The following is a 98,496-nucleotide window of genomic DNA, read 5'->3' on the forward strand; positions in this document are numbered from 1 at the left end:
GGCTTGAAGTGACCTCGCGTTGCTTTATCGGGAGGTAGCCGTGCGCGCCAGCAGCACTTTTTCGTCGACGGGTGCGTTGCCGCTGGCCCGCTGTGCCCTGACGTAGGCGCGGGCCTCGTCCTGCCGGGTCTTCTCGGCACCGGTGGCGATCGCCGCACGCACGTGATCATCGCCGTACCCGAAGGCGTCCACAAGGTCCAGGGCATGGGGCCTGATCTTGACCAGGAGCCGGTTAATGTAATCACCCACGGTGCGTGCCCGTTGCATGGAGAGCCGGCCGTTCATCAGGTACCAGGACAGGTTCTTCTCGATCAGCGACAGGCCGAACAGGTCGCGCAGCCAGGTCAGGACCCGCTTGGTGCCGGGGTCCGTGACGTCTTCCAGGGCCGCCGTGAACGCCTCCCATTGCAGGAGCTCGGCGTGGGCCTGGGCAGCATCGATCAGCTCGTTCTGGTGCTGGTTGAAGAGGGCTGCCCCCTTTTCGACGGGCAGCTTGTTGGCGCCCTTCAGGGCCGCCCCGACGTCGGCCACCATGGTCTGGACGCGGTCCGTCAGGAGGGCGCGCTGGCCTTCCTCGTCCCGGAGCGCAATGGCAGCCTTCTGGACTGATCCGGTATCGGCGACGAACTGTGCCACCTGCCGCAGGCCGGTGCGGTGGATCGCCACGCCCGTTGCCTGGGCCACCACGTAGCGTGCAAGGACGCCAAAATCGACATTCCTGAACTCCTTGGCATAGTCGGCCAGGAGGCGCTTGGCCACAAGCTGGAGCAGCACGGTGTTGTCGCCCTCAAACGTGACATAGACGTCCATGTCCGCACGAAGGGAGGCATAGCGGTTTTCGATCAGGAAGCCGGCGCCGCCGCACGCCTCGCGGCATTCCTGCAGGGTGTCAAGGGCATGCCAGGTGCTCAGCGGCTTCAGGGCTGCGGCGAGGGTTTCCAAATCCTGCCGGTCCTCGTCAGTATCGTGGGCGCCGGAAAAGACGTCGTCGAATTTCTGGAGGAGCTGCTCGTGCGCGAAGCCCGCGGCATACGTCGTGGCCAGCCGGGTAAACAGGCGCCGCTGGTGGCGCTGGTAGTCCAGGAGGACCTCTTCGTCAGTGTGTGACGACGCTTTAAACTGGCGCCGTTCGGTGGCGTAGCGGATGGCTGCTGTCAGGGCGACCTTCGACGCCGCCACGGCCGCGCCGTCCAATGACACGCGGCCCTGGACGAGAGTTCCCAGCATGGTGAAAAAGCGGCGGCCGGGGCTGGCAATGGACGACGTGTAGGTCCCGTCAGGTGCCACATCGCCGTAGCGGTTCAGCAGGTTGGTGCGGGGGATGCGGACGTTGTCGAAATGCAGCCTGCCGTTGTCGATCCCGTTGAGGCCGCCCTTGACTCCGTCGTCCTCGCCACCGATCCCGGGCATGAACTCCTTGGTCTGGGGGTCCCGGAGGTCAACGTAGAAGGCATGCACGCCATGGTTGACGCCATTTGTCACGAGCTGGGCGAAAACGACGGCGCCGAGGCCGTCGATGGCTGCATTGCCGATGTAGTCCTTCCACGCAGCGCGGAACGGTGTATGGACCACAAATTCCTGGGTTTTGACGTCGTAGGTCGCGGTGGTGGCGATGCTGGCCACATCGGAACCGTGGCCGGTCTCCGTCATGGCGAAGCAGCCGGGGATCTCCAGGCTCATGATGCCTGGCAGCCAGTTGGTGTGGTGCTGCTGCGTGCCCAGGTGCATCACGGCCGAGCCGAAGAGGCCCCACTGGACACCAGCCTTAATCTGCAGGGACGGGTCGGCGGTGACCAGTTCCTCGAAGGCCGCGATGTTGCCGCCGTGGTCATCGGAACCGCCCAGTGCCAACGGGAAGGCCCGGTGTACGGCGCTGTTGTCCACGAGGTACTTCAACTGGCCGAAGGTTCGCGTCCGGTGTTCGGTGTGCGTCAGTCCTTCAATTTTGTGCAGTGCAGGGTCACTGGCCAGCGCGCGGGATTGGCGACGGGAGTCCGCCCATTTGCCCAGGAGTTGCTCGCCGAGGGCGGCAACGTCGACGGCGGGCTGCACAGCCGAGCCGTAGTTGGCGCTGGGGCTGGTGACCGCTGGGCCCGCAGCGGCTGTGTTCGCTACGGCGGCATTAGCTACGGCTGTATTCGTTACGGCGGCGTCCGGGCCGGTGGGGCGGTCCACTACTTCGGTCATGTCAATGTCCTTCGTTGGTTCTGACAGGAGGGTGTGAGGTTCTTGGGGCGGAATCATGCCGCGCTGGCGGGGCTAAGCTCGGGGGCGATCCCCACGCATAACCAGGCCGTGACCTGGCGGGCCATGGCTTCCTGGTCCGGTTTCGCCGCCGAAGCCGGCGTGCTGAGCCATTGCTCACCGGCATTTCGGACCAGGCCGATGGCCGCCGTGGGCCAGTAGCCGATCACCGCTTCTTTGCCTTCGCCGAGGTGGGTCCGCATTGGCGCGGCGATCATCTCTGCGATGGAATCGAAGAAGTGGCCAAGGGCTCCCGAGATGGCCGCCGATCCCGGGTGGCTGTCCGCATCCACCGGCGCATAGCGGGTGACGAAACTGTAGACATTGGGGCTGGTTTCCGCCATCTGGAGATAGGCAGAAATCATGGCCAGCAGCCCTTCCCGAGGAGTCTGGGCACCCTGCGCCGCTTCGCGGATCTTGCGCTGCATCTGGCTCAGGACAACTTCCCCGACGGCGTGCTGAAGTCCTGCCTTATCGCCGAAATAGCGGTAGAAGACCGACTTTGAGGTGCCGGCGGCCGCTGCAATCTCCTCCATGGAGGCATCGCTGCCCAGCGCGTGGACCGCGCGGCGTGCGGACTTGATGAGCGCCCGGCGTCGTTCCTCCCGGTGGGTCTGCCAGCGGGCCGAACGGCCGTCGGCAATTGCGCCGGCAGCCGGCGTCGGGACTTCTGCGTGGAGGTTGTTCACGATACTCAGCGTATCAGGTACGCTGGGTATCGGTAACCGTCGCAGATCAGAGGAGTCACCCATGTCCGTCAATGGACAGTCCGGCACCGGACCCCACGAATTCGCCAGCCCCACGACTTCCGGCGCGGCGCGTCCAGTCCGCCGGGCCGTAATTGTGGGTGGTAACCGGATCCCGTTTGCCCGGTCCGGCGGGGCCTACACAAAGTCTTCCAACCAGGACATGCTCACCGCCGCACTGGATGGTCTTATCGCCAGGTTTGGCCTCCAGGATGAGCGGATCGGCGAGGTTGCGGCGGGGGCCGTACTCAAGCACTCCCGCGACTTCAACCTCACCCGCGAGGCAGTCCTGGGTTCGGCGTTGTCGGCGGAAACCCCCGCCTACGACCTGCAGCAGGCGTGCGCCACCGGCCTCGAAACGGTTCTGGGCCTGGCCAACAAGATCAAACTGGGCCAGATCGATTCCGCCATCGCCGGTGGTGTCGACTCGGCGTCGGATGCCCCCATTGCTGTCAGCGAAGGCCTCCGCGAGATACTCCTGGACCTCAACCGCGCCAAGACACTGCCCCAGCGCTTGCAGGTACTCAGCCGCCTGCGGCCCAGGGACCTGGCCCCCGATGCTCCGAATACGGGGGAGCCACGCACCGGCCTGTCCATGGGCGAGCACCAGGCGCTGACCACCGCGCAATGGAACATTTCGCGCGAGGCGCAGGATGAGCTGGCTTTCAACAGCCACCGCAACCTTTCCGCCGCGTATGACGCAGGATTCTTCGATGACCTCCTGACGCCATACCGAGGCCTCGCCAAGGACTCAAACCTGAGGGCGGACACCACATTGGAGAAGCTGGCTACACTCAAGCCCGTCTTCGGGAAGAGCCTCGGCGCCGAGGCCACCATGACGGCGGGAAACTCCACACCGCTGACCGACGGGGCCTCCACGGTCCTGCTCGCATCCGAAGACTGGGCTGATGCCCATGACCTGCCGAAGCTCGCCACCGTCGTGGATGGTGAAGCTGCCGCCGTGGACTTCGTCCACGGCAAGGACGGACTGCTTATGGCTCCCGCGTTTGCGGTCCCCAGGCTGCTGGCCCGCAACGGACTGACGCTGGATGACTTCGACTTCTTTGAGATCCACGAAGCCTTCGCCGGGACTGTCCTGAGCACCCTGGCCGCCTGGGAAGATGATGAGTTCGGCCGCACCCGGCTGGGACTTGAGGGTGCCTTCGGCAGCATCGACCGCACCAAGCTGAACGTCAACGGCTCCTCCCTGGCCGCGGGCCACCCGTTCGCAGCCACCGGCGGACGCATCGTGGCCTCGCTGGCCAAGATGCTGCAGGCCAAAGGCACCGTCGAGGGAAGGCCTGCGCGCGGACTTATTTCCATCTGCGCCGCCGGCGGCCAGGGCGTCGTCGCAATACTCGAAGCACTCTAGGGGTACCGGATGACGGATAAATACACCACGCTCGTCAACCAGGGCGTGGGCAAGAACATCGCCAAACGGCTGGGCCTGCCCCAGCCTGCCGTGCTGCGCCGCTTCAAGCCGGGCCAGCCCCTGGTCACCGGCCCCGTCCTCGTCCAGGGCAACACCGCCGGTGCCGACGAACTGGCCGCCAGGCTGCTCTCCTGGGACCTGGACGTCCGGCGCCACGCGGTGCCCCGCGAAAAACTTGGCGCGATCATTCTGGCCCTGGATGAGCTGACCCGGCCCGAGGATCTTGAAAAGCCTGTGCTGTCCGCCGCGGCATCACTGCGTGATCTCGGCCCCAGCGCCCGCGTCATCACCATCTCCCGGCCGGCCGCCGAAACCGCGTCCCCTGCACAGTCGGCTGCCCGGCAAGGCGTCGATGGCTTCCTGCGGTCGCTTGCCAAGGAACTCCGGGCCGGCGCAACAGCGAACGGCATCGTCCTGGCAGAAGGTGTCCAGAGCACCAGCCCCAGCGCCCTGGCCGCCCTTCGGTTCTTTCTGTCCGGCCGGTCGGCATTTGTGGATGGCCAGTTCCTGACTGTGGCAACCGAGCAGGGCCACCTGCCCCCGGACTTCGAGAAGCCGCTCGCCGGCAAGGTTGCCGTGGTCACCGGCGCCGCCCGCGGCATCGGTGCGGCTATTGCCCGGACCCTCCACCGGGACGGGGCCATCCTGGTCCTCGTAGACATCCCGGCAGCCGGGGACCATTTGGCCGCCGTCGCCAACGAAGTCCGCGGCACGGCCCTTCAACTGGACATCAGCCGCGCAGATGCCGGCCAGCGGATCATCGACCACGCCGTGCAGCGTCACGGCCGCCTGGACATCGTCATCCACAACGCAGGAATTACCCGGGACAAGCTGCTCGCCAATATGGACCACGGTCGCTGGACCTCCGTCGTGAACATCAACATCGCCGCCCAGCTCAGAATCAACGAAGCGCTCCTTGCTTCCGAACACTTCCGTAATTCACCACGGATTGTCTCGGTGGCATCCACCAGCGGCATCGCGGGCAACCGCGGCCAGACCAACTACGCGGCGTCCAAGGGCGGCGTGATGGGTATGGTGCGCGCTTCTGCGCCCCTTCTGGCGGCGAACGGCGGGACCATCAACGCGGTGGCGCCCGGTTTCATCGAAACAGACATGACAGCACGGATCCCGTTTGCCGTCCGCGAAGTGGGACGGCGGCTGAATTCGCTGCAGCAAGGTGGCCAACCGTCCGACGTCGCGGAGGCAATTTCCTTTCTGGCGAGCGACGCCGCCGGGGGCATCAACGGCGACGTGCTGCGGATCTGCGGACAGAACCTGGTGGGGGCATGAGTACTGTCCAGCCGGTCATCCTGGGGGAGATGCCGTCCCTGTCCAAGCTCTACGTCAATGCCGCCGCGCAGACCGCGCGGCGGCGCGTGTTGGGCACGCACAACGGATCAAACCTTCCGGTCACTAGCCACGAAGTGCGCGGGGTAAGGGCCGACGTCGGCAACCTCACCGCCTACCAGCACCTCATCGGGCTGACTGCCAGGGACACTCTGCCGGCCGGATACCTCCACGCACTGGCATTCCCGCTGGCCATGAGTGTGATGAACCGCGACGATTTCCCGCTGCCACTCCTGGGCATGGTCCATCTCAGCAACCATGTGGAGCAGAGGTCGCCGGTGCTCTTCACGGAATCCCTGGACATCCAGGCCAGGGTTGAGAACCTCCGGGGCCACCGATCCGGCACGCAACTTGACGTTGTGGCAGAGATCCGCGGCGCGGATACGCCGGACATCAAGTGGACCGGGCGCTCCTCCTACCTGGCCAAGGGCGTGTTCCTCCCCGGCATCGACAAGCCAACGCCCCACAACGGCCAGGCCGATTTCACGCCTCCGGACCCCACCGCGATTTGGCATTTGGGGGTCGACACGGGAAGGGCGTATGCCGCCGTTTCAGGAGACTTCAACCCCATCCACCTGAGCGTGCTTTCTGCCAAGGCCCTGGGCATGCGCCGCTCCATCGCACACGGGATGTACCTTGCCTCGAGGGCCCTCGCGGATGTCGGGCCGGCCAAGGGCGAAGCGTTCACGTGGGATGTCACGTTCGAGGCTCCGGTGTTCCTTCCTGCCCGCGTTGCCTTGGCTATCACCGCCCTGGATATCACCACGGCACAGACGCCTGGCGAAGGCTGGCAGCGGGCCGAATTTGTGGCGTGGAACCCCCGCTCCGGCCGCCGCCACTTCAGCGGCTCCGTGGCACCGATCTAGGACGCCGGCCGCACAGCCCTGAGGACACGGTGCAGGCTCAGGAGGATGGACCCGGACGCTGTCACGGCCGAATCCTCCTGGGCCCGCTCCGCAACCGTTGCCATACCGGCCTCCACCGCCGACTTTGCGGCAGCGAACAGCCGCCGCTGGTCGGCTTCATCCTCACCGTCGAACGAGGCCAGGAGTTCGCCTGTGGCGGTCATGGCCGCGGCCAGGGGCGCACTGTCGTTGAAAGGCACCGTATAAGGTGCGTCGTCTGTCCAGATGACATCGGACAGGACTTCTGTCATGTCCTGGATGTGGAACGTCACCCGCTCCAGGTCACGAAGGTTGCGGTAGTCGAGATCCACATCGCGAGGATGGAGCCGCCGCCGCGGATTGGCGCGCCGGCTCGCATCAGCCTCCTGCACGAGATGGCGGACCGTGCTGGCTGCTTCGGCCAGCTCGGTCGACCGGCGGGACCAGTCCTCATGCTCGGGAGGCCACTTTTCAGTCAGGGCCGTTCCCATGTCAGTCAGTTGCCGCCCGAGGGCCAGCCGGAGTTTGCCCAGGCTGGTGGCCGCCGCGTTGAAGTGCAGGGGAGGAAAGACCAGGAAGTTGACGGCAATGCCCACTACGACGCCGACGCCCATCTGGATGAGGTAGCCGAAGGAAAAGTCGTCCCGGTTGCTTCCCCCCACCAGCAGGACCAGCAGCGCCGCCGTCGGAATCCAATCGCTGCCCGAGCCGATGCGGGGGAGACCGCCGAGCAGCACGCCGAGTCCCATAACGACCGCAACAGACAGCGGTGACGGATCACCGACACTGACCAGCGCAAAGGCGAGCCCGATACCCAGAGCGAGTCCGACGAGCGCCTGGAGACCCTGCCGGAAGGATCCGGCCACGTTGTGGTACATCGACACCAGGGCGCCGAGCGGCGCGTAGTACGGATAGTCGGCAGCGGATCCTGGCATCAGGGGAGCAATGGCGAAAGCGAGGCCGGCGGCCAGAGCTGCCTTCGCCGCCAGCTGCAGGCGCTGTACTGTGAATGCCGACGAGAGACCGGCCACCGAATTCCGCAGGATTCGGGTTCCAGCGGAGGGCCGGCCCTGCGGCTGCGTTTGAGTGTCACCCATCAGCCCCACACTAGGTGCACCCGTGTACTAGGACAAGGCCGACGCCGCCCGCCGGACCTCCGCAGCCAGCCGATGAGCTTTGCCCTGGGTGCGTCCGTCCTCCGCCCGCTGCGGGATGTATCCGAAGCCGAGGCCGTACGCGGGATCGGCGAACCCCAGCGCAGCGTTGGCTCCCTCGTGGCCGAAGGCGCGGTGGCTGCCGAAATTCCGCGACACGTGTGGCTTCATAAAGACCACGGCAAAGGCGTTGTCCAGTCCGGACAGGCGGTCCAGGCCCCACACCTGCTCCTGGGACATGGCGCTGACGGTCTCAGGGGTCAACAAGGGGTCCCGGCCGTCCACACCGGTGATGGCCGCGGCGTAGAGCCTGGCCAGGCCCTCCGCCGTACCCACACCGCCGGCGGCACTCATCCCCGCGGCGCGGACGGCCCGTTGATTGGGAAGTTCCATGATTGTGCTGACTGCCGCGTTGCTGTTAAGCCCATCCAGGCTCAGCGGATCCAGCCATGGTTGAAGAGGATCGACGTCGTAGAGGACGTCACGGTAGCGCGGTTCCAGCTCTTCGGGCAGTCCCAGGAAGAAGTCGATGCCGTAGGCCGTGCGGATGCGCTGGTCATAGAGGCTCTGCAGGCTGGTTGCCGTGACCCGCCGGCAGAGTTCCTCCATAATGATTCCGATGGTGAGGGCGTGATATCCGAAGCAACTGCCAGGACGCCATGCGGGGCTTGTCGCTGCCAACCTTGCCGCGGCCAGGGAGGTGGTGAATTCGTCCAGGGCGATGCCTCCCTCGACTCCCACCAGTCCGGCCTGATGGGACAGGGCTTCACGCACCAGCAAGCGGTCCTTGCCATGGCAACCAAACTCGGGCCAGTAGTGCGCCACCGTCCGGTTAAGGTCCAGCAGCCCGCCCTGGACGAGCAGCGAAATCACCAGCGCCGCCACGCCCTTGGAAACTGAATACGCCCCCGTAACGGAATCGGCGGTGATGTGGGGCCCGCCGGACAGGTCCACGATCTTCACGCCGTCCCGGTAGGCCGCCAGTTGGGCGCTGTACTGCGGATCCGCGGCGAGAAGGGCCTCAAACAGATCCAAAACGCCTTCATAACCGGGTGCTGCAAAGCCAAAAGATTTCTGCATGGGGCTAGCCTAACCGGTTAGAAAGCGCTTTCCCGATCCTAAGCCGCTCCATGGCCGGGGGAAACTTCTTCGCCGGGGCGCACCGGCCCCGGGGGAGTGCCGTCACCGAACGGCCGGCCGCCCAGTGATTCCCTGCCATGGGGCTCCAGCCAGCCCGCCGGATCAGGACCCTGCGGCACCATCCGGGTGGGATTGATGTCCTCGTGGACGATGTAATAGTGCTGCTTGATCTGGACAAAATCGATCGTGTCTCCGAAACCGGGAGTCTGGAAAAGATCCCTTGCGTAGCCCCACAGGGCCGGCAGTTCGGTCAGCTTCTGCCGGTTGCACTTGAAATGCCCGTGATAGACGGCATCGAACCTGGCCAAGGTAGTGAACAGGCGGACATCCGCTTCCGTGATGGTGTCACCCACGAGGTACCGCTGTCCGGTGAGGCGTTCCTCGAGCCAGTCGAGCGCGGCCCACAGCCTGGTGTAGGCCGAGTCATAGGCCTCCTGGGAGCCCGCAAAGCCGCAGCGGTAGACGCCGTTGTTGACCTCGGTGAAGACGCGCTTGTTGACGGAGTCAATTTCGGCGCGGAGGTGTTCCGGGTAAAGGTCAGGCGCCCCGACCCGGTGGAAACGGGTCCATTCGGTGGCAAAGTCCAGGGTGATCTGAGGGAAGTTGTTGGTGACCACCGCGCCGCTGGCAATATCAACGATCGCTGGCACCGTGATGCCGCGCGGGTAATCCGGGAAGCGCCGGAAATAGGCGCTCTGGATGCGCTCGATGCCAAGCACAGGGTCTACCCCGCGCGGATCGAGGTCAAAAGACCACGACCGGGCATCGTGGGTAGGGCCGGGCTGGCCAAGGGAGATGGAGTCCTCCAGGCCGAGGAGCCTACGCACAATCACGGCCCGGTTCGCCCACGGGCATGCCCGCGCCGCAATCAGCCGGTACCGGCCAGCTTCCACTGGCCACCCCGGCACGCCGTTGACGCCGGGACGGCCGTCGTGGGTGATCCGGTCCTCAATGTAATTCGTGTCCCGGTTGAACTCGGCACCGCCGGTCACATATGCGCCCAAGGTGCTGTGCCCGGTGCTGGTGTGCGTGCTGTCGGCAGCGGTGGCATTCGTGGCCTGCGGCCCGCTCGGAAATTCCTGGCTCATGCGGACCAGCCTAGGCTCCGGCGGCCAGGATTGCCGAGATGGGCTGCCAGGCGACCAGCCAGGAGCCGGCAATAACGACGACAAAGAGCGCGATCCAGATGCCGGAGGGTATGGACGTTGCGCGGTACAGGATATACGCGTCGGAACTGGCCAGCCTGTCACGGCGCCGCAGGTGCACATTGGTGAGCTTCGCGAGATCCCGGACGGCGGCCACAAGCAGGGCCACGCCAAGCACGACTGCAACATGGCCGGTGAAGCTGCTGGGCACAACGAGGACCAACACCCCGCCGCCTGCGACGGCAAGGCCTGTGATCAGCAGCCCCGCGAAGTTCCTGATGAACACGAGCGAAACCAGGAGGATAAGGGTGCCTGTGGCCAAGGCGGCCGGACCCCAGCCGGCAAAACCGGAGGTGACCAGGGCAGCGCCGGTCAGGGCAGGTACAGGATAGCCCCAGAATCCGGACCAGACGGCGGCGGCCCTGCCCCGGCTGTAACTGGTGGTTATGCCGGAGTGGTCCAACCGGAGCCGGATCCCGCTCAGTCTTTGGCCGCTCATAACGGCGGCGAAAGCATGGCCGAGTTCGTGCGTGGCGGTGGCCAGGAGCCCAAAGTACTTCCAGGTGGCACGGGGGATGGACAATGCAGTTGCCAGCGCCAGCACCACAGCCAGTTCGGCCACCGTGACTTGGGGGATGGCGGCACGGCTGAAGGCTTCAACGATCCGTTGCCACAATTGCTCGGGAATCAAGGTCGTTTCCCGCCGCGCCGGGAGTAGTGATTGTCAGCCATATCCCTCTACGGTACTAGAGGGATGGTTCACCACTGTCCTGCCGCCCTGCGGCGCTCAAGGAATCGAGGAATGCCGTGACCACTTTGAAGGAACGCCTGCACGCTGATGTTGTGGTGCACATGAAGGAGCGGAACAAAACCGCCCTGACCACGGTGCGCAATGTCCTGGGCGAGATCGAAACACGGGAGAAGTCGGGAAAGACGCCCATTGTCCTGGACGACGCCCAGGTGACCTCGTTGTTGCAGAAGGAGGCTGCAAAGCGACGTGACACCGCAAGGATCTATATGGAAGCCGGAGAATCCGAGCGGGCCGCGGCCGAGATCGCCGAGGCCGAAATCATAGAAGCGTACTTGCCGCAGCCGCTGACAACAGCCGAAGTCGAGGCGATTGTTGACGAGACCATTGCCGGGCTGCGGAACGAAGGCGTAGAGCCCGGAATGCGTCAGCTGGGCGCCGTGATGAAGCCTGTCACGGCCAAAGTCGCCGGACGCTACGACGGCAAGGCTGTCAGCGAGATCGTCCGCAGCCGTCTCGCCTAAGCGGGTCAGCTCGAGCCTGTTACTCGAGCCTGTTAACCGGAAAGGCACGCCTACTAAACGTGGGCGTGCCTTAACTTCCTGCTGGCGGAACACGGCCGCCACGGAAGAATATCCGGGTTTCTTGAATCAGCCTTCGCAGTCAGTGCAGTAGCTGTGTCCGTCTTTCTGCCGCGCAATCTGGGAGCGGTGCCGGACCAGGAAGCAGGAGTAGCACGTGAACTCGTCCTCAGCCTGCGGGATAACCTGCACGACCAATTCCTCGGCAACGAATTCGCCTCCCGGAACGCCGGCGCCATCCAGCCCGTCGGCCTCATCGAGCTCGAGGACGACGCTGCGGGCGTCCGGAGCATTGGCGGACTGCAGTGCCTCGAGTGAGTTGTCCTGCGACTCCTTGACGTCGGAGCGAAGTTCATCGTAATCGGTTGCCACTTAGGTGTATCTCTTTTCTTTGGTTCGTCTGTCGCGTATGCAACCTACAGCATCCGGCGGGTATTCCCCAATAGCCTGGCAAGAAAATTTCTCTGCGGCGCCAATATTTCCGTGCGGACACCCGCTGGGATCGGCGTCGGGTGACATTGGGCACCACGGTGCCCGGGGCTAAAAGTCAGCGCACGGCGGCCGAGCCGCGAGATCTAGTCAAGGTCCTTAGCCAAGGCCGTGGTCTGAGGCGGGGTAATCCGCCCCAGTCGCTCGTCGAGCGTCACGCGCAGCCGGGCGGCCGCCACCTGAACCCGGTGCTCGGCAGGGGTGACCTTCCTGTCCGGCGCAGAGGCGGCATTCGGGCGTGCGTGCACGTCCTTGTGTTCAGGGGACCCTGCGCTGACGGTCCAGTCACTATCGTCCCCGCCAGGCACGTACTCCCACGCCGCGTCGAACAGTTCAAGCTCCTCGGCACGGGCCAGCTCACTGCCTGCGAGGACGTTTAAGGTCGCAAGCCCCAAGGCCTTGGTTCCTTCATCCTGATCCAGGGCCCGGTCCAGGGCCCACTGGGTGCGTCGCCACCATTCCGCCCGGCTGTCCGCCTCGGTCTTCTGCCGGAGCGCCTGCTCGTCGGCTTCGCGTTTCTGGTCCAGCGCTGTCTTATCGGCTGACGTGCGCTGGGCCAGGGTGCGCCAGTTGATGTAGAAGGCCAGCAGGGCCGCGATCAGGACAGCCAAGGGGCCAAGCCCGGCAAGGATTACCCACCAGTCGGCCGGCCCGGAGTGGACGACGACTTCAAGCGGGCCAGGCGGCGGGGTTGGATTCACGGCTCCAGCTTAGGCCGTCGACGGAAACAGAAAAAACCCCTGAAATCCGTGGATTTCAGGGGTTTTCCCATTTGTGCGCGGAGGGGGACTTGAACCCCCACCCCCTTTCGAGGACTAGCACCTCAAGCTAGCGCGTCTGCCATTCCGCCACCCGCGCAGGTGGTAATTCGGAGATCGTTTCCGCCTTTCAGCGTTTCGCTTTTCTCCGAAGCAGCGAGAAAAACTCTAACACGAACTTTCCGAAAACATGGAATCGGGGCTGATGGGTAGGCTGAGGGCACACGAGAACGCAGGTTGTTTGCAGCCTTCCCACTGCCCAAGGAGTTTCTATGTCTGACATCCGTGCCGAGGATGAAGTTGTCCGGATCTGCCAGGAACTTATCCGGATAGATACCTCGAACTACGGTGACGGTTCGGGGCCGGGGGAGCGGTTGGCCGCGGAATACACGGCCGGGCTGATTGAAGAAGTGGGCCTCGCAGCCGAGATCTTCGAGTCGGCGCCCGGCCGCGCAAGTGTTGTGACCCGGATGGCCGGTGAGGATCCGTCCGCCAGCGCGTTGGTGGTGCACGGGCACCTCGATGTAGTGCCCGCCCTGCGTGAACAGTGGTCGGTGGATCCCTTTGGTGCGGAGCTCAAAGACGGACTCATCTGGGGCCGCGGAGCCGTGGACATGAAAGACATGGACGCCATGATCCTTGCTGTGATGCGGGATTTGGCCAGATCCGGGCGCAAGCCCAAGCGCGACATTATTTTTGCCTTCTTCGCCGACGAGGAAGCCGGCGGTGAGTACGGGGCCCGCTACGCGGTCGACAAGCGGCCCGAGCTCTTCGAAGGCGCAACTGAAGCCATCTCGGAGGTAGGCGGCTTCTCGGCGACCATCGGCGGGCAGCGCACCTACCTCCTGCAGACGGCTGAGAAGGGCATCTCCTGGCTCCGGCTGGTGGCGCACGGCCGGGCTGGCCACGGCTCCCAGATCAATACGGACAACGCCGTCACCCGGCTGGCTGCGGCGGTAACCCGGATCGGCGAATACAAGTGGCCGATTGAGCTGACGCCCACTACGCGGCAGTTCCTGGACGGCGTGACCGAACTCACGGGTGTGGAGTTCGATCCGGACAATCCGGACCGCCTGCTCGACCAGCTCGGCACCGTGGCGCGCTTTGTGGGGGCGACCCTGCAGAACACCACCAATCCCACGCTGCTCAAGGGCGGCTACAAGCACAACGTCATCCCCGAATCGGCCGAGGCCCTGGTGGACTGCCGGACGCTCCCGGGCCAGCAGGACCACGTGCTGGAGGTCGTGCGGGAGCTTGCCGGTTCCGGTGTAGAGGTCAGCTACGTGCACAGCGACGTCTCGCTTGAAGTCCCGTTCGCCGGAAACCTGGTGGATTCCATGATCGACGCCCTGCACACCGAGGATCCGGGGGCGAAAGTGCTTCCCTATACGCTCTCCGGCGGCACGGACAACAAGTCATTGAGCCGGCTGGGTATCACCGGCTACGGCTTCGCTCCCCTCCAGCTGCCCGACGATCTCGATTTCACCGGGATGTTCCACGGCGTGGACGAGCGGGTTCCGGTGGATTCGCTGAAGTTCGGCGCCCGGGTGCTCAACACGCTCCTCACCAATTACTGAGCCGGCCCGGACATGACTCCCGAGGAAGTCCTGCCGGAGCCCTTGCTCCAGGCCATCCGCGGCCGTGCTGCGGGCTATGACCGGGACAACACCTTCTTCTTTGAAGACCTCGAGGAGCTGACCGCCGCCGGCTACCTCAGGCTGTTTGTGCCGGCGTCCGACGGCGGCCTGGGGCTTGGGCTGGCGGCGGCAGCACAGTGCCAGCGGCGGCTGGCAACGGCGGCCCCGGCCACCGCCTTGGCCATCAACATGCATTTGGTCTGGACCGGCGTCGCCCACGTCCTGGCCGCACGGGGGGACCATTCCCTTGGCTTCGTCCTGCAGGAGGCCGCCCACGGCGAGATCTTCGCCTTCGGCAATTCCGAAGCCGGCAATGATTCGGTACTTTTTGATTCAAAAACGGCAGCCGTTCCCCTGCCGGGCGGGGCGTACAGCTTCACGGGTACCAAGATCTTCACGAGTCTTTCGCCCGCCTGGACCCGACTGGGAATCTTCGGCAAGGACGGCCAGGCCAGGGAAGGCGAAGGGGAGCTCGTGCACGGGTTCATCAGCCGGGAGGCCGCGGGCTACGCCATCCTGGATGACTGGAACACCCTGGGCATGCGGGCCAGCCAGTCAAACACCACCGTCCTGGACGGCGCCGAGGTCCCGCCGGAGAGGATCTTCCGCAAACTTCCGGTGGGACCTAACGCCGATCCGCTGATTTTCGCCATCTTCGCGTGCTTCGAGACATTGCTGGCTGCCGTGTACACCGGCATTGGCGAACGTGCCCTGAACCTGGGTGTTGAGGCCGTCAAGCGCCGCACGTCCTTCAAGAATGCCGGCCGCAGCTATGCGCAGGATCCGGATATCCGCTGGAAGATCGCGGAGGCCGCAATGGCCATGGATAACCTCTACCCCCAGCTGCTGACCGTCAGCCGCGATGTGGATGCGCTCGTTGAGCACGGGCCGCAATGGTTTCCCAAACTTGTGGGGCTGAAGGTCAATGCAACTGAAACGGCCCGCCGGGTTGTGGACATGGCCATCAGGGTGAGTGGCGGCTCCAGCTACTTTCGTGGGTCGGAGCTTGAACGCCTGTACCGGGACGTGCTGGCGGGGATGTTCCATCCATCAGACGATGAGTCGGCGCACAACACGGTGGCGAACGCGTGGCTGGGTCCGTTGGAGGACTGAACAGGCCGCTGGCCCGTTAGTCCCTATACGGTCCGCTGGCCGGACAATTCCTACACGGTCCGCTGGACCTGCATCACCCGGCGGCGGAGCCAGAAGCGCCTGCCGCCGCCCAAATACAGCTTGCTGCGTTCCAGCTCCCACTTGCCGTACTCGGAATGCTCCACAAGCCGGCGCCTGGCATCAGGCAGCGAATCGTCAGGGCTGACCGTCAGAACGAGGTACTCGTACTGCCTCAGAATGTCCCGTTCGCGCTGGACCGAGCTGGTGAGAAAATGTTCCTTCATTGCTCTCCATTTTCGTCCTTTTCCGGCTAACGTGAAGGCATGAGCATCGATCCGCGTGTCGCGCTTCAGTCCTTGACAACCGCCTTGGAAGAACACCTTATAGCAGCATCCAACCGGCGTGGAGATGGCGATCCCGCGGTGGAAGCGGCTTTTTTTGCGGTCGCGGATGCTTTCGAGGTTTATGAAGACGCACTCTACGAGGCTTACAGCGAAGTTACACCCCTTCAGGTCTTCGATGATGAAGAAGATGAGGACGATGAAGCCGGCATCGATGACGACGAGGACCTGGAAATTCTCGAGGACTGAGAACTCCACGCCGCCATCGCGGGCAACGACCCAACGCTGCGGCCCTGAACGGCGTCTCCGCCGGCACGGAAACTCAGCCGGGCAGGGAAACGTCCTCGAGCGCGCGGGCAATTTCGGGCGGCAGCCTGGTTAGTTGGGCGGCCATGATTTCTTTCGCCTGCACGGGAGTCCGGGGCCCGATGATGGCAGTGGCCACGCCATGCTGGGACAATAGCCAGCTCAGCGAGACATCCAGCGGTGTCCGGCCCAGGCCCTTGGCCGCCATGGCCACGGCTTCCACTACGCTGGACGGCTGCGCCTCCAGATACGGCTCTACGTAGGGTGCGGAGTCTGTTCTTGCCGCCCGGGAATCGGCGGGAATGGCGCCGCGGTACTTGCCAGTCAGAACGCCACGTCCCAGCGGAGCCCAGGCCATCAGCCCCAGGCCGGCATCTTCGACGGCGGGAACCAGTTCCGCTTCCGCCTTTCGCTGCAGGAGTGAATATTCAGCCTGCGCGGCTACGAGCGGAAATCCGGCCACCGCCGCAGCCTTGGCGCTTTGCCACCCGTTGAAGTTGGAGATGCCCGCATAGCGGGCGCGGCCGCTCCGGAGCGCGAATTCAAGCGCGGACAGGGTCTCGTCCAGCGGGACATTGCCGTCCCATGCCTGGGCAAACCAGATATCCACGTAGTCAGTCCCCAGCCTGGCCAGACTTGCGTCCAGGCCGGTGAGCATCGCGTTGCGTGACGTGTCCACCGTGCGCCGGCCGTCCGACGTCGACATCCCCGCCTTGGTGGAAATGCAGACTTCGGTGCGGGAGACGACGTCACCCAGGAGAGAGCCGATCATCGCCTCGGCGCGGCCGTCGGCGTAAGACGCCGCGGTATCTATAAGTTTTCCGCCACCATCGATAAATGTCCGCAATATCTCCGAGGCGTCCTGTTCGTCGGTATCGCCGGACCAGGACATGGTGCCGAGGGAAAGGGCGGAGACTCGCAATCCACTGTTGCCGACGTAACGCTGCTGCATAGCTGCAAGCTTACGGGGAATCAACAGTGTCCATGACGTAGGGTCTTAGCGTGAACTGGTTTGAGGCGGCCCTGCTGGGCCTAGTGCAGGGACTGACCGAATTTCTACCGATTTCATCGAGCGCGCACCTGCGGATTGTGGGGCAGTTCCTGCCCAACGCATCCGATCCCGGAGCCGCGTTTACCGCCATCACGCAGCTTGGTACCGAAACGGCGGTGGTGATCTACTTCTGGCGCGACATCGTGCGGATCGTCAAGGCTTGGGCGGGATCGCTGACCGGAAAAGTCTCCCGGCAGGACCCGGATGCCCGCATGGGCTGGCTGGTGATCCTGGGCAGCCTCCCCATCATCGTGCTGGGTCTGCTGTTCCAGGACCAGATCGAGTCGGTGCTGAGGAGCCTGTGGCTCGTAGCCACCATGCTGATTGTCTTCGGGCTCTTTCTGGCCGTGGCCGACGCGATCGGAAAGCAGGACCGGGACCTCACCCAGCTCACCTACAAACACGGCATTTTGTACGGCTTCGCCCAGGCCCTGGCTCTTATTCCCGGCGTGTCGCGATCCGGCGGCACCATCACCGCAGGTCTCCTGATGGGCTACACGCGCGAAGCCGCCGCGCGGTATTCGTTCCTCCTGGCTATCCCGGCGGTGTTCGGCAGCGGCCTTTACCAGCTGTATAAGGTGGTCTCCAAGGAAGGCATCACCGGCCCCTACGGCCTTCCGGAGACGGCGCTGGCCACCGTCATCGCCCTGGTGGTGGGCTACGTGATCATCGGTTGGTTCCTCAAGTTCATTTCCACCCGAAGCTACCGGCTCTTCGTCTGGTACCGGATCTTCCTGGGCCTGGCCCTGTATCTCTTGCTCGGTTTCAATGTCATCAGCGCCTAGCCGTAGGCTTAGGCTGTGAAATCCTGGACCTCCCGCCCTGTCCCTGCGCTGCCCGGCGCCATGCCTGCCATCCGGCTGTTCGATACCGCTAAGGGGAGTGAGGTCACGCTCCGGGCCGGGGGAGAGCAATCCATGTACGTCTGCGGGATCACTCCCTACGACGCAACCCACATGGGCCATGCGGCCAGCTACGTGGCCTTCGACCTGCTGAACAGGGCCTGGCGTGACGCCGGCCAGCAGGTTTCCTACGTCCAGAACGTCACCGACGTCGACGACCCCCTGCTGGAGCGCGCGACTGCCACCGGTGTGGACTGGCGGGACCTGGCCGCGAGCCAGATTGAACTCTTCCAGACCGATATGGAGGCCCTGAACGTCCTCTCGCCGGACCACTACGTGGGTGCCGTTGAATCAGTTGACATCATTGTTCCGGCCATCGAACGGCTGGTCCGGCTGGGGCTGGCCTACCGCGTCCCTGGTACGGCAGGGGAGCCCGACGGCGACGTCTACTACGACGTCGAAGCTGCCGGCAAGCAGTCGGTCGCCCCGGATGCCTGGACCCTGGGCTCGATCTCCCGCCTTGGTGAAGCCGAAATGCTGGAACTGTTCGCCGAACGCGGCGGCGACCCGGGCCGGGCCGGCAAGCGGCAGGCCCTGGACCCCCTGCTCTGGCGGGTTGCCCGTGACGGCGAGCCCAGCTGGCCGGGCGGTGAGTTGGGCCAGGGCAGGCCTGGCTGGCACATCGAATGCACGGTCATCGCCCAGCGGTACCTGCCGGCTCCCTTCACTGTCCAGGGCGGCGGCTCTGACCTCATCTTCCCGCACCACGAGATGGGCGCCGGTCACGCCTATTCCCTCGCCGAAGTGCCGCTGGCCCACCACTATGCCCACGCCGGCATGGTGGGCCTGGACGGCGAAAAGATGAGCAAGTCCAAGGGCAACCTGGTCCTGGTGTCCAAACTTCGGGCCGAGGGAGAAGATCCGGCTGCCATCCGCCTGGCCATCCTGGCCCACCATTACCGTTCAGACTGGTCCTGGACCGCTGAAGGGTTTGAAGCCGCGAAGGACCGCCTGGCTGCGTGGCGCAGCGCCGTCGCCACCTCGCCGGAAGGATCGGCCCCCGGCCTGATCGCAGAAATGAGGTCCGCCCTTGCATCTGACCTGAACGCACCGGCCGCCCTGGAAGCTGTTGACCGCTGGGCTGCCTCGGCGGACTCCGCCGCGGCAGCGGGCAGCCAGCATGATCAGGCCCTGGTCAGGGACGCCCTGGACGCCTTGCTCGGCGTCGTACTTTAGGGCTTGTCCCGGCCCCGACGCTTGAGATAGCGCTCAAACTCCCGCGCGATGGATTCGCCGCTCGCCTCCGGAAGATCGGCCGTATCTTTTGCCTCTTCCAGCTGGCGGACGTACGCGGCGATCTCAGGATCCTCGGTAGCCAACTCATCGACGCCGCGCTCCCACGCAGCTGCCTCTTCCGCCAGTTCGTGCGTGTCCAGCGGGACCTGGATCAATTCCTCGACCCGGTGCAGGAGAGCCAGCTGTGCCTTGGGTGACGGGGCCTGGGCCACGTAATGCGGGACGGCTGCCCAAAGGGAAACAGTCGGAAGGCCCGCCAGGAGGGACACTTCGGACAGTACTCCGACGATGCCGACGGGACCTTCATACTGGGATGCTTCAAGGTTGAGGCGTTCCCGCAACACAGCGTCGTCAGAGGACGTGCTGACCGGAATCGGCCTGCTGTGCGGAACGTCTGCCAGAAGGGCCCCCACCAGGACCACGTAGTCCACCTTCAGCGCTTCGGCGTGGACCAGCAGTTCCGCCGTATAGGCCCGCCACTTGTAGGACGGCTCAATGCCCTGGACGAAAATGACGTCCACGTTCGAATCCGGCGCACTGGCCTTGTAGATCCGTGTGGAGGGCCACTTGATCTTGCGTTCCCCCGAGGCGTTCCTTCGGACCGTGGGACGCGTGAACTGGAAATCGTAGTATTCGTCGGCGTCAATGGACGCGACCTTCTTGCCGCCCCAAACCCTGTTCAGGTAGCGCAAGGAATCACTGGCGGCTTCGCCGGCATCGTTCCAGCCTTCAAATGCGGCCAGCATCACAGTAATGCGCTCCCCGTCCGCCACTGGCAGCAGGAACTGCTCCGGTTCAGGTGCGGCACCCGGTTCCGCGGTGTCTCCGTCGAAGCTATTCATCTCATCACCCTACGTCCAAGAACCGGCGCGACGCATTGAATGAAGAGCCAAAAAGTGCGCCGGGGCGCGTGCGCGCCCAAAGGCAAAGCTGATATTCGCCGAGGGCGTATCCACCGGCTGGCGTTCAGGTGCGCCCCGTAGACTGGGAACATGCGATCCCTACCCTCCGTTTCCCCGCTCAGAGCCGTTCTTTGGGATATGGACGGCACCATTGTGGACACTGAACGCTACTGGATTGCCGCGGAGCACGCCCTTGTGGAAGCGCATGGCGGCACATGGTCACATGGGCAGGCCATGCAGCTCGTGGGTCAGTCGCTGACGTATTCGGCCGGAATCCTGCAGGCAGCCGGTGTCCGGCTGGAGCGCCGGGAGATCATCGACACCCTGACCTCTGAGGTCATCAGGAGCGTCCGGCACTCTGTTCCTTGGCGTCCCGGTGCGCGGGAACTGCTGGATGACCTGCACGTCGCCGGTGTGCGGTGCGCGCTGGTGACCATGTCGGAGGAGCCGTTGGCCCGCGAAATTGTCGCGAGCCTGCCCAAGCGTTACTTCGAATTCCTGGTCACGGGGGACACCGTCACCCAGGGCAAGCCGCACCCGGAAGCATACCTGAAGGCAGTGGAGCTGCTTCAGGAAGCGGACCCGGACCTGACCGTGGATCACTGCGTCGCCCTTGAGGACTCCGCACCGGGAGTGGCTGCTGCTGTGGCCTCGGGCGTCGCCACCGTCGCCATTCCGCACATTGTCCCGATCCCCCACGATCCCGGGCACACCACCTGGGAATCCCTGGCCGGCCGCACCGTTTCCGAGCTGGAGGCCATCGCCGCGGGCAGCCTGGCCGCCGCGGTGGCTGGATCTGCAATGCCTGTGACGGGGAGCCCGTCATGAGTTCCGCGCCCGCCCCCGCCCGCCGCGAAGGAATACCGCTCGGCAGGATCGCCGGAATCCCGGTCATTCTGGCCTACTCGTGGTTTGTGATCGCCGCCTTTACCGTCATTGTCTACGGACCCCTGCTGTTGGAGCAGAATCCGGTGTTGGGCATTTCCGCCTACTACATGGCGTTCGCGTACGCCCTGCTGCTCCTGATCTCAGTCCTGGTCCACGAACTGGCGCACGCCCTCACGGCCAAGATCTACGGCTGGCCCACGCAGAAGATCGTGCTGAATCTCTGGGGCGGCCACACCCAGTTTGAGAATTTCACGGCGACGCCGGCGCGCTCGGTCATCGTGGCGCTGGCCGGGCCGGCTGCCAACCTGGTCCTCGCCGGCGGCGCCTGGGTGGTCCTCTCCACCACCAGCATGGGCACCGTGGCCGAAATACTCACAAACATCTTTATGTGGGCCAACTTCGTCATCGGCATCTTCAATGTCCTGCCCGGACTCCCGCTGGACGGGGGCAGGATCGTTGAGTCGGCCGTCTGGAAAGCAACCGGGAGCCAGGCCAAAGGCACCGTCGCCGCCGGCTGGGCCGGCCGCGTCATCGTGGTAGCGCTGGGCTTCTGGTTCATTGCCCGGCCGCTGCTGGCCGGTGAGACACCAGATATCAGCCTCCTGATGATCACCGTCCTCGTTGGCGGCTTCCTCTGGATGGGTGCCAGCGCCGCAATCCAGCAGGGCACCCTGCGCGGAAGGATGCATCTGGTCAGCGCCGCTGCCCTGGCGGCTCCCGCCGTCGGAATTCCAGCCACCGCGGTGGTGGCGGACATCCGCAGGCTGTCACCGGACGGTTCACGCGCCGTTGTGGTCTGCGGGCCGGATGGACGCCCGCAGGGTGTTGTGGATCCCGGTGCCCTCGCCGCGGTTCCTGACTACGCCGCCGACTCCACGCCTGCCACGGCAGTGTCCTATGCCCTCGCGGCGGGAGCCTACGTACCTGAGTCGTCCCAGGGGCAGGAACTGATCCAGTACCTTTCCCAGCTGGACGGTCACGAATATGCCGTGGTGGACCATCACGGAACGGTCACCGGACTTCTGGCGCAGAACGTGGTGGTGGCCGCCATCACCGGCAAGGCTGACCCGTCAAATAGGCATCCTCAGGGTCAAAGCCGGTAGAGTTACGTGCCGGCCGTGCATTGCCGCCGCGTGGCCGCCCGGAGGCCTGCGCCGCACCCGGCGGACCTATTTCGATGCGTGGCCCCACAGTTTTACAGGAGCGAGGAAAATCCATGAGCAGCGAAACTGCCGCCGAAGCCGCAGCACCAACCACCACCGGTGTTGCCGCCAATGGCACCCAGCCGGTGGGAGCTGCCCGCCGCCGCGGGCCTTTCCGTGAAGGCGAACGGGTCCAGCTGACCGACGAGCGCGGCCGCATGAACACGATCTCTCTCGAAAGCGGCGGCGCCTTCCACACGCACCGCGGCTTCCTGAACCACGACGAGATCATCGGAAAAGCAGATGGGTCAGTCGTCGTGAACAACGTCGGCCAGCAGTACCAGACGCTGCGCCCCCTCCTTTCGGACTTTGTCCTTTCCATGCCGCGTGGCGCCGCAGTGGTCTACCCGAAGGACGCCGGCCAGATCGTCACCATGGCCGATATCTTCCCCGGCGCCAGGGTTGTTGAAGCCGGCGTTGGCTCCGGAGCGCTGTCCATCTCGCTGCTCCGGGCCGTTGGCGACAACGGCTACCTCCACTCCTTCGAGCGCCGTGAGGAATTTGCGGACATTGCCCGCGGGAATGTGGAAACCATCTTTGGCGGCCCGCACCCGGCGTGGGGGATCTCCCTTGGCGACTTCCAGGAGGAAGTAGTCCGCAGCGAGGCGCCCGGCTCCGTGGACCGTGTAGTGCTGGACATGCTGGCACCCTGGGAATGCCTCGACGCCGTTGCCACGGTCCTCGCACCCGGCGGCGTCTGGATCAACTACGTGGCCACGGTCACCCAGCTGTCCCGGACCGCGGAAGCCATCAGGGCTGACGGCCGCTTCACCGAACCCGACGCCTGGGAGTCCATGGTCCGCGGCTGGCACCTTGAGGGCCTTGCCGTCCGCCCGGACCACCGCATGGTTGCCCACACCGGCTTCCTTCTGGTCACCCGCCGCCTTGCCGACGGGGTCACCGGCATCTCCGTCAAGCGCCGTCCGTCGAAGACCGGCTTCAACGAAGAAGACGTCAACGCCTGGACACCCGGTGCCGTCGGCGAACGACTGGTTTCCGACAAGAAGCTCCGCCGCGCCGCGCGCGATGCCATTGCCGGCACCAACGTCAAGGACGAACCGGAGATCACGAACTAGTCCACATTTCGGGAGTCTCCAGCAGTACCTGCCAACTTGGGGCTAAGGTCTTAAGAAGAAGAGCAGGAAGGGGCTAATGCACCATGGAGACGCCGAATCAGGACTCCGGACGTACACCGGCGGAGCAGTCGGCCGCCAACGAACTGTCGGCTGCGGACCGGCAGGCGAATGTCCTCCGCGACAAACTCAGGCACATTGACCGCCAGCTGGCGGCCGCGACGCAGAACAACGCGAAGCTTGTCAGCATGCTGGAAGCGGCCAAGGCCGAGATTCTGCGGCTGAAAAATGCCTTGGACCAGGAGGGCCAGCCACCGTACAGCTTCGGCACCGTCCTGCAGCTCAATCCCAGGCGGCTGCCGTCAGCGGGCAATAGCGGCCAGGCTGCCACCGAGGAATCGGTGGACATTTTCAACGCCGGCCGGAAGATGCGGGTGGGCATCAGCCCCCTCGTCAACATCAACCAGCTGGCGGTCGGCCAGGAGGTCCTCCTCAACGAGGCACTGCTTATTGTTGCCGGCCTCGGCTACGAACGCGCCGGCGAACTCGCAACCCTGAAGGAAATGCTCGGAACGGACCGCGCGCTGGTGGTGGGGCGGGCGGACGAGGAGCGTGTCATCAGGCTCTCCGGAGCCCTGCTCACCGAAAAGCTCAGGGTGGGGGACGCACTGTCCATCGACTCGCGCACCGGTTACGCCCTCGAAAAAGTGCCCCGCTCCGAAGTAGAGAACCTGGTCCTCGAAGAAGTCCCCGACATCACGTACGAGGACATCGGCGGCCTCGGTCCGCAGATCGAGCAGATCCGGGACGCAGTGGAACTGCCGTTCCTGCACCCGGACCTTTACCGCGAGCATGGGCTGAAAGCCCCGAAGGGCATTCTGCTGTACGGTCCGCCAGGGTGCGGCAAGACCCTGATTGCCAAGGCTGTTGCCAACTCCCTCGCCGCCCGGGCAGCGGAGCGGTCCGGCAATGTGGACCTGAAGAGCTATTTCCTCAACATCAAGGGTCCGGAGCTTCTGGACAAGTACGTGGGCGAGACAGAGCGCCACATCCGCCTGATTTTCTCCCGGGCCCGGGAGAAGGCTTCGGACGGCAGCCCCGTGGTAGTTTTCTTTGATGAAATGGATTCCCTGTTCCGTACGCGCGGAACCGGGATCTCCTCAGACGTCGAGACCACCATCGTCCCGCAGCTGCTGAGTGAGATCGACGGCGTGGAGCGGCTGGACAACGTCATTGTGATCGGTGCATCCAACCGCGAGGACATGATCGACCCCGCCATCCTCCGCCCCGGCCGCCTGGACGTGAAAGTCAAGATCCAGCGCCCCGATGCAGAGGCCGCGGCGGATATTTTCAACAAATACATCACCACGGACCTGCCGTTCCACGAGTCCGACCTCGCCGAACACAGCGGTGACGTCCAGGCGACGGTGGACGCCATGGTCCAGCGCACGGTTGAAGCCATGTACTCCACGGAGAAGTCCAACGAGTACCTGGAAGTCACCTACGCCAACGGCGATACGGAAATGCTGTACTTCAAGGACTTCAATTCAGGCGCCGTAGTCCAGAATGTTGTGGACCGGGCCAAGAAGTACGCCATCAAGGATCTCCTGACGCTGCACCAGAAGGGTCTCCGGATCGAGCACCTGCTGCGTGCCGTGGTGGATGAATTCCGCGAGCACGAGGACATGCCCAACACCACCAACCCGGACGACTGGGCGAGGATCTCAGGTAAGAAGGGCGAACGGATCACCTACATCCGCACCATCGTGCAGGGTAAGGCAGGCCAGGAGCCCGGCAAGTCCATCGAAACGATGCCGAACACGGGACAGTACCTGTGACGGCAGCCCCGGAACGCGCCGGCGGGGTTGGGCTCCCGGCCGGCGGGGCCATGCGTGTCATGGGGGCGGAAACGGAATACGGCATCCACGCCCCGTCCGCGCCCGGAGCAAACGCCACCATGATGTCCGCCCGCGTTGTCCAGGCTTATGCCCAGGTGACGCGGCAAAGGGCGGCTGGAGGGGCAGAGACCCGGTGGGATTACACGGACGAGGAGCCCCTCCACGACGCCCGTGGCTGGACCCTGGAAAGGGCGTCGGCCCACCCCAGCCAGCTGACAGACCAGCCGCCGGTACTCGACGCCGAAGCGGTGGCGCTTGCCTACGGCCGCGAGGAATTGGAACTGGACGGTGAGGACGAGTCCGGCAGCCTCCTGATGAACATGGTCCTGGGCAACGGAGCCCGCTTGTACGTGGATCATGCCCACCCGGAGTACTCCAGTGCGGAGGTGACCAACCCCCGCGATGCGGTGATCTGGGATGCCGCCGGGGACCTCGTCGCGCTGGCGGCAGTCCGCCGCCTGGCCGCGGATCCCGAGCTGCCCCCGGTCAACCTGTACAAGAACAATACGGACAACAAGTCTGTCTCCTACGGCTCCCACGAGAACTACCTCATGCCACGCTCGGTACCCTTCGGGGACATCGTGCGGGGGCTGACGCCGTTCTTCGTCACGCGGCAGATCATCTGCGGCGCCGGGCGGGTGGGCCTGGGGCAGGACAGCTCCACACCCGGGTACCAGATCAGCCAGCGCGCAGACTTCTTCGAGGCGGAGGTGGGCCTGGAAACCACCATCCGGCGTCCCATCATCAACACCCGGGATGAGCCACACGCCACCGCCGATAAATACCGGCGCCTGCATGTGATCATCGGTGACGCCAACCTGAGCCAATCCTCCAACTACCTCAAGTTCGGCACCACTGCCATGGTCCTGAGCCTGATCGAGGCCGGGCTGGCGCCCAAGGTGGAGGTGCACGAACCCGTCGCAGCCCTCCAGACAGTCAGCCACGACACGTCGCTGACAGCCAAACTCAGGCTGCTGGACGGGCGCCGCGTGACGGCCCTGGACCTGCAATGGATTTACCACGAGGCGGCGGCCAAGCTGGCGCAAGACACCGGCGTTGCCGATGCCGTGGACGGGGACGGCCATACGCATCAGGTGCTGGAGCGCTGGGCTGCCACGCTGACCCAGCTCGATTCCGACAGGAACGCGGCGGCCACGTCCGTGGAGTGGCTGGCCAAGCTCTCCCTCCTCGAGGGTTACCGGAACCGCGACAACCTTGCCTGGGGTGACGCGAGGCTCGGCCTCGTGGACCTCCAGTGGGCAGACATCAGGCCGGAGAAGGGACTGTACTACCGGTTCCTGGCACGGAACCGCATGCAGCGGATCGTCGACGACGGAGCCATCGCCGCAGCGATGACCGAACCGCCGTCGGACACTCGTGCCTTCTTCCGCGGACGTTGCATCAGCAGCTTCGGCAAAGACGTGGTGGGGGCCAGCTGGGACTCGGTCATCTTCGACGTTCCGGGCTACGGCCGGCTTCAGCGCGTGCCAACCCGGGAACCCCTGCGCGGCACCAAGGCCCTCACGGGAGGGCTCTTTGCCCGCCACCGGGCGGCCGGTCCGTTCCTCGCCGAACTTTTGGGGCATAACACCGCTCCGCCTGCGGCGTAAACCGCGCCGTCGGGCGGACAGCGTGGCAATATGGGCGTATCAGCAGATCCGCCCGGATCCGAGGATTTAGAGGAGTGATCACCATGGCAGGCCAGGAGCAGCAGAAGCCACAATCACACGACAGCCAGGTCGAGGACGAGATCCCGGAGGCGCCTCCGGCAGCCCCGGAAGCCCAGGCATCGGCCGCCACCCAGGGCGTCGACGACCTCCTGGATGAAATCGACGGCGTCCTGGAATCCAACGCCGAGGAGTTCGTCCGCGCCTTCGTCCAAAAGGGCGGCCAGTAACCCGGTCCGGATGGGTGGCGGAAGCCGCGTCCGGCCGGAATCTGTACCGACGTTGAAGGACCACGTACAAGGAGTGCATCAGTGCAGGAAACAACCGCCAACCAGGTAGCCGGCAACGCGACATCCTCATTCACCGAGCATCTGCAGCGCGACCGTCCGGACCTGCTTCCGTACAACCGTGCCATGCCTGCTGCAGCGGCGGCGACAGCTCCGCTGCAGGTACCCCATGCCACGACGATCGTGGCAATGAGCTATGGCGGCGGCGTCCTGATGGCCGGGGACCGGCGGGCCACCATGGGCAACGTCATTGCCAGCCGGCACATCGAAAAGGTGTTCCCGGCCGACAGGTATTCAGTGCTGGGGATCGCCGGCACGGCCGGCATCGCGATTGACCTGACGCGGCTCTTCCAGGTGGAGCTGGAGCACTACGAAAAGATCGAGGGCACCCTGCTGAGCCTCGACGGCAAAGCCAACCGGCTGGGGGCCATGATCCGCGGGAACCTGCCGATGGCCCTGCAGGGACTCGCCGTCGTGCCGCTGTTCGCCGGCTTCGACACAACTGCCGGCGTGGGCCGGCTCTTCTCCTACGACGTCACCGGCGGCAGGTACGAGGAACGCGAGCACCACACGGTCGGCTCCGGTTCCGTTTTTGCCCGCGGCGCGCTGAAGAAGCTCTGGCGGCCCAACCTGGCCGAAGCCGAGGCAGTCTCCGTGGCGGTCGAGTCCCTTTACGACGCGGCCGACGACGACTCCGCCACAGGTGGTCCAGATCCCGTCCGTCAATTGTGGCCGGTGGTGTACACCGTGAACAGGGATGGCGCGCGGCGGATCCCCGAATCCGAGCTCGCCACTGTGGCGGGCAGGATTATCGAAGCCAGGTCCGCCGAACGGCGGGAGGCCTAAGATGACGCAGCAGTTCTATGTCTCGCCTGAACAACTGATGAAGGACCGTGCGGACTTCGCACGGAAGGGCATCGCCCGCGGCAGGTCCGTGGTGGTCATCAGCTGCCAGGACGGTATTGCCCTGGTCGCTGAGAACCCCTCACCCTCACTGCATAAGATCGGCGAGATCTACGACAAAATCGCGTTTGCTGCCGTCGGCAAGTACAACGAATTCGAAAGCCTGCGCCAGGCCGGAGTGCGGTACGCCGATGTCCGTGGTTACTCCTACGACCGCGAGGACGTCACCGCACGCGGGCTCGCGAGTGTCTACGCGCAGAGCCTCGGTGCCGTCTTCACCGCAGAACAGAAACCCTTCGAAGTGGAACTGGCCGTCGCCGAGGTTGGCCCCACGCCGGAACTGGACCACCTCTACCGGCTCACCTTCGACGGGTCCATCGCCGACGAGCACGGCTTCATCGTGATGGGCGGCCAGGCGGAGCGTGTCTCGGCGGTCATCGCCGAGGGCTGGCGACCGTCGCTGCGTTTCGCAGGCGCTGTCCGCCTGGCTACCCGCGGCCTGGCCAGCGGCCCAGACCCGGCCGCTGAACAGGGCGAAGCGGGAGGAACCCTTCCCGCCAAGGCCGTGGAGGTTGCCGTGCTGGACAGGCAGTCGGAGACCTCCCGGGGTTTCCGCAGAGCCTTCCGGCGGCTCAACGATTCTGATATCACGGCGCTGCTTGCTGAGGAGGACTGAGATGGACAAGAGAATCTTCGGTATCGAGACCGAGTTCGGAATCTCGTATTCGAGCCCCGATTCAAGGCCGTTGGCCCCGGAAGAAGTGGCCCGGTACCTGTTCCGCAAGGTGGTCAGCTGGGGACGGTCATCCAACGTGTTCCTGACCAACGGCTCCCGGCTCTACCTGGACGTCGGCTCACACCCTGAGTACGCCACGGCCGAATGCGACGACCTGGCCCAGCTCATCGCGCACGACCGCGCGGGCGAGCTGATCCTGGACGACCTCGTTGACGAGGCACAGGCAAGGCTGGCCGCGGAAGGATTCAACGGCACGGTCTACCTGTTCAAAAACAACACCGATTCGGCCGGCAACTCCTACGGCAGCCATGAAAACTACCTCATCCCGCGCCGCGGCGAATTCTCCCGGCTCGCGGAGATCCTGATCCCGTTCCTGGTGACCCGCCAGCTGATCGCCGGCGCAGGGAAAATCCTGAAGACTCCGCACGGGGCCACGTACGCGTTTTCCCAGCGGGCAGACCACATCTGGGAGGGCGTCTCCTCCGCAACCACCCGGTCACGGCCCATCATCAACACCCGCGATGAACCGCACGCCGACGCCGAATTCTTCCGCCGGCTCCATGTCATTGTGGGCGACTCCAACATGTCCGAAACCACAGCCCTGCTCAAGGTCGGCACCGTGGACCTCATCCTGCGCATGATTGAGGCGGGAGTGATCATGCGCGACATGAGGATGGAAAACCCCATCCGCAGCATCCGCGAGATTTCCCACGACCTCAGTGGAAGGGCGCTGGTCCGTCTGGCCAACGGCCGCCAGCTCACGGCCCTGGAGATCCAGCAGGAGTACCTCACCAAGGTCACGGCCTTTGTTCAGGAGCAAGGGGCCCACAATCCCCACGTACCGTTCATCCTTGATCTTTGGCAACGGACCCTGAACGCCATCGAGAGCGGTGACACCAGCACCATCGACACGGAAATCGACTGGGCCATCAAGAAAAAACTGATGGACAACTACCGGCAGCGGCACGGCCTGGGCCTGGACGCGCCCAGGATTGCCCAGCTGGATCTTACGTACCATGACATTTCGCGGAGTCGCGGGCTGTACTACATCTTGCAGTCCCGGGGTGCGGTTCGGCGGGTTGTGGACGATACCGTGATCAAAGACGCCGTGGACGTGCCACCGCAATCCACGCGGGCCAAGCTGAGGGGCGATTTCGTCCGGCGCGCCCAGGAACTGGGCAGGGATTACACGGTTGATTGGGTGCACCTGAAGCTGAACGACCGCGCGCACCAGACCATCCTGTGCAAGGATCCCTTCCGAAGCGTCGATGAGCGGGTGGATGCCCTGCTGGGCTCTATGGGCTGACGTTCAGGTTCACGGGCTATCCTTGATGGGGCCGTTCCTTGGCCTTGCAGCGGTGCCGGGCGTCTGATTCCGGTTCCGCGTCCACCCTGCCCCGACGAAAGTTCTCTTACGTGCGCCGACTCCTAGCAATCCTGATCCCCGGCCTGCTGCTGCTTACCGCTTGTGGCGGTTCGCCCGCAGCACCGGAACCCACCAGCCAGTCTGCCGGTGACACTGCCAAGTTCGACTCCCTGAAACTGACGGACAACGGTGACCAGAAGGCTCCCGGTGTCGAGTTCTCCAAGCCCCTCGAAGTCACCGAACCCACCATCAAGGTGGTCGCCGAAGGTGACGGTGACCGGGTCAAAGAGAACCAGATCGCAAACATCTCCATCCTCGCGCTCAGTGGTGCGGACGGATCCACGCTGGAGGACACCTTCCCCGGCGAGCCCGAACCACTGCAGCTGAACGAGGAACTGAAGACCGGAAGCCCGGTTATCTACAGCGCGTTTGTTGGCTCCAAGGTCGGCTCGAGCCTTGCCCTGGCCATCCCGGGCCAGGCCGCAACCGCAGAAGGCGCCCCCGCCCAGCCAACGCAGCTTCTCCTGATCAAGGTGCTCTCCACCAAGGACGCACCGCAGACCGTCGCTCCGCTCGCAAAGCCCGAAGGCGAGACTGTCACCCCGCCGGCCGGCCTGCCGACCGTGAAGGACAACGACCAGGGCGTGCCGGAGATCTCCGTTGACGGAATCGCCGCGCCCACAGCACTCGTTTCCCAGGACCTGATCAAGGGCAACGGCGCGGAGGTTAAGGAAACCGACACGTTGACCGTCAACTATGTTGGCGTGAACCTTGTGGGCGGCACTAAATTTGATTCAAGCTTTGACCGCGGCGAGCCGGCCAGCTTCCCGTTGACCGGCGTCATTCCGGGCTGGACCCAGGGACTGGCGGGAAAGACGGTGGGCTCCCGGGTCCTCCTGGTGGTCCCCAAGGACCTCGCGTACGGTGATGCCGGCCAGGGCGAAGCCAAGGGTGACCTTGTCTTCGTTGTGGACATCCTCGGCGTCAAGTAAACAGCAACACATCACCCACCCAAATAATCAAAGGAGCAACCATGTCATTTGGTCAGCGCGATTTCGACCGCCAGAAGCCGGAAATTGACTTCCCGCAAGGCGATGTCCCCACCGAACTGGTTATCACCGACCTCATCGAGGGCGACGGTGCCCAGGCCAAAAAAGGCGACACCGTCTCCACCCACTACGTCGGTGTGGCCTGGTCCACCGGCGAAGAGTTCGACGCTTCCTGGGGCCGCGGCGCCCCGCTGGACTTCCGTGTGGGCGTGGGCCAGGTCATCCAGGGCTGGGACCAGGGCTTGCTGGGCATGAAGGTAGGCGGCCGCCGCCGCCTGGAGATTCCGTCCGAACTGGCGTACGGCTCCCGCGGGGCCGGCGGAGCCATTGGCCCCAACGAAGCGCTGATCTTCGTGGTGGACCTCGTGGGCGTCCGCTGACCGAAGCATCGTAACGCCGGAAGGCGCGGTAACAATCAGGGTTTTGTTTTCCTGTTGGTTGCCGCGCTTTCTGCTTTCCGCGGAGGAGTTTAGTAACGTAGCCAGCGTGTCCGTCTCCCGTACTGAACGCCTGCTGAACCTCCTGATAGCCCTGCTGAACACCAAATACGGCCTGCGCCGGGCAGAGTTGCGGGCGAAGGTCTACCATGACACGTCCGGCAACGACGTGGCCTTCGGCAGGATGTTTGAGCGGGACAAGAATGACCTCCGGCAGTTCGGCTTCGATGTGGAAACCGTCACGGACCTCGGCTGGAGCGAAGATGATCCGGCCACCACCCGCTACCGCATCGGCAAGGAATCGAACCGCCTGCCTGATGTCCAGCTCAGCCCGGGGGAGTGGACCGTCCTCCTCCTGGCGTCCCAGTTATGGGAGCGTGCCGCCCTGGGAACCGCCGCTGCCAGCGCCCTCCGCAAGCTCCAGGCCTCCGGCACCGTGTCCGACGTCGAACTTCCGGTTGGTGTTCAGCCGCGGATCCGGCCGGCGGGCCAGGCCTTTGATGATGTGGTGGCTGCCATGCACGCCCAGCACCCCGTCAGCTTTCCCTACCTGGCAGGCACCACCGGCAAGGAAGAGCAACGGACTGTGGAGCCGTGGGGCCTCGGCAGCCGCTTCGGCCAGTGGTATCTGACCGGCTACGACCGCTCGCGCAAGGCACCGCGCCACTTCCGGCTCTCCCGGTTCACGGGCCCCGTCACGGTGCTGGAGAAGGAAACCTACCCGGCGCCGCCGAACTTCAGTATCCGCGCAGAACTGGACCGGCTTCCGGAGCTCCCGCTCCGGACCGCCGTCGTGGACGTCCGGGAGGGCCGCCTCCTTGGCCTGCGCCGGCGCGCCACGCCGGTTGCCGACGGGAGTGCCGGAACGCCCGACGCCGGCTACGAACGGCTGCAGGTCAACTTCAGGGACGCTGAGGTGCTGGCCGAGGAGCTCGCATCCTATGGCCCGGACGCTGTGGCACATGCTCCCGACGAGCTGGTGGCAGCCGTGCGGCACCGGCTGCGCAACGCTGCCGCCTTCTGCGCCGCTCCCAGCCCTGCATATCTGTTTGCGGACGCACCGCGGGGTCGCGTCATCCGGAAACGCACGTCTGAGGACCAGCTCAAGCGCATGCTGCAGCTGGTGCCGTTCCTGGTCCACAACCAGGGCCTGCATATCCAGGACGTCGCAGCCCGCTTCGGTGTCACGCCCGCGGAGCTGGAAAGCGACCTGCGGATCCTCATCTGCTCCGGCCTTCCCGAGGGATACCCTGACGACCTCCTGGACATCCATTGGGAGGAAGGCCACGTTTACATCACCCAGGACCTGGATCTCAAGAGGCCGGTCCGGTTTACGGTGGACGAGGCCTGCGCGCTGCTGACCGGGCTCGAGACGCTCAATGGGCTTCCCGAACTTGCCGAAGGAGGTGCCCTGGAGTCGGTGACCCTCAAACTGATGGCAGCGGCCGGCGAAGAAGGGCTGCGGGCCGGTTCGCTTGCCGGTCCGGAGGTGGGCCCGTCGGATTCGGCCGTCCTTGACGTTGTCCGTGGTGCAATCCAGGAGCGGTCGCAGCTACGGCTCGTGTACTTCTCCGCCCAGCGCGACCAGGTCTCCGAACGGGACGTGGATCCGCTCCGCCTGTATTCCCTGGACAACACCTGGTACTTCGAGGCCTACTGCCATTCGGCCGAGGGGCTGCGGAACTTCAGGCTGGACCGGGTGCAGGAGGTCCACCCGAACGGAAATCCCGCCTCCACGCAGGTCCGGGCCGGGGAAAGCTTTCCGGCCAAGCTGTTCACGCCCAACGACGACGACACCACGGTCCTCGTACAGCTCACCAGGCAGGGCGCCGGCTTGGCGGACGATTATTACGCCGAACGTGTGGCACCCCTTCCCCACGGCGGCCTCGTAGCCGAGATCCGCTTCGGCAGCACTGCCTGGCTTCCCATGTTCGTGGCCCAGCACGGCGGGGCCGCCCGGATCCTCGAACCTTCCGAGCTGGGGGCGGCAGCGCTGGACTGGATCGAGGCGGCCCTGGCCGGGTACGGCGGCTAGACTCGTCAGCATGCCTTGGTGGTCCTGGATCCTGATCTGGATTGCGCTTATTGCGCTCTCCCTGCTCTTTTATGTCCTCCTGGGCATCCGGCTGTACCGCCAGTTCATGGCGGTAATGAAGGACCTGGGCGCCGCCGGAGCTAAAGTGGCACACCTGGCGCCGGCAGCGGCCACCGTCGATGACGGCTCCCAGCCGCCAGGGTCAGCTCCGCCCGGTGCGGCTGTTTTTGCCTCACCGGCCCAGATGCGTCATGATTACGACGCATCCAAGTCATCCCGCCGGGAGGGCCGCCGCCAGAGGCGCGTCCAGCGTAAGCACGATCGGGGCCAGCCCCAGTCACTTCGCGATCTCAATCTCAGTTAGACGTAGGATGTTGTTAGAGGAAAGGATTTCCCGTGGGAAGACTCTTTGATGGCCCGTGGCCAATTGTCATTATCATCGTCGTTGCGCTGCTGCTATTCGCCGCGCCCAAACTCCCTGCCATGGCCCGCAGCCTTGGCCAGTCCATGCGGATCATCAAGTCCGAGGTCAAGGAAATGAAGAACGACGGCAAAACCGACTCCACCGACACGGCTTCCGGCCCGGTGGAAGGCAAGATCGTTAACCACCCGCCGGCGAAGCCCGGTGAGCCGACCGACGGCACTGACGTTCCGCCGTCGACCCGCGCCTAACCCGAAGTGGCACTGACGCGGGGCCGTAAGTCCAACCCTGAGGGGCGGATGGCTCTTTGGGACCACCTCAAAGAGCTCAAGAACCGGGTGATCAAATCGGCGATTGCTGTGCTGGTTGCCGGCGTGGGCGGCTGGTTCCTTTACGATCCAGTCGTGGCCAGCCTGTCGGACCCGCTGATTTCCATTGCCCGGGATACGGGGCGCACCGCGGTCCTGAACTTTGCGACCATCGCAGATCCTTTTGCCTTCAAGATCCAGATTGCCATCCAGATAGGGCTGGTTATCTCCAGCCCTGTCTGGATCTATCAGGTGTGGGCTTTTATCACCCCGGGTCTGACCAAGAAGGAACGCGGCTACACGCTCGGCTTCATGGCGGCCGCTGTGCCCCTGTTCCTGGCCGGTGTGTTTGTAGCCTGGCTCGTGTTCCCCACCGTGGTCAGGGCGCTGCTACAGTTCACACCCGCCACCGGCGCCAACAACATCTCGGCCACCGACTACCTGACGTTTGCCACGCAGATGTTGCTTATCCTCGGGATCTCTTTTCTGGTCCCCGTGATCCTGGTCGGCATCAACATGGCCGGTGTGGTCAGGGGCCGGACCATCCTCAAAGCCTGGCGGATTATCGTCTTCCTGGTCTTTGTACTGGCGGCACTGGCCGCACCAGGCACGGACGCGCTGTCCATGTTCCTGCTTGCTGCGCCGCTGCTGATTCTGTTCTTCGCGGCGATCGGGCTGTGTATCTTCAACGACAAGCGCCGTGACAAGCGCGTGGCGCAACAGGCTGCTGAGACGGACGCGACAGCCGACATCGCGACGCCCGGCAACGAACTGAAGAACCTGTAGCGCGCGGCGCACTAGGCTTGAGGCATGTCCTCTATTTCCGGGCCACTCTCGCCCTCTGAAAGCTACCGGGCCAGCGCGGAACGCACGGCCGAAGCGGGCACCTACCTCGGCGGGTTTGTCCGCACCCTTGATTTTGAACTTGACGAATTCCAGCGCCTCGCCTGCCGGTCCCTCCAGGACGGCAAGGGAGTGCTGGTGGCTGCCCCCACTGGTGCCGGTAAAACCATCGTGGGCGAATTTGCCATCTATCTCGCTTTGCAACGAAACCTCAAGGCCTTCTACACCACCCCGATCAAGGCTCTGAGCAACCAAAAATTTACGGAACTCTCCGAAAAGTACGGGGCGGAAAACGTCGGTCTACTTACCGGCGACACCAGCATCAATGGCGACGCCCCCGTGGTGGTCATGACCACGGAAGTCCTCCGGAACATGCTCTACGCGGACTCGGACACCCTGGATGACCTCGGCTTTGTGGTCATGGACGAAGTCCACTACCTCGCGGACCGCTTCCGTGGTGCCGTCTGGGAGGAAGTCATCATCCACCTCCCCAGCGAAGTCCAGGTAGCCTCCCTCAGCGCCACGGTTTCCAACGCAGAAGAATTCGGTGCCTGGCTGGATACCGTGCGCGGCGACACCGACATCATTGTCTCCGAGCACCGCCCGGTTCCCCTGTGGCAGCACGTTATGGTGGGCCGGGACATCGTGGACCTGTTCGCCGGAGAAACCACCTTCGACGAAATCGCGCCGCCCGCGGATGCGGAGACCGGAGCTCCACTACCGGTCCAGGAGCGGCTCACCGCGGCCACCAAGGACGCGGACGGGCCGGGGTTCGAGGTCAATCCGGACCTGCTCAAAATGGCCCGCAGCGAAGGCCAGCAAAGTTTCGCCGGACGCTTCGGCCACGGCGGACGGAGCCAGCGCCGGCAGCACCGGCAACGGACAGAGGACCGCCCCCGGCAGGGAGCCCAGCCCGGCGCCGTCCGGAAGGCCAGCCGTCCCCAAGTGATTGCCAGCCTGGACCGGCAGGACCTGCTGCCCGCCATCACGTTTATCTTCTCGCGGGCAGGCTGCGATGCCGCCGTTGCCCAATGTGTCTCGTCCGGACTCTGGCTGACCACGGAGAAGGAGCAGCAGATCATTGCGCAGCGCGTTGACGAGGCCGGGCAGGACATCCCGTCAGAGGATCTGGACGTCCTCGGCTTCTGGACGTGGCGGGATGGCCTGCTGCGTGGTTTCGCGGCCCACCATGCCGGCATGCTTCCCACCTTCAAGGAAGTAGTGGAGAAGCTATTCGTCGAGGGCCTGGTCAAGGCTGTGTTCGCCACCGAAACGCTGGCCCTGGGCGTCAACATGCCGGCCCGCTCCGTGGTCCTGGAGAAGCTCGACAAGTTCAATGGCGAAGCCCACGTGGACATCACCGCGGGGGAGTACACTCAGCTGACCGGCCGCGCGGGCCGCCGCGGCATCGACATCGAAGGCCATGCCGTTGTCCTGTGGCAGCCGGGCACGGACCCTGCTGCTGTTGCCGGCCTCGCCTCGCGGCGTACGTATCCGCTGAACTCAAGCTTCCGGCCGACGTACAACATGAGCATCAACCTGTTGGCGCAGTTTGGCCGCGCACGTGCGCGGGAAATCCTTGAATCCTCCTTCGCGCAGTTCCAGGCTGACCGGTCCGTTGTCGGACTTGCCAAGCAGGTGCGCAGCCGCGAAGAGTCCCTCGCGGGATACGCAAAATCCATGACCTGCCACCTCGGAGACTTCACCGAGTATGCCCGGTTGCGCCGTGAACTGTCCGACGCCGAGAATGTCACCTCCCGCAGCAAGTCCCGGGCTCATAAGTCGCTGAATGAAGACTCCCTGGCGCGGCTGATGCCCGGCGACGTGGTGGACGTCCCGGGCGGGCGGGCGCCCGGACCGGCGATTGTGCTCAGCTCGGACCACAGCGGCAGGGAGCCGCGGCCTGCCATCCTGACGCTCGACAACCAGCTCAGGCGAATCGGCACCGAGGACCTTGAGGGCCCCATCGCGCCCCTGACACGGATCCGCATTCCGAAGTCGTTCAACGCAAAGGTCCCGAAATCCCGGCGTGACCTCGCATCGTCGGCCAGGAATGCACTGCGCGAGAACCGCCCGCCTGCCCCCGGCCGCAGCACCGATTTTGGCATGGGGTCCGTTTTGCCCCATCAGGAGAAACGCATCACGGAGCTTCGCCGGGCGCTCCGGGCCCACCCCTGCCACGGCTGCAGCGAGCGTGAAGACCACGCGCGCTGGTCAGAGCGTTGGTGGAAGCTGCGCCGGGAGACGGATGCCCTGGTCCGGCAGATCCAGGGCCGGACCAACACCATTGCCAAGACCTTCGATCGCGTCTGCGATGTCCTTTCCGCCTACGGCTACCTGGAAGCGGGAGCTGACGGGCGCCTGGCCATCAGCCCGGACGGCCATCGGCTCCGCCGGATCTACGGCGAGAAGGACCTGCTGATTTCGCAAGCACTGCGGCTGGGCGCGCTCAACGACCTGGACGCCGTCGAAGTAGCGGCCCTGGCCAGCGTCCTGGTCTACCAGGCCAAACGCGAGGACAGGGGCCTCCGCCCCCGGATGCCCAGCGTCTCGCTTGAATCGTCCGTGGATGTGGTGGTCCGGGAATGGTCGGCCCTGGAGGACGTGGAAGAGGCGAACAAACTTCCGCTGACTGCCGAACCGGAACTCGGTCTTGTCTGGCCGATGTACAAATGGGCCAAGGGACGCCACCTCCAGGAAGTGCTTAACGGCACGGACCTGGCGGCGGGCGACTTCGTCCGTTGGGTCAAACAGGTCATCGACCTCCTGGACCAGCTCGCCAAGATTCCCGGCCTGGATCCGCGCGTCTCCAGGCTTTGCGCAGAAGCAATATCACTCATCCGCCGCGGCGTCGTGGCCTACTCTTCCGTACTTTGATGTCCCGGCTCTGATGCACCGGCAGCCTGCCTTCTTCCCCCTAGCCCCAGGAGCTTCGCCCGCATGACCACTGAACGTTCCACCACGCCCGCGCCGCACGAGCGGAAGGTGGTCCTGTACCGCAACGGCTCGGTCTACACAGCAGCAGACCCCTTTGCCACCGCCATGCTCGTTGACGGCGACACCGTTGCCTGGGTCGGCTCCGAGCAGGCGGCATCCTCCATCGCCGACAGTTCCATGGAGATCATCGACCTCCATGGAGCCCTCGTAGCGCCGGGGTTTGTTGACTCCCACGTCCACCTCACGGAAACCGGCATCGCACTGGGTTCCCTCCAGCTGGGCGGGATCCGTTCCGCCCGGCAATTACTCGATGCCGTGGCCGCAGCCAAAGGCGACGGCCCCCTGCTGGGTCATGGCTGGGATGAATCCACGTGGGAGGACCCGGCCCTGCCGGCGCCCGAGGAGCTTGAGCAGGCCGCCGGCGGCAGGCCCGTGTTCCTGGCCAGGGTGGATGCGCATTCGGCGTTGGTCTCTTCCTCCTTGGCTGCCGCCGCCGGGCTTGGCGGGCTGGACGGCTACAGCGCGGGTCCACAAGTGAAGCAGGCCGCCCATACAGCGGCCCGCCAGGAAGCACGGCGGCTCCCGGAGGCCAGCCTCTTGGCCTACCAGCGGCGCGCCCTGACCGAAGCGGCCGAAAACGGTTATGTGGCACTGGCGGAGATGGCCGCGCCGCATATCGGCGGAGTTTCCGACCTCCGCCTTGCCGCCGCGTGGAACACGGCGGCCGGAGAGGCCATGCCGGAAATCCTGCCGTACTGGGGCGAACTGGCCACCTCCGAGGAGCAGGCCCGGGCACTGCTGGACGAACTGGGCGTATCCGTGCGCGGCCTGGCAGGCGACCTGAACATTGACGGTTCCCTCGGCTCCAGGACAGCGGCACTGAGGGCCGGCTACAGCGACGCGGCGGGGGAGCGGGGCAGCCTCTACCTCTCGGCAGAGCAGGCCGGCGCCCACCTGGCGGCCTGCTCGCTGCTGGGCATCCAGGGCGGCTTCCACGTCATCGGCGACGCGGGACTTGATGCCGCGCTGGAGGCACTGGAACTCGCGGCCGCCGAAGTGGGAGAACAACGGATCCGTGCAGCCGGCCACCGCTTCGAACATGTGGAAGTCGCAGACCCCAAATCAGTGCAACAGCTGGCCCGCTACTCCGTCACCGTCAGCGCCCAGCCACGCTTCGACGCTGACTGGGGGAACGAAGGCGGCATGTATGAGCAGCGCCTGGGGAGCCGGAGCCGCTCCATGAACCCGTTTGCCTCGTTCTATGCTGCCGGTGTTCCCATCTGCTTCGGCAGCGACAGCCCGGTGACACCGCTGCGCCCGTGGTCCAGCGTGCGAGCCTGCCTGGAACACCACAACCACGCTGAACGGATCTCGGCCCGCGCAGCGTTCCTCGGCCACACCCGCGCGGGGTGGCGGGCAGCAAAGCACCACAACCCGATGGCCGGGCAACTGGTTCCCGGCGCACCAGCCAGTTTCGCTGTTTGGGATGCTGAGGAGCTCATGGTCCAGGTGGCGGACGGCCGCGTCCAGTCCTGGAGCACGGATCCGCGTGCCCGCACGCCCCTTCTCCCGGCACTTGATAACGGCGTGGACCCGGTGTGCCTGCAGACCGTGAAGGACGGCGTGGAGCTGCATTCGAGTCCGGCACTGCGCTCCTGACCGGACACACCGGCCAGCGCCCCCATAAAGCGCCCTATAATAGGTAGTTGCGCCTGACCGCCAGCTACTCCGCTACGGTTCAGCCGCTCCGACTGCTCCCGTCCAGGAAGGCCCTTTGTGCGCGTCCTCACCATCATTCCTACTTACAACGAGCTGGAATCGCTGCCCAAGACTCTTCAACGCCTCCGCGCAGCCGTACCGGCCTCGGACGTACTGGTGGTGGACGACAACAGCCCGGACGGCACCGGTCAGCTTGCGGACGGCTTTGCCGCCGAGGATGCACAGGTTCACGTCCTGCACCGCAAAGGCAAGGCTGGCCTGGGAGCCGCCTACATTGCCGGGTTCAAATGGGGACTCGAGGCAGGCTACGACGTCCTGGTGGAAATGGATGCGGACGGCTCACACCAGCCCGAACAGCTTCCCCAGCTGCTGGAAGCCGTTGAACAGGGCGCGGACCTTGCCATGGGATCCCGCTGGGTTCCCGGTGGCAGCGTGGTCAACTGGCCGCTGTACCGGCAGGCGATTTCACGCACTGGCAGCACGTACGCCCGGCTGATGCTGGGCCTGAAGATCAAGGACGTCACCGGCGGCTACCGCGCCTTCCGGCGGACCACGCTGGAAAAACTGAACCTCGACCTTGTCGATTCAGTCGGCTACGGCTTCCAGGTTGACTTGGCGTGGCGTGTAGCCAAGCTGGGCCTCAGGATCGAGGAACGCCCCATTACGTTCGTGGAGCGCGAGCTCGGAGCGTCAAAGATGAGCGGCAACATTGTTGTTGAGGCCATGGTCAACGTCACCAGGTGGGGCCTGCAGGCACGCTGGAACAAGCTCACAGGCAAGAAGGATCCGGCACAGGGCTGACCTGCAACGCCGTTAGGACAAAAGATAAGGGCCGGGCCGGCAACGTGATCACGTTGCCGGCCCGGCCCTTTCTTAATCGTTCAGATCGCGTCAATCGGTGACGCTATGACCTCGGTGGGAGGCCGTGACCGCCGCTGGGGTCAGGCGCTGCGCCGTTCGCCACGGCGTTCGCGCAGGATGGTCAGCCGGTCCTCGAGGATCTGCTCCAGCTCCGGAAGGGAACGGCGCTCGAGAAGCATGTCCCAGTGCGTACGGACAGCCTTTTCGTTGCTGGTGTCCGGACGTTCGCCATCAACGAGGAGCGCTTCCTTGCCGGTCTTGGAGACCCACACAGGAGGAATTTCAGCCTCTGAAGAGAACGTCACGAAGACCTGCTCGCCGTCCTCGCACCGGTATTCGACGCGCTGGCGCGGAGCCGGCTCAACGCCGGACTCGGTCTCCATGCTCTGCGCGCCAAGACGCATACCCCGCAGGCTGCGATCGCTCATGTTTTCTCCCTCTGGTCGGTTCGCGGAGCAGGACTCCACGCAAGCCGGAACGGCATAACCGCCCCGGACTACTCTGTGCACTGTGCTGCATCATAAGATTCAACGCATTGCGAAGCTTTCTTGTTCCAGCGGATCTGGTCCGACCGGACAAATACTCAATTATACCGGCGTGGGGCCTAGCCGCAAAACGGGAGGGGACCCGCAACCAAGCGCGAATCCCCTCCCGCCCCGTATGGGGCAAATCCGTGTCAGGACCCAGGCTGTTTAGCGGGTTCCTCGTCGAACAGCCCGCCGCCGCTGGCGGTCGGATCAGGATTGGTACCGCCGAGCGCCTGGCCGATGCCCTTAAGTGCCTCGCCAATTTCGCTGGGAATGATCCACAGCTTGTTTGATGATCCCTCTGCGATTTTCGGAAGCGTCTGCAGGTACTGGTAGGCCAGGAGCTTCTGGTCGGGGTTGCCCTTGTGGATGGCGTCAAAGACCTTCTGGATGGCCTGTGCCTCACCGTCTGCGCGGAGGATGGCCGCCTTGGCGTCGCCCTCAGCCGCAAGGATCGATGCTTGCCGCTGGCCCTCGGCCGTCAGGATGGCAGACTGCTTGGTGCCTTCGGCCGTGAGGATCGCAGCGCGGCGGTCTCGCTCGGCCCGCATCTGCTTCTCCATGGAGTCCTGGATCGAGTGGGGCGGGTCAATGGCCTTGAGCTCCACGCGCGAGACCCGGATGCCCCAGCGGCCGGTTGCCTCGTCCAAGACACCGCGCAGCTGGCCGTTGATCTGGTCGCGGGATGTGAGCGCCTCTTCCAGGTTCAGGCCGCCCACAACGTTACGCAGGGTGGTAGTGGTGAGCTGCTCCACTGCCTGGATGTAATTGGCAATCTCATAGGTGGCTGCGCGCGGATCAGTGACCTGGAAGTACACCACAGTGTCGATGGACACCACCAGGTTGTCTTCGGTGATGACCGGCTGCGGTGGAAAGGACACCACCTGCTCCCTCAGGTCCAGGAGCGGCAGGAGCCGGTCCACAAACGGGATCAGGATGGTGAGTCCCGGGTTAAGGGTCCGCTGGTACTTGCCGAGCCGTTCAACGACGCCGGCCCTCGCCTGCGGGATAATCCGCACTGAGCGGACCAAGACAATGATCACGAACACGATCAGGACCACCAGCACAATGGCCAGGGCGGCTCCTCCTGCGTTATCCATACGACTCCTATTCCCCAATTGTTAGGCTGTACTTAGGACTGAGTGGCCTGCTCCGGCTGGGCGGAAACAACAGCCGTGGCCCCGTCGATGGCGGAGACCACTGCCTTCTGTCCGGCAGGCAGGACGCCGCCGGAGGACCGGGCGCTCCAGACATCGCCCCCGATCTTGACGAGGCCGCCGGTGGAGCTGACTGCTTCCATCACCAGGGCCTGCTCGCCGATGAGCCGGTCAATGTTGGTGCGCTGGTCGGCGGGTCCCTTTTTCAGGTGGCTTAGTGCCACCGGGCGGACAAAGGCGATCATCAGCAGTGAGACGACGCAGAACACCACAATCTGCAGCCACAGGTCAGCGCCGGCAAAATCTGCGACGAGCGCGGCAAGTGTTCCGCCGCCGAGCATGATGAAGAACAGGTCAAGGGTGATCATTTCGATCACTGCGAACGCGAGGAAGGCGGTGAGCCACAGGGCCCACCAGTTTTCGCCGAGCCATTCAAACATTCCGTCCCCCTTGACCATTCGGTAGCTGTCTATCTATCCTAGTCCGCCGGAAAGCAGGACGGCAGGTTGCGTGAAGGGCAGCGGTTGAACGTGGCCACGTCGTTACGGTGCGGACGGTGCCGGACGGAAGACCGTGATCCGGAATCGTGCCTCCACCTGGGTCGACACCCCGCTGCTCCCGATTTTGGCGGCAATGGCCGTGCGGTCCAGGTGGTGCCCGGCCGGACCCATGAAGGCCAGGTCAGCCAGCTCGCTGGCCGTCAGCATCATCAGGATATCCAGGTCCCGGGTGGACTCGGCGGCGAAGTGCGGCGAGAGGGAATCTGCCAGCCGCGCGTCCTTGCCGTCCTCGATGGACAGCATCCCTGCCTGGGCGGCTACGGCGGCCAGGTGTCCGGCGCGCGGCGTCACCACCACCAGCCTTCCGCCGGGGCGGAGGACCCTGGCGAATTCGGCGGCGTTGCGGGGAGCGAAGATCACCGTGATGGCGTCGACGGCGGCGTCGGCCACCGGGAGCGGCTGCCACACATCGCAGGCAAGGCTGATTGCCTCGGGGTTGAGGCGCGCGGCGCGACGGAGCGCGAACTTGGAGATGTCGAGCGCGACGGCGGCGTAGCTGGCCGTGCGCCGCTGCACCTCATCCAGCACCACCCTGAGATAGTGGCCGGTCCCCGTACCCGAATCGAGGACCATGAATGGTTCGCCCGGGGTTATCCCGGGCACGACGGCGGCCGCGACGGCGTCTGCCAGGGGGCGGTAATGCCCGCCGTCGAGGAAAGCGAACCGGGCCGCCACCATCTCTGCGGTGTCGGCTTCAAAGACTGTCCCCTTGCCCACCAGCAGGTTGAAATAGCCCTGCTTCGCCGCGTCGAAGCCGTGCCCGGATCCGCAGACCAAGGCCTTGTGGGCCGCGTCACCCGGCCCGACCCGGACATCCAGTGCGGCGCCGCACACGGGGCAGCGCAGCGGAGGGCGGGGGCTTGATGGCATACGGACCATCTTAGGGCGGGGAGCGGGCCGGCGCGGAGCCCGCGCGAGTGGTCCGGCCGCATGTTCGCGTGGGGGAAAGCCGCACGTTAGGCTCACGTGGGTGAAGCCAGAACACCTCCCGCTGCTCAATTCCGTCTCCGCGCCGGCCGTTCACCCGGACGGCAGCCGCGCTGTTGTGTCGGTGACCAGGCCGGATTTCACTGCTGACTCCTACGTGGGCCAGCTGTGGAACATCCCGTTGAACCAGGAGCAGCTGCCGCGACGAATAACCAGGGGCTTCCGGGACACCGGCCCTGCCTTCTCTCCTGATGGACTGGTCCTCGCCTTCCTCCGGACGGGCGGACCGTCGTCGAAAGCGCAGCTCGTCGTGGTTGAGGCCGGCGGCGGTGAACCCCAGGTCATTACCGACAGGCTGCTCGGAGTGGAATCCTTCGCCTGGTCTCCTGATTCGCACCGGATAGTTTTCAGCTCCCGCGAGCCCGAGACCGGACGGTACGGCAGCAGCGAAGCCATCACCGCGGAGGCGGAGGCCCCACGGCTGATCTCCTCCTACCAGTACAGGCTGAACAGCGTTGGCTACACGCGCGACAAGCCGCAGCAGCTGTTCATCGTGGACGTCCCGGAACTCGGCGGCGAACCGCTGGCGCCGCCTGCGGCTCCGTCGCTGCCGGAAGCCCGGCAGCTGACGTCGCTCGCCACGGACGCCAGCTCCGGATTTTTCAGTGCAGACGGATCAGCCGTCTACTTTGTGGCAGCACCGCCGGAGAACGACGACGACTTGGCCACCTTGATCTACAGGGTGCCGGTCTCCGGCGGCGACCCCCTCCCGGTGGATAAGGGAGTAGCCGCACCTCAAACCGTCTCGGAAGTCCGGCAGTCCCGGGACGGCAAATGGCTGTTCTACATTGCCCGGGACCTGGGCGGCTCGGGCCGGGACTTCGTGGCACGGAACGCCGTGCTGTACTGCGTAGCGGCCGACGGCGGCATGCCGATTGCGCTGACCGACCCAGAGTTGATGGACGTTGCGGCGCCGGGTGCCCGGATTGAGCTCCGCGGCCCGGACCACGCCCTGGTCCTGAACAACGCGCAAGGCTCGGTTGAGCTCCTTGAGCTGGGGGCGGCGGGCGGGCATGCCCTGCTGGTGCACGGCGACAAGGTGGTGACGGGCGCTGCCTGGGCGGGTGGTTCGCTGCTCGTCGTATTCAGCGATCCGTCTACTCACGGGGACCTCGGAGTGCTCGACGACGGGCAGCTGCGGCTGCTGACAGACTTTTCGGCCGTTCTGCGGACACAGACGGACATTGTGGTTCCACAGGAGCTGACGTTTGAGGCGCCCGATGGCTATCCCGTCCATGGCTGGCTCGTCAGGCCTGCGGGCAAGGGTCCGCACCCGGTCCTGCTGAACATCCATGGCGGGCCGTTTGCCCAGTTCACCGTTGCCCTGTTCGACGAAGCCCAGGTGTACGCGGCTGCGGGCTATGCCGTGCTGATGTGCAATCCGCGCGGCTCCGCCGGCTACGGCCGGGAGCACGGGCTGGCCATCAAGGGCCGCCTTGGCACCGACGACATGGAGGATGTCCTCGCGTTCCTGGACGGGGCGCTGGCCAAATTTCCGGCGCTGGACGCGGGCCGGCTGGGCATCATGGGCGGCTCGTACGGCGGATACCTGACCGCCTCGACCATCGCGCACCACCACAGGTTCCAGGGTGCCATTGTGGAGCGCGGATTCCTGGACCCGGTCAGTTTCGAGGGCTCGGCCGACATTGGCTGGTACTTCGGCAACGAGTATCTCGGCAGCTCAACGGTGGAGGTCGCCGCGCAAAGCCCGTTCGAGCACGTGGGCAACGTGCAGACCCCGACGCTGGTCATCCACAGCGAAAACGATCTCAGGTGTCCGCTGGAGCAGGGCCAGCGGTATTTCACGGCCCTGAAGCGGCGGGGTGTGGAAGCCCAGCTGCTGGTGTTCCCGGGCGAGGACCATGAACTTTCCCGGTCAGGCAGGCCGCAGCACCGGCGTCAGAGATTCGAGCACATCCTGCGCTGGTGGGCCCGGTTCCTCCCGACCGACGCAAATCCGGCAGACGCACCGCCGGAGTGACGCGGAGGCGTGCAGGCGCGTCAGGGGTTCTCGGGCAGGAATCCCAGGGCCGCACGGGCCTTTCCGATCCCCGGCTCGGCCCAGTTGGCGGCGTACTCGGCGTTGGAGCTCAAGGACCTCAACTCGGCGCGGTCAACGTAAAGGGTGCCATGGAGGTGATCGGTTTCGTGCTGCACAATTCTCGCCTGCCAGCCCTCGAATTCCCGTTCCGACGCCAGGCCTCCGGGGGTATCGAACCGGAGCAGCACCCGCTCTGGCCGTACTACCACTGCCTGCAGGCCGGTCAGTGAGAGGCACCCCTCGAAGAACGCGGCGCTTTCCGTTCCGACGGCCGTGTAGTGCGGGTTGATGATGGTGAGGAACTCCAGCGGGCTGCGGTGCCGCAGCGCAGCGGCCTCGGGGTCGACGTCGTACTGGTCCTCAAGGACTGCCAGCTGCAGCGGGATTCCGAGTTGCGGGGCGGCCAACCCCACACCAGGGGCTTCGTGCATCACGTCGCGCATGAGGGCAATCAACTGGTCCAGCTCGGCGGCGCTGATCTGGCCGTCGAAGGACGCGGCCCGCTGGCGGAGTACGGGATTCCCGGCCTGGACGATGGGCGGCAGCGATCCCGCAGACAGGATTTCCTGCACCCGTTCCCTCAGGTGCGCAGGAGTGAATGAAGTAGTCGGTGATACAGGGGTCATGCGGAAAGCCTAGCGGCGGACGCCGCAGGGCGTCGGCCGCGTCGGCTAATGTCGATGCCATGGCTGAACTGATTGCGTCCGAACCCAACGCACTGGAACTTGTCCTGGACTTTATCCGGACCCTGGAAGCCGGCGGTGACGGCGGGGCCATCGGCCGTTTCCTCGCTGCGGACATCGTGTTGGTCGAGGCGCCGCATCTGCTCGCGGCTGAAGGCTCCACGCGGACGCGGGACCAGGCGATGGCTGGCCTCGATCAAAGCGGCGAAGTAGTGGCGGACCAGAAGTTCGGGATCCGCCGCACTACCTGCGAAGGCGGTCGGGTTGTGGTGGAGGCCGACTGGTCGGCGCGGACGCTGATGGACCTGCGGTACTGGGATGCCGGGGAGACCATCCGCGCCCGGACGTCGTCGGTGTTTGAAGTCCGGGACGGCCTGATCATCAGCCAGGACAGTTACGACTGCTACTTCGTGAATTCCTGACCCGGTGCGGGGGTTACTGCATGGTGAACCGGCGGGCCACCAGCCTGTTGGCCGCCGGAATGCCGGACACCGCGCTGACTGCGTGGTTCCTCAACGCCAGGAGCGGCCGCCCCAACGGGCGCCCCAGCGTCATATTCACTTCGGACTGCCATCGCGCTACCGAGGCGGCCTTGCGACGCCGGGCGGAATAGGCGTGCAGGCGCTGGCCAACCGGTTTCCCCGCCAGGGCATCACAGATGATCGGCGCGAGTTCCGCCGCGTCCAGCCAGCCAAGGTTCATGCCCTGGCCGCCGATGGGGCTTATTTCATGGGCAGCATCACCGATCAGGACGGCCCGCCCCGAGACTGATCGGCACGCCACCGTGGAGCGCGGGCTGAAGCTACTGAGCATGGTGTTGGTGGCCGGGTCCGGCCGGATCCCCGTGCGGTGGTGGACCATCCGTGCGAGTTCGACGGCGTCCGGGACCGGTTCGGGCCGGGGAACCCTCACTACCCAGCGGCGGAGTCCGCCCGGCAGCGGAAAGGATTCCACTATCCCTTCGGCTTCGAGGTACAGGACGGCTTCGTTCAGGTTTTTGCCGGTACCTTCGAAATCACCCATCACATAATGGTCGGGATAGGTTCGGGACGTGGCCGGGATGCCCAGCAGGCTGCGCATCAGGGACCGCGAGCCGTCGGCGGCGACCACAAGGCGTGAGGTGATCCGGGTGCCGGCACCGCCTGTCTTGGTGGCGGCAGCACGGACGGTGACCAGTCCGCCGTCGTCCGCTATTCCCGTCACCCTGGCGCCCCTGACGAGCGCCGCACCGTCGAGTTCGTGTACACGCTGCTCCAGCAGGGATTCCGTTGTGACCTGGGCGAGCGACAGGACAAACGGGAAGCGCTCCGAGACCGACGCGAAAGACATTGACCCTACGGTCTTAGCGCCGCTGACTGCAATGCCGCCGCGGATCTGCACGCCGGCATCAACCATGGCGCTGGCCACCGCTGCCCTGTCCAGCGCCGCGAGGGCCGGGGGATGGATGCCGATGGCCCGCGAGTGGTGTTCCCGGTGGAGACGCTGTTCAAGGACCTGGACCGCGACGCCTTCCTGAAGCAGCAGGGCGGCGAGATACAGACCCACGGGTCCGCCGCCGACGATCACCACGTCAGCCATCGGGATGGTCCGGACCGTGCATGAGGACCTGATGGAAAGGGGAATGGCGCGCCACCTGCCAGCCGGGGGGAGCGGCGGCGGTGAGTTCCGCCGGGGTGTAGCTGCGCCTGATCGAGGTCAGGCCGTCCGCTCGGATGAACGAGCCGCGGAAGGGGAGGGCGGCCAGGGAGAAAAGTGCGTAGGCTGCGATGTTCCGGCGGAGGTCGTTGTGCAGGGAAATCCGGCGCCCCAGGGCTTGCGAATCTGCCAGGAGCTGAGCCAGGTCCGCTGGTTGGAGGTGGTGGATGACGTGGTTCGAGATGACGACGTCGAACCGGCGGCCTTCGCGGACCATGTCGGCACTGTCCGCCTGGCGGAACCGGACTGAGACGTGGTGGGGGCGGCGTAACGAGTAGCTGTATGCCCTGGCGTCCGGGTCAATGCCGGTGACCTCGAGCAGCAGTTTGTCCCGGGCGGACCAGAGGGCGAGCTGGCGTGCCAGGTCCCCGCCGCCGCATCCTATGTCGAGGAGCGTGGTTTCAGTGTCGTGGGAGAGGAGAGGGCGAAGCTCGCGGCGGTACAGCTGCCGCCAGCCGGAGAAGAGCCGGTTCACCAGTCCGAATTGCCGGTACGTGAGCTCGAGTTTGGTGGGATCACAGTCCGGCAGATCCATCATTTCCACTGCGTCGGCAGCCCTTTGCCGCATCAGGGACACAGGTCAGACCAGTGACGAGGCCGCCTCTGGCTGCACCGCCCGATTCCCGGTGGCTGCCTGGCGGAGTTTCGTGAAGAGCCCGGTCTCCACCGTGAGTCCGGGGCCGAACGCCATGGAGCAGATGCGTTCCTCACCCTCCACCGGCGGCTGCTCCAGGATGTGCCTGAGGACAAACAGCACGGTGGCGCTGCTCATGTTGCCGTAGTCCCGCAACGTATCCCGTGCCGGAACGAGTTGCTCGTCGGTGAGTTCAAGGCGCGTCTGGACCTTGTCAAGGATGCTCCGGCCGCCGGGGTGGATGGCCCAATGGCGGATGTCCCGGTAGGGGAGTCCACGCAGCGAGGGATCCCTTGTCAGCAGCGGTGCCAGGGCGCCGATGATGTGATCGTCGATGATGTGGGGGACGTAGTTGCCCAGCACCATTTCGAAGCCATGGTCGCCGATGTTCCAGGCCATGGATTCCTCGCCCACCGGCGTAAGGACGGTTTCGAAGTGGTCCAGTTGCATCAGCGCAGGTGCGTCCGGATCGTTCCGGGCCGTAACGATGGCTGCCGCCGCGCCGTCGGCGAACAGCGCCGAACCCATGATGGTGTCGGGATCGTTCGAGGTCCGCACGTGCAGGGAGCACAGCTCGGCACAGACCACCAGGACAACGGCCTGCGGATCTGCTTCGCAGAACGACTTGGCGGCCCGCAGTGCTGGAAAGGCGGCATAGCAGCCCATGAATCCGAGGTGATAACGCTGGACGGCAGGGTCCAGCCCCAACGCACGGACGATCTTATAGTCAGGACCGGGGTTGAAGAATCCTGTGCAGGAGACGGTAATGACGTGGGTTATGTCAAGCAAGGACAGATCCGGGCAGGCGCCCACGGCAGCCCGGGCGGACTCGACGAAAAGTTTGGTGACCTCCCGTGCGAAGAACTCGTTGCGCACCTTGGTGGTGGGGTTCAGGAGCAGGCCCGTAGATGGATCAAAGAACTGCGGATCGTCCGAACGGAACGCCATGGTCATTTCTTCGACGGCGGTATGGCGCGTATCGATGGCGGCTGAATCGAAGCAGGTACTCACCAGCCGCGAGCCCAACCTGGTCAGGCCCGGCTGGGCTGCAAAAACGTCCCGGGCTTCGGTCTGGACCAGCACGGTGGGCGGAACAGCAGTTTCGAGTGAACGCACGTAGACCGTCATTGGTTCATTCTTGGCGAGCACACGGGATTAGACAATGGCCGGGCTGGCCGGGGAGCCGTTTCCTGTGCCGCCGGCCGGTGTTCCGGACACAAAAGCGGGGGCCGGCGAATTGTCCGCCAGCTTGTCGGGCTGGGTGCTGGAGCTGGCTTCAACGCCGGCGTTGGCCAGCCCCGATGACTGAGCGGATGAGGTTGGTACGCCGGTTACGGCGCCATACGCCGAGGTGGCGAGTAGAACCGTGAGCATGCCGGCAGCAGCAGATTTTTTCTGCGCATGCGCCGACCGGTGACTTCAACGGTGCCTTGCTCGGCGCGGAACAGGCCAATCACTGGCGTGTCATTCCATGAGGCATGGATCTTGGGTTTGGGTCAAGGACGACCAGCCGGACCTGACGTGCGTCAACATCCAACGGAAGCCCCGGAGTTGCCCGCACAACGTCGGCTTAATGCAGGCCACTCTCCGCTCTCAGATCACGCCGATAATATACATTATGTAAAGTTGAATCCGGCGAATCGCATCTGGTGCGAATTCGACGGACTTTGATACCGCTGCCCCGCCGACAACCGGCGACACCTGGGATTCCTTATGTTTTCGGCTCTTAGAGGGTCGACGGCAACACGTTACCGGAGCTAGATCAGCGTGACGTGGCGGACTGCGCGAATGAAAAATCCCCGCCGTTACAAGCCGTTTTGCCATGGACTCGCATAATATGCGAAAGTATCGCGTGTTATGCGAGGACAACATGTGACCAGACAGCCAGGGCCGGCGGGAACGGCCGGGCAGCAGATCGCCCGGGATGTGGCGTTGTTTAACCCTGCCGAGCAGGTGTTCCAGGCGATGCTGGACGGGTGGCGCAATCAGCAGTTGAGCCGGAACCTTGCCTTCACGACGATCGCCCGGCGCGAGCAGGTCATCCAGCGTTTCCGCTCGTTTACCGGTGAGGATCCGTGGTCCTGGACCGTGGGCGATGTCGATGAGTTCTTCATGGAGCTGCGTGCCGTCCGCTCCGCGAGCCATTCGACGCTGCTGGCGTACCAGAACGCGCTTCGCCTGTTCCTGGGCTATCTGACCCATCCGGCCTACGGCTGGGAGCAGGAATGCATGGAGCGGTTCGGCACCCACCCGGTTCAGGTCTGCCATGAGTGGAACACCGCCGCGCATGTCCAGGAAGCATCTGCCCGCCCGCGCAAGCGACCGCTGACCCGGGACGAGCTGCAGGACCTTTTCGACTACGCCGATGACCGGGTCGATCACGCCCGCAAGCAGGGGCGCAAGGGCTGGATCTCGGCGTTCCGCATCGCCACGGCCATCAAAGTCGCCTACGCTTGGGGCCTGCGGCGCAACGAGGTGCGCATGCTCGAACTGACCGACTTCGGGACCAACCCGCACGCGCCCGAGTTCGGCGGATACGGCGTTCTTTACGTCCGGCACGGCAAGGCGATGCGCGGTTCACCTCCCAAGCGCCGCAGCGTCCTGACGGTCCCCCACACCGGCTGGGCCGTGGACTGCCTGAGGCAATGGATCGAGGAGGTCCGGCCGACCGGAGCCGGTGAGGAACAGGCGTCCCTTTGGCCGACCGAGCGCAGCGGCAGGGTCAGCGCCGATTCACTGACCCGGGAATTCACCCTGCTACGGACCGGACTCGGGCTCGCGGACGGCATCGATTTTCACTCCCTGCGCCGCTCCTACGTCACCCACCTGATCGAGGACGGCTACGACGCCCTGTTCGTCCAGCAACAGGTCGGACACGAACACTCCTCCACCACCGCCCTCTACACCGGCGTTTCCTCCGATTACCGCACCCGGACACTGCGGGCGGCCATGACCAAGATGGCCGCAGAAGCCACCGGCACCGACCAGAGGAAGACGCCATGAAAAAGCACATCGAATACTCCTGGCGGCTGCGCGAAATCATGGCCGCACGCGGACTGTTCAACATCTCCGACCTCATCCCCCTGCTCGTCGAACGCGGTATCGAACTCTCCCCCTCGCAGATCTACCGGCTCGTGGGACAAAAACCCGAACGCATGTCCATGACTCTGCTCGGCGCACTCTGCGATGCCCTCAACTGCACGGTCGAGGACCTATGCCACTTCCACACCGTTGCCACAGCCCAGCGCAAGAGCGCCGTGAACGGTCCTTCATCGAACGGCACGAAAGTGGTTGACCTGAACACGGCGATCAGGCCCAAACGCGCCCGCGTCCGTCCCGCCGAGTAATGCTGACCCCTGACGAGAAGCTCTGCGCCCGCTGCCGGAAACCGGCCGCCAGGCTTGGGGCGAAATGGCCGGAGGGGCGGGTCTGCCGGCTCTGTTACCAGCGCGCGGCCCGAACTCACGGGACCTGCCCGGGCTGCGGCACCGACCGGCTCCTGCCGGGCCTGGACGGCACGGGATCCCCGGTCTGTGTCGACTGCGCAGGCATCCCGGCCGACTTCCACTGCACCCAATGTTCAGCCGAGGAAGAACCCTACCGGGCCCGGCGCTGCGCCCGCTGCTGCCTGCGCGACCACCTGGCGGAACTCCTCGACGATGGCACCGGCACAGTGTCTGAACCCCTCAAGCCCCTGCACGAGGGAATCTGCGCCCAGCCGCATCCCCGCAGCGCGCTGACCTGGCTGCGCAACCCGGACGTCCGCGATCTGCTGTCCTCCATCGCCACCGGCGCCCGCCCACTGGCCCACACCACCTTCGATGACCACCGGTCACCGCGCACCGCCATGCACCTGCGGGAACTCTTTATCGAGCACGGACTGCTGGGTCCGATCGACCGGAACCTGCTGCACTTCGCGACCTGGCTGGACCGGATCCTGGCAGAGCTCACGGACCCGGATCACCACGCCCTCATCAAACAGTTCGCCACCTGGCACCACCTGCGCCGGATGCGCCAACTCTCCGCCGCCGGAGAACTGAACTGGGGCACCGCCCGCGCAGCCAAACAGGATATCTCCGTAGCCAGGGACTTCCTCCGGCATCTCTCAGAACGAGGGAAACTGCCCTCCCAATGCCGGCAGGCGGACATCGACCACTGGCTCGCGACAGGACCGACAACGCGAAGCACCGCCAGAACCTTCGTGCGCTGGGCCGTCCGGAACAAGCATCTTTCCCGCGTCGAATTCCCCTACCGAAAAGCTGAAACCCGGCCCGTCCTGGACCAGAACGAACGACTCCGGCTGCTCCGCGAAACACTCGACAACCACCACATCCCGCTCCACCACCGCGCCGCAGCAGTCCTGCTGCTTCTCTACGCCCAGCCGCTGACACGCATTGCCGGCATGCGATGCGAGCAAATCACCCGCACCGACGACGGCGAAACCGTCATCGTCTTCGATGACCAGCCGGTCCCTGTCCCTCACCCCTTCGACGAAATCCTTCAAGAGCACCTCGCCGACCGGCCGAACATGAACACGGCCGCCAACCGCGCCTCGGCGTGGCTCTTTCCCGGATACCGGCCCGGCCAGCATCTTCATCCCGGTCATCTCATGAAGAAGTTGCGCGAAAGCGGCATCCACCTTCTGGGCGCCAGGAACGCCACGCTTCGCGCGCTCGTCCTGACGATGCCTCCTCCGGTTGCAGCCCAGGCTCTTGGCTACAGCACTCAAATCACCGAACAGCACGCCAAGCAAGCTGGCAACACCTGGGCCACCTACGCCTCTTACCGGCGATAGCACAGCGGATATCGCGGGCCCGGTCAGTGGCCTCGCCCAAACACTGGGGCTGGCAGGATAGTGCTGTGACGATACGCGCTGCAGAGGGAGATCCAGGGTCGATGTTGCTGCGGGTGAAAGTCTCGATCGTGGGCAGCGAGCCGGCCATCTGGCGGCGCCTCGAGATCGACCCTTCCCTGACCCTGGACAGGGTGCATGAGGTCCTCCAAACGGCCGTTGGCTGGCGGGATTTACACCTGCATTCCTTCACCGACACCGATCCCTATGTTCGTCTGCGCGCCGTCAACGGGATCGTGCGCGAACCACGTCGCTGGGTCTCCCTGGGCCTGCTGGAGGACAGTGACGATGACCTCCCGGAGACGGCCTGGACCCTGGGCCAGATCCTCACCCCGGAGTCCGGTCCCCTGTTCTATGAATATGACTTCGGAGACGGCTGGATCCACCGCCTCGAACTCACCGGAAGCCTCCCCGCCCCGGCCAACACCCCAAGGGCGCGGCTCCTGGACGGGGAGAGGCGGGCGCCGCTGGAAGATTCCGGCGGCATCGGTGGCTACCACGACCTCCTCGACGCCCTCGCAGACCCCGGCCACGAAGAACACAAAGACCTGAAGGCATGGGTCGCCTGGACAGCCGGGCCATGGCAGGAATTCCACCCGGAACAACTGGACATCAATGCCGTGAACAACGAGCTCGCCCTGCTGTTCCCTGCTCCCTCTGCCAACGAACACGGCCCCGGAAGCGAGTCACTGACCCAGGAACTCACGAACCGGATGCCTCCCGGGCTACGACGCGAATTCCGTTCATACCTTCACGCCGCCGACCTCGACGGCCCCGCAACGGTCGAAGCAGACGTCGCCGAGGCGATGACCGCCCCCTATCTCTGGCTCACCCGCCGCATCGGGCCTGACGGTCTATCCCTCACCGCTGCCGGCTGGCTACCGCCGACCGTGGTCCGCCAGGCAATGACCGAGCTCGGCTGGGCCAAGGACTGGATCGGCAAAGCCAACCGCGAGGACCAGACCCTGCCCGTCCTTCAGCTGCGCGAAAGCGCTCAACGACTCGGCCTCATCCGCAAAATCAAAGGCAAACTAGTCCTCACATCCGCCGCCAAACGGCTGCTCGATGATCCCGCAGGGCTTTGGCTCTTCCTCGCACGATCCATCGCCCATCGGCACCGCCATGACTCCGAGCGCGACGCGGCGCTGTTACTCCTGCTCGAAGTCGCGGCAGGGAAAAGAACCAGCTGGGCCGACTACCTTGAAGCCGTCTCCTTCGGTCTCGGTGCGCTCGGTTGGAGCACCCGCACCGGAGCCCAACTGGAACCGAACACCGTCCAAGCACTCCTCGTCGATGCCCACGAGGTCCTGCTGAACCTCGGCATCTTCGACGACCGTTTCGGGCTCAAAGCAAACACCGTCAAGGCGCCAGGGCAAGCCTTCGCCCGCACAGCACTTCGCTCATAACCACTCACAACCAGCAAATCAACGACCCCGTGGCGACCCACATCCTCCGAGGCTAAATCCGCCATCGACGCAATGGCATTCGCCGGTTCCGAATACGCCGGCTCACCAGTAGTTCCGCCTCCTAAGGTGACGCGATCTCAAGATAGATGAAGCATTGGCCTGGTACGCCTCAAGTTGAACCATTGGCTGGCGCGTCTCACTTTAGGTGACGCATCCTGACCGCCGGGATGGCTAGAATCCGGGCTATGGCTCGGCCAGGCCCAGTGGTCCCATCCGGACCACCCCCCGGAATGCACAATCCGGAGATGTTAACTGAACGGGATTCGGCTAGCCCGGTTTAGCCCTCGTCGTTGTGATAATCGCAGGTGACCGTTGCCGGTGGGGGAACCGCGGTGCTTCGCCACTCCGACTTCTCTCAGCATTCCCCCGGCTTTCTACGTCAGGCCGCCGGGGCCGGGGTGATCCACGACGGCAAATGTGTTTCAGGCTACGGCAACGACCCCGTTGCCGGGGAGGCCCGGACCTGCCCAGAGCTTCCTAACCGTCATAAGCCGTCTGAAGTGCGGCGATATCAAGCTTCTGCATCCCGAGCATGGCCTGCATTGCCCGCTGGGCACCCTCCGGATCCGGACCGCCAATCAGTGAGCCCAGGACCGACGGCACGATCTGCCAGGAGACGCCGAAACGGTCCTTCAACCACCCGCACTGGCTCTCCGCCCCACCGTCTGTCAGCGCCGACCAGTAGCGGTCCACTTCCGCCTGGTCGGAACAGTCGACCACAAAGGAGACGGCTTCCGTGAAATTGGCCGGCGCTCCCCCGTTGAGTGCCATGAACTTTCGGCCTTCGATCTCAAACTCCACGGTGATGACTTGCCCGGCCTGACCGGGACCGCCCTCGCCGAACCGCGAGACGTCCAGAATCCTGGAGGCGCCGAAGACTGACACATAGAACTCGGCGGCCTCTTCGGCCTGGTTCTCGAACCACAGGCATGTGGAAATCTTCAGCATGGTTGCTCCCTTCCGGCTAGAGCCTAGTCCGGGGCCGCATCCGGCACAACGGCCGGTGGATGCCGGCTGACCAGCCCCACCGTGTTCCCTTCCCAGTCGCGCATGAAGGCCATCCACTCATCGGTTCCTGCCGGACCCAGGGTGGCGTCGCCATGGTGGAAGATCACCTGCGGCAGCGCAACTACCTCTACTCCCCTGCCCTGCAGGACGCTGATGCTGGTCCGGACGTCCTCCGCCTCCAGATAGAGTACCGACGACGGTGCGCTGCGCTCCAGCAAGAGCCGGACGCCTTCCAGATCGAAGAACAGCAGCCCCGGCGGGTCGTAGACCGCCGCTGGCTGCACCCCCAGCAGTTGTGAATAGAACTCCGCGGCCCGCTGGAGGTCGTGTGCCTGCTGGGCCACCTGGATCAGACGCAATGTGCCTCCCGCTTGATGAGCGCCGCTGTTGTCCCGGTCATCATCCTCGTTCCCCCGTACCCCGGCAAGCGTCAGAACCGGGCCTTCGCCCTCGCCGGGTTAGGCTCGAAGCCATGACCTGGACCCAGCACCAATCCTTAACCGGCGGCAGGCGCGCCATCACCGCCGCGGCACTGTCCGACGCCGTCCTCATCCTTGTTTTCGCGGCGATCGGCAGGGACGCCCACCAGCGCGGCGACATCGTCACCGGCGTGTTCTTCACTGCGTGGCCGTTCCTGGCTGGGGCCGCTACCGCCTGGCTTGCGTGGCGGGCGTGGCGGCGTCCGCTGTCCATGGCAACCGGCGTCGTGGTCTGGCTTGGCGCCGTGGCCGGCGGCATGATCCTGAGGGCTCTGACGGGACAGAGCGTAGTACTGGCCTTCGTGGTTGTTGCGCTCTTGAGCCTGGGTTTGTTCCTGGTGGGCTACCGGGCACTTCTTGCACTGGTACGCAGGCTTAGAAAGTCGTGAAGGCGCCGCCGGCCACGCGTCCGGGGCACGCCTGATGGACACGGCCCATGTAATAGGCTGGCATCACCAAAAAGTCTTGCCGGGCACAGCTACGGCCAACAGATCCGGAAGGATTGAACAGTGATCACCGCATTCGTTCTGATCAAGACCGACGCCGCGCGCATCCCGGAAACTGCCGAGGAAATTTCCGCGATCCCAGGCATCAGCGAGGTCTATTCCGTAACAGGCGAATGGGACCTCATCGCCGTTGCCCGCGTCGCCCAACACGAGGACCTGGCTGACGTCATTGCCGACAAGCTGTCAAAGGTGCCTGCGGTGGTTCACACCACTACACACATTGCCTTCCGTGCCTACTCGCAACACGATCTCGACGCGGCATTCGCGCTCGGCTTCGAACAGTAGGATCACTTCCCGGGAAACGATGCGGGCCCGGCCTTACAGCCGGGCCCGCATCCTTTCCTGTCCATATCAAGGCCGCGTTAGCGAAACCCACTTATCGAGGACCGCAGCGGCAGCACCGCTATCAATCGACTCCGCGGCCCGGGCAAGCGCCGAACGCATACGCTCCAGGAACGGGCCCTCGGACGATTCATCAAAGGCCACCAGCCCAGCGGCCGCGTTCAGCAGCACGGCATCCCGCGCTGCGCCGGTCTTGCCGGCCAGGACATCACGTACGACGGCGGCATTCGCCTGTGCGTCCCCGCCACGGAGTTCCTCCACAGTCGCGGGACGGATGCCCAGCCCGGCCGGCTCAAAATTCAGCTCAGAGACAGCGCCGTCGCGGATTTCCCAGACGGTGGAGGGACCCGTAGTAGTCAGTTCGTCCAGTCCGTCGTTGCCGCGGAAAACCAGGCCGCGGCTGCCCCGCTTCGCCAGGACGCCTGCAACCAGCGGAGCCATACGGGCATTCGCCACTCCCACAGCTGAGGCCTGAACAAGGGCCGGGTTGGTCAGCGGGCCCAGGAAATTAAAGGCGGTGGGGATGGCGAGTTCCCGGCGGGGTACGGCGGTGTGACGGAAAGACGGGTGGAACACCTGCGCGAAGCAGAAAGTGATTCCAGCCTCCCCCGCGTTGCGTGCCACCTGGGCCACCGGGAGGTCGAGCCTGACCCCCAGCGCTTCAAGCACGTCAGCCGAGCCGGAGGACGAAGACGCTGCACGGTTGCCGTGCTTGACGACCTTCGCTCCGGCGCCCGCAGCAACGAGGGCGGACATGGTGGAAATGTTGACGGTATTGAGCTGGTCCCCGCCGGTACCAACGATGTCCAGCTTCTGACCGGGGATATCGATGGGTGTTGCATGGCGCAGCATCGCGTCCACCAGACCCGAGATTTCGTCCACGGTTTCGCCCTTGGCGCTGAGGGCAACCAGGAATCCGGCGATCTGCGCGGGGGTGGCCTCCCCGGACATGATTCTGTCCATAGCCCAAGCGGTGTTGCCCGCTGTGAGGTCACTACCGTTGATAAGAGCCGATATAAGCCGCGGCCAAGTGTTGCTGTCCGCCGGCGCGGTTGCCTGAGAAGTCACCTTCTGATGCTATCGAGCCACCTCGGACCTGACCAATGTGAACACCGCCGGGAACTTTTCGCAGTGATTTCGCGTCTTTGTAGAAAAAGTCCCCCGAAAAGGCGGTTCGCGTTGGGAACTACGGACTTTTATAGACATAATGTCTATGTGACATCTGCGACCCATGCCCCCAGTACCCCGGCGCACCCCACGCTGAACCGCCCCAATATGGTTTCTGTCGGAACCGTAGTCTGGCTGTCCAGTGAGTTGATGTTCTTCGCCGGTCTCTTCGCCATGTACTTCACGCTGCGCTCCACGAGCGGTCAGATGTGGGCGGAAGAGACAGCAAAGCTCAACTTCCCCTTTGCGCTAGTCAACACGATCGTCCTCGTGGCCAGTTCCTTTACTTGCCAGATGGGCGTCTTCGCCGCCGAACGGCTGCAGCCTCGCAAAACAGGCGGCCCGTTCCAGTTCACCCGCTGGGGCATGAACGAATGGTTCACGCTGACCTTCATCATGGGTGCGTTCTTCGTCGCCGGCCAGGCAACTGAATACGCGATGCTTGTTTCCGAACACGTTTCACTCTCATCCAACGCCTACGGCTCAGCGTTCTATATGACCACCGGCTTCCACGGCCTGCACGTAATCGGCGGCCTCATAGCCTTCCTCTTCATCATCGGACGCTCGTTCGCAGCAAAGAAGTTCGGCCACTTCGAAGCAACCTCCGCGATCGTCACGTCTTACTACTGGCACTTTGTGGACGTTGTCTGGATCGGCCTCTTCCTGGTCATCTACGTACTGAAGTAGTCAAGCTTTGATTCCTTTTCTACAAGAGGCAGAATTTCAAGAAGCGGCTCACGGAGCCGGCGCACGATCGAATAAAGGAACCACCACGTGAAGGCTCTCTCGCAAAAGCGGCGTCACCCACTCGCAGTAATCGCGCTGCTACTGATGGGACTCCTCGTCACTGGCGGGCTCTACGCCGTTGCCACCACCGTCAACGAGGCAAAGGCATCCACCACCAGCTTCAGCGCCAATGACACCGCCGAGGGCGAAAAGCTCTTTGAGGCTAACTGCGCCACCTGCCACGGCATGGGCGCGAGCGGCAGCCAGGATGGCCCCTCGCTGGTTGGCGTCGGTGCCGCGTCCGTTGATTTCCAGGTCGGTACCGGCCGGATGCCCATGCAGATGAACGGCCCCCAGGCGTACAAAAAGCCGGCCCAGTTCAACGATGCCCAGACCCACCAGCTTTCAGCCTACGTAGCTTCCCTGGGAGCCGGCCCGGCGATTCCTGAAGAACACCTGCTTGATGAGCAGGGGGACGCCGCCAAGGGTGGTGAGCTCTTCCGCGTGAACTGCGCGATGTGCCACAACGCAGCAGCAGCCGGCGGTGCACTCACCCGTGGTAAGTTCGCTCCCGCCCTTGCCGATGTCTCCGGCAAGCACATCTACGAAGCGATGGTCACCGGACCGCAGAACATGCCCGTCTTCAGTGACACAAACGTCACCCCTGAAGGCAAGCGCGACATCGTCACCTTCCTGAAGCAGATCGAGGCCAACGGCTCCCCCGGTGGCGCTGACCTCGGCGCCCTCGGTCCCGTCTCTGAAGGCCTCTTCGTCTGGATTGCAGGCCTGGGTGTCATCATCGCCTTCACCATCTGGCTTACTTCCCGGACGTCTTAGGCGCTACGGGAATCTTAAGAACTTCTGCTGCCCAGTCAGCAGTTTGAAATTGAAAACTAACCCGGCAGACGCCGGGACGAGAGAAGGATGAGGCGAATTATGGGCAACCATAGTGACGGCAGTCCGAACCACTCGGGCACCGTAGCTACGGCTGGTCAGAATGAGGTGGAGAAGTTCCAGGATCCTGGAATTCCCCCGCACCGTTTGCGCCTGGCCGACACGGACCCGAAGGCCGCAAAGCGTGCAGAACGGCAGGTCGCCGTACTTTTCGGCGCGTCAGTTGTCGGCACCCTGATCTTCCTGGTGGCGTACTTTGCCATCGACTTGGGCGATGGCACAAGCATCGCCACCATACGGCTGCAGAACGCCCTGCTGGGCCTTGGCACCGCGTTTGCGATGCTCGGCATCGGCACCGGTATTGTGCACTGGGCCAAGGCTCTGATGCCGGACCATGAAGTCTCCGAAGAACGCCATCCCATCCGCACCGAAGAAGACCGCTTGGCGGCGGTCCGGATCGTGGATGACATCGTGGAAGAGACCGGCATCAAGCGCCGCCCGCTCATCCGCAACACCCTGCTCGGTGCTGTGGCCCTGGCCCCGCTTCCCGCAATTGCGGTTTTCGGTGACCTCGGCCCTCGCCCCGACCGGGCCCTGGCCCACACCATGTGGGCACCGCAGGAAGGCAAGCTCAAGCGCCTCACCCGCGACCCCGACGGCACACCCATCAAGGCCTCTGACGTCACCATCGGGTCGGCTTTCCACGTTATTCCTGAGGGCCTGAACGAATTGCATGAAGGCAAGCTCAACGAAAAGGCCAAGGCAGTTGTACTGCTGATGCGCCTGGATCCCGCCTCGCTGAACCCCTCGGCGGGCCGCGAAGACTGGAGCTACAACGGGATCGTTGCCTACTCCAAGATCTGCACCCACGTCGGTTGCCCCGTCGCTCTGTACGAGCAGCAGACGCACCACCTGCTGTGCCCGTGCCACCAGTCCACTTTTGACCTCACGAAGGAGTGCAAAGTGATCTTTGGCCCCGCCAGCCGGCCCCTCCCCCAGCTGCCGATTGCAGTGGACGCCGAGGGCTACCTGGTCGCAACCAGCGACTTCAATGAACCTGTAGGACCGAGTTACTGGGAGCGTGATGAGCATGAGCGCAGCATCAAGAGCTGAAGCCCCCGCCTTCGTCGCCAAGACTAAAGCCGGACGCATCACTGATTTTGTTGACGCGCGAGTTGGCGGATCAGGAATCCTGCGCGAATTCGGACGCAAGGTCTTCCCTGACCACTGGTCGTTTATGTTTGGCGAAGTAGCCCTCTACTCCTTCGTTATCCTCTTGCTTTCGGGCACCTTCCTGACCTTCTTCTTCGATCCGTCCATGGCGGAGACGCACTACGACGGTTCTTACCTGCCGTTGAAGAACGTCGAAATGTCCGTGGCGTACAGCACGTCGCTGGATATTTCCTTCGACGTCCGCGGTGGCCTGTTCATGCGCCAGGTGCACCACTGGGCTGCACTGCTTTTCGTAGCGTCGATCGCCGTCCACATGCTGCGCGTCTTCTTCACGGGCGCCTTCCGCAAACCGCGTGAAATGAACTGGGTTGTTGGCAGCGTCCTCCTGATCCTCGCCATGGCAGCCGGCTTCACCGGATACTCCCTCCCCGATGACCTGCTCTCCGGCAACGGCCTGCGGATCATCGACGGCGTTATGAAGGCAATCCCGGTTGTCGGGACCTATATTTCCTTCTTCTTCTTCGGTGGCGAGTTCCCGGGGACGGCTGTTATTGGCCGCCTTTACATGCTGCACATCCTGCTCGTACCCGCGCTCATCCTGTTGATGATCGTTCTGCACCTGTTCATGGTGGTTGTGCACAAGCACACCCAGTACCCCGGCCCAGGCCGCAACGACGGCAACGTTGTTGGCTACCCGCTCGGCCCCGTGTACGCAGCCAAGGCCGGCGGCTTCTTCTTCATCGTCTTCGGTGTAATTGCCCTGATGGCTGGCTTCTTCACGATCAACCCGATCTGGAACTACGGCCCGTACGATCCCTCGCCGGTGTCTGCCGGTACCCAGCCTGACTGGTACATCGGGTTCGTTGACGGTGCCCTGAGGCTTATGCCCGGTGTCATCGGTGATTTCCAGTTCGAGTACGTTGTCTTCGGCTACGTGCTGACGCTGAACGTACTCCTGCCCGCCCTGGTGCCCGCAGGCATTCTGTTTACGGTGATGTTCATGTACCCGTGGATCGAAAGCTGGATCACCAAGGACACCCGCGAGCACCACGTCCTGGACCGTCCGCGGAACGCCCCCACCCGCACCGCCATCGGCGTCGCCGGCTTCATCTGGTACTGCGTGATGTGGGCAGCCGCTGGTTCGGACCTCATTGCCACACACTTCCATGTGTCCCTGAACGATGTGACGTACTGGCTCCGCGCGCTGTTCTTCATCGGCCCGGTCATCGCGTTTATGGTTGCCAAGCGAGTAGCCCTTGCCCTCCAGCGCAAGGACCGCGAAATTGCACTCCACGGCCGGGAAACAGGTCGCATCGTCCGCCTTCCGCATGGCGAGTTCATCGAAGTGCATGCCCCGCTGGATGAGTACAAGCGCTACAAGCTCGTTGGATTCGAATCCCCCGCACCGCTGCCGGCAGTCCCCAACGACCACGGCATTGTGACGCGCAAGGAAAAGCAGCGTGCATTCCTGTCCAAGTGGTTCTTTGAGGACCGTGTAGCACCGGCCACGCCGGCAGAGCTGGAGGCCGCACACGGCCACCAAGCCCACCCGGCAGTGGAGGCCGGCGAGGAAAGCAAGAGCCTCAGCCACTAACTCACAGCAGCTATGTTCCAACGGGAAAGGCCCGGTCCACTTGGACCGGGCCTTTCCCGGTACTGGCAGCCGCCGCTGTTGCCAGCTGCCGGCCCGCTACTAGTGGTTGCGGTAGCCCAGCGACTGGTTCCGGGCAGGCCTCGCACCTGGCCGCTGGAGGGGTACCCATAGCTTGTAGCGGTCGGCCCGGTAGTAGGAGACTGAGTAGTCCACCATCGCCCGGGCAACAAAGGCGTGCCTCTGGATTTTGAGCAAGGGTGCGCCGACGTCGACGTTTAGCAGACGCGCCGTAGAGGGGGAAGCGGCCGTCGCCTCGATCATGTCCTCCCCCCACTCCATCACGAGGCCGAACTGCTCACTCAGCACGTTGTAGAGCGATGTTGGGGGCTCGCCGTCCAGAAGACCCGGGACGCGCTGCGCTGGGATGAAGTTCTCGTCCACGCTCATCGGCTCACCGTCCGCCAGCAGCAACCGACGGAAACGCACCAGTGGCGTCCCCTCCTCCACCTGCAGTTCGCGGGCCAGGAAGGCGCTGGCGCCGATCTGTTCAAAGCTCAGGACCTTGGCGGCCGGAACCATGCCACGGCGCTGCATCTCTTCGCTGTACGAGGTGAGCTTTACCTGAAGGTCGAGTTTAGGCTTTCGTACGAACGTGCCGAGGCCGACAACCCGCTCGAGGACTTCCTCGCCGACCAGAGCGTCGATGGCCTGCCGAACAGTCATCCGGGCCAGGCCGAACCGCAGGGCAAGATCCCTTTCAGAGGGCAGGGCAGAACCTGGCGGGCAGGAATCGCTGATGTAGGCCCGGAGGATCTCCCTGAGCTGGATGTAGATGGCGGTCCCGCTGCTGCGGTCGATCTCGCCGGCAACGCCGCGGGCATCAGCAGCCACGGAGGAACGTCCTTGCGTCAGTTTTCACTGTCCAAGCCTAAGGCAGGCAGCGCCGCTGGACTAGACCAGTTCTAGCAATGGACCTGCCCTGCTGACCCCCGTTTGGTCGCACAGCCATCCAGCCGGATATATTGGACAGGAAATTCAGCGATGACGGTTTGGGGGCCGTCAGGAAATGGGAGACCCTTGTCAGTGCATAAGGCCGTTGTGTCAGCGTCAGTCGGCTTACATGCCCGTCCTGCCGCGATGTTCGTCAAGGCAGTGACCGAAACCGGACTACCTGTCACCATCCGCAAGGCCGGCATCCAGGGTGTTGACGCCCGCTCCCTGCTGGAAGTCATGACTGCCGACTTCCCCTTCGGCTGCGAAGTATTGCTTTCAGTCCCCGAAGGCGCCCTCGGCGGCCCTGTCAGTCACCGCGACGCCGAGGAGGCCCTGCGGATGCTGGCCGAGCTCCTGGAGTCACAGGGCTCCAGCTAGCCCCTCCCAGGGGCCTTTATCCCGTGACTTCCCGCGGCAAGTGGACGCGCCAATCGAACGGACAAGAACGACGTCGGGCCCCACCAAAAGGTGGGGCCCGACGTCGTATTTCATAAAGTGTCTGCTGAAGCCAAGGGGCTTCTAGTGGGCGTGGTCCCCACGGCTGTACTCGAAGACCCACCCCACGAGGGCGACGACTGCGAGGCCGGCTGCGATGAACAGGATCCACCAACCCACTGCGAGGCCCAGGAATCCGCCCGCACAGGCGAGGCCCAGAACCAGCGGCCACCAGCTCCAGGGGCTGAAGTGCCCCTGTTCGCCGGCGCCCTCATGGATCTCGGCATCGTTGCGGTCCTCGGGACGCATCCCGACTCGCTTGCCGGTGAAGCCCAGGTAGCCGCCGATCATTCCGGAAAGTCCGCCCACCAGGAGGACCCCGAGAGTTCCAACCCATTCACTCCAGTTGGTCAGGAAACCGTAGACCAGGGAAACCGGTACGAAGAAGAAGACTCCGGCTCCAAATATCCATGATTCGATTTTCACTTGGCGGTGTCCTTCTGGTCGGCGTTACCGAGCACCGCTGCAGCGGCTGCAGGCGATTCAACGGTGTGTACCTGCGAGAGCTCCGGGTGGTGGAGGTCCAGGGCGGGGCGCTCTGAACGGATCCGGGGAAGCGAGGTGAAGTTGTGGCGCGGCGGCGGGCAGGAGGTAGCCCACTCCAGCGACGCGCCGAAGCCCCAGGGATCGTCCACCTCGACGCGCTCTGAGCTGCGCCACGTGATGTAGACGTTCCAGAAGAACGGAATCAGGGATGCGCCCAGCACAAAGGAGGCAATGGTGGAGAACTGGTTCATCCAGGTGAAGTTGTCCTCCACCAGGTAGTCCGCGTAGCGGCGGGGCATGCCCATGACCCCGAGCCAGTGCTGGATCAGGAACGTGCCATGGAATCCCAGGAACAGCAGCCAGAAGTGGATCTTTCCGAGGCGCTCGTTGAGCATTTTGCCGGTGAATTTTGGCCACCAGAAATAGAAGCCTGCGAACATCGCGAACACCACCGTGCCGAACACCACGTAGTGGAAGTGCGCCACAACAAAGTAGGAATCAGAGACGTGGAAGTCCAGCGGCGGCGAAGCCAGGATGATGCCGGTCAGGCCGCCGAAAAGGAACGTGATCAAGAAGCCGAGGCTCCACAGCATCGGAGTCTCGAACGTCAACGAGCCTCGCCACATGGTGCCGATCCAGTTGAAGAACTTCACACCGGTAGGTACGGCGATGAGCATAGTCATGAAGGCGAAGAACGGCAGCAGGACCGAGCCGGTCACGTACATATGGTGGGCCCACACGGTGACGGACAGGGCCGCGATGGCAATGGTGGCGTAGACAAGGCCCTTGTAGCCGAAGATCGGCTTGCGGCTGAAGACCGGGAATATCTCGGACACAATGCCGAAGAACGGCAGCGCGATGATGTATACCTCGGGGTGGCCGAAGAACCAGAACAGGTGCTGCCAGAGTACGGCGCCGCCGTTTTCCGGATCGAAGATGTGTGCACCGAAGCGGCGGTCGGCGCCGAGTGCGAACAGTGCGGCAGCCAGCGGCGGGAAGGCCATCAGCACGAGGATGGACGTCACCAGGGCGTTCCAGGTGAAGATGGGCATCCGCCACATGGTCATGCCCGGAGCGCGCATGCAGATGATGGTGGTGATGAAGTTGACCGCACCCAGGATGGTGCCGAAGCCGGACAGCGCCAGGCCGAAGACCCACAGGTCACCGCCGATGCCGGGGCTGAACGTGGTGTTGGACAGCGGCGCGTAGGCGAACCAGCCGAACGACGCCGCACCCTGGGGGGTGATGAAGCCGGACACCGCGATGGTGGAGCCGAAGAGGAAGAACCAGAAGGCCAGTGCGTTCAGCCGCGGGAACGCGACGTCGGGGGCACCGATCTGCAGGGGCATGATGACGTTGGTGAAGCCGGCGAAAAGCGGCGTCGCGAACATCAGCAGCATGATGGTTCCGTGCATGGTGAACAGCTGGTTGTACTGCTCTTTGGTCTGCAGGATCTGCATGCCGGGCTCGAACAGTTCAGCACGGATCAACAGTGCCATGACGCCACCGAAGCAGAAGAACACAAACGATGCGATCAGGTACATGTACCCAATGGTCTTGTGATCGGTGGAAGTGATCCAGTTGACGACGATGCGTCCCTTGGACTTAGGAACTACGGGAGCCTCAAGGGTTCCGGCAGGTGCGGTCTGGGTGTAAGTAGCCACGTCGCTCCCCTTACTTAATTTCGTTCAGGTTCGGGTTGCGGTCGTATTCTTCGCCGATGAGTCCCGTGTTGCCATCTGCCTTGAGCTTGTCCATATGAGCCTGGAATTCGGCTTCGGAGACAACCTTGACGCGGAACAGCATTTCGGAGTGGTACTCACCGCAGAGTTCGGCGCACTTGCCGTCGTAGGTTCCCTCTTTAGTGGGGGTGAACCTGATGTAGTTGGTCTTGCCGGGGATCATGTCGCGCTTCTGCAGGAAGGCGGGGACCCAGAAAGAGTGGATGACATCGCGGGAGTTGAGTTCGAGGTCAACTGACTTTCCAACCGGCAGGTAGAGCGTCGGAAGCGCTTCCTTATTGATGGTGTTGCCCGTCAGGTGTGCCTGGACTCCTGCTTCGTGGACGTCCTCGGTAACGACGTCGCCGGACTTGTAGTTGAAGTCCCAGGCCCACTGCTTGCCGCGGACGTCAACAACGACGTCGGCCGGCTTGGAGCGGTCATCGATGGCCTGCTGGTCGCGGTCGGTGAAGTAGAAGAACACCAGGACCATGAACAGCGGGATGGTCAGGTAGAAGACCTCCAGCGGGAGATTAAAGCTGGTTTGCCGCGGGAAACCCGTGGTGCCCTTGCGGCGGCGGTAGGCGACAAGGCACCAAACGATCAAACCCCACGTGATGATGCCCACAACCAGGGCTGCAATCCATGAGTTGACCCAGAGGTCCATGATCCGGTCAGTGTGATTGGTGGTGCCACGCTCGGTGGGCAGCCACCCCTTCTCTACCTCTGGCGAACATCCAGTCAAAACCAACGCGCCGGCAACTGCCAAGCCTGAGATCGAAGTGATCGTTTTGCGTCGGCTGCCGGTTCGGTTCTGCGAACTCACAGACGGCCCTTCCTACTTGTTGCTGTTGCCCGGCCACCCAAGGGGCCTTCCGGGCACACTAAAAGTTTTACTACTCGGTGTAGAGCTTACCGCTCTGCCGGGCGTTTCGCCCACATGTCGGCGCCGTGCCTCCGCGCCGTTTTTGGCGGACGGGAAGCAGGCGCCGGCATCGGGCGAAAGAACCGGGTCAGTGGAACGAATCACCACAGGCGCAGGAGCCCCCGGCATTGGGGTTGTCGATGGTGAAGCCCTGCTTGGAGATGGTGTCCTCGAAGTCGATGCTGGCACCGCTGAGGTACGGCACGCTCATCTTGTCCACCACAACTTCGACGCCGTCATAGTCGCGGACGGCATCTCCATCGAGGAGGCGCTCGTCGAAGTACAGCTGGTAAATGAGGCCGGAGCAGCCGCCGGGCTGGACGGCAACGCGGAGGCGGAGATCGGTCCGGCCTTCCTGCTCCAGGAGGCTGCGCACCTTGCCTGCTGCGACGTCGGTCAGTTTGACCTCGTGTGCGGCCAGTTCATCGCTGGCAGCGCTGGTGGTCTCGGTGATGTTCTCGTTGGTTGCGGTGCTCATTTGGCCTACCTTAGGACGGTCCTGGCGGCCCCGCGTCAGCGGTGCCTGCCCCTACGGATACGGTACGGGCTATAGCTACATGCTACTTCGGTCAGCCGTGTAGCTCTAACTCCTGACGTAACCAAGCTTGTCCAATGATTGTTCCCGACGGTGGAGGAATGCCGGCATCAGAGGGACACGGGATTCAGGCCAGGCCTTCTGCGTTCAGCCGGGCGAGCAGCAGCGCCTCGGCGACCACGGCGTTCCTGAAATCACCAAGGTGAAGGGACTCGTTGGCACTGTGGGCACGGGAATCGGGATCCTCAACACCGGTCACGAGGATCTGGACGTCCGGATAGACGTCCATCAGGTCCGCAATAAACGGAATCGACCCGCCGATCCCCATCTCCACCGCCGGAACACCCCAGGCTTCCCCCAGCGCCCACATGGCGAGCGTTGCCGCCTTGGAGGATGTATCAGCGAGGAACGACTTTCCGCTGTCCCCGGGAGTGAACACCACCTTCGCCCCAAAGGGCGCATTGGCCTGGACGTGGCGTTGAACGGCTACCATCGCTGCCGCCGGATCCTGGCCGGGCGCCAGGCGCAGGCTGAACTTGGCACGCGCCCGGGGCAGGAGCGTGTTCGAGGCCACGTCCACGTCGGGCGCATCGAAGCCGATGATGGACAGCGCGGGTTTAGTCCACAGCCGTGCGGCGATGCTTCCGGTGCCGGCGAGCCGGACGCCGTCGAGAACGGAGGAATCAGCACGGTACTCCGCTTCGGTGAGCTCCACGCCGACGTTGTCATTCGATACGAGGCCTTCGATGGCCACATTGCCGTCAGCGTCGTGGAGGGTGGCAATCAAACGGGACAGCAGGGTTGGCGCGTCCAGCACTGGTCCGCCGAACATGCCCGAGTGGACAGCATGCTCCAGCACCTGGACTTCAATGGTTCCGTCCACAAGGCCGCGCAGGCTGGTGGTCAGGGCGGGAATGCCCACCTTCCAGTTGCTGGAGTCGGCCACCACGATCACTTCGGCCCGCAGCAGTTCCCGGTGCGTTTCCAGGAAGGAACGGAAGGTGGGGGAACCAGCTTCCTCCTCACCTTCGAAGAAGAACGTCACACCAAGGCCGAATTCCGTACCCGTAACCTCGGTCGCTGCAGCATAGGCGGCCACATGGACCATGATCCCGGCCTTGTCGTCAGCAGCGCCACGGCCGTACAACCTGCCGTCCCGTTCGACGGCGGCGAAAGGCTCCGTTTCCCACAGCGCCGCATCCCCCGGCGGCTGGACGTCGTGGTGGGCGTACAGCAGAATGGTCGGCTTTCCTTCGGCCGCCCGTCGACGTGCGACGACGGCAGGTCCGCCGGGGGTGCCGTCCTCCTTGTTACTGCGCAGGACCTGGACATCCTCAAGGCCGGCGGCGCGCAGCAGTTCCGCTACGGCCTGCGCGCTGGCTTCCAAGGGCGCAGGATCGAAACTCGGCCAGGCGATGCCGGGAATGGCCACAAGTTCCTTGAGCCGGTCGAGGGTTGTGTCGAAGGAACCTGCCACGGAGAGCCTGAGTCCGTCCGCGTCGATGGCCGGTGCAGGGTGGCCGGGGCCGGGGGTGTTGGCGTCGGACGGACTGGCTGCTGGAGTGGGAGTCATGGCGAACACAATACCCGCGCCGAATCTCCTTGGGCCGCAAGGTATTCTGTTCACGTGTTCGGACGTAAAAAGGAAGCGCCAACGGCGCAGCAATCAATAGACCAGCAGGCCGCTGAAGCGGCAGCCCGGCAGGATGCCGCGTTGGGCAAGGGTACGCCCACGCCCAAGCGCAAAGCCCAGGAGGCTGCCCGCAAACGGCCCCTGGTGCCGGAGGACCGCAAGGCGTCCAAGGCCGCTGAGCGCCAGGCCATCCAGGACCAGCGGACCAAAATGCGCCAGGCACTCGACACAGGTGATGAAAAGTTCCTGCCACTGCGCGACAAGGGTCCGCAGAAGCGTTATGCCCGCGACTACGTGGATGCGCGCTTCAGCCTGGGCGAATACCTCATGTTCGGCGCCCTGGTATTTGTCATCATTTCCCTCATTGTTCCGGCTTCCAGCGAGCAGATGGTTTATGTCCTGGGCGGTTTTTGGGTGATGTTCCTGGCCGTGTTTGTGGACGTGTTCATTCTGTCCAGGCAGCTCCGCAAGAAGCTGACCGAGAAGTTCGGCGAGGTTGAGCGTGGCACGGTTTGGTACGGCTCGATGCGGTCCCTGCAGTTCCGCAAGCTGCGCCTGCCCAAGCCTCTCGTGAAGCGCGGCCAATACCCGTCCTGACGTGCAGGCCGGGCTAGACCCGGCAGCACTCCTCCCTTAAACAACGAAAACCCCGGTGGTCCAACCACCGGGGTTTTGTTGTGTGAGTCAGCGGTTGCGTCGCGCTTTCGCCAGGTCGCGGTTGATCCGCGCCGCCCAGAACGGCCCCTCGTACAGGAAGGCCGTGTAGCCCTGGACCAGCGTGGCCCCGGCATCCAGACGGTCCTGGACGTCTTTCGCCGTCTCGACGCCGCCGACGGCCACCAGCGTGATCGCGCCCCCGGTGGCCTCCTTGAGCCGGCGAAGGACTTCCAATGAACGCTGCTTCAGCGGTGCCCCGGACAGGCCCCCGGCGCCGCATTCGACCACTTTCTCAGCCGGCGACGCCAGCCCCTCACGCCCGATCGTGGTGTTGGTGGCGATAATGCCGTCCAGCTTAAGGTCCAGGGCCAGCTTGGCGACGTCGTCGATGTCCTCATCGCTGAGGTCCGGTGCGATCTTGACCAGCAGCGGGACGTGCCGGCCTGCCGCCTTGTCCGCCTCGTCCCCCACCGCGGTCAGCAGCGGGCGCAGTGTCTGGACATCCTGGAGAAGGCGCAGGCCGGGCGTGTTGGGTGAGCTGACATTGACTACCAAGTAGTCCGCGGCCGGCGCCAGGTTCCGGGCGCTGATCAGGTAATCGGCCGCGGCGTCGTCGAGTTCCACCACCTTGCTCTTGCCGATGTTCACCCCGATCACGGGGCGCACGTCAGGGTGCCGGCGCTGCAGGGCGGCGCGTGCCGCTTTGAGGCGCGGTTCGACGGCGGCCGCGCCATCGTTGTTGAACCCCATCCGGTTAATGACAGCCCGGTCCTCGATCAGCCTGAAAAGGCGCGGCTTCTCGTTGCCCGGCTGCGCCTGCCCGGTGATGGTCCCTACTTCGACATGGCCAAAGCCAAGTTCGGTGAGGGCCTCGATGCCGAATCCCTCCTTGTCGAACCCGGCTGCGAGACCGAACGGGGATGGGAAGGTCAGCCCAAAGGCAGAAGTCTGCAGTGAGGCCGCGGGTGCCGTGAACCGGTGCAGCAGCCGTCCTGCGCCGGAAGTATGGGCAAGTTTGATTCCCTTGAATCCGATCTTGTGGGCGCGTTCCGCGTCCATCCACGAAAAGGCCAGCCTGAAGAATGTCGGATATACGCGCATGGCTCTAGTTTTCCGTCTCGGACGGTCCAGACCAAACCGGGCCGCCATACATGCGGCTCCGGCTAGCATAAAGCCATGAGGTGGCAGCCAGATATCCTCGGTGCTGGTTTCGAAGCCTGCACCTTCGAGGCCGGGGGCGAAGACGGCGTCCAGCGCACCGCCACGCTGGTGCGCTTCCGTCCGGCGAAGGAACCGGCAGCCATCGGCCGGCGCCGGACAGTGCTGTTCCTCCATGGTTGGAGCGACTACTTCTTCAATGTGGACCTGGCGCAGTTTTGGACACACAGCGGCTACAAGTTCTACGCCCTCGACATGCACAACCACGGCCGCAGCCTGCGCCCGGAAACGCCGGGCGGCTACGTGGCGAACCTGGCGGACTATGACGCCGAGATCGAAGCGGCCATCGCCATCATCCGGGCCGACACGCACACGCCGGAACTGGAAGGCAAGGCCTCCCTCACGCTGATGGGCCACTCCACCGGCGGCCTGGTGGCCGCCCTCTGGGTCAGCAACCACCCCGGAGCGGCCTCCCAGCTGGTGCTAAACAGTCCCTGGCTGGAGATGCACGGCAGCTCGCTGGTCCGCCGTGCTGCGTCCACGATGGTGGGACCCGTGGCGCGGTTCCGGCCGGAGGCTGTCCTGCGACTGCCCGAGCGGGGGTTCTATTGGCGGACCATCAGCAGTTCAGCCGACGGCGAGTGGCCGCTTGACGACAGGTTCCGTCCGCCGATGGCATTTCCGCTCCGCGCGGGCTGGCTCAGCGCCATCCTGGCCGGCCACACCAAGGTGGCCCGTGGCCTGAACATCGACATACCCATCCTGGTGCTGCTGTCCCGGGGAAGCGCCACCGGGCCGTTCTGGTCCGAGGAAATGCGGCGCACCGACGCGGTACTGGACGTCAACATCATCGCCCTCCGCGCCCTGACACTGGGGCGCAGCGTCACGGTGGAACGGATCGACGGCGCGCTCCACGACGTCTTCCTGTCCCCTGCCAAAGTGCGGGCAGACGCCTATGCGCGGCTCGCACGCTGGCTCCGGGGTTACGGTACGGCTGAACCGGGCGCGGCGTCGACGGCGCCGCCGTAGCGCCGGTCCCGCTGGGCGTAGATTTCGACGGCGTCCCACAGCGTCCGCCGGTCGACGTCGGGCCACAGCGTGTCCATAAAGACGAACTCAGCGTACGCCGACTGCCACAGCAGGAAGTTGGAGAGCCGCTGCTCCCCCGAACTCCGCAGGAAAAGGTCAACGTCCGGCAGGTCAGGTTCGTCCAGGAACTTCTGGATGGTTTTCTCGGTGATGGCACCGGGCTTGAGCCGGCCTTCGGCAACCTCGACGGCAATGGCCGATACTGCGTCTGTGATTTCCGCCCGGCCGCCGTAATTAACACACATGGTCAACGTGCAGGTGCTGTTGCCCGCCGTAAATTCCTCGGCCTCTTCAAGTTCGCGGATCACCGAGCCCCACAGCTTGGGACGCCGGCCGGACCACCGGACACGGACACCCCAGTCGTCCAGCTGATTCCGCTGCCTTCGTAGCACGTCCTTGTTAAAACCCATCAGGAAACGGACTTCTTCGGGTGAGCGGCGCCAGTTTTCGGTGGAAAACGCATAGACGCTCACGAACTCGATGCCCAGCTCGATAGCGCCCGCCACCACATCCAGCAGGGCTGGCTCGCCGGCTTTGTGACCCTCGATCCGCGGCAGGCCCCGCTGGTTGGCCCAACGGCCGTTGCCGTCCATCACAATAGCGACATGGCGGGGGACGAATTCGGCGGGGATCGCCGGGGCAACCGCGCCTGAAGGGTGCGGATACGGTGCCACCACAGGGGTGGTCCGTTGCCGCGAAGGACTCTTCTTTTTTCCCAAGGCCACTGTCAGCCACGCTCCACATGTTTGAGGGATTTCAGGACACGTTCAAGGTGCCATTGCAGGTATGCGGCCACCAGCCCCGCAGCTTCCCGGCGGTGCGGCACCTGCGAACCGTCCGCCGTCGTCCAGTCCCCGGTCAGCAAGGCACCCAGCAGAACGACGGTCTCCGCCGCCGGCGCGGGCGAACCCGGTGGCCTGCAGTCAGCGCAGACCATGCCGCCGAGCGGAGCCGAAAACGCCGTATGGGGGCCGGGCCGGGCGCAGCGGGCACAGTCGGTAAAACTCGGCGCCCAGCCGCCGGTGGCAAGGGCGCGCAGGAGATACGAATCGAGGATCAGTCCGGGCGCGTGTTCGGCCCGGCTCAGCGATGCCAGCGCACCCACCAACAGGTTGTACTGAGCGGTGCCGGCTTCGCCGTCGACGTCGGTCAGTTTCTCCGCAGTTTCGGTCATGGCAGCTGCAACGGTGTAGCGGCCATAGTCTGCGGCGATGTTGCTGCCGTATGCGCCCTTGGCAACAGCCTGCGTGACGATGTCCAGTGTCTTTCCGGAGACCAGCTGCAGGTCGGCAACCATAAACGGCTCCAGCCGCGCCCCAAACTTGCTGCTGGTCCGCCGCACACCCTTCGCGACGGCGCGGATCTGGCCGTGGTGCTTGGTCAGCAGCGTGATGATGCGGTCAGCCTCGCCCAGCTTGTGGGTACGGAGCACCACGGCGTCATCCCGGTAGGACCGGGCAGCAAAGGATTGTTGGACCACGGTTAATCTTCGCACTGAGTTCCGGAAAGCCGGCAATGCCGGTGCGTTGCGCGCCGGGAACCCCGGCGCGCAACGTGTTCCGAATCAGGCCCGGGAATCCCGGATGGCACGGTTGACTGCGGAAATGACGGCCTTGAGCGAGGACATGCTGGTGTTTGCATCAATACCGACGCCCCACAGGACCCGCTCCCCCACGGCACACTCGACGTAGGCTGCGGCCATGGCGCTGCCGCCTTCCGAAAGGGCATGCTCGCTGTAGTCCAGCACCCGGACATCCACGCCGTCCTCGCGCAGGATGCTCAACAGCGCGGCGATGGGCCCGTTTCCGGTGCCCGTGCGACGGGCCTGGACACCGTCAACGGTGAGCGAGGCGTGCAGGGTCATCCCGCCATCGTCATCCGTTTCGGTGCTGACGGAACCGAGTGAGTAACGGCCCCACTGGCCCTCCGCCTGGCTGGAGGGCAGGTACTCGTCCTGGAAGTGCTGCCACAACTGAGCGCCGCTGACTTCGCCGCCCACGGTATCGGTCTTCTTCTGGATGACGCCGGAGAATTCCATCTGGGCGCGGCGCGGCAGGTCCAGGCTGTGTTCGTTCTTGAGCAGGTAGGCCACGCCACCCTTGCCGGACTGCGAGTTGACGCGGATGACGGCCTCGTAGCTGCGGCCCAGGTCCTTGGGGTCAACGGGCAGGTACGGGACCTGCCAGGTGAAGTCCGCGACGTCCTTGCCAGCGGCGGCAGCATCCTTCTCCAGCGCCTCGAAACCCTTCTTGATGGCGTCCTGGTGCGAGCCTGAGAAAGCGGTGAAGACGAGGTCGCCGCCGTAGGGGGAACGCTCGGCGACGGGGAGCTGGTTGCAGTACTCCACGGTGCGCCGGATCTCGTCGATGTCGGAGAAGTCGATCATGGGATCGATGCCCTGGACGAACATGTTCAGGCCCAGGGTGACGAGGTCCACGTTGCCGGTTCGCTCGCCGTTGCCGAACAGGCAGCCCTCAATCCGGTCCGCGCCGGCCAGGTACCCCAGTTCGGCGGCGGCCACGCCGGTACCCCGGTCATTGTGCGGGTGCAGGGACAGGATGATGCCTTCACGCGGGTGCAGGTTCCGGCTCATCCACTCAATGGAATCGGCGTACACGTTCGGAGTGGCCATTTCCACGGTGGCAGGCAGGTTGATGATGACCTGGCTGTCGGCGGATGCCTCGAAAACGTCGGCGATGGCGTTGCAGACCCGGACGGCATAGTCCAGTTCAGTTCCGGTGAACGACTCCGGCGAGTATTCATAGGTGACGTGCGTGTCAACGAGGGTTTCCTCATACTTCTTGCACAGTCTGGCGCCCTGGAGCGCGATGTCGAGGATGCCGTCCTGGTCCTGGTTGAACACCACACGGCGCTGCAGGACGGACGTTGAGTTGTACAGGTGGACAATCGCCTGCTTGGCGCCGACCAGGGACTCGTACGTCCGCTCGATCAGGTGCTCGCGGGCCTGGGTGAGGACCTGGATGGTGACATCGTCCGGGATGTGGTTGCCGACGATGAGCTGGCGGACGAAGTCGAAATCGGTCTGCGAGGCAGAAGGGAAGCCGACTTCAATTTCCTTGTAACCCATGCGGACCAGCAGATCGAACATCTTCATCTTGCGGGCCGGGCTCATCGGGTCGATCAGCGCCTGGTTGCCGTCACGCAGATCCACAGCGCACCAGCGCGGGGCCTTGGTGATGACCTTGTCCGGCCACGTGCGGTCAGGCAGTTCAACGGTGATCTGATCCTGGAAAGGACGGTAGCGGTGGGCTGGCATTCCGGAGGACTTCTGTGCGTTTCGCATTAGTATCGGGGCCTTTTCTGTGGTTCTTATCTGAAAGGTGGCCGGGCAACACAAACTCCGCGACGAGGGTGGGCCTTGCGCTAAATCGCGTCTGAGGCCTCGCCGCGGCAGCTAAGAAGAAGGAGCTCTGCGCGCACCATTTGAGGGTAGCACGCGTGCGTAAGATGAGAGGGCACCACCGTCCTTATCGTCCAACATGCAGACGCCGCGCCGGTGCCAGCGCCGGCCGCGGCACGTCACACGAAGGAGCATCTGTGCCCATCTCGGGGATCGATCTGTCCAACATTGACCACACCGTCAGGCCGCAGGATGACCTGTACCAGCACGTGAACGGGTCCTGGCTCAAGGCCACGGAAATTCCGGATGACCGGCCACTCGAGGGAACTTTCACCGCGCTGCGCGACGGAGCGGAGATCGCGGTCCGGGACATCATCGAGGAAGCAGCTGCCAAGGGTGAAGCCGCCAGCGGGATAGAACGGAAAGTGGGCGAGCTCTACAACAGCTTCATGGACGAAGCCACAGTGGAGGCCAAAGGCATGGAGCCCATCCGCGGGCGGCTTGCCGAGGTATTTGCCACCACCACGGTTGCTGATCTCGTGGCCCTGGCCGGGCGGCTGTTCCGGTCAGACGTGTCCGGCCTCTTCTATATCTACCCGGCTCCGGACGCTGGCAACCCGGACCGCATCCTGCTCTACACCGGCCAGGGCGGCCTGGGACTGCCGGACGAGTCCTACTACCGGGAAGAGAAGTTCGCCCCCATGGTCAAGGCCTATGGCGAGCATGTCAGGACCATGTTCAGTCTGGCCGGAGTGGCCGATCCGGAGCCTGCGGCCGCACGCGTCGTTGCGCTCGAAACCAGCCTCGCATCCCACCACTGGGACAACGTCACGCTGCGCGACCCGCAGAAGACCTATAACCTCAAGTCCGCTGAGGAAGCGGCCACCCTGTTCCCGCTCCTTAACACCTGGTTCGAAGCTGCCGGGATCGACGCCGACAAGCGCAACGAGATCGTAGTAAGCACACCGGACTTCTTCAGCGGGGCCGCCGGCCTGCTGGAGTCCGAACCGCTCTCCGTGTGGCAGGAGTGGCTGGCCCTGCGGGTCGTCAACGGCGCCGCGCCGTACCTGTCCTCCGAGTTCGTGGATGCCAATTTTGCCTTCTACGGTACAACCATCAGCGGCACGCCCCGGAACAAGGACCGCTGGAAGCGGGCCGTCGCCGTCGTCGAAGCTGCACTCGGTGAGGCCGTTGGGCAGATCTACGTCTCGAAGCACTTCCCCGAAACCCACAAGGCCCGCATGCAGACCCTGGTGGCCAACCTGATCGAGGCCTACCGGCAGTCCATCACCGGTCTTGCCTGGATGGGTGAGGAAACAAAGGCCGAGGCGCTGCGGAAACTGGAGGCCTTCCGCGCCAAGATCGGCTACCCCGACAAGTGGATCGATTACTCAGCTGTGGAAATCGACCCGCTGGACCTTCTGGGGAACGTTGAGCGGGCCCACAATGCCGACGTCGACCGCCATCTGGATGAGGTGGGCAAACCCGTGGACCTTAACAAGTGGCTCATGACACCGCAGACGGTCAACGCGTACTACCACCCGATGCTCAACGAGATCGTCTTCCCTGCCGCTATCCTGCAGCCACCGTTCTTCACAGCCGACGCCGACGACGCCGTTAATTACGGTGGCATTGGAGCGGTGATCGGCCACGAGATCGGCCACGGTTTTGATGACCAGGGGTCGCAGTTCGACGGCGGCGGCGCGCTGCGGAACTGGTGGACCGAGGATGACCGGACGGCCTTTGAGAAGCTCACAGCCAAGCTGGTGGCACAGTACGACGAGTTGTCCCCGTATGCGGCGCCGGGGCACAACGTCAACGGCAAGCTGACGCTCGGGGAGAACATCGGCGACCTCGGTGGCCTGACCATCGCCTACAAGGCTTACCTGCTCAGCCTTGACGGCAAGGAACCGGAAGTTCTGGACGGACTGACGGGGCAGCAGCGGTTCTTCGCGTCCTGGGCAGCCGGCTGGCGGCAGGTGATCCGGTCCGAAGAGGCCATCAGGAGGCTCGCCACGGATCCCCACTCCCCCAACGAGTTCAGGACCAACGCCATCGCCAAGAACCTGGACGCCTTCCATGAGGCCTTTAGCGTGACCGACCAGGATGGCATGTGGATGCCGCAGGACGCTCGCGTCAGCATCTGGTAATCACTCTCCAGGACACACAAGAGGTGGGGCCGTCTGGCCCCGCCTCTTGTGTGTCTACTGAGGTGCTGTCTTCTGAGGTGCTGTCTTCTGTGGTGCGGCCGTCAGTCCTGGACGATCAGCACAGGGTTGGCCTGCTGGCACACGGTATCGCCGGCTGTCTGGTTGACGATGTCCTCGGGCAGGGCGCCACCAGCACCGGCTCCGTAGGTTGCCCCGGTGGTGAAGTCAGTTCCAAGGTAGACCTGGACTCCCGCGACGCGAGGTGCCAACTGGACCTGCGCGGCCGGGATCCCCAGCATCGCAGCCACGTCAGCTGCGACGTCGTCGAATTCCGTACCGTAGTAGACAACGCTCTGCGCCACCGCCGTGGCTTCAAACGGCCCGGATTGGGTGAAGCCGCCGGTGATCAACGCCTGCACGATTTCCTGGGCGCGTCCCGGGACGCCGCTGCCGTTGGCCACGGTGACTGGTTGCAGCGCCTTGTCATACGGCGGCACCGCCGGGGCTGTTTCTGTTGGGGTGGTTGTTGTTTCCGTCGGCGCCGGGGACGGCGTTGTGGGTGCTGTCGGATCCGTGAGGTCCACGTCCTCGCGGAGGGCCGCAAAGAGCTGGGACCCTGCGGGCTCGGCAATCTGCAGGCGGTTGATGTCCGTGACTGCCGGCGTGGTGGGCACGGCCACAAACGCCACCTTGCTGATATCGATGTCCTTGAGCCGGCTACCGATACTCACGAGCGACGGCACGGAGGCCAGCCCCTCATCCACCGTGAGGTTCTTGGTCACAACATCGGCAATGGTCAGCATCTTAGAGGGGTCAGACAGTGTGCCGTCGTCCTTGATCTTGCGCGTGAGGGAGGAAAGGAATCCCTGCTGTGCCCTGATCCGGCCCAGGTCGCCGCCGTCAGCAAAGGCATGACGGGTCCGCAGGAAGGCAAGAGCCATTTCGCCCTGAACGGCGGATGTGCCCTTCGGCAGGCGCAGCCGGGAGTCAGGATCATAGACCGCGTCACTGATGCACACGTCAACGCCGCCCACCGTGTTGGAGAGTTCCTTCACTGCGGTGAAGTCCGCCATCATAAAGTGATCGATCTCCATGCCAGTCAGCTTGTTGACGGTGTCTACGGCGCAGCCGATGCCGGCTTCATTCATGGCCTCGTTGATCATGACACCGCTGCGGGCAGGATACGTCCGCTTGGTCTTCTGGTCGGTGCACTCCGGAATATCGACCAGCAGGTCCCGGGGGAAGCTGATGACGCTGACGCGCTTGTTGTCGGCCGATACGTCCATCAGCATCATGACGTCGGATTTGCCGTAACCTGTTGAGTCCTCCACGGCGCCGTACTCCGCGTTTGCGCCGTCCCTGGTATCAGAGCCAAGGATCAGGATCTGCATCCGGCCCGATTTGTCGTCCGATGGGTTCGCCGCGCCACCGGCGTTCAGCGGTGCCGTGGTGATGTTCGACTGAAACCGCAAATACCAGTAGCCTGCGTAGCCAAGACCGCCGACAACCAGGATGGTGACCACCGCAGTGGTCACCTTCAGCCAGGCCGGCATCCGGCTCCGGGATCCGAGATGCCGGGCAACGCCGACGGCGGTGGCATCAGCGTGGCGGGACACCGGACCGGTCCCGGCTGACGCGTCAGCTCCGTACTCGCGATTGTCGCGGCCTCGCCCCATGTGTGGTGTACCTTCCTCGAAAAAATTGAATCCGGCCTATTTTAGTTGCCCAGTCTGGGAACTTCCCGACGACCGGCCGGGTAAAGCGAAAGGGGCAGCGTCAGAAGCCGAGCTTGACCAGCTGCTTCGGGTCGCGCTGCCAGTCCTTGGCCACCTTCACATGCAGGTCAAGGTAGATGCGGGCACCGAGCAGCGCCTCGATCCCCTTGCGTGCGTTGGTGCCGACTTCCCGGAGCCGTGCACCGCCCTTGCCGATGATGATGGCCTTCTGGGACGAACGTTCCACATAGAGATTAACCCGGACGTCGAGGAAGGGCCTGTCTTCGGGCCGGCCCTCACGCGGAACAATCTCATCGACGACGACGGCCAGGGAGTGGGGCAGTTCGTCGCGGACGCCTTCGAGGGCAGCTTCCCGGATGAGCTCGGCGATCATCACGGCTTCGGGCTCGTCCGTCAGGTGACCGTCCGGATAAAGGGGCGGCGACGCCGGCATGTGGCTGATCAGGACGTCTGCGAGGGTGTCCACCTGGAAGCCGTCGGTGGCGGAGACCGGGACGATGTCCTTCCAGCCGTCCTCGCCGACGACATCCCGGCCCAGTGCTGCGACGGCGAGCAACTGCTCGGTGAGCGCCTGCCGGTCCACTGTGTCCGCCTTGGTGACGATCGCGATGACCGGCTTGTTGCCGATGGCGGCGAGCTGGGCGGCGATGTACTTGTCGCCCGGGCCGATTTTCTCGTTGGCGGGCAGGCAGAAGCCGATCGCGTCGACCTCGGCGAGGGTGTCGGCGACGAGTTCGTTCAGCCGCTTTCCCAGCAGCGTGCGGGGGCGGTGCAGGCCCGGGGTATCCACCAGGATCAGCTGGGCGTCATCGCGGTGCACGATCCCCCGGATGGTGTGGCGCGTGGTCTGCGGCTTTGCGGAGGTGATCGCCACCTTCTGGCCCACCAGTGCGTTCGTCAGGGTTGATTTTCCTGCGTTAGGCCGCCCCACGAGGACCGCAAAGCCTGCCCTGTAGCCGCCGAAGTCTTTTGCGGCCGAATCCGGGTTGGCCGGACGATTACTTTTCTTGCTCACGTGGAACTCCCTGCTGGGTTGCTTTCGCCTCTTCGAGGAGGTCTTCAAGGTCAGTGTCTGCTTTTGGTACTGCCGAGGCAATGATGTGGCTGACGCGGTTGCGGCGGCCCTCGAGCCGTTCGGCGAGCAGCGAGATGCCGCCCACCACCACGCGGCTGCCCACAATGGGAACGCGGCCCAGGGCCTTGGCCAGCAGCCCGCCCACGGTGTCAACCTCGTCGTCGTCGAGCTCTATGTCGAACAGTTCGCCGAGGTCGTCGATGCTCATCCGGGCGCTCACCCGGTAGGAACCGCCGCCCAAGGCCACGGCCTCGGCGCTTTCGGTGTCATACTCGTCCACGATTTCGCCGACAATTTCCTCGATGAGGTCCTCCAGGGTGACAAGGCCGGCCGTGCCGCCGTATTCGTCGATCACGATGGCAACGTGTGTTGACTCCTTCTGCAGTTCCCGCAGCAGATCGCTCACCGGCTTCGACTCCGGGACATACCGGACCTCGCGGGCCAGGGCTTCGACCGGGGGCTGTTCGTCGTCGGGTCCGAGCTCATGGAGCGTCGCCGCAACGTCCTTGAGGTAGACGATTCCGAGGATCTGGTCCGTGTTGTCGCGGATAACGGGGATCCGCGAATAGCCCGACCGCAGGAACATTGACATGGCCCGCCTGAGGCTGGAGCCGGCGTCGATGCTGAGGATATCCGTCCGGGGCACCATCACGGCGCGCACCAGGGTGTCGCCGAAGTCAAAGACTGATTGGATCATTTCAGCTTCGGTGTCTTCGATCATGTCCGATTCGGATGCGCGGTCCACAAGTTCGCGGAATTCCTGTTCGCTGAAGAACGCGTCATCACCCGCCGGAGCGCCGGGAGCGGCGGCACTGCCCAGCGCCACGAGCCACCCCGGGATGGGTCCGAGGACCCACGTCAGGTACCTGATCAGCGGTGCTGTGGAGCGGACGACTGCGGCCGAATGGAGCCTGCCGAGCTGCCGTGGGGAAACGCCGACGATGACGAAGCCGAGCAGGGCCATGATTCCGGTGGCGGCCAGCCCGGCCAGCCAGACGTTGTCCAGCAGGCTGTGGAGCAGGACGGCCACCGCTACGGCTGAAGCCATCTCGAACCAGACCCGCCAGAACCGCAAGGCCCGGATGTGCGCCACCGGCTGGGCCAGGATGCGCTTCATGGCGTTTCCGCGGCTTTTCAGCAGGGCGTCTTCGGCGTCATGCCGGGAAAGGAACGTGAACGCGGCCTCGGCTGCGGTCAAGAGTGCAGCGGTACCGAGGAACGCCAGGGCCATGCCGACAAGGAGCAGGGGCGTCACTGCGTGGTCTCGGCAGGTGCTTCTTTGCCGGTGAAGCCGGAAAGCAGCTGGCGCTGGAGGCCGAACATTTCTTCCTTTTCCTCGGGCTCTGCATGGTCATAGCCGAGCAGGTGGAGGATCCCGTGCGTAGTCAGGAGCAACATTTCATCCTGCAGGGAGTGCCCTGCGTTGACGGCCTGAACCTGCGCGACCTGGGGGCACACGGCAATGTCACCCAGCATCCCTTGCGGGGTGGGCCGGTCCGGTGTACCGGGGGTCAGTTCGTCCATGGGGACCGAGAGCACGTCTGTGGATCCCGGCTCGTCCATAAGCTCGATGTGGAGCTTTTCCATGGCTGGTTCATCCACCAGGAGGATGGAGAGTTCAGCCTGCGGGTGGATATACAGCTGTTCGAAAACGTACCGGGACAGTGACACAAGCTCCGCTTCATCAACCTGGATGCCGGACTCGTTGTTGACCTCAATGCTCACGCGTTTTCCCCCCGCTTTTCCCGGCTCACCGAGTGTTTCACCTTGTTCCGCTGGAGATCGTCCCAGAGACTGTAGGCACGCACGATGTCACCCACAAGACGGTGGCGGACCACGTCAGTGGAGTCCAGGATGGTGAAGTTCACGTCCTCGATTCCCTGCAGGATCTCCTCCACGATCCGCAGACCTGAGCGTGTGTCGAAGGGAAGGTCCACCTGGGTGACGTCTCCGGTGACCACCATTTTGGACCCGAAGCCCAAACGCGTAAGAAACATCTTCATCTGTGCCGGTGTGGTGTTCTGCGCTTCGTCCAGGATGATGAAGGCGTCGTTGAGCGTGCGCCCCCGCATGTAAGCCAGCGGCGCCACTTCGATGGTCCCGGCGGCCATCAGGCGCGGGATGGCCTCGGGGTCCATCATGTCGTGCAACGCGTCGTACAGCGGGCGCAGGTAGGGATCGATCTTGTCGCTCAGGGTGCCCGGCAGGAATCCCAGCCGTTCGCCGGCCTCGACGGCAGGCCTGGTCAGGATAATACGGCTGACTTCCTTCTGCTGCAGCGCCTGGACAGCCTTGGCCATCGCGAGGTACGTCTTGCCCGTACCTGCAGGGCCAATCCCGAAGATCACCGTGTTCGCGTCAATCGCGTCCACGTAGTTCTTCTGGTTCAGGGTCTTGGGCCGGATGGTCTTCCCCCGGCTGGAGAGGATGTCATGGGTGAGGACGTCCACAGGGTTCTGCAATGACTGGCTGCGGAGCAACGAGACGAGCTGCTGCAACACCGCGGGGCTGATGACTGTGCCACGGGCCACGAGACCGCGAACTTCATGCAGCAGCCGCATGATGCGGGGAACTTCGTCGGCAGGGCCGCTCATGGACAGTTCGTTTCCACGGACGTGGAAGTTAACGGACGGGAACTGCTCTTCTATGTAACGCAAGGCCTCATCATGGCTGCCGAGCGATTGGACCATCTGATCGGAGTTGTCGAAGAGAACCACCTCCGTCCGAACACCGGGAAGTGAATGGGGGAATTCTCCGGCGGCGCGTTCAGTATTGAGCCGGCGCTTTCCGTTCGCTGATTCAGTCATGGTGCTGGCCCGCAGGCCCGTGGTCTCCTCCAGTTCGAAACTTAAATGCCGCCGACTGCTGCGTGGACGGGGCTGTTGCCGAGCACGCCGGAGCCAGCGGAGTCCTTCCATCTTACGCCAGGCGGCGCCTCCCAGCAGCGCCCGGTGGTCTCCGGCAAGGGCTCCCGTCACCGGCCTACTGCGGGACGGTCGGCGTCATTAGGTATCAACTTCATATCGGGCTCATATCGTTCCCGTTGCAGTTGCGCCGCCCGCCCGTATTCGGTCCTTTTGGCGGGGCTGGCTATGCGATGCTGGAAATCAAGGCCGTCGGGGGGACCGGCTCCCGAGGCCCAGGCCTCACCATTTCACCGCCAGGAAGGACAGGGCCACGAGAATGCCGGAAACAGCTACCCCCCTCACTTCCAAACGCGTCGCGCCGCGTTTTCGTCCGCAACGTTTCCTGGGCCTGCTGCCAGCATTCCTCCTTCTCACCGGTTGTATCGCGGAACCCAGCCCTGAGCCCAACCTGACGGCAAACTCCAGTGCTGCCGCCACCGGCTCCCCCGGAGCACCTTCCACCAGTGCGCCCCTGGAAACTACACAGTCCTCGAATAAGGCACCGGTCTACTGGATTGGCCGAAGCAACAGCAACGTGTTCCTATACCGGGAGTTCCGGGACGTGCCGGAGCAGGAGAATCCAGTGACCCGCGCCCTGCGGGCCATGATGTCCGAGAAGCCGCTGGACCCGGATTTCTTCACGCCTTGGCAGGATCCCGAGAAACTCGCCTCGTCCATCTCCGGCAAGAACGTCATTACCGTCGACGTCTCGGAGGATGCCTTTAACAGCAATCTCGACGCCGACATGGCCGGCCGCGCCATTCAGCAGCTGGTCTTTACCGCTACGGCAGCGGCTGCGAGTTCCGGCCTGATCGATTCCGGCCAGCAGATCCAGGTCAGGATCCTGGTGGATAGCCACACCGATTACGTTGCCTTCGACCACGTCCAGCTTGGCGACCCCATGTCCCGAGCTGCCGGAATGGTGGCGCCCGTGTGGATCATCGATCCGCAGGAAGGGACTGATTTGGCCGGCGGAAGCGTCAAGATCACCGGCCGCAGCACCGTTCCGGGCGGTAAGCTCCGCTGGCAGATCCTGCGGGCCGAAGCGAACGGGAACAAGGCGCCCTACCTGACCGGGGAGACCACTGCAGCTGCCGAAGCCGCCCAGTCCGGAGTCTTTACGCTTGCCCTTAGCCTGTCCTCGGGGAGTTACGAGCTCCGCGTTTCGCAGGTGGATGCGGCCGGCACCAGCCAGGAGCTGAATGTGGATACGCGGAACTTCAACGTCCGGTAGCAGCATGCGCAGCAGGCGGCCTCAGGATACCGGGGCTGTCCAGCGTCCCAGTACATCGCTCGCCAGAACAACCGCTGCCGGTCCGGCCGTGGATGACCTCAGGACGTGGTGTCCCAGGAGCGCCGTCACGGCGCCGGCGTCGCAAAGCCGGGTGACTTCGCGAGGACTGATTCCGCCTTCCGGGCCAACGATGAGCAGAATTTCCAGGGGTCCGGCGCCAGCCTGGTTGCCCTGCCATGCTTCCAGGACAGACCGGAGCGGCCGGACCGCGTCTTCGTGCAGGATTACGGCCAGATCCGCTGCCGCCACGGCCGCCCCAAGGCCTGGCGTTTCGACGGCGGCGCGCACCTCGGGGATCCAGGCGCGGCGTGCCTGCTTGGCGGCGGCAGTGACCACGGACTGCCATTTTGCGTGGGCCTTGGCCGCGCGCTCACCCTTCCAGCGGACAATTGATCGCTCGGACTGCCAGGGAACTACGGCATCGATCCCGAGTTCGGTTGCCGTTTCCACGGCCATTTCATCGCGGTCCCCCTTGGCCAGGGCCTGCACCAGCACCAGCCGGATATCGGGCCGGTCCTCCACCACGAGGGCGGAGCATTCCACGGTGAGCTCCGCGGGCGACGCCGAGACAACAGTTCCTGTCAGCCGCTTTCCGGCGCCGTCGGCAATGTCCACTGCTTCTCCGGGAGATAGCCGTTTTACGGTCACGGCGTGGCGTGCCTCCGGCCCTTGAAGGACAAAACGGGCACCGGGCACCAGCTCGTCCAGCGACCCGGCACCGCTGAAGAAAACGGGATTGCTCACCGTTACAGGTTACCGAACCGGTCCCGCAGCTTGGCAAAGACGCCGCCGCTGGCAGCCAGCTTGCCTTCCGTGAACTGCTCGCCCCGCAGCTTCGCCAGCTGCCGCAGGAGATCCTCCTGCGCGGCATCGAGCTTGGCCGGCGTCTCCACCTGCAGATGGACCATCAGGTCCCCGCGGCCGTAACCGCGCAGGTGCGTCACGCCGAGTCCACGGAGCGTGATGATCTCTCCGGACTGCGTCCCTGCCTTGACGTCGATTTCCTGCAGCCCGTCAAAGGTTTCCAGTGACAGCTCGGTGCCCAGGGCGGCGGCAGTCATCGGGATGTGCAGCGTTGCGTGCAGGTCGTCACCGTCGCGCGCGTAGGTGGCGTCGTTGTTGACCCGGAGTTCCACGTACAGGTCCCCGGACGGTCCGCCGGCCGGGCCTGCTTCGCCCTGCCCGGAGAGCTGGATCCGGGTGCCTGTGGCAACACCGGCCGGCACCTTGATGGTGAGCGACCGCCGGCTGCGGATGCGGCCTTGGCCGCTGCATTCGTTGCAGGGGTCCTTGATGACCGTCCCGAAGCCTTCGCAGCTGCCACACGGGGCCGCCGTCATGACCTGGCCCAGGATGGAGCGAACCGCCCGCTGGACCTGGCCGCTGCCGCCGCAGATATCGCAGCGCACAGGGTGGCTGCCTTCGCGGCAGCATGACCCGTTGCAGGTGGGGCAGGTGACGGCTGTGTCCACTTCGAGTTTCCGGTTGACGCCGAACACGGCATCGCGGAGTTCGATCCGTACACTGATCAGCGCGTCCTGGCCGCGGCGGACCCGGGACGCGGGGCCGGAGGTGCCGCCGGCCCCGAAGAACGTGTCGAAGATGTCCTGGAACGCGAAGCCCTGGCCGGAGTATCCGCCGCCGCCGAACCCGTTGTCGGTGCCGTTCTCATTGCCGGTGGTGTCATAGATCCGGCGCTTCTGCGGGTCCGAAAGTACCTCGTAGGCATGGGTCACGGCCTTGAAGCGGTCCGATGCATCGTCCCCGGGGTTTACGTCCGGGTGAAGAGTGCGGGCCAGCTTGCGGTAGGCCTTCTTGATCTCTTCCCCGGTGGCTTCCGGCGAGACTCCGAGGACGTCGTAGTGGCTGCTCAAAGTTCGTATCTCTTCCTTGTTGTACTGCCGGCAGCCGGGCTGCCGGCACTGCTCTTCGTGCCTGGACCGCGGTGCTGTTACGGACCCAGAATTCTTGAAAGGTAACGGGCTACTGCCCTGACGGCGGCCATGGTGGTGGGATAGTCCATCCGCGTAGGGCCGAGCACACCGATCTTGGCAGTGCTGTCTGGTCCGTAGCCCGTGGCCACCACGGAGGCTTCCGCGAGCCCGTCGTACGGGTTTTCACGCCCGATGCTGACTGCCACGCCCCTCGGATCCTGCGCCATGTCGCTCAGGAGGCGCAGCAGGACAACCTGCTCCTCGAGCGCTTCCAGGACCGGCCCGATACTGAGCGGAAAATCCACATTGGAGCGGGCGAGGTTCGCCGTTCCGGCCATGACCATGCGTTCCTCCCGGCTGCTGTGGGCGAGCGTTTCCAGCCCGTGGGCCAAGGCCTGGGCCGCCGCGCGCTGGCCCGGGCTGACGGACAAAACGACTCCCGGCAGCGAGGGGGTCAGCCGGCTCAGCGAGATGCCCGCGAGTGATCCGAGGAAGTGTGACCGCAGCGCGGCGATGGCGTCGTCGCCGAGGTCCTGGCCGATGTCGATCACGCGCTGCTCGACCTTGCCGGTGGTGGCGATGAGGACCACCAGGACCTGCCGGGGCGCGAGCAGGACGAATTCGATGTGGCGGATGGTGGCGCGGCTCAGATGCGGATACTGCACTACGGCGACCTGGTTGGTCAGCTGCGACAGCATCCTGACGGTCCTGTCAAGGACGTCGTCCAGATCGTCGGCGCCCTCCAGCAGCGACTGGATTGCACGCCGTTCCGCATGGGAAAGCGGCTTTACCGCTGAAATCTGGTCCACAAACAGCCGATAGCCTTTGTCTGTGGGGATCCGTCCGGCGCTGGTGTGCGGGGCCGTGATCAGGCCGTCGTCTTCCAAGGCCGCCATGTCGTTGCGGATGGTGGCACTGGACACGCCGAGGTGGTGGCGTTCCACGAGCGCTTTTGAACCTACTGGCTCGCGGGAGTGCACATAGTCCTCCACGATGGCGCGCAGTACTTCGAGTTTGCGCGGCTCGCTCATATTCCACCTCCATCCGTGGTCACTGCAGGGTTAGCACTCGACATGCCTAAGTGCTAACAGTCTAATATGAGTCACCCCGTTGTTAGCATTGGTACCGCTCCGGGCGAAATTCCGGGCCAGGATCTAGCGGCAAGGCGGAATCAATCCATGCAGTACCAGAACTGGGGTCCGCAGGAGATCACCGCGCCTGTGAGAAGCGAACTCCCCGAGGTCCCCGTGGAACGTGGCATGGTTCTCGAAGACGCCCAGTCAGGCTGGGTGGGAGCGGTGACCCGGGTGGAGAAGTCCGGGGGCATGCATGTCGTGGCCCTCGAAGACCGGCGCGGCAAGTCCCGGTCCTTCCGGCTGGGCTTCGGGTTCCTCCTGGAGGGGCAGCCCATCCGGCTCGTTCCCCCGGCGCCCGGGCAGGCCGCCCCCGTGGCCGCCGGCCGGACGGCGTCCGGCTCGTTCCGCGTGGCCGGCCAGCGCGCCCAGGTGGCCAAAGCCAGCAGAATCTGGGTGGAGGGAAAGCACGACGCCGAACTCGTGGAAAAAGTCTGGGGTGACGATCTCCGCGTAGAGGGCATCGTCGTCGAGCCTTTGCATGGCATTGATGACCTGGCAGGGGCGGTGGCCGCATTCGGTCCCGGTCCAGGGCGGCGGCTGGGGGTCCTGGTGGACCACCTGGTGCCGGACTCGAAGGAGTGGCGCATCGCGGCTGCCGTGATGGCCTCCCCCGGCGCGGTGGGGAATGTCCTGATCGTCGGGCACCCTTACGTTGACGTGTGGCAGGCCATCCGGCCCGCTGTACTGGGCATCGAGCAATGGCCGGTGGTGCCGCGCGGGCAGGACTGGAAGACCGGAATCCTGGCAGCGTTCGGCTGGCCGCACTCCACCAAGGAAGACATCGGGCTTGGCTGGCAAAAGCTGCTGGGCGCTGTCCGCAGCTACGCGGACCTGGAAGCATCACTCCTCGGGAGAGTGGAGGAAGTCATCGACTTCCTGACGGTGCCCTGACACCGGATCCGGCTCCTGGCGGCAGCATTTGGTGGCTGAACCAGTATTCTTGGTACTGCGGAGGCTGCCGTTGCTTCACTCCGGCATTCTCCAACCCAGCACCATTGCACTTTCGAAGGAAGAAAACCGTGGCACAAAACGCACGCGAGCACCGGGACGACCACGGCGGCCAGGGCCGTTCCGAGTACCAGGGCGTTCCGGCTAACGCGCTGCCCCTGACGGCCAGCGAAGACCGCCAGTGGGCCACACTGGCACACTTCGGCGGGATCCTCGGCTGTGTTCCGTCACTGCTGATCTACCTGATTTTCCGTGAGCGCGGGCCGTTTACCGCCCAGGAATCCAAGGAAGCGCTGAACTTCAGCCTGCCGCCCACCATCGCGGCGCTGGTGGCCAATCTCCTGGTGTTCATTCCGGTGGTGGGAAACATCTTCGCCGTCATCGCCACCCTGATCTGGATTGCCCTGACCTGCTTCTCCGTGGCCGCAGGTATCCATGTCAACAAGGGCCAGCCCCACCGTTACCAGTACAACCTGCGCTGGATCAAGTAGTCCCCACCGTCACCCTAAACCTCCTCCAGGGAACCCTGCGGGCGTGGGCCCACCAGCTTGTCCGGCAGGTCAGCCTGGCAGGATCCTTCGGACCACGGCGTCGGCCAGCAGGCGGCCCTTCAGGGTCAATACCAGCGTGCCGTGGAAGGCAGCCGGTGGCTCCACCAGGCCGTCGGCAATGAGCCCGGCCACGGCGTGACGGCCGTGGTCGCCCAGCGTTGACGTTGCCAGCCCCGACACGAGCCGGGCCTCAAGCATCACGCGCTCAACGTCGCGGGTTTCGGCGTCCAGCGTTTCCCGCCCGGCGGCCGGCGACAGGCCCTGAGCGAGCCGTCCGGCGTAGGCCGTGGGGTGCTTGACGTTCCACCACCGCACCCCGCCGACGTGTGAATGTGCACCTGGCCCGATGCCCCACCAGTCGTCCCCGCGCCAGTACGCGAGGTTGTGCCGGCATGCCTGCTCCGGCGTCCGGGACCAGTTGCTGACCTCATACCAGCTAAGGCCAGCAGCGCCGATCAGCTGGTCGGCGAGTTCGTATTTGTCGGCGTGGTCGTCGTCGTCGATTCCCGGGACTTCACCCCGGCGGATCTGGGCGGCCAGCTTGGTGCCGTCCTCAACGATCAGCGCGTAGGCACTGATGTGGTCAGGCTCGTAGGACAGTGCCGTCTCCAGTGAGAACCGCCAGTCCTCCAGGGACTCCCCCGGCGTCCCGTAGATCAGGTCCAGGCTCACGGCCAGTCCGGCATCGCGCGCCCACTGCACCACCTGCGGCACGCGGCTGGGCGTGTGCGTGCGGTCCAGGACCTTCAGTACATGGGGAACGGCAGACTGCATGCCAAAGGAAACCCGGGTGAAACCGGCATCGGCCAGGACCTGAAGGGATGCAGGGGTGACCGAGTCCGGGTTTGCTTCGGTAGTCACTTCGGCGCCGGGTTCCAGGCCCCAGTGCCCGACGGCGGCCGTCAGGATCCGCGCTAGGTCTTCCGCCGGGAGCAGCGTGGGAGTGCCGCCGCCGAAGAAGACTGTGCTCAGCGGCCGGTCCGGGAGACCCGAGTTCCGCAGGACTGTGGCGGCAAAGTCGACTTCGGACACGGCCGTGGTGGCGTAGGCGTCCTGTGACGCCCCGCCGCCCAGCTCGGTGGCCGTGTAGGTGTTGAAGTCGCAGTATCCGCAACGAACAGCGCAGAACGGGATGTGCACGTACAGCCCGAAGGCCCGGTCCGCCGCACCGGCCACTGCCTGGGCGGGCAGCAGACCGTCCGACGGCGCGGGGTCACCGAGCGGAAGAATGCTAGGCATTGCAGGGGCCTCCGGTGTTGCCGGCCACTGTCATCACTACTTCTTGGCCTTGTCCTTGGACTCGTCGGTGGTCAGCGCAGCGATGAAGGCTTCCTGGGGGACCTCAACGCGGCCCACCATCTTCATGCGCTTTTTGCCTTCCTTCTGCTTCTCCAGCAGTTTGCGCTTACGGGAAATGTCGCCGCCGTAGCACTTGGCCAGAACGTCCTTGCGGATGGCGCGGATGCTTTCCCGGGCGATGATCCTGGAGCCGATGGCAGCCTGGATGGGCACTTCGAACTGCTGGCGGGGAATGAGCTCGCGCAGTTTGCCGGTCATCATTACACCGTAGGCATAGGCCTTCTCGCGGTGCGTGATGGCGGAGAAGGCATCCACCTGTTCGCCTTGGAGCATGATGTCCACCTTGACCAGGTCGGCCACCTGCTCGCCGTCGGCTTTCCAGTCCAGCGAGCCGTAGCCCCGGGTCTTGGATTTGAGGATGTCAAAGAAATCGAACACGATCTCAGCGAGTGGCAGCCGGTAGCGGATTTCGACCCTGTCCTCGGACAGGTAGTCCATGCCGCCAATAACGCCTCGGCGGCTTTGGCAGAGCTCCATGATGGCGCCCACAAACTCATTCGGCGCCAGGATGGTGGCGGCCACCATCGGCTCGCGGACCTCTGCGATCTTGCCGGAAGGGTATTCGCTGGGGTTGGTCACATGGACCACCTTCTTGTCCTCCAGCGTCACTTCATACTCCACGTTGGGGGCGGTGGAGATCAGGTCGAGATTGTATTCGCGTTCAAGCCGCTCCCTGGTGATTTCCAGGTGGAGCAGGCCGAGGAAGCCGACGCGGAAGCCGAAGCCGAGCGCGGCCGACGTTTCGGGCTCGTACACCAGTGCGGCGTCGTTGAGCATCAGCTTCTCCAGCGCATCGCGGAGCACCGGGTAGTCCGTGCCGTCCAGCGGGTACAGGCCGGAGAAGACCATCGGCTTGGCATCGGCATATCCGGGAAGGGAGACTGTGGCAGGCTTGGCAAGGTTGGTGACGGTGTCGCCGACCTTGGACAGGCGGACGTCCTTCACACCGGTGATGAGGTAGCCCACTTCGCCAACCCCAAGACCCTTGGAGGGGGTGGGCTCCGGGGAGCTCACTCCGATCTCGAGGAGTTCGTGGGTGGCCCGGGTGGACATCATCTGGATGCGTTCACGGGGGTGGAGCATGCCGTCAACCACACGGACGTAGGTAACCACACCGCGGTACGTGTCGTAGACCGAGTCGAAGATCATGGCGCGCGCGGGGGCGTTCGGGTCCCCCACGGGGGCCGGCAGATCGCGGACGATCTTGTCCAGCAGGACCTCGACGCCCATGCCGGTCTTGCCGGAGACGCGGAGCACGTCGTCGGGGTCGCCGCCGATCAGGCTGGCCAGTTCCGCCGCGTACTTCTCAGGCTGGGCTGCCGGGAGGTCGATCTTGTTCAGCACGGGGATGATGGTGAGGTTGTTTTCCATCGCCAGGTACAGGTTCGCGAGGGTCTGCGCCTCAATGCCCTGCGCCGCGTCAACGAGCAGCACTGCGCCTTCGCAGGCGGCCAGCGAACGGGACACTTCGTAGGTGAAGTCCACGTGGCCGGGGGTGTCGATCATGTTCAGCGCGTAGCTGGTCCCGTCGAGTTCCCAGGGCATGCGGACCGCCTGGGACTTAATGGTGATACCGCGTTCGCGCTCAATGTCCATGCGGTCCAGGTACTGGGCCTTCATATCGCGGGACTTAACCACCCCGGTGAACTGCAGCATGCGGTCAGCCAGGGTGGATTTACCGTGGTCAATGTGCGCGATGATGCAGAAATTCCGAATGATGGCCGGATCAGTCGCGGCGGGCACCGGGGCGGTGCGGGCCATGGGAGACACGCAGGGTCCTTACTGTTGACATTCGTGCTGTAGACATTCGTGCTGTAGACATTCGTGCAACCCCCGCCAGGACGCACCGAAGGCACCCTGCGGCTGGACCGCACATTTGGAACCTCCAGTCTCCCACGTCCGGGCGCATCGTATTGCATTCAGCTCAAACCCGGCACGGTGGCCCGGCGATAGTCTTGGCCCATGCCTATCAACCTCCGCTCCTTGGCCAACGCTTTCCGGACGTCCGTCAGGGTCCTGCAGAAGTTCCGTAACGGGGCAACCCGATCAGCCGGACCGCACCCGCCTGCACCGGCCCGCCATGCGGCGCCGGTGAGGCCGGCCCCGCACGGCGTCTATCCTGGCGACTTTGCCGGCGCGGCGTCCATCCAGTACGCCCCGCAGCCCGACGGCAGTCCCGACCCCGGCGAGATTGTGTGGACCTGGGTGCCGTATGAGGAGGACCACACCCGGGGCAAAGACCGTCCGGTTCTGCTGGTGGGCAAGAGCGGACAGTACCTGTTGGGGGTAATGCTCACCAGCAGGGACCATGACCGTGCCGGCAACGGATCCGGAGACTACGTGGACATCGGAACTGGCAGTTGGGACCGCCAGCAGCGGCCCAGCGAGGCGAACCTTGGACGGATCCTGCAGATCAGCCCGGACGCCATCCGGCGCGAAGGTGCAGTTCTGGACCGGAAACGCTTCGATCTGGTGGCTGCAGGCATACGGCGCCGACACAGCTGGAAATAGCCCGCCAAATGGCCAGCTTCCGGGGGGTCTGCTATTCTGTATAGCTGTGTGTCCGTGCAGGTCGACGGCCACTGATGGTTGGCCGCCATAGGTATCCCCACGCCGCTCAGTCAATGGCCAATCTGAAAGCCCTCTAGACCATTTCCGCATTAAAAAGAGAGTTCACACGTGGCTAATATCAAGTCCCAGAAGAAGCGCATCCTTACCAACGAGAAGGCTCGCCTGCGCAACAACGCAGTCAAGTCTGAGCTGAAGACGGCCATCCGCGCCGTCAACACCGCCGTTGAGTCCACCGACAAGGATGCGGCTGCCGCTGCCCTGCTTGTTGCCGGCCGCAAGCTGGACAAGGCTGTCAGCAAGGGTGTTCTGCACAAGAACAACGCAGCAAACCGCAAGTCGGCCATCTCCAAGAAGGTCAACGCGCTGTAAGGTTTCCAGTTCACCTGAACTGATGATTGTGGCCGGCACCCGATGGGTGCCGGCCACACATCTTTAAGCCGCCAGCGTCTCTGCGCCAGAGCCACCTACCGCAGGCGCGATCAGCTGACGTCAGTGCCCGCGCACAGAGGTTGCGATGACGGTCACCGCATGTTCAACGGCATAGACGGGATCACGCGAAAGGCCCTTGACCTGGGCATCGGCCTCGGCGGTGGCCTGGATGGAGCGGACCAGGCCCTCCGGGGTCCAGCGGCGCACATCGCGCTGGGCCTGCTCCACGAGCCAGGGCTGCATGCCCAGTTCCCGGGCGATCTGCGCCGGGGATCCCTGGGCGCCGGCAACTTTGGCCACCGTCCGCAGCTTGGCTGCCAGCGCGGCAACCAGCGGAACCGGATCAGCCCCGGTGGCCAGCGCGTGGCGAAGGGTGGACAGCGCCACTGGACCGTTTCCGGCCATGGCAGCGTCCGCGACCTTGAAGGCCGTGGCCTCGATCCGGCCACCGTAGTAGCGGTCCACCAACTCCGGGGTCACTGCTCCCGTGGCATCCGCGATCAGCTGGCTGCACGCCGCCGCGAGCTCCGAAAGGTTGGCGCCGACGGCATTAACAAGCGTCTGCACGGCGTCCGAGCTGATCTTGCGTCCGGCGGCCCTGAATTCCGTTGCCACGAAAGTGGCCTTATCCGCATCCTTCTTCAGGGGCTGGCAGTCAACTACCGGCCAACCGCCAGCCTTGACGGCATCGAGGAGCTTCTTGCCGCGGACTCCCCCGGCGTGGCGCAGGACGAGCACCGCATCCGGCTCCGGGCGGGCCAGATAGGTCATTGCGTCGGCCAGGAAGGCATCGTTCATGCCTTCAACGCCTTCGACTTCGATCAGTTTGCGCTCACCGAAGAGTGAGGGGCTGACTTGCATAGCGAGGGTCCCGGCTTCGTACGTTCCGGCCATGAGGCGGCTGACTTCCACGTCGGGAAACGCCGTCCGCACCTGGGCGCGGACGTGGTCCATGGCACGGATGCCGAGGTATTCCTCCGGTCCGCCCACCAGGACGATTTCGGCAGGCGTCACGTCCCGCCAGGTGGCCGTGTTGGACGCCGGAGTCCTGGTACGTGTGGTCTGGGCTGCGGCCATGGTGGATTCCTCCCGGAAATTCTGGTGCAGTGTCTAAGCCTGCCACGGTGGGCCGCCGCCACCAAGCCGGGGCCACGCTGGCCTGGCCCGCGCCGGTCCGGCAAGCACCGCGCCGGCCAGAGCCGGGACACCGTGGCCCCCAGCTGCCGTTCCAGAAAGTCCAGCATCGATTCCGTCCGGGCGTGTAGTGCCAGGACCCAGGGCAACACCTGACGCGGCCGGATAGTCAGCCACACACCGGCGAAGGTCAGCAGGGAGAGCAGCACCATGGTCAGGAGTCCGAACGGGCCCTCGGGCCAGGGCAGCGCAGCCCCCGGCAATCCTGCCGTGATCCGTGCGGTTCCTGCCACTCCGGCGCTGAAAGTGCCTGCCGCGGCGATCAGGACGGTGGCCAGCCACGGCGCGGCAACCACCAGCGGGACGGCTGCCGTTCCCAGCAATGTCACCGGTGCTACCAGCGGGGCTGCCATCAGGTTTGCAAGCAGCGAGTACGTGGAAAACTGGGGCTGCAGGAGCACAACCACCGGGCCGCACAGCAACTGCGCGGAGAGCGGGACGGCCCAGGCGGCGGCTGCCCAGCGTGGAATCACTGCCGGGGTCCAGTCAATCATCCGTCGGCCCAGGACGATGATGCCCAGGGTCGCGAGTACCGACAAGAGGAACCCAATGCTGGTACCGAGGCCGGGGTCGATCAGGAGCAGGCCCAACACCGCGAGGCAGAGGAAACTGAGTCCGCGGCCCGTCCGGCCACCTGCCAGCGATGCCACGGCAATTGAACCCATCAGCGCGGCGCGCAGCACGCTGGCATCCGGGCCCACGAGCACCACAAACATTGCCAGGCCGGTCAGCGCCAGTCCTGCCGCGGGGAGCCGGGGCAGGCGCAGGCTGCGTGCAGCGATCAGCAGTGCACCCAGGACCAGGCTGCAGTTGGCTCCGCTGACCGCGGTCAGGTGGGTCATTCCCACCGTTTTCATCGCGGCATTGAGCCCTTCGTCCAGGGCGCTGGTATCTCCGGTAACCATGCCCGGGAGGAGGCCGGCCGGATCGGCGACAAGGAAGGACGCAGCGGAGACATACCGGACGCGCAGGTCCTTCGCGACCAGCTGCCAGCCCGGGGCGCTGGCATCATCGACTGCGGCGCTGCTGCCGGTCCCGGAACCGGCACGGGGTGGCAGGGAGGCTGACAGGACAGCGGTTTCCTGCTGGCCTGCGTCCGGTGTCTTCAGCTTGCCGGCGGTCCGGACCACCTGGCCGGGCACCAGGTCCCCCCAGCCCTTGCCGCCCATGACCACCACCGGGGCACGGGTGCGGATGACCCGGCTGCTGACGGTGACCTGCTCCGTCTGCGCCGTTACCGACCACCGTTCGGGCGGCCCCGAAGTTCCCGGGACCGTCATGGCCCGCGGCGATCCGGTGACTTCCAGGATGGCCACCACAGAGTTGCCGGCGGCTACAGCTTCGGCAAGCGGCCCGTCGTGGCGTTGCGACGAGGAGACGGCCGAATGGGCAGCGGCGGTCGCGGCCAGCAGCAAGGCAACCGCGGTGGTCATAAGAAAGCTCCGCCGGCCTGCCACCAGCGCCCGGCCGCGTGAGGCCCGGATCAACAGGCACGTGGCCACCAGCACCAAGCCGCAACAGAGCCCCACCAGCGCCACAGGGCTAAGCCAGACGCCGGCGACGGCGGCACTCCAGACGAGGAGGGCGGGCAGGGCCAGCCTGACGTCGGTGCGCCGGCGCGGCGCGGCCGTTGCTGCACTCGATGGCTCCTGGCCCCGGAGTTTCGTCCCGACGCGTTCACCCAGCCTGCGGACCTTCAGCCCCGCGGCCTGGACCCCGGCGGACGTAGTCATGGCGGGCGTATCCACGGGTGCCGGTGCCGCGGGAGCTCCCTGGCCCTGCACGGCCGAGTCAACAAAGCGGCTCCACGGGCTGCGCCTGGCCATCTCAGACGCCTACCAAGGGAAGGAGTGTCTCGAGCATCTTTGGACCCACGCCGTCCACGGCGTCGAGCTCCTCGGTCGATGTGAACGGGCCGTGTTCCTTGCGCCAGTCCACGATCCGCTGCGCCAGCACGGGCCCAACCTTCGGCAGGGCGTCCAGTTCTTCGACGCCTGCTGTGTTGAGGTTGACCTTTCCTCCTTCTGACGCGGTCCCACCGCCGTCAGTCTCCTCCCCCGGTCCCCCGAGTGGACCGGACGAACCGGCGGGGATTTCTTCGCCGGCCTGGGGAACGTAGAGCTTCTGACCGTCCGCCAGCACGGCAGCAAGGTTGAGGCGGTTCAGGTCTGCTGTAGGCGTGCCTCCGCCTGCCGCGGCGACTGCTTCGTGAACCCGGCTGCCAGCGGGCAACTGAACAATCCCCGGCACAGCGATGGCCCCGGCCACATGGATAATGACCGTGCCGGATTGTGGACTTTCCGAGGGCAGTTCGGGCGGCCCGGCCCCGTGGGGCTCCGGGCCTTCGGTTCCTTCCCGAGCAGGCATGCTGCCCTGAGCGGAGACGTCACTGAGTGGCCTGACTTCTGGCTGACCGGCGGCTACTTGTGCCCAGAACCAGACGCTGCCAAGCACCGCGAGTGCGGCGATGAGCAGGGCGACCCGCAGGCCCACCCGCCATCTCAGCGCCGGTCCTGTCCTGCCTGTTCCGGCAGCGGACTCATCAGCAGCCCCCGAAGCGGCGTCGTCACCGGATAGGTAAGTACCGCCGTCGTACTCAAAGACCTTTTCGCCACTGCCGGTGAGCAGAAGCCCCGGGCCGGCTCCGAGCGTGGACTGCAGCCGGTCCCGGGCATGCCGGGCCCCCTGGCGTGCTGCTCCAGCGTCCCGGCGTGACATGCTCCCAACGCTAGGGAAGCAGGGCCGCGGGTGACAGTCCCGGCTACACCTATGTGGAAACTGCTAGTGTAGCGTGTCGTTGATTACTTTGGGTCTGATTGTTTGTCAGACTTGATTCATGGTTTATCTGGCAAGGGCATTGGAATTGCGCGACGGGGACCGAGG

Annotated in this window: 94 protein-coding genes and 1 tRNA gene; 48 read left to right on the forward strand and 47 right to left on the reverse strand. The window is 64.6% G+C overall.

Translation table 11 applies throughout. From position 1 onward, the window contains the following. Nucleotides 1-24: 24 nt before the first annotated feature. Nucleotides 25-2,187 carry an acyl-CoA dehydrogenase family protein gene (locus ACX80X_RS03440; RefSeq protein WP_252598811.1) on the reverse strand — a complete coding sequence of 721 codons (2,163 nt, stop codon included), beginning with the start codon at nucleotides 2,185-2,187 and terminating at the stop codon, nucleotides 25-27. Nucleotides 2,188-2,240: 53 nt separating this feature from the next. Beyond that, nucleotides 2,241-2,933, reverse strand: a complete 693-nt coding sequence (locus ACX80X_RS03445; protein ID WP_374209896.1) for a TetR/AcrR family transcriptional regulator — start codon at nucleotides 2,931-2,933, stop codon at nucleotides 2,241-2,243. A gap of 61 nt (nucleotides 2,934-2,994) precedes the next feature. Here ACX80X_RS03445 and ACX80X_RS03450 point away from each other — a divergent pair, with 61 nt between their 5' ends. The 3 genes from ACX80X_RS03450 to ACX80X_RS03460 are packed head-to-tail and all read left to right on the forward strand — an operon-like array spanning nucleotide 2,995 to nucleotide 6,635. Next, nucleotides 2,995-4,362 (forward strand): acetyl-CoA C-acetyltransferase, encoded by a 1,368-nt coding sequence (locus ACX80X_RS03450; protein WP_252598813.1) that lies wholly within the window; start codon nucleotides 2,995-2,997, stop codon nucleotides 4,360-4,362. 9 nt (nucleotides 4,363-4,371) lie between these two features. Then, the gene (locus ACX80X_RS03455; RefSeq protein ID WP_252598814.1) at nucleotides 4,372-5,712 is read left to right on the forward strand and encodes a 3-oxoacyl-ACP reductase; all 1,341 of its coding nucleotides are present in this window, start codon (nucleotides 4,372-4,374) and stop codon (nucleotides 5,710-5,712) included. Then, nucleotides 5,709-6,635 carry a MaoC family dehydratase gene (locus ACX80X_RS03460; protein ID WP_252598815.1) on the forward strand — a complete coding sequence of 309 codons (927 nt, stop codon included), beginning with the start codon at nucleotides 5,709-5,711 and terminating at the stop codon, nucleotides 6,633-6,635. Before ACX80X_RS03455 ends, ACX80X_RS03460 begins: the two co-directional genes overlap by 4 nt. Here the strand turns inward: ACX80X_RS03460 and ACX80X_RS03465 are convergent. The 4 genes from ACX80X_RS03465 to ACX80X_RS03480 form a co-directional block, all read right to left on the reverse strand. After that, nucleotides 6,632-7,684 (reverse strand): FUSC family protein, encoded by a 1,053-nt coding sequence (locus ACX80X_RS03465; protein WP_252598923.1) that lies wholly within the window; start codon nucleotides 7,682-7,684, stop codon nucleotides 6,632-6,634. The two genes, ACX80X_RS03460 and ACX80X_RS03465, sit on opposite strands and share 4 nt — an antisense overlap. A gap of 93 nt (nucleotides 7,685-7,777) precedes the next feature. After that, the gene (locus tag ACX80X_RS03470) at nucleotides 7,778-8,887 is read right to left on the reverse strand and encodes a serine hydrolase domain-containing protein (RefSeq protein WP_252598816.1); all 1,110 of its coding nucleotides are present in this window, start codon (nucleotides 8,885-8,887) and stop codon (nucleotides 7,778-7,780) included. A gap of 38 nt (nucleotides 8,888-8,925) precedes the next feature. Further along, nucleotides 8,926-10,035, reverse strand: coding sequence for a glutathione S-transferase family protein (locus ACX80X_RS03475; RefSeq protein WP_252613761.1), 1,110 nt, complete (start codon nucleotides 10,033-10,035; stop codon nucleotides 8,926-8,928). Between the two features lie 10 nt (nucleotides 10,036-10,045). Then, on the reverse strand, nucleotides 10,046-10,783 hold the full coding sequence (locus ACX80X_RS03480) for a M50 family metallopeptidase (RefSeq protein WP_256472760.1): 738 nt from the start codon (nucleotides 10,781-10,783) through the stop codon (nucleotides 10,046-10,048). Between the two features lie 116 nt (nucleotides 10,784-10,899). Between ACX80X_RS03480 and ACX80X_RS03485 the strand changes: the two genes are divergently transcribed. Beyond that, nucleotides 10,900-11,364 carry a GatB/YqeY domain-containing protein gene (locus tag ACX80X_RS03485; protein WP_252598818.1) on the forward strand — a complete coding sequence of 155 codons (465 nt, stop codon included), beginning with the start codon at nucleotides 10,900-10,902 and terminating at the stop codon, nucleotides 11,362-11,364. A gap of 126 nt (nucleotides 11,365-11,490) precedes the next feature. Here the strand turns inward: ACX80X_RS03485 and ACX80X_RS03490 are convergent, their stop codons facing one another. The 3 genes from ACX80X_RS03490 to ACX80X_RS03500 form a co-directional block, all read right to left on the reverse strand. Then, the gene (locus ACX80X_RS03490) at nucleotides 11,491-11,793 is read right to left on the reverse strand and encodes a DUF4193 domain-containing protein (RefSeq protein ID WP_056339942.1); all 303 of its coding nucleotides are present in this window, start codon (nucleotides 11,791-11,793) and stop codon (nucleotides 11,491-11,493) included. 203 nt (nucleotides 11,794-11,996) lie between these two features. Further along, a complete protein-coding gene (locus tag ACX80X_RS03495; RefSeq protein ID WP_252598819.1) occupies nucleotides 11,997-12,611 on the reverse strand; it encodes a hypothetical protein in 615 nt (204 codons plus the stop codon). 74 nt (nucleotides 12,612-12,685) lie between these two features. Further along, nucleotides 12,686-12,768, reverse strand: a tRNA-Leu gene (locus ACX80X_RS03500). A 172-nt stretch (nucleotides 12,769-12,940) separates the two neighbouring features. Between ACX80X_RS03500 and ACX80X_RS03505 the strand changes: the two genes are divergently transcribed. Together ACX80X_RS03505 and ACX80X_RS03510 are read left to right on the forward strand one after the other, a co-directional pair. Further along, on the forward strand, nucleotides 12,941-14,245 hold the full coding sequence (locus ACX80X_RS03505; protein ID WP_252598820.1) for a M20/M25/M40 family metallo-hydrolase: 1,305 nt from the start codon (nucleotides 12,941-12,943) through the stop codon (nucleotides 14,243-14,245). 12 nt (nucleotides 14,246-14,257) lie between these two features. After that, a complete protein-coding gene (locus tag ACX80X_RS03510) occupies nucleotides 14,258-15,418 on the forward strand; it encodes an acyl-CoA dehydrogenase family protein (RefSeq protein ID WP_252598821.1) in 1,161 nt (386 codons plus the stop codon). A gap of 50 nt (nucleotides 15,419-15,468) precedes the next feature. On the opposite strand, the gene ACX80X_RS03515 is transcribed toward ACX80X_RS03510, so the two are convergent. After that, nucleotides 15,469-15,702: a DUF5703 family protein gene (locus tag ACX80X_RS03515; protein WP_056339951.1), complete on the reverse strand. Its 234-nt coding sequence runs from the start codon at nucleotides 15,700-15,702 to the stop codon at nucleotides 15,469-15,471. Nucleotides 15,703-15,741: 39 nt separating this feature from the next. On the opposite strand from ACX80X_RS03515, the gene ACX80X_RS03520 reads away from it, so the two are divergent. Further along, the gene (locus ACX80X_RS03520; protein ID WP_056339953.1) at nucleotides 15,742-16,008 is read left to right on the forward strand and encodes a hypothetical protein; all 267 of its coding nucleotides are present in this window, start codon (nucleotides 15,742-15,744) and stop codon (nucleotides 16,006-16,008) included. A gap of 73 nt (nucleotides 16,009-16,081) precedes the next feature. On the opposite strand, the gene ACX80X_RS03525 is transcribed toward ACX80X_RS03520, so the two are convergent. After that, nucleotides 16,082-17,017 (reverse strand): aldo/keto reductase, encoded by a 936-nt coding sequence (locus tag ACX80X_RS03525; protein WP_252598822.1) that lies wholly within the window; start codon nucleotides 17,015-17,017, stop codon nucleotides 16,082-16,084. A 50-nt stretch (nucleotides 17,018-17,067) separates the two neighbouring features. On the opposite strand from ACX80X_RS03525, the gene ACX80X_RS03530 reads away from it, so the two are divergent. Continuing rightward, nucleotides 17,068-17,901, forward strand: coding sequence for an undecaprenyl-diphosphate phosphatase (locus tag ACX80X_RS03530; RefSeq protein ID WP_252565374.1), 834 nt, complete (start codon nucleotides 17,068-17,070; stop codon nucleotides 17,899-17,901). Nucleotides 17,902-17,916: 15 nt separating this feature from the next. Further along, nucleotides 17,917-19,194, forward strand: a complete 1,278-nt coding sequence (gene mshC / locus ACX80X_RS03535; protein ID WP_252598823.1) for a cysteine--1-D-myo-inosityl 2-amino-2-deoxy-alpha-D-glucopyranoside ligase — start codon at nucleotides 17,917-17,919, stop codon at nucleotides 19,192-19,194. On the opposite strand, the gene ACX80X_RS03540 is transcribed toward mshC, so the two are convergent. Next, nucleotides 19,191-20,096 carry a PAC2 family protein gene (locus ACX80X_RS03540; protein ID WP_056339966.1) on the reverse strand — a complete coding sequence of 302 codons (906 nt, stop codon included), beginning with the start codon at nucleotides 20,094-20,096 and terminating at the stop codon, nucleotides 19,191-19,193. The two genes, mshC and ACX80X_RS03540, sit on opposite strands and share 4 nt — an antisense overlap. Before the next feature lie 198 nt (nucleotides 20,097-20,294). Between ACX80X_RS03540 and ACX80X_RS03545 the strand changes: the two genes are divergently transcribed. The 18 genes from ACX80X_RS03545 to ACX80X_RS03630 all read left to right on the forward strand — a co-directional run bounded on the left by ACX80X_RS03545 (nucleotide 20,295) and on the right by ACX80X_RS03630 (nucleotide 40,726). After that, nucleotides 20,295-20,984, forward strand: coding sequence for an HAD family hydrolase (locus tag ACX80X_RS03545; protein WP_252613784.1), 690 nt, complete (start codon nucleotides 20,295-20,297; stop codon nucleotides 20,982-20,984). Continuing rightward, a complete protein-coding gene (locus tag ACX80X_RS03550; protein ID WP_252598824.1) occupies nucleotides 20,981-22,147 on the forward strand; it encodes a site-2 protease family protein in 1,167 nt (388 codons plus the stop codon). The genes ACX80X_RS03545 and ACX80X_RS03550 overlap by 4 nt, the downstream gene beginning before the upstream one ends. 113 nt (nucleotides 22,148-22,260) lie before the next feature. Next, nucleotides 22,261-23,322: a tRNA (adenine-N1)-methyltransferase gene (locus ACX80X_RS03555; RefSeq protein WP_252598825.1), complete on the forward strand. Its 1,062-nt coding sequence runs from the start codon at nucleotides 22,261-22,263 to the stop codon at nucleotides 23,320-23,322. 83 nt (nucleotides 23,323-23,405) lie between these two features. Next, entirely contained in the window at nucleotides 23,406-25,157 is a 1,752-nt protein-coding gene (arc, locus tag ACX80X_RS03560) for a proteasome ATPase (protein ID WP_252598826.1), read from the forward strand. Then, nucleotides 25,154-26,827: a depupylase/deamidase Dop gene (gene dop, locus ACX80X_RS03565; protein WP_374209897.1), complete on the forward strand. Its 1,674-nt coding sequence runs from the start codon at nucleotides 25,154-25,156 to the stop codon at nucleotides 26,825-26,827. The genes arc and dop overlap by 4 nt, the downstream gene beginning before the upstream one ends. A gap of 83 nt (nucleotides 26,828-26,910) precedes the next feature. Continuing rightward, nucleotides 26,911-27,114: a ubiquitin-like protein Pup gene (locus tag ACX80X_RS03570; protein WP_056339984.1), complete on the forward strand. Its 204-nt coding sequence runs from the start codon at nucleotides 26,911-26,913 to the stop codon at nucleotides 27,112-27,114. A gap of 81 nt (nucleotides 27,115-27,195) precedes the next feature. Beyond that, nucleotides 27,196-28,017 carry a proteasome subunit beta gene (gene prcB, locus ACX80X_RS03575; RefSeq protein ID WP_252598827.1) on the forward strand — a complete coding sequence of 274 codons (822 nt, stop codon included), beginning with the start codon at nucleotides 27,196-27,198 and terminating at the stop codon, nucleotides 28,015-28,017. A 1-nt stretch (nucleotide 28,018) separates the two neighbouring features. Continuing rightward, nucleotides 28,019-28,750, forward strand: a complete 732-nt coding sequence (gene prcA, locus ACX80X_RS03580; RefSeq protein ID WP_248760570.1) for a proteasome subunit alpha — start codon at nucleotides 28,019-28,021, stop codon at nucleotides 28,748-28,750. A 1-nt stretch (nucleotide 28,751) separates the two neighbouring features. After that, on the forward strand, nucleotides 28,752-30,116 hold the full coding sequence (gene pafA / locus ACX80X_RS03585; protein WP_056339994.1) for a Pup--protein ligase: 1,365 nt from the start codon (nucleotides 28,752-28,754) through the stop codon (nucleotides 30,114-30,116). Between the two features lie 110 nt (nucleotides 30,117-30,226). Further along, nucleotides 30,227-31,168 carry an FKBP-type peptidyl-prolyl cis-trans isomerase gene (locus ACX80X_RS03590; RefSeq protein ID WP_252598828.1) on the forward strand — a complete coding sequence of 314 codons (942 nt, stop codon included), beginning with the start codon at nucleotides 30,227-30,229 and terminating at the stop codon, nucleotides 31,166-31,168. Between the two features lie 41 nt (nucleotides 31,169-31,209). Beyond that, complete coding sequence (locus ACX80X_RS03595; RefSeq protein WP_252598829.1) at nucleotides 31,210-31,605, forward strand: FKBP-type peptidyl-prolyl cis-trans isomerase; 396 nt, start codon at nucleotides 31,210-31,212, stop codon at nucleotides 31,603-31,605. 106 nt (nucleotides 31,606-31,711) lie between these two features. After that, nucleotides 31,712-33,697 (forward strand): helix-turn-helix transcriptional regulator, encoded by a 1,986-nt coding sequence (locus tag ACX80X_RS03600; protein ID WP_252598830.1) that lies wholly within the window; start codon nucleotides 31,712-31,714, stop codon nucleotides 33,695-33,697. A gap of 10 nt (nucleotides 33,698-33,707) precedes the next feature. Then, nucleotides 33,708-34,061: a hypothetical protein gene (locus ACX80X_RS03605; RefSeq protein WP_252565389.1), complete on the forward strand. Its 354-nt coding sequence runs from the start codon at nucleotides 33,708-33,710 to the stop codon at nucleotides 34,059-34,061. Between the two features lie 32 nt (nucleotides 34,062-34,093). Continuing rightward, complete coding sequence (gene tatA, locus ACX80X_RS03610) at nucleotides 34,094-34,369, forward strand: Sec-independent protein translocase subunit TatA (RefSeq protein ID WP_056340008.1); 276 nt, start codon at nucleotides 34,094-34,096, stop codon at nucleotides 34,367-34,369. Nucleotides 34,370-34,417: 48 nt separating this feature from the next. Beyond that, nucleotides 34,418-35,212, forward strand: coding sequence for a twin-arginine translocase subunit TatC (gene tatC / locus ACX80X_RS03615; protein ID WP_252598927.1), 795 nt, complete (start codon nucleotides 34,418-34,420; stop codon nucleotides 35,210-35,212). A gap of 24 nt (nucleotides 35,213-35,236) precedes the next feature. Further along, nucleotides 35,237-38,146 carry a DEAD/DEAH box helicase gene (locus ACX80X_RS03620; protein ID WP_252598831.1) on the forward strand — a complete coding sequence of 970 codons (2,910 nt, stop codon included), beginning with the start codon at nucleotides 35,237-35,239 and terminating at the stop codon, nucleotides 38,144-38,146. A 63-nt stretch (nucleotides 38,147-38,209) separates the two neighbouring features. Further along, the gene (locus ACX80X_RS03625) at nucleotides 38,210-39,865 is read left to right on the forward strand and encodes an amidohydrolase (RefSeq protein ID WP_252598832.1); all 1,656 of its coding nucleotides are present in this window, start codon (nucleotides 38,210-38,212) and stop codon (nucleotides 39,863-39,865) included. A gap of 117 nt (nucleotides 39,866-39,982) precedes the next feature. Then, nucleotides 39,983-40,726, forward strand: a complete 744-nt coding sequence (locus ACX80X_RS03630; protein ID WP_104061495.1) for a polyprenol monophosphomannose synthase — start codon at nucleotides 39,983-39,985, stop codon at nucleotides 40,724-40,726. Nucleotides 40,727-40,866: 140 nt separating this feature from the next. Here ACX80X_RS03630 and ACX80X_RS03635 read toward each other — a convergent pair whose 3' ends face one another. The 4 genes from ACX80X_RS03635 to ACX80X_RS03650 all read right to left on the reverse strand — a co-directional run bounded on the left by ACX80X_RS03635 (nucleotide 40,867) and on the right by ACX80X_RS03650 (nucleotide 43,900). Then, nucleotides 40,867-41,214: an RNA polymerase-binding protein RbpA gene (locus tag ACX80X_RS03635; RefSeq protein WP_003802221.1), complete on the reverse strand. Its 348-nt coding sequence runs from the start codon at nucleotides 41,212-41,214 to the stop codon at nucleotides 40,867-40,869. A gap of 248 nt (nucleotides 41,215-41,462) precedes the next feature. Then, nucleotides 41,463-42,413: an SPFH domain-containing protein gene (locus tag ACX80X_RS03640; protein WP_252598833.1), complete on the reverse strand. Its 951-nt coding sequence runs from the start codon at nucleotides 42,411-42,413 to the stop codon at nucleotides 41,463-41,465. A gap of 32 nt (nucleotides 42,414-42,445) precedes the next feature. Continuing rightward, nucleotides 42,446-42,910 (reverse strand): NfeD family protein, encoded by a 465-nt coding sequence (locus ACX80X_RS03645; protein ID WP_104060872.1) that lies wholly within the window; start codon nucleotides 42,908-42,910, stop codon nucleotides 42,446-42,448. A 102-nt stretch (nucleotides 42,911-43,012) separates the two neighbouring features. After that, nucleotides 43,013-43,900 (reverse strand): methyltransferase domain-containing protein, encoded by an 888-nt coding sequence (locus ACX80X_RS03650; protein ID WP_252598834.1) that lies wholly within the window; start codon nucleotides 43,898-43,900, stop codon nucleotides 43,013-43,015. Nucleotides 43,901-44,000: 100 nt separating this feature from the next. On the opposite strand from ACX80X_RS03650, the gene ACX80X_RS03655 reads away from it, so the two are divergent. Beyond that, nucleotides 44,001-45,998, forward strand: a complete 1,998-nt coding sequence (locus tag ACX80X_RS03655) for a S9 family peptidase (RefSeq protein WP_252598835.1) — start codon at nucleotides 44,001-44,003, stop codon at nucleotides 45,996-45,998. A gap of 20 nt (nucleotides 45,999-46,018) precedes the next feature. Here ACX80X_RS03655 and ACX80X_RS03660 read toward each other — a convergent pair whose 3' ends face one another. Next, entirely contained in the window at nucleotides 46,019-46,684 is a 666-nt protein-coding gene (locus tag ACX80X_RS03660; RefSeq protein ID WP_252598836.1) for a peptide deformylase, read from the reverse strand. A gap of 59 nt (nucleotides 46,685-46,743) precedes the next feature. Here ACX80X_RS03660 and ACX80X_RS03665 point away from each other — a divergent pair, with 59 nt between their 5' ends. Further along, nucleotides 46,744-47,163: a nuclear transport factor 2 family protein gene (locus ACX80X_RS03665; protein WP_252598837.1), complete on the forward strand. Its 420-nt coding sequence runs from the start codon at nucleotides 46,744-46,746 to the stop codon at nucleotides 47,161-47,163. 13 nt (nucleotides 47,164-47,176) lie between these two features. Here the strand turns inward: ACX80X_RS03665 and ACX80X_RS03670 are convergent, their stop codons facing one another. Genes ACX80X_RS03670 through ACX80X_RS03685 form a run of 4 tightly spaced genes read right to left on the reverse strand, consistent with a single transcriptional unit; the run spans nucleotide 47,177 to nucleotide 50,444 of the window. Continuing rightward, nucleotides 47,177-48,319, reverse strand: coding sequence for an FAD-dependent oxidoreductase (locus ACX80X_RS03670; RefSeq protein WP_252598838.1), 1,143 nt, complete (start codon nucleotides 48,317-48,319; stop codon nucleotides 47,177-47,179). After that, entirely contained in the window at nucleotides 48,312-48,971 is a 660-nt protein-coding gene (locus ACX80X_RS03675; protein ID WP_252598928.1) for a class I SAM-dependent methyltransferase, read from the reverse strand. Before ACX80X_RS03675 ends, ACX80X_RS03670 begins: the two co-directional genes overlap by 8 nt. Nucleotides 48,972-49,016: 45 nt before the next feature. Then, the gene (locus ACX80X_RS03680; RefSeq protein ID WP_252598839.1) at nucleotides 49,017-50,198 is read right to left on the reverse strand and encodes a type III polyketide synthase; all 1,182 of its coding nucleotides are present in this window, start codon (nucleotides 50,196-50,198) and stop codon (nucleotides 49,017-49,019) included. Between the two features lie 27 nt (nucleotides 50,199-50,225). Further along, nucleotides 50,226-50,444, reverse strand: coding sequence for a hypothetical protein (locus tag ACX80X_RS03685; protein WP_252598840.1), 219 nt, complete (start codon nucleotides 50,442-50,444; stop codon nucleotides 50,226-50,228). Between the two features lie 498 nt (nucleotides 50,445-50,942). On the opposite strand from ACX80X_RS03685, the gene ACX80X_RS03690 reads away from it, so the two are divergent. The 4 genes from ACX80X_RS03690 to ACX80X_RS03705 all read left to right on the forward strand — a co-directional run bounded on the left by ACX80X_RS03690 (nucleotide 50,943) and on the right by ACX80X_RS03705 (nucleotide 55,328). Beyond that, the gene (locus ACX80X_RS03690; protein WP_252598841.1) at nucleotides 50,943-52,073 is read left to right on the forward strand and encodes a tyrosine-type recombinase/integrase; all 1,131 of its coding nucleotides are present in this window, start codon (nucleotides 50,943-50,945) and stop codon (nucleotides 52,071-52,073) included. After that, the gene (locus ACX80X_RS03695; protein WP_252598842.1) at nucleotides 52,070-52,417 is read left to right on the forward strand and encodes a helix-turn-helix domain-containing protein; all 348 of its coding nucleotides are present in this window, start codon (nucleotides 52,070-52,072) and stop codon (nucleotides 52,415-52,417) included. The genes ACX80X_RS03690 and ACX80X_RS03695 overlap by 4 nt, the downstream gene beginning before the upstream one ends. Continuing rightward, nucleotides 52,417-53,865, forward strand: a complete 1,449-nt coding sequence (locus tag ACX80X_RS03700) for a site-specific integrase (protein ID WP_252598843.1) — start codon at nucleotides 52,417-52,419, stop codon at nucleotides 53,863-53,865. Before ACX80X_RS03695 ends, ACX80X_RS03700 begins: the two co-directional genes overlap by 1 nt. A gap of 65 nt (nucleotides 53,866-53,930) precedes the next feature. Continuing rightward, on the forward strand, nucleotides 53,931-55,328 hold the full coding sequence (locus ACX80X_RS03705) for a plasmid pRiA4b ORF-3 family protein (RefSeq protein ID WP_252598844.1): 1,398 nt from the start codon (nucleotides 53,931-53,933) through the stop codon (nucleotides 55,326-55,328). A 537-nt stretch (nucleotides 55,329-55,865) separates the two neighbouring features. On the opposite strand, the gene ACX80X_RS03710 is transcribed toward ACX80X_RS03705, so the two are convergent. Continuing rightward, on the reverse strand, nucleotides 55,866-56,336 hold the full coding sequence (locus tag ACX80X_RS03710; RefSeq protein WP_459311215.1) for a VOC family protein: 471 nt from the start codon (nucleotides 56,334-56,336) through the stop codon (nucleotides 55,866-55,868). 23 nt (nucleotides 56,337-56,359) lie between these two features. Continuing rightward, the gene (locus ACX80X_RS03715; RefSeq protein WP_459311217.1) at nucleotides 56,360-56,755 is read right to left on the reverse strand and encodes a VOC family protein; all 396 of its coding nucleotides are present in this window, start codon (nucleotides 56,753-56,755) and stop codon (nucleotides 56,360-56,362) included. A gap of 113 nt (nucleotides 56,756-56,868) precedes the next feature. On the opposite strand from ACX80X_RS03715, the gene ACX80X_RS03720 reads away from it, so the two are divergent. Both ACX80X_RS03720 and ACX80X_RS03725 read left to right on the forward strand, forming a co-directional pair. Beyond that, nucleotides 56,869-57,264, forward strand: a complete 396-nt coding sequence (locus ACX80X_RS03720; protein WP_252598846.1) for a DUF3054 domain-containing protein — start codon at nucleotides 56,869-56,871, stop codon at nucleotides 57,262-57,264. A gap of 120 nt (nucleotides 57,265-57,384) precedes the next feature. Further along, nucleotides 57,385-57,666, forward strand: coding sequence for an Lrp/AsnC family transcriptional regulator (locus tag ACX80X_RS03725; RefSeq protein ID WP_252598847.1), 282 nt, complete (start codon nucleotides 57,385-57,387; stop codon nucleotides 57,664-57,666). Between the two features lie 66 nt (nucleotides 57,667-57,732). Here ACX80X_RS03725 and trpD read toward each other — a convergent pair whose 3' ends face one another. Continuing rightward, nucleotides 57,733-58,791: an anthranilate phosphoribosyltransferase gene (gene trpD / locus ACX80X_RS03730; protein ID WP_252598848.1), complete on the reverse strand. Its 1,059-nt coding sequence runs from the start codon at nucleotides 58,789-58,791 to the stop codon at nucleotides 57,733-57,735. 147 nt (nucleotides 58,792-58,938) lie between these two features. On the opposite strand from trpD, the gene ctaE reads away from it, so the two are divergent. From ctaE to qcrB, 4 genes are all read left to right on the forward strand, one after another. Further along, nucleotides 58,939-59,577, forward strand: coding sequence for an aa3-type cytochrome oxidase subunit III (gene ctaE / locus ACX80X_RS03735; protein ID WP_445260432.1), 639 nt, complete (start codon nucleotides 58,939-58,941; stop codon nucleotides 59,575-59,577). Nucleotides 59,578-59,664: 87 nt separating this feature from the next. After that, complete coding sequence (gene qcrC / locus ACX80X_RS03740) at nucleotides 59,665-60,453, forward strand: cytochrome bc1 complex diheme cytochrome c subunit (protein WP_248760534.1); 789 nt, start codon at nucleotides 59,665-59,667, stop codon at nucleotides 60,451-60,453. Nucleotides 60,454-60,552: 99 nt separating this feature from the next. Then, nucleotides 60,553-61,623 (forward strand): cytochrome bc1 complex Rieske iron-sulfur subunit, encoded by a 1,071-nt coding sequence (qcrA, locus tag ACX80X_RS03745; RefSeq protein WP_459311219.1) that lies wholly within the window; start codon nucleotides 60,553-60,555, stop codon nucleotides 61,621-61,623. Continuing rightward, nucleotides 61,601-63,277 carry a cytochrome bc1 complex cytochrome b subunit gene (gene qcrB / locus ACX80X_RS03750; RefSeq protein WP_459311221.1) on the forward strand — a complete coding sequence of 559 codons (1,677 nt, stop codon included), beginning with the start codon at nucleotides 61,601-61,603 and terminating at the stop codon, nucleotides 63,275-63,277. Before qcrA ends, qcrB begins: the two co-directional genes overlap by 23 nt. A 99-nt stretch (nucleotides 63,278-63,376) precedes the next feature. Here qcrB and ACX80X_RS03755 read toward each other — a convergent pair whose 3' ends face one another. Beyond that, complete coding sequence (locus ACX80X_RS03755; RefSeq protein ID WP_141140648.1) at nucleotides 63,377-64,168, reverse strand: GntR family transcriptional regulator; 792 nt, start codon at nucleotides 64,166-64,168, stop codon at nucleotides 63,377-63,379. 186 nt (nucleotides 64,169-64,354) lie between these two features. Here ACX80X_RS03755 and ACX80X_RS03760 point away from each other — a divergent pair, with 186 nt between their 5' ends. Then, the gene (locus ACX80X_RS03760) at nucleotides 64,355-64,648 is read left to right on the forward strand and encodes an HPr family phosphocarrier protein (protein WP_459311223.1); all 294 of its coding nucleotides are present in this window, start codon (nucleotides 64,355-64,357) and stop codon (nucleotides 64,646-64,648) included. Between the two features lie 141 nt (nucleotides 64,649-64,789). On the opposite strand, the gene ACX80X_RS03765 is transcribed toward ACX80X_RS03760, so the two are convergent. From ACX80X_RS03765 to ACX80X_RS03785, 5 genes are all read right to left on the reverse strand, one after another. Next, entirely contained in the window at nucleotides 64,790-65,191 is a 402-nt protein-coding gene (locus tag ACX80X_RS03765) for a cytochrome c oxidase subunit 4 (protein WP_459311225.1), read from the reverse strand. Beyond that, the gene (gene ctaD / locus ACX80X_RS03770) at nucleotides 65,188-66,915 is read right to left on the reverse strand and encodes an aa3-type cytochrome oxidase subunit I (protein ID WP_459311227.1); all 1,728 of its coding nucleotides are present in this window, start codon (nucleotides 66,913-66,915) and stop codon (nucleotides 65,188-65,190) included. Before ctaD ends, ACX80X_RS03765 begins: the two co-directional genes overlap by 4 nt. A gap of 10 nt (nucleotides 66,916-66,925) precedes the next feature. After that, nucleotides 66,926-67,798, reverse strand: coding sequence for an aa3-type cytochrome oxidase subunit II (gene ctaC, locus ACX80X_RS03775; RefSeq protein ID WP_459311229.1), 873 nt, complete (start codon nucleotides 67,796-67,798; stop codon nucleotides 66,926-66,928). Nucleotides 67,799-67,985: 187 nt separating this feature from the next. Next, nucleotides 67,986-68,375, reverse strand: coding sequence for a HesB/IscA family protein (locus tag ACX80X_RS03780; RefSeq protein WP_056340087.1), 390 nt, complete (start codon nucleotides 68,373-68,375; stop codon nucleotides 67,986-67,988). A 184-nt stretch (nucleotides 68,376-68,559) separates the two neighbouring features. Beyond that, a complete protein-coding gene (locus ACX80X_RS03785; RefSeq protein ID WP_459311231.1) occupies nucleotides 68,560-70,005 on the reverse strand; it encodes a M20/M25/M40 family metallo-hydrolase in 1,446 nt (481 codons plus the stop codon). Nucleotides 70,006-70,059: 54 nt separating this feature from the next. Here ACX80X_RS03785 and ACX80X_RS03790 point away from each other — a divergent pair, with 54 nt between their 5' ends. After that, nucleotides 70,060-70,662 carry a DUF3043 domain-containing protein gene (locus tag ACX80X_RS03790; RefSeq protein ID WP_459311233.1) on the forward strand — a complete coding sequence of 201 codons (603 nt, stop codon included), beginning with the start codon at nucleotides 70,060-70,062 and terminating at the stop codon, nucleotides 70,660-70,662. An 87-nt stretch (nucleotides 70,663-70,749) separates the two neighbouring features. On the opposite strand, the gene ACX80X_RS03795 is transcribed toward ACX80X_RS03790, so the two are convergent. After that, the gene (locus ACX80X_RS03795; protein WP_252607976.1) at nucleotides 70,750-71,823 is read right to left on the reverse strand and encodes a quinone-dependent dihydroorotate dehydrogenase; all 1,074 of its coding nucleotides are present in this window, start codon (nucleotides 71,821-71,823) and stop codon (nucleotides 70,750-70,752) included. A gap of 75 nt (nucleotides 71,824-71,898) precedes the next feature. Between ACX80X_RS03795 and ACX80X_RS03800 the strand changes: the two genes are divergently transcribed. Next, nucleotides 71,899-72,909: an alpha/beta hydrolase gene (locus ACX80X_RS03800; RefSeq protein ID WP_459311236.1), complete on the forward strand. Its 1,011-nt coding sequence runs from the start codon at nucleotides 71,899-71,901 to the stop codon at nucleotides 72,907-72,909. Here ACX80X_RS03800 and ACX80X_RS03805 read toward each other — a convergent pair. The 3 genes from ACX80X_RS03805 to leuA form a co-directional block, all read right to left on the reverse strand. Further along, complete coding sequence (locus ACX80X_RS03805; RefSeq protein WP_459311238.1) at nucleotides 72,864-73,694, reverse strand: isoprenyl transferase; 831 nt, start codon at nucleotides 73,692-73,694, stop codon at nucleotides 72,864-72,866. The genes ACX80X_RS03800 and ACX80X_RS03805 overlap by 46 nt on opposite strands. Before the next feature lie 2 nt (nucleotides 73,695-73,696). After that, nucleotides 73,697-74,449 carry a DNA repair protein RecO gene (gene recO / locus ACX80X_RS03810; protein ID WP_459311240.1) on the reverse strand — a complete coding sequence of 251 codons (753 nt, stop codon included), beginning with the start codon at nucleotides 74,447-74,449 and terminating at the stop codon, nucleotides 73,697-73,699. Nucleotides 74,450-74,533: 84 nt separating this feature from the next. Next, on the reverse strand, nucleotides 74,534-76,273 hold the full coding sequence (leuA, locus tag ACX80X_RS03815) for a 2-isopropylmalate synthase (protein ID WP_058932427.1): 1,740 nt from the start codon (nucleotides 76,271-76,273) through the stop codon (nucleotides 74,534-74,536). Nucleotides 76,274-76,527: 254 nt separating this feature from the next. Here leuA and ACX80X_RS03820 point away from each other — a divergent pair, with 254 nt between their 5' ends. Further along, nucleotides 76,528-78,480 carry a M13 family metallopeptidase gene (locus ACX80X_RS03820; RefSeq protein ID WP_459311242.1) on the forward strand — a complete coding sequence of 651 codons (1,953 nt, stop codon included), beginning with the start codon at nucleotides 76,528-76,530 and terminating at the stop codon, nucleotides 78,478-78,480. 101 nt (nucleotides 78,481-78,581) lie between these two features. Here ACX80X_RS03820 and ACX80X_RS03825 read toward each other — a convergent pair whose 3' ends face one another. The 5 genes from ACX80X_RS03825 to ACX80X_RS03845 all read right to left on the reverse strand — a co-directional run bounded on the left by ACX80X_RS03825 (nucleotide 78,582) and on the right by ACX80X_RS03845 (nucleotide 84,098). After that, a complete protein-coding gene (locus ACX80X_RS03825) occupies nucleotides 78,582-80,156 on the reverse strand; it encodes an LCP family protein (RefSeq protein WP_459311244.1) in 1,575 nt (524 codons plus the stop codon). A gap of 100 nt (nucleotides 80,157-80,256) precedes the next feature. After that, complete coding sequence (era, locus tag ACX80X_RS03830) at nucleotides 80,257-81,231, reverse strand: GTPase Era (RefSeq protein WP_459311246.1); 975 nt, start codon at nucleotides 81,229-81,231, stop codon at nucleotides 80,257-80,259. Further along, nucleotides 81,215-82,546, reverse strand: a complete 1,332-nt coding sequence (locus ACX80X_RS03835; protein ID WP_252598864.1) for a hemolysin family protein — start codon at nucleotides 82,544-82,546, stop codon at nucleotides 81,215-81,217. Before ACX80X_RS03835 ends, era begins: the two co-directional genes overlap by 17 nt. Continuing rightward, nucleotides 82,543-83,016 carry an rRNA maturation RNase YbeY gene (ybeY, locus tag ACX80X_RS03840; protein ID WP_160671087.1) on the reverse strand — a complete coding sequence of 158 codons (474 nt, stop codon included), beginning with the start codon at nucleotides 83,014-83,016 and terminating at the stop codon, nucleotides 82,543-82,545. The genes ACX80X_RS03835 and ybeY overlap by 4 nt, the downstream gene beginning before the upstream one ends. Beyond that, complete coding sequence (locus ACX80X_RS03845; protein WP_252607982.1) at nucleotides 83,013-84,098, reverse strand: PhoH family protein; 1,086 nt, start codon at nucleotides 84,096-84,098, stop codon at nucleotides 83,013-83,015. Before ACX80X_RS03845 ends, ybeY begins: the two co-directional genes overlap by 4 nt. A gap of 376 nt (nucleotides 84,099-84,474) precedes the next feature. On the opposite strand from ACX80X_RS03845, the gene ACX80X_RS03850 reads away from it, so the two are divergent. Beyond that, nucleotides 84,475-85,431, forward strand: a complete 957-nt coding sequence (locus tag ACX80X_RS03850; RefSeq protein WP_252607983.1) for a GerMN domain-containing protein — start codon at nucleotides 84,475-84,477, stop codon at nucleotides 85,429-85,431. A 21-nt stretch (nucleotides 85,432-85,452) separates the two neighbouring features. On the opposite strand, the gene ACX80X_RS03855 is transcribed toward ACX80X_RS03850, so the two are convergent. From ACX80X_RS03855 to hrcA, 3 genes are all read right to left on the reverse strand, one after another. After that, nucleotides 85,453-86,235, reverse strand: coding sequence for a 16S rRNA (uracil(1498)-N(3))-methyltransferase (locus ACX80X_RS03855; protein ID WP_252607984.1), 783 nt, complete (start codon nucleotides 86,233-86,235; stop codon nucleotides 85,453-85,455). Nucleotides 86,236-86,237: 2 nt separating this feature from the next. Beyond that, nucleotides 86,238-87,365, reverse strand: a complete 1,128-nt coding sequence (gene dnaJ / locus ACX80X_RS03860; protein WP_252607985.1) for a molecular chaperone DnaJ — start codon at nucleotides 87,363-87,365, stop codon at nucleotides 86,238-86,240. Between the two features lie 77 nt (nucleotides 87,366-87,442). Beyond that, nucleotides 87,443-88,456: a heat-inducible transcriptional repressor HrcA gene (gene hrcA / locus ACX80X_RS03865; RefSeq protein WP_252598869.1), complete on the reverse strand. Its 1,014-nt coding sequence runs from the start codon at nucleotides 88,454-88,456 to the stop codon at nucleotides 87,443-87,445. Nucleotides 88,457-88,603: 147 nt separating this feature from the next. Here hrcA and ACX80X_RS03870 point away from each other — a divergent pair, with 147 nt between their 5' ends. Together ACX80X_RS03870 and ACX80X_RS03875 are read left to right on the forward strand one after the other, a co-directional pair. Continuing rightward, a complete protein-coding gene (locus ACX80X_RS03870; RefSeq protein WP_459311249.1) occupies nucleotides 88,604-89,452 on the forward strand; it encodes a DUF3097 domain-containing protein in 849 nt (282 codons plus the stop codon). 128 nt (nucleotides 89,453-89,580) lie between these two features. Further along, the gene (locus ACX80X_RS03875; protein WP_252575353.1) at nucleotides 89,581-90,000 is read left to right on the forward strand and encodes a DUF4870 domain-containing protein; all 420 of its coding nucleotides are present in this window, start codon (nucleotides 89,581-89,583) and stop codon (nucleotides 89,998-90,000) included. A 69-nt stretch (nucleotides 90,001-90,069) separates the two neighbouring features. Here ACX80X_RS03875 and hemW read toward each other — a convergent pair whose 3' ends face one another. Together hemW and lepA are read right to left on the reverse strand one after the other, a co-directional pair. Next, nucleotides 90,070-91,299: a radical SAM family heme chaperone HemW gene (hemW, locus tag ACX80X_RS03880; protein WP_252614597.1), complete on the reverse strand. Its 1,230-nt coding sequence runs from the start codon at nucleotides 91,297-91,299 to the stop codon at nucleotides 90,070-90,072. A 36-nt stretch (nucleotides 91,300-91,335) separates the two neighbouring features. After that, the gene (gene lepA / locus ACX80X_RS03885; protein ID WP_252598871.1) at nucleotides 91,336-93,189 is read right to left on the reverse strand and encodes a translation elongation factor 4; all 1,854 of its coding nucleotides are present in this window, start codon (nucleotides 93,187-93,189) and stop codon (nucleotides 91,336-91,338) included. Between the two features lie 192 nt (nucleotides 93,190-93,381). Between lepA and ACX80X_RS03890 the strand changes: the two genes are divergently transcribed. After that, complete coding sequence (locus ACX80X_RS03890; protein WP_252614596.1) at nucleotides 93,382-93,930, forward strand: type II toxin-antitoxin system PemK/MazF family toxin; 549 nt, start codon at nucleotides 93,382-93,384, stop codon at nucleotides 93,928-93,930. 168 nt (nucleotides 93,931-94,098) lie between these two features. Next, the gene (rpsT, locus tag ACX80X_RS03895) at nucleotides 94,099-94,359 is read left to right on the forward strand and encodes a 30S ribosomal protein S20 (RefSeq protein ID WP_056340153.1); all 261 of its coding nucleotides are present in this window, start codon (nucleotides 94,099-94,101) and stop codon (nucleotides 94,357-94,359) included. 120 nt (nucleotides 94,360-94,479) lie between these two features. Here the strand turns inward: rpsT and holA are convergent, their stop codons facing one another. Genes holA through ACX80X_RS03910 form a run of 3 tightly spaced genes read right to left on the reverse strand, consistent with a single transcriptional unit; the run spans nucleotide 94,480 to nucleotide 98,331 of the window. Continuing rightward, nucleotides 94,480-95,496, reverse strand: coding sequence for a DNA polymerase III subunit delta (gene holA / locus ACX80X_RS03900; protein ID WP_252598873.1), 1,017 nt, complete (start codon nucleotides 95,494-95,496; stop codon nucleotides 94,480-94,482). Beyond that, entirely contained in the window at nucleotides 95,430-97,439 is a 2,010-nt protein-coding gene (locus ACX80X_RS03905) for a ComEC/Rec2 family competence protein (protein WP_252598874.1), read from the reverse strand. The genes holA and ACX80X_RS03905 overlap by 67 nt, the downstream gene beginning before the upstream one ends. 1 nt (nucleotide 97,440) lies before the next feature. Continuing rightward, complete coding sequence (locus ACX80X_RS03910; protein WP_252598875.1) at nucleotides 97,441-98,331, reverse strand: ComEA family DNA-binding protein; 891 nt, start codon at nucleotides 98,329-98,331, stop codon at nucleotides 97,441-97,443. Between the last annotated feature and the right edge of the window lie 165 nt (nucleotides 98,332-98,496).

The organism is Pseudarthrobacter sp. MDT3-1 (genome assembly GCF_054510755.1).

Excerpts from the sequence above, each read along its gene's own strand:
- ACX80X_RS03440 (WP_252598811.1), bottom strand. The coding sequence starts at position 2,187 with ATGACCGAAGTAGTGGACCGCCCCACCGGCCCGGACGCCGCCGTAACG.
- ACX80X_RS03625 (WP_252598832.1), top strand. The coding sequence starts at position 38,210 with ATGACCACTGAACGTTCCACCACGCCCGCGCCGCACGAGCGGAAGGTG.
- arc (WP_252598826.1), top strand. The coding sequence starts at position 23,406 with ATGGAGACGCCGAATCAGGACTCCGGACGTACACCGGCGGAGCAGTCG.
- ACX80X_RS03460 (WP_252598815.1), top strand. The coding sequence starts at position 5,709 with ATGAGTACTGTCCAGCCGGTCATCCTGGGGGAGATGCCGTCCCTGTCC.
- ACX80X_RS03785 (WP_459311231.1), bottom strand. The coding sequence starts at position 70,005 with ATGACTCCCACTCCAGCAGCCAGTCCGTCCGACGCCAACACCCCCGGC.
- ACX80X_RS03850 (WP_252607983.1), top strand. The coding sequence starts at position 84,475 with ATGCCGGAAACAGCTACCCCCCTCACTTCCAAACGCGTCGCGCCGCGT.
- ACX80X_RS03505 (WP_252598820.1), top strand. The coding sequence starts at position 12,941 with ATGTCTGACATCCGTGCCGAGGATGAAGTTGTCCGGATCTGCCAGGAA.
- ACX80X_RS03470 (WP_252598816.1), bottom strand. The coding sequence starts at position 8,887 with ATGCAGAAATCTTTTGGCTTTGCAGCACCCGGTTATGAAGGCGTTTTG.
- ACX80X_RS03700 (WP_252598843.1), top strand. The coding sequence starts at position 52,417 with ATGCTGACCCCTGACGAGAAGCTCTGCGCCCGCTGCCGGAAACCGGCC.
- ACX80X_RS03720 (WP_252598846.1), top strand. The coding sequence starts at position 56,869 with ATGACCTGGACCCAGCACCAATCCTTAACCGGCGGCAGGCGCGCCATC.
- ACX80X_RS03545 (WP_252613784.1), top strand. The coding sequence starts at position 20,295 with ATGGACGGCACCATTGTGGACACTGAACGCTACTGGATTGCCGCGGAG.
- ACX80X_RS03660 (WP_252598836.1), bottom strand. The coding sequence starts at position 46,684 with ATGACCCCTGTATCACCGACTACTTCATTCACTCCTGCGCACCTGAGG.
- qcrB (WP_459311221.1), top strand. The coding sequence starts at position 61,601 with ATGAGCGCAGCATCAAGAGCTGAAGCCCCCGCCTTCGTCGCCAAGACT.
- ACX80X_RS03640 (WP_252598833.1), bottom strand. The coding sequence starts at position 42,413 with ATGGATAACGCAGGAGGAGCCGCCCTGGCCATTGTGCTGGTGGTCCTG.
- ACX80X_RS03675 (WP_252598928.1), bottom strand. The coding sequence starts at position 48,971 with ATGGATCTGCCGGACTGTGATCCCACCAAACTCGAGCTCACGTACCGG.
- ACX80X_RS03475 (WP_252613761.1), bottom strand. The coding sequence starts at position 10,035 with ATGAGCCAGGAATTTCCGAGCGGGCCGCAGGCCACGAATGCCACCGCT.
- ACX80X_RS03620 (WP_252598831.1), top strand. The coding sequence starts at position 35,237 with ATGTCCTCTATTTCCGGGCCACTCTCGCCCTCTGAAAGCTACCGGGCC.
- ACX80X_RS03525 (WP_252598822.1), bottom strand. The coding sequence starts at position 17,017 with ATGCAGCAGCGTTACGTCGGCAACAGTGGATTGCGAGTCTCCGCCCTT.
- leuA (WP_058932427.1), bottom strand. The coding sequence starts at position 76,273 with ATGCGAAACGCACAGAAGTCCTCCGGAATGCCAGCCCACCGCTACCGT.
- ACX80X_RS03710 (WP_459311215.1), bottom strand. The coding sequence starts at position 56,336 with ATGCTGAAGATTTCCACATGCCTGTGGTTCGAGAACCAGGCCGAAGAG.
- ACX80X_RS03670 (WP_252598838.1), bottom strand. The coding sequence starts at position 48,319 with ATGGCTGACGTGGTGATCGTCGGCGGCGGACCCGTGGGTCTGTATCTC.
- ACX80X_RS03555 (WP_252598825.1), top strand. The coding sequence starts at position 22,261 with ATGAGCAGCGAAACTGCCGCCGAAGCCGCAGCACCAACCACCACCGGT.
- ACX80X_RS03520 (WP_056339953.1), top strand. The coding sequence starts at position 15,742 with ATGAGCATCGATCCGCGTGTCGCGCTTCAGTCCTTGACAACCGCCTTG.
- ACX80X_RS03825 (WP_459311244.1), bottom strand. The coding sequence starts at position 80,156 with ATGGGGCGAGGCCGCGACAATCGCGAGTACGGAGCTGACGCGTCAGCC.
- ACX80X_RS03695 (WP_252598842.1), top strand. The coding sequence starts at position 52,070 with ATGAAAAAGCACATCGAATACTCCTGGCGGCTGCGCGAAATCATGGCC.
- ACX80X_RS03515 (WP_056339951.1), bottom strand. The coding sequence starts at position 15,702 with ATGAAGGAACATTTTCTCACCAGCTCGGTCCAGCGCGAACGGGACATT.
- pafA (WP_056339994.1), top strand. The coding sequence starts at position 28,752 with ATGGACAAGAGAATCTTCGGTATCGAGACCGAGTTCGGAATCTCGTAT.
- ACX80X_RS03905 (WP_252598874.1), bottom strand. The coding sequence starts at position 97,439 with ATGGCCAGGCGCAGCCCGTGGAGCCGCTTTGTTGACTCGGCCGTGCAG.
- ACX80X_RS03910 (WP_252598875.1), bottom strand. The coding sequence starts at position 98,331 with ATGTCACGCCGGGACGCTGGAGCAGCACGCCAGGGGGCCCGGCATGCC.
- ACX80X_RS03795 (WP_252607976.1), bottom strand. The coding sequence starts at position 71,823 with ATGCGCGTATATCCGACATTCTTCAGGCTGGCCTTTTCGTGGATGGAC.
- ACX80X_RS03890 (WP_252614596.1), top strand. The coding sequence starts at position 93,382 with ATGCCTATCAACCTCCGCTCCTTGGCCAACGCTTTCCGGACGTCCGTC.
- ACX80X_RS03800 (WP_459311236.1), top strand. The coding sequence starts at position 71,899 with ATGAGGTGGCAGCCAGATATCCTCGGTGCTGGTTTCGAAGCCTGCACC.
- hemW (WP_252614597.1), bottom strand. The coding sequence starts at position 91,299 with ATGCCTAGCATTCTTCCGCTCGGTGACCCCGCGCCGTCGGACGGTCTG.
- ACX80X_RS03870 (WP_459311249.1), top strand. The coding sequence starts at position 88,604 with ATGCAGTACCAGAACTGGGGTCCGCAGGAGATCACCGCGCCTGTGAGA.
- ACX80X_RS03595 (WP_252598829.1), top strand. The coding sequence starts at position 31,210 with ATGTCATTTGGTCAGCGCGATTTCGACCGCCAGAAGCCGGAAATTGAC.
- ACX80X_RS03645 (WP_104060872.1), bottom strand. The coding sequence starts at position 42,910 with ATGTTTGAATGGCTCGGCGAAAACTGGTGGGCCCTGTGGCTCACCGCC.
- ACX80X_RS03665 (WP_252598837.1), top strand. The coding sequence starts at position 46,744 with ATGGCTGAACTGATTGCGTCCGAACCCAACGCACTGGAACTTGTCCTG.
- prcA (WP_248760570.1), top strand. The coding sequence starts at position 28,019 with ATGACGCAGCAGTTCTATGTCTCGCCTGAACAACTGATGAAGGACCGT.
- ACX80X_RS03550 (WP_252598824.1), top strand. The coding sequence starts at position 20,981 with ATGAGTTCCGCGCCCGCCCCCGCCCGCCGCGAAGGAATACCGCTCGGC.
- ACX80X_RS03650 (WP_252598834.1), bottom strand. The coding sequence starts at position 43,900 with ATGCCATCAAGCCCCCGCCCTCCGCTGCGCTGCCCCGTGTGCGGCGCC.
- hrcA (WP_252598869.1), bottom strand. The coding sequence starts at position 88,456 with ATGAGCGAGCCGCGCAAACTCGAAGTACTGCGCGCCATCGTGGAGGAC.
- ACX80X_RS03685 (WP_252598840.1), bottom strand. The coding sequence starts at position 50,444 with ATGCTCACGGTTCTACTCGCCACCTCGGCGTATGGCGCCGTAACCGGC.
- ACX80X_RS03510 (WP_252598821.1), top strand. The coding sequence starts at position 14,258 with ATGACTCCCGAGGAAGTCCTGCCGGAGCCCTTGCTCCAGGCCATCCGC.
- ACX80X_RS03635 (WP_003802221.1), bottom strand. The coding sequence starts at position 41,214 with ATGAGCGATCGCAGCCTGCGGGGTATGCGTCTTGGCGCGCAGAGCATG.
- holA (WP_252598873.1), bottom strand. The coding sequence starts at position 95,496 with ATGGCCGCAGCCCAGACCACACGTACCAGGACTCCGGCGTCCAACACG.
- ACX80X_RS03680 (WP_252598839.1), bottom strand. The coding sequence starts at position 50,198 with ATGACGGTCTACGTGCGTTCACTCGAAACTGCTGTTCCGCCCACCGTG.
- qcrA (WP_459311219.1), top strand. The coding sequence starts at position 60,553 with ATGGGCAACCATAGTGACGGCAGTCCGAACCACTCGGGCACCGTAGCT.
- tatC (WP_252598927.1), top strand. The coding sequence starts at position 34,418 with ATGGCTCTTTGGGACCACCTCAAAGAGCTCAAGAACCGGGTGATCAAA.
- ACX80X_RS03450 (WP_252598813.1), top strand. The coding sequence starts at position 2,995 with ATGTCCGTCAATGGACAGTCCGGCACCGGACCCCACGAATTCGCCAGC.
- ACX80X_RS03455 (WP_252598814.1), top strand. The coding sequence starts at position 4,372 with ATGACGGATAAATACACCACGCTCGTCAACCAGGGCGTGGGCAAGAAC.
- ACX80X_RS03605 (WP_252565389.1), top strand. The coding sequence starts at position 33,708 with ATGCCTTGGTGGTCCTGGATCCTGATCTGGATTGCGCTTATTGCGCTC.
- ACX80X_RS03540 (WP_056339966.1), bottom strand. The coding sequence starts at position 20,096 with ATGAATAGCTTCGACGGAGACACCGCGGAACCGGGTGCCGCACCTGAA.
- ACX80X_RS03780 (WP_056340087.1), bottom strand. The coding sequence starts at position 68,375 with ATGAGCACCGCAACCAACGAGAACATCACCGAGACCACCAGCGCTGCC.
- ACX80X_RS03570 (WP_056339984.1), top strand. The coding sequence starts at position 26,911 with ATGGCAGGCCAGGAGCAGCAGAAGCCACAATCACACGACAGCCAGGTC.
- ACX80X_RS03845 (WP_252607982.1), bottom strand. The coding sequence starts at position 84,098 with ATGACTGAATCAGCGAACGGAAAGCGCCGGCTCAATACTGAACGCGCC.